General features: G+C 51.6%; 112 protein-coding genes, 1 other RNA gene and 1 pseudogene (2 of these 114 cut by a window edge). 63 read left to right on the forward strand and 51 right to left on the reverse strand.

Going from position 1 to position 115,343, the window contains the following annotated elements; translation table 11 throughout:
• A protein-coding gene (locus GN278_05335) for a lactoylglutathione lyase (GenBank protein XAT60290.1) crosses the window boundary here: on the reverse strand, positions 1 to 393 show its 5' portion. Its footprint begins 36 nt before the window's first position; the window shows 393 of its 429 coding nt (coding positions 1–393); its start codon is at positions 391 to 393; the stop codon falls past the left edge of the window.
• Between the two features lie 222 nt (positions 394 to 615).
• Here GN278_05335 and GN278_05340 point away from each other — a divergent pair, with 222 nt between their 5' ends.
• On the forward strand, positions 616 to 1,524 hold the full coding sequence (locus tag GN278_05340) for an FAD-dependent thymidylate synthase (GenBank protein XAT60291.1): 909 nt from the start codon (positions 616 to 618) through the stop codon (positions 1,522 to 1,524).
• Between the two features lie 9 nt (positions 1,525 to 1,533).
• Here GN278_05340 and GN278_05345 read toward each other — a convergent pair whose 3' ends face one another.
• On the reverse strand, positions 1,534 to 1,833 hold the full coding sequence (locus tag GN278_05345; GenBank protein XAT60292.1) for a hypothetical protein: 300 nt from the start codon (positions 1,831 to 1,833) through the stop codon (positions 1,534 to 1,536).
• On the opposite strand from GN278_05345, the gene GN278_05350 reads away from it, so the two are divergent.
• The 3 genes from GN278_05350 (at position 1,832) to GN278_05360 (ending at position 4,932) form a co-directional block, all read left to right on the forward strand.
• Positions 1,832 to 2,866, forward strand: a complete 1,035-nt coding sequence (locus GN278_05350) for an RluA family pseudouridine synthase (GenBank protein ID XAT60293.1) — start codon at positions 1,832 to 1,834, stop codon at positions 2,864 to 2,866. The genes GN278_05345 and GN278_05350 overlap by 2 nt on opposite strands.
• Positions 2,867 to 2,995: 129 nt before the next feature.
• Positions 2,996 to 3,895 (forward strand): RNA polymerase sigma factor RpoH, encoded by a 900-nt coding sequence (gene rpoH, locus GN278_05355; GenBank protein ID XAT60294.1) that lies wholly within the window; start codon positions 2,996 to 2,998, stop codon positions 3,893 to 3,895.
• A 59-nt stretch (positions 3,896 to 3,954) separates the two neighbouring features.
• Positions 3,955 to 4,932 (forward strand): gfo/Idh/MocA family oxidoreductase, encoded by a 978-nt coding sequence (locus GN278_05360; GenBank protein XAT60295.1) that lies wholly within the window; start codon positions 3,955 to 3,957, stop codon positions 4,930 to 4,932.
• On the opposite strand, the gene phaZ is transcribed toward GN278_05360, so the two are convergent.
• Positions 4,929 to 6,179, reverse strand: coding sequence for a polyhydroxyalkanoate depolymerase (gene phaZ / locus GN278_05365; protein XAT60296.1), 1,251 nt, complete (start codon positions 6,177 to 6,179; stop codon positions 4,929 to 4,931). The two genes, GN278_05360 and phaZ, sit on opposite strands and share 4 nt — an antisense overlap.
• A 106-nt stretch (positions 6,180 to 6,285) precedes the next feature.
• Between phaZ and phaC the strand changes: the two genes are divergently transcribed.
• From phaC to phaR, 3 genes are all read left to right on the forward strand, one after another.
• Complete coding sequence (gene phaC, locus GN278_05370) at positions 6,286 to 8,079, forward strand: class I poly(R)-hydroxyalkanoic acid synthase (protein ID XAT60297.1); 1,794 nt, start codon at positions 6,286 to 6,288, stop codon at positions 8,077 to 8,079.
• Positions 8,080 to 8,203: 124 nt separating this feature from the next.
• Positions 8,204 to 8,641: a phasin, PhaP gene (locus tag GN278_05375; protein XAT60298.1), complete on the forward strand. Its 438-nt coding sequence runs from the start codon at positions 8,204 to 8,206 to the stop codon at positions 8,639 to 8,641.
• 117 nt (positions 8,642 to 8,758) lie between these two features.
• The gene (gene phaR / locus GN278_05380) at positions 8,759 to 9,322 is read left to right on the forward strand and encodes a polyhydroxyalkanoate synthesis repressor PhaR (protein ID XAT60299.1); all 564 of its coding nucleotides are present in this window, start codon (positions 8,759 to 8,761) and stop codon (positions 9,320 to 9,322) included.
• 36 nt (positions 9,323 to 9,358) lie between these two features.
• Here phaR and GN278_05385 read toward each other — a convergent pair whose 3' ends face one another.
• From GN278_05385 to GN278_05425, 9 genes are all read right to left on the reverse strand, one after another.
• Positions 9,359 to 10,663 carry an FAD-dependent oxidoreductase gene (locus tag GN278_05385; GenBank protein XAT62554.1) on the reverse strand — a complete coding sequence of 435 codons (1,305 nt, stop codon included), beginning with the start codon at positions 10,661 to 10,663 and terminating at the stop codon, positions 9,359 to 9,361.
• Positions 10,660 to 11,997, reverse strand: coding sequence for a glutamine synthetase (locus tag GN278_05390; protein XAT62555.1), 1,338 nt, complete (start codon positions 11,995 to 11,997; stop codon positions 10,660 to 10,662). Before GN278_05390 ends, GN278_05385 begins: the two co-directional genes overlap by 4 nt.
• Positions 11,998 to 12,023: 26 nt before the next feature.
• Complete coding sequence (locus GN278_05395; GenBank protein ID XAT60300.1) at positions 12,024 to 12,710, reverse strand: type 1 glutamine amidotransferase; 687 nt, start codon at positions 12,708 to 12,710, stop codon at positions 12,024 to 12,026.
• Between the two features lie 46 nt (positions 12,711 to 12,756).
• The gene (locus GN278_05400; protein ID XAT60301.1) at positions 12,757 to 14,073 is read right to left on the reverse strand and encodes a glutamine synthetase; all 1,317 of its coding nucleotides are present in this window, start codon (positions 14,071 to 14,073) and stop codon (positions 12,757 to 12,759) included.
• A 137-nt stretch (positions 14,074 to 14,210) separates the two neighbouring features.
• Positions 14,211 to 14,996, reverse strand: a complete 786-nt coding sequence (locus GN278_05405; GenBank protein XAT60302.1) for a dimethylarginine dimethylaminohydrolase — start codon at positions 14,994 to 14,996, stop codon at positions 14,211 to 14,213.
• A 62-nt stretch (positions 14,997 to 15,058) separates the two neighbouring features.
• Positions 15,059 to 16,345: an FAD-dependent oxidoreductase gene (locus GN278_05410; protein ID XAT60303.1), complete on the reverse strand. Its 1,287-nt coding sequence runs from the start codon at positions 16,343 to 16,345 to the stop codon at positions 15,059 to 15,061.
• The gene (locus GN278_05415; protein XAT60304.1) at positions 16,338 to 18,029 is read right to left on the reverse strand and encodes an ABC transporter permease subunit; all 1,692 of its coding nucleotides are present in this window, start codon (positions 18,027 to 18,029) and stop codon (positions 16,338 to 16,340) included. The genes GN278_05410 and GN278_05415 overlap by 8 nt, the downstream gene beginning before the upstream one ends.
• A gap of 68 nt (positions 18,030 to 18,097) precedes the next feature.
• Positions 18,098 to 18,835, reverse strand: a complete 738-nt coding sequence (locus GN278_05420; GenBank protein XAT60305.1) for a transporter substrate-binding domain-containing protein — start codon at positions 18,833 to 18,835, stop codon at positions 18,098 to 18,100.
• A 272-nt stretch (positions 18,836 to 19,107) separates the two neighbouring features.
• Complete coding sequence (locus GN278_05425; GenBank protein XAT62556.1) at positions 19,108 to 20,481, reverse strand: dipeptidase; 1,374 nt, start codon at positions 20,479 to 20,481, stop codon at positions 19,108 to 19,110.
• Positions 20,482 to 20,715: 234 nt separating this feature from the next.
• Between GN278_05425 and GN278_05430 the strand changes: the two genes are divergently transcribed.
• Positions 20,716 to 22,371, forward strand: a complete 1,656-nt coding sequence (locus tag GN278_05430; GenBank protein XAT60306.1) for a hypothetical protein — start codon at positions 20,716 to 20,718, stop codon at positions 22,369 to 22,371.
• Positions 22,372 to 22,406: 35 nt separating this feature from the next.
• Here the strand turns inward: GN278_05430 and rimO are convergent, their stop codons facing one another.
• Positions 22,407 to 23,774 (reverse strand): 30S ribosomal protein S12 methylthiotransferase RimO, encoded by a 1,368-nt coding sequence (rimO, locus tag GN278_05435; GenBank protein ID XAT60307.1) that lies wholly within the window; start codon positions 23,772 to 23,774, stop codon positions 22,407 to 22,409.
• Positions 23,775 to 23,877: 103 nt separating this feature from the next.
• Here rimO and GN278_05440 point away from each other — a divergent pair, with 103 nt between their 5' ends.
• On the forward strand, positions 23,878 to 25,872 hold the full coding sequence (locus tag GN278_05440; GenBank protein ID XAT60308.1) for a prolyl oligopeptidase family serine peptidase: 1,995 nt from the start codon (positions 23,878 to 23,880) through the stop codon (positions 25,870 to 25,872).
• On the opposite strand, the gene GN278_05445 is transcribed toward GN278_05440, so the two are convergent.
• The gene (locus GN278_05445) at positions 25,869 to 26,417 is read right to left on the reverse strand and encodes a GcrA cell cycle regulator (protein ID XAT60309.1); all 549 of its coding nucleotides are present in this window, start codon (positions 26,415 to 26,417) and stop codon (positions 25,869 to 25,871) included. The genes GN278_05440 and GN278_05445 overlap by 4 nt on opposite strands.
• Before the next feature lie 126 nt (positions 26,418 to 26,543).
• Here GN278_05445 and GN278_05450 point away from each other — a divergent pair, with 126 nt between their 5' ends.
• Positions 26,544 to 27,347, forward strand: coding sequence for an ABC transporter permease (locus GN278_05450; GenBank protein XAT60310.1), 804 nt, complete (start codon positions 26,544 to 26,546; stop codon positions 27,345 to 27,347).
• On the opposite strand, the gene GN278_05455 is transcribed toward GN278_05450, so the two are convergent.
• The 4 genes from GN278_05455 to fsa are packed head-to-tail and all read right to left on the reverse strand — an operon-like array spanning position 27,337 to position 30,402.
• Positions 27,337 to 28,032: a phosphatidylcholine synthase gene (locus tag GN278_05455; GenBank protein XAT60311.1), complete on the reverse strand. Its 696-nt coding sequence runs from the start codon at positions 28,030 to 28,032 to the stop codon at positions 27,337 to 27,339. The genes GN278_05450 and GN278_05455 overlap by 11 nt on opposite strands.
• Positions 28,033 to 28,071: 39 nt before the next feature.
• On the reverse strand, positions 28,072 to 28,995 hold the full coding sequence (locus tag GN278_05460; GenBank protein XAT60312.1) for a tyrosine-type recombinase/integrase: 924 nt from the start codon (positions 28,993 to 28,995) through the stop codon (positions 28,072 to 28,074).
• On the reverse strand, positions 28,992 to 29,705 hold the full coding sequence (locus tag GN278_05465; GenBank protein ID XAT60313.1) for a DUF484 family protein: 714 nt from the start codon (positions 29,703 to 29,705) through the stop codon (positions 28,992 to 28,994). The genes GN278_05460 and GN278_05465 overlap by 4 nt, the downstream gene beginning before the upstream one ends.
• A gap of 43 nt (positions 29,706 to 29,748) precedes the next feature.
• Positions 29,749 to 30,402, reverse strand: coding sequence for a fructose-6-phosphate aldolase (fsa, locus tag GN278_05470; protein ID XAT60314.1), 654 nt, complete (start codon positions 30,400 to 30,402; stop codon positions 29,749 to 29,751).
• 88 nt (positions 30,403 to 30,490) lie between these two features.
• Here fsa and GN278_05475 point away from each other — a divergent pair, with 88 nt between their 5' ends.
• The 4 genes from GN278_05475 (at position 30,491) to GN278_05490 (ending at position 36,308) form a co-directional block, all read left to right on the forward strand.
• A complete protein-coding gene (locus GN278_05475) occupies positions 30,491 to 32,686 on the forward strand; it encodes a primosomal protein N' (GenBank protein ID XAT60315.1) in 2,196 nt (731 codons plus the stop codon).
• A gap of 110 nt (positions 32,687 to 32,796) precedes the next feature.
• On the forward strand, positions 32,797 to 34,014 hold the full coding sequence (locus GN278_05480; protein ID XAT60316.1) for an MFS transporter: 1,218 nt from the start codon (positions 32,797 to 32,799) through the stop codon (positions 34,012 to 34,014).
• A 27-nt stretch (positions 34,015 to 34,041) separates the two neighbouring features.
• Positions 34,042 to 35,406 (forward strand): multidrug transporter MATE, encoded by a 1,365-nt coding sequence (locus GN278_05485; GenBank protein ID XAT60317.1) that lies wholly within the window; start codon positions 34,042 to 34,044, stop codon positions 35,404 to 35,406.
• A gap of 29 nt (positions 35,407 to 35,435) precedes the next feature.
• The gene (locus tag GN278_05490; protein XAT60318.1) at positions 35,436 to 36,308 is read left to right on the forward strand and encodes a 50S ribosomal protein L11 methyltransferase; all 873 of its coding nucleotides are present in this window, start codon (positions 35,436 to 35,438) and stop codon (positions 36,306 to 36,308) included.
• A 58-nt stretch (positions 36,309 to 36,366) separates the two neighbouring features.
• Here the strand turns inward: GN278_05490 and GN278_05495 are convergent, their stop codons facing one another.
• The gene (locus tag GN278_05495) at positions 36,367 to 36,573 is read right to left on the reverse strand and encodes a DUF1127 domain-containing protein (GenBank protein XAT60319.1); all 207 of its coding nucleotides are present in this window, start codon (positions 36,571 to 36,573) and stop codon (positions 36,367 to 36,369) included.
• A 289-nt stretch (positions 36,574 to 36,862) separates the two neighbouring features.
• On the opposite strand from GN278_05495, the gene ruvC reads away from it, so the two are divergent.
• The 3 genes from ruvC to ruvB are packed head-to-tail and all read left to right on the forward strand — an operon-like array spanning position 36,863 to position 39,069.
• On the forward strand, positions 36,863 to 37,369 hold the full coding sequence (gene ruvC / locus GN278_05500; GenBank protein ID XAT60320.1) for a crossover junction endodeoxyribonuclease RuvC: 507 nt from the start codon (positions 36,863 to 36,865) through the stop codon (positions 37,367 to 37,369).
• Positions 37,366 to 38,046, forward strand: coding sequence for a Holliday junction branch migration protein RuvA (gene ruvA / locus GN278_05505; GenBank protein XAT60321.1), 681 nt, complete (start codon positions 37,366 to 37,368; stop codon positions 38,044 to 38,046). Before ruvC ends, ruvA begins: the two co-directional genes overlap by 4 nt.
• Before the next feature lie 3 nt (positions 38,047 to 38,049).
• The gene (gene ruvB, locus GN278_05510; GenBank protein XAT60322.1) at positions 38,050 to 39,069 is read left to right on the forward strand and encodes a Holliday junction branch migration DNA helicase RuvB; all 1,020 of its coding nucleotides are present in this window, start codon (positions 38,050 to 38,052) and stop codon (positions 39,067 to 39,069) included.
• A 41-nt stretch (positions 39,070 to 39,110) separates the two neighbouring features.
• Here the strand turns inward: ruvB and GN278_05515 are convergent, their stop codons facing one another.
• A complete protein-coding gene (locus tag GN278_05515; GenBank protein ID XAT60323.1) occupies positions 39,111 to 39,344 on the reverse strand; it encodes a hypothetical protein in 234 nt (77 codons plus the stop codon).
• A gap of 190 nt (positions 39,345 to 39,534) precedes the next feature.
• Here GN278_05515 and GN278_05520 point away from each other — a divergent pair, with 190 nt between their 5' ends.
• The 11 genes from GN278_05520 to GN278_05570 all read left to right on the forward strand — a co-directional run bounded on the left by GN278_05520 (position 39,535) and on the right by GN278_05570 (position 49,855).
• Positions 39,535 to 40,170: a hypothetical protein gene (locus GN278_05520; protein XAT60324.1), complete on the forward strand. Its 636-nt coding sequence runs from the start codon at positions 39,535 to 39,537 to the stop codon at positions 40,168 to 40,170.
• Between the two features lie 2 nt (positions 40,171 to 40,172).
• Positions 40,173 to 40,571: a tol-pal system-associated acyl-CoA thioesterase gene (gene ybgC, locus GN278_05525; protein XAT62557.1), complete on the forward strand. Its 399-nt coding sequence runs from the start codon at positions 40,173 to 40,175 to the stop codon at positions 40,569 to 40,571.
• A 111-nt stretch (positions 40,572 to 40,682) separates the two neighbouring features.
• Complete coding sequence (gene tolQ / locus GN278_05530; GenBank protein XAT60325.1) at positions 40,683 to 41,378, forward strand: protein TolQ; 696 nt, start codon at positions 40,683 to 40,685, stop codon at positions 41,376 to 41,378.
• Position 41,379: 1 nt separating this feature from the next.
• Positions 41,380 to 41,847, forward strand: coding sequence for a protein TolR (gene tolR / locus GN278_05535; protein ID XAT62558.1), 468 nt, complete (start codon positions 41,380 to 41,382; stop codon positions 41,845 to 41,847).
• Positions 41,848 to 41,856: 9 nt separating this feature from the next.
• Complete coding sequence (locus GN278_05540) at positions 41,857 to 43,026, forward strand: energy transducer TonB (protein ID XAT60326.1); 1,170 nt, start codon at positions 41,857 to 41,859, stop codon at positions 43,024 to 43,026.
• Positions 43,026 to 44,336: a Tol-Pal system protein TolB gene (gene tolB / locus GN278_05545; GenBank protein ID XAT60327.1), complete on the forward strand. Its 1,311-nt coding sequence runs from the start codon at positions 43,026 to 43,028 to the stop codon at positions 44,334 to 44,336. Before GN278_05540 ends, tolB begins: the two co-directional genes overlap by 1 nt.
• Positions 44,337 to 44,418: 82 nt before the next feature.
• Positions 44,419 to 44,904 (forward strand): peptidoglycan-associated lipoprotein Pal, encoded by a 486-nt coding sequence (pal, locus tag GN278_05550; protein XAT60328.1) that lies wholly within the window; start codon positions 44,419 to 44,421, stop codon positions 44,902 to 44,904.
• Between the two features lie 6 nt (positions 44,905 to 44,910).
• Positions 44,911 to 45,723, forward strand: coding sequence for a tol-pal system protein YbgF (gene ybgF / locus GN278_05555; GenBank protein ID XAT60329.1), 813 nt, complete (start codon positions 44,911 to 44,913; stop codon positions 45,721 to 45,723).
• Positions 45,714 to 47,021 (forward strand): tRNA lysidine(34) synthetase TilS, encoded by a 1,308-nt coding sequence (gene tilS, locus GN278_05560; protein XAT60330.1) that lies wholly within the window; start codon positions 45,714 to 45,716, stop codon positions 47,019 to 47,021. Before ybgF ends, tilS begins: the two co-directional genes overlap by 10 nt.
• Positions 47,022 to 47,099: 78 nt before the next feature.
• Positions 47,100 to 49,019, forward strand: a complete 1,920-nt coding sequence (hflB, locus tag GN278_05565; protein ID XAT60331.1) for an ATP-dependent zinc metalloprotease FtsH — start codon at positions 47,100 to 47,102, stop codon at positions 49,017 to 49,019.
• Between the two features lie 182 nt (positions 49,020 to 49,201).
• Positions 49,202 to 49,855, forward strand: coding sequence for a glutathione S-transferase family protein (locus tag GN278_05570; GenBank protein XAT60332.1), 654 nt, complete (start codon positions 49,202 to 49,204; stop codon positions 49,853 to 49,855).
• 5 nt (positions 49,856 to 49,860) lie between these two features.
• Here the strand turns inward: GN278_05570 and lpdA are convergent, their stop codons facing one another.
• The 7 genes from lpdA to mdh form a co-directional block, all read right to left on the reverse strand.
• Positions 49,861 to 51,249: a dihydrolipoyl dehydrogenase gene (gene lpdA / locus GN278_05575; GenBank protein ID XAT60333.1), complete on the reverse strand. Its 1,389-nt coding sequence runs from the start codon at positions 51,247 to 51,249 to the stop codon at positions 49,861 to 49,863.
• Positions 51,250 to 51,357: 108 nt separating this feature from the next.
• Positions 51,358 to 52,875: a 2-oxoglutarate dehydrogenase complex dihydrolipoyllysine-residue succinyltransferase gene (gene odhB / locus GN278_05580; protein XAT60334.1), complete on the reverse strand. Its 1,518-nt coding sequence runs from the start codon at positions 52,873 to 52,875 to the stop codon at positions 51,358 to 51,360.
• Between the two features lie 4 nt (positions 52,876 to 52,879).
• The gene (locus GN278_05585) at positions 52,880 to 55,855 is read right to left on the reverse strand and encodes a 2-oxoglutarate dehydrogenase E1 component (GenBank protein XAT60335.1); all 2,976 of its coding nucleotides are present in this window, start codon (positions 55,853 to 55,855) and stop codon (positions 52,880 to 52,882) included.
• Entirely contained in the window at positions 55,852 to 56,355 is a 504-nt protein-coding gene (locus GN278_05590) for a DUF805 domain-containing protein (protein XAT60336.1), read from the reverse strand. Before GN278_05590 ends, GN278_05585 begins: the two co-directional genes overlap by 4 nt.
• Positions 56,356 to 56,378: 23 nt before the next feature.
• Complete coding sequence (gene sucD / locus GN278_05595; protein XAT60337.1) at positions 56,379 to 57,260, reverse strand: succinate--CoA ligase subunit alpha; 882 nt, start codon at positions 57,258 to 57,260, stop codon at positions 56,379 to 56,381.
• A gap of 4 nt (positions 57,261 to 57,264) precedes the next feature.
• Positions 57,265 to 58,458, reverse strand: coding sequence for an ADP-forming succinate--CoA ligase subunit beta (gene sucC, locus GN278_05600; GenBank protein ID XAT60338.1), 1,194 nt, complete (start codon positions 58,456 to 58,458; stop codon positions 57,265 to 57,267).
• Between the two features lie 201 nt (positions 58,459 to 58,659).
• Positions 58,660 to 59,622, reverse strand: a complete 963-nt coding sequence (gene mdh, locus GN278_05605; GenBank protein XAT60339.1) for a malate dehydrogenase — start codon at positions 59,620 to 59,622, stop codon at positions 58,660 to 58,662.
• A 140-nt stretch (positions 59,623 to 59,762) separates the two neighbouring features.
• Here mdh and GN278_05610 point away from each other — a divergent pair, with 140 nt between their 5' ends.
• Positions 59,763 to 60,539, forward strand: a complete 777-nt coding sequence (locus GN278_05610) for a TSUP family transporter (GenBank protein XAT60340.1) — start codon at positions 59,763 to 59,765, stop codon at positions 60,537 to 60,539.
• Positions 60,540 to 60,748: 209 nt separating this feature from the next.
• Here GN278_05610 and GN278_05615 read toward each other — a convergent pair whose 3' ends face one another.
• Positions 60,749 to 61,630: an FkbM family methyltransferase gene (locus GN278_05615; protein XAT60341.1), complete on the reverse strand. Its 882-nt coding sequence runs from the start codon at positions 61,628 to 61,630 to the stop codon at positions 60,749 to 60,751.
• Positions 61,631 to 61,704: 74 nt separating this feature from the next.
• On the opposite strand from GN278_05615, the gene GN278_05620 reads away from it, so the two are divergent.
• From GN278_05620 to GN278_05675, 12 genes are all read left to right on the forward strand, one after another.
• Positions 61,705 to 62,565: a CoA ester lyase gene (locus GN278_05620; GenBank protein ID XAT60342.1), complete on the forward strand. Its 861-nt coding sequence runs from the start codon at positions 61,705 to 61,707 to the stop codon at positions 62,563 to 62,565.
• A 3-nt stretch (positions 62,566 to 62,568) separates the two neighbouring features.
• Positions 62,569 to 63,120, forward strand: coding sequence for a hypothetical protein (locus GN278_05625; protein ID XAT60343.1), 552 nt, complete (start codon positions 62,569 to 62,571; stop codon positions 63,118 to 63,120).
• Positions 63,117 to 63,323, forward strand: coding sequence for a DUF1737 domain-containing protein (locus tag GN278_05630; GenBank protein ID XAT60344.1), 207 nt, complete (start codon positions 63,117 to 63,119; stop codon positions 63,321 to 63,323). The genes GN278_05625 and GN278_05630 overlap by 4 nt, the downstream gene beginning before the upstream one ends.
• On the forward strand, positions 63,324 to 64,358 hold the full coding sequence (locus tag GN278_05635) for a hypothetical protein (GenBank protein ID XAT60345.1): 1,035 nt from the start codon (positions 63,324 to 63,326) through the stop codon (positions 64,356 to 64,358).
• A 13-nt stretch (positions 64,359 to 64,371) separates the two neighbouring features.
• On the forward strand, positions 64,372 to 65,082 hold the full coding sequence (locus GN278_05640; GenBank protein XAT60346.1) for a hypothetical protein: 711 nt from the start codon (positions 64,372 to 64,374) through the stop codon (positions 65,080 to 65,082).
• Positions 65,083 to 65,247: 165 nt separating this feature from the next.
• Positions 65,248 to 65,631, forward strand: a complete 384-nt coding sequence (sdhC, locus tag GN278_05645) for a succinate dehydrogenase, cytochrome b556 subunit (protein XAT60347.1) — start codon at positions 65,248 to 65,250, stop codon at positions 65,629 to 65,631.
• Positions 65,632 to 65,641: 10 nt separating this feature from the next.
• Complete coding sequence (gene sdhD, locus GN278_05650; GenBank protein ID XAT60348.1) at positions 65,642 to 66,013, forward strand: succinate dehydrogenase, hydrophobic membrane anchor protein; 372 nt, start codon at positions 65,642 to 65,644, stop codon at positions 66,011 to 66,013.
• A 13-nt stretch (positions 66,014 to 66,026) separates the two neighbouring features.
• Positions 66,027 to 67,829: a succinate dehydrogenase flavoprotein subunit gene (locus GN278_05655; GenBank protein ID XAT60349.1), complete on the forward strand. Its 1,803-nt coding sequence runs from the start codon at positions 66,027 to 66,029 to the stop codon at positions 67,827 to 67,829.
• Positions 67,830 to 67,844: 15 nt separating this feature from the next.
• Positions 67,845 to 68,714, forward strand: a complete 870-nt coding sequence (locus tag GN278_05660; GenBank protein ID XAT60350.1) for a hypothetical protein — start codon at positions 67,845 to 67,847, stop codon at positions 68,712 to 68,714.
• Between the two features lie 4 nt (positions 68,715 to 68,718).
• On the forward strand, positions 68,719 to 69,498 hold the full coding sequence (sdhB, locus tag GN278_05665; GenBank protein XAT60351.1) for a succinate dehydrogenase iron-sulfur subunit: 780 nt from the start codon (positions 68,719 to 68,721) through the stop codon (positions 69,496 to 69,498).
• Positions 69,499 to 69,578: 80 nt separating this feature from the next.
• Positions 69,579 to 70,184, forward strand: a complete 606-nt coding sequence (locus GN278_05670; GenBank protein XAT60352.1) for a hypothetical protein — start codon at positions 69,579 to 69,581, stop codon at positions 70,182 to 70,184.
• A 136-nt stretch (positions 70,185 to 70,320) separates the two neighbouring features.
• Complete coding sequence (locus tag GN278_05675) at positions 70,321 to 71,178, forward strand: DUF1989 domain-containing protein (GenBank protein XAT60353.1); 858 nt, start codon at positions 70,321 to 70,323, stop codon at positions 71,176 to 71,178.
• Here the strand turns inward: GN278_05675 and GN278_05680 are convergent.
• The 4 genes from GN278_05680 to GN278_05695 form a co-directional block, all read right to left on the reverse strand.
• The gene (locus tag GN278_05680; protein ID XAT60354.1) at positions 71,175 to 72,503 is read right to left on the reverse strand and encodes an aminotransferase class I/II-fold pyridoxal phosphate-dependent enzyme; all 1,329 of its coding nucleotides are present in this window, start codon (positions 72,501 to 72,503) and stop codon (positions 71,175 to 71,177) included. The genes GN278_05675 and GN278_05680 overlap by 4 nt on opposite strands.
• A gap of 32 nt (positions 72,504 to 72,535) precedes the next feature.
• Positions 72,536 to 73,240, reverse strand: a complete 705-nt coding sequence (deoD, locus tag GN278_05685) for a purine-nucleoside phosphorylase (GenBank protein ID XAT60355.1) — start codon at positions 73,238 to 73,240, stop codon at positions 72,536 to 72,538.
• 9 nt (positions 73,241 to 73,249) lie between these two features.
• A complete protein-coding gene (locus tag GN278_05690; GenBank protein ID XAT60356.1) occupies positions 73,250 to 73,684 on the reverse strand; it encodes a GNAT family N-acetyltransferase in 435 nt (144 codons plus the stop codon).
• Positions 73,685 to 73,808: 124 nt separating this feature from the next.
• Positions 73,809 to 74,030, reverse strand: coding sequence for a DUF1127 domain-containing protein (locus tag GN278_05695; GenBank protein ID XAT60357.1), 222 nt, complete (start codon positions 74,028 to 74,030; stop codon positions 73,809 to 73,811).
• Between the two features lie 107 nt (positions 74,031 to 74,137).
• Between GN278_05695 and GN278_05700 the strand changes: the two genes are divergently transcribed.
• Positions 74,138 to 74,989 carry a LysR family transcriptional regulator gene (locus tag GN278_05700; GenBank protein XAT60358.1) on the forward strand — a complete coding sequence of 284 codons (852 nt, stop codon included), beginning with the start codon at positions 74,138 to 74,140 and terminating at the stop codon, positions 74,987 to 74,989.
• 92 nt (positions 74,990 to 75,081) lie between these two features.
• Here the strand turns inward: GN278_05700 and GN278_05705 are convergent, their stop codons facing one another.
• Positions 75,082 to 77,046 (reverse strand): protein meaA, encoded by a 1,965-nt coding sequence (locus GN278_05705; GenBank protein ID XAT60359.1) that lies wholly within the window; start codon positions 77,044 to 77,046, stop codon positions 75,082 to 75,084.
• A 357-nt stretch (positions 77,047 to 77,403) separates the two neighbouring features.
• Between GN278_05705 and ccrA the strand changes: the two genes are divergently transcribed.
• From ccrA to GN278_05735, 6 genes are all read left to right on the forward strand, one after another.
• Positions 77,404 to 78,684, forward strand: coding sequence for a crotonyl-CoA carboxylase/reductase (gene ccrA / locus GN278_05710; protein ID XAT60360.1), 1,281 nt, complete (start codon positions 77,404 to 77,406; stop codon positions 78,682 to 78,684).
• Between the two features lie 361 nt (positions 78,685 to 79,045).
• On the forward strand, positions 79,046 to 79,762 hold the full coding sequence (locus GN278_05715) for a LuxR family transcriptional regulator (GenBank protein ID XAT62559.1): 717 nt from the start codon (positions 79,046 to 79,048) through the stop codon (positions 79,760 to 79,762).
• A 113-nt stretch (positions 79,763 to 79,875) separates the two neighbouring features.
• The gene (locus GN278_05720) at positions 79,876 to 80,508 is read left to right on the forward strand and encodes an autoinducer synthase (GenBank protein XAT60361.1); all 633 of its coding nucleotides are present in this window, start codon (positions 79,876 to 79,878) and stop codon (positions 80,506 to 80,508) included.
• A 54-nt stretch (positions 80,509 to 80,562) separates the two neighbouring features.
• Positions 80,563 to 82,086 (forward strand): AAA family ATPase, encoded by a 1,524-nt coding sequence (locus GN278_05725; protein ID XAT60362.1) that lies wholly within the window; start codon positions 80,563 to 80,565, stop codon positions 82,084 to 82,086.
• 105 nt (positions 82,087 to 82,191) lie between these two features.
• Positions 82,192 to 83,826, forward strand: a complete 1,635-nt coding sequence (locus GN278_05730; GenBank protein XAT60363.1) for a long-chain-fatty-acid--CoA ligase — start codon at positions 82,192 to 82,194, stop codon at positions 83,824 to 83,826.
• Between the two features lie 10 nt (positions 83,827 to 83,836).
• Positions 83,837 to 85,072, forward strand: coding sequence for an acyl-CoA dehydrogenase (locus GN278_05735; protein XAT60364.1), 1,236 nt, complete (start codon positions 83,837 to 83,839; stop codon positions 85,070 to 85,072).
• Between the two features lie 34 nt (positions 85,073 to 85,106).
• On the opposite strand, the gene GN278_05740 is transcribed toward GN278_05735, so the two are convergent.
• The 4 genes from GN278_05740 to GN278_05755 all read right to left on the reverse strand — a co-directional run bounded on the left by GN278_05740 (position 85,107) and on the right by GN278_05755 (position 88,403).
• Entirely contained in the window at positions 85,107 to 85,553 is a 447-nt protein-coding gene (locus tag GN278_05740; GenBank protein XAT60365.1) for a D-tyrosyl-tRNA(Tyr) deacylase, read from the reverse strand.
• A gap of 105 nt (positions 85,554 to 85,658) precedes the next feature.
• Positions 85,659 to 86,585: a DUF2927 domain-containing protein gene (locus GN278_05745; protein XAT60366.1), complete on the reverse strand. Its 927-nt coding sequence runs from the start codon at positions 86,583 to 86,585 to the stop codon at positions 85,659 to 85,661.
• Between the two features lie 153 nt (positions 86,586 to 86,738).
• A complete protein-coding gene (locus GN278_05750; GenBank protein XAT60367.1) occupies positions 86,739 to 87,557 on the reverse strand; it encodes a tellurium resistance protein TerC in 819 nt (272 codons plus the stop codon).
• 60 nt (positions 87,558 to 87,617) lie between these two features.
• Positions 87,618 to 88,403, reverse strand: coding sequence for a pseudouridine synthase (locus tag GN278_05755; GenBank protein XAT60368.1), 786 nt, complete (start codon positions 88,401 to 88,403; stop codon positions 87,618 to 87,620).
• A 63-nt stretch (positions 88,404 to 88,466) separates the two neighbouring features.
• Between GN278_05755 and GN278_05760 the strand changes: the two genes are divergently transcribed.
• A complete protein-coding gene (locus GN278_05760; GenBank protein XAT60369.1) occupies positions 88,467 to 88,919 on the forward strand; it encodes a nucleoside deaminase in 453 nt (150 codons plus the stop codon).
• 55 nt (positions 88,920 to 88,974) lie between these two features.
• Here GN278_05760 and GN278_05765 read toward each other — a convergent pair whose 3' ends face one another.
• On the reverse strand, positions 88,975 to 91,866 hold the full coding sequence (locus GN278_05765; GenBank protein ID XAT60370.1) for an isoleucine--tRNA ligase: 2,892 nt from the start codon (positions 91,864 to 91,866) through the stop codon (positions 88,975 to 88,977).
• Between the two features lie 170 nt (positions 91,867 to 92,036).
• Positions 92,037 to 92,495, reverse strand: a complete 459-nt coding sequence (locus GN278_05770) for an Rrf2 family transcriptional regulator (GenBank protein ID XAT60371.1) — start codon at positions 92,493 to 92,495, stop codon at positions 92,037 to 92,039.
• A gap of 122 nt (positions 92,496 to 92,617) precedes the next feature.
• Here GN278_05770 and GN278_05775 point away from each other — a divergent pair, with 122 nt between their 5' ends.
• Positions 92,618 to 93,145: a globin family protein gene (locus GN278_05775; protein XAT60372.1), complete on the forward strand. Its 528-nt coding sequence runs from the start codon at positions 92,618 to 92,620 to the stop codon at positions 93,143 to 93,145.
• 97 nt (positions 93,146 to 93,242) lie between these two features.
• Here the strand turns inward: GN278_05775 and GN278_05780 are convergent, their stop codons facing one another.
• The 8 genes from GN278_05780 to GN278_05815 form a co-directional block, all read right to left on the reverse strand.
• Positions 93,243 to 94,346, reverse strand: coding sequence for an acyltransferase family protein (locus GN278_05780; GenBank protein XAT60373.1), 1,104 nt, complete (start codon positions 94,344 to 94,346; stop codon positions 93,243 to 93,245).
• A 3-nt stretch (positions 94,347 to 94,349) separates the two neighbouring features.
• Positions 94,350 to 96,599 carry a phosphoenolpyruvate--protein phosphotransferase gene (gene ptsP, locus GN278_05785; protein XAT60374.1) on the reverse strand — a complete coding sequence of 750 codons (2,250 nt, stop codon included), beginning with the start codon at positions 96,597 to 96,599 and terminating at the stop codon, positions 94,350 to 94,352.
• A gap of 15 nt (positions 96,600 to 96,614) precedes the next feature.
• Complete coding sequence (locus GN278_05790) at positions 96,615 to 97,853, reverse strand: aspartate kinase (protein ID XAT60375.1); 1,239 nt, start codon at positions 97,851 to 97,853, stop codon at positions 96,615 to 96,617.
• A gap of 251 nt (positions 97,854 to 98,104) precedes the next feature.
• Positions 98,105 to 98,377: an SDR family NAD(P)-dependent oxidoreductase gene (locus tag GN278_05795; GenBank protein ID XAT62560.1), complete on the reverse strand. Its 273-nt coding sequence runs from the start codon at positions 98,375 to 98,377 to the stop codon at positions 98,105 to 98,107.
• Entirely contained in the window at positions 98,266 to 98,508 is a 243-nt protein-coding gene (locus GN278_05800; GenBank protein ID XAT60376.1) for a hypothetical protein, read from the reverse strand. Before GN278_05800 ends, GN278_05795 begins: the two co-directional genes overlap by 112 nt.
• A gap of 269 nt (positions 98,509 to 98,777) precedes the next feature.
• Positions 98,778 to 99,221, reverse strand: a complete 444-nt coding sequence (locus GN278_05805) for a DUF1178 family protein (GenBank protein ID XAT62561.1) — start codon at positions 99,219 to 99,221, stop codon at positions 98,778 to 98,780.
• Positions 99,222 to 99,330: 109 nt separating this feature from the next.
• On the reverse strand, positions 99,331 to 100,125 hold the full coding sequence (locus tag GN278_05810) for a phytanoyl-CoA dioxygenase (GenBank protein ID XAT60377.1): 795 nt from the start codon (positions 100,123 to 100,125) through the stop codon (positions 99,331 to 99,333).
• Between the two features lie 80 nt (positions 100,126 to 100,205).
• Positions 100,206 to 100,805, reverse strand: a complete 600-nt coding sequence (locus tag GN278_05815) for a cupin domain-containing protein (protein XAT60378.1) — start codon at positions 100,803 to 100,805, stop codon at positions 100,206 to 100,208.
• Between the two features lie 160 nt (positions 100,806 to 100,965).
• Between GN278_05815 and GN278_05820 the strand changes: the two genes are divergently transcribed.
• Complete coding sequence (locus GN278_05820; protein ID XAT60379.1) at positions 100,966 to 101,343, forward strand: gamma carboxymuconolactone decarboxylase; 378 nt, start codon at positions 100,966 to 100,968, stop codon at positions 101,341 to 101,343.
• 28 nt (positions 101,344 to 101,371) lie between these two features.
• Here GN278_05820 and GN278_05825 read toward each other — a convergent pair whose 3' ends face one another.
• Positions 101,372 to 102,049: a response regulator gene (locus GN278_05825; protein ID XAT60380.1), complete on the reverse strand. Its 678-nt coding sequence runs from the start codon at positions 102,047 to 102,049 to the stop codon at positions 101,372 to 101,374.
• The gene (locus GN278_05830; protein XAT60381.1) at positions 102,033 to 103,472 is read right to left on the reverse strand and encodes a histidine kinase; all 1,440 of its coding nucleotides are present in this window, start codon (positions 103,470 to 103,472) and stop codon (positions 102,033 to 102,035) included. The genes GN278_05825 and GN278_05830 overlap by 17 nt, the downstream gene beginning before the upstream one ends.
• 225 nt (positions 103,473 to 103,697) lie before the next feature.
• Here GN278_05830 and GN278_05835 point away from each other — a divergent pair, with 225 nt between their 5' ends.
• The 5 genes from GN278_05835 to GN278_05855 all read left to right on the forward strand — a co-directional run bounded on the left by GN278_05835 (position 103,698) and on the right by GN278_05855 (position 110,118).
• Positions 103,698 to 104,783 carry a twin-arginine translocation signal domain-containing protein gene (locus tag GN278_05835; GenBank protein XAT60382.1) on the forward strand — a complete coding sequence of 362 codons (1,086 nt, stop codon included), beginning with the start codon at positions 103,698 to 103,700 and terminating at the stop codon, positions 104,781 to 104,783.
• A gap of 92 nt (positions 104,784 to 104,875) precedes the next feature.
• On the forward strand, positions 104,876 to 105,811 hold the full coding sequence (locus tag GN278_05840) for a TRAP transporter small permease subunit (GenBank protein XAT60383.1): 936 nt from the start codon (positions 104,876 to 104,878) through the stop codon (positions 105,809 to 105,811).
• A 20-nt stretch (positions 105,812 to 105,831) separates the two neighbouring features.
• Complete coding sequence (locus tag GN278_05845) at positions 105,832 to 108,186, forward strand: TRAP transporter large permease subunit (GenBank protein ID XAT60384.1); 2,355 nt, start codon at positions 105,832 to 105,834, stop codon at positions 108,184 to 108,186.
• 155 nt (positions 108,187 to 108,341) lie between these two features.
• Complete coding sequence (locus GN278_05850; protein ID XAT60385.1) at positions 108,342 to 109,454, forward strand: CoA transferase; 1,113 nt, start codon at positions 108,342 to 108,344, stop codon at positions 109,452 to 109,454.
• Complete coding sequence (locus GN278_05855; GenBank protein XAT60386.1) at positions 109,435 to 110,118, forward strand: nitroreductase; 684 nt, start codon at positions 109,435 to 109,437, stop codon at positions 110,116 to 110,118. Before GN278_05850 ends, GN278_05855 begins: the two co-directional genes overlap by 20 nt.
• A 20-nt stretch (positions 110,119 to 110,138) precedes the next feature.
• On the opposite strand, the gene GN278_05860 is transcribed toward GN278_05855, so the two are convergent.
• Together GN278_05860 and GN278_05865 are read right to left on the reverse strand one after the other, a co-directional pair.
• Positions 110,139 to 110,489 (reverse strand): RidA family protein, encoded by a 351-nt coding sequence (locus GN278_05860; GenBank protein ID XAT60387.1) that lies wholly within the window; start codon positions 110,487 to 110,489, stop codon positions 110,139 to 110,141.
• 48 nt (positions 110,490 to 110,537) lie between these two features.
• Positions 110,538 to 111,230, reverse strand: a complete 693-nt coding sequence (locus tag GN278_05865; protein XAT60388.1) for a metal-dependent hydrolase — start codon at positions 111,228 to 111,230, stop codon at positions 110,538 to 110,540.
• A 160-nt stretch (positions 111,231 to 111,390) separates the two neighbouring features.
• Here GN278_05865 and GN278_05870 point away from each other — a divergent pair.
• The 7 genes and pseudogenes from GN278_05870 to GN278_05900 form a co-directional block, all read left to right on the forward strand.
• Positions 111,391 to 112,047 (forward strand): annotated as a pseudogene (locus tag GN278_05870) (hypothetical protein).
• 31 nt (positions 112,048 to 112,078) lie between these two features.
• Positions 112,079 to 112,366 (forward strand): Asp-tRNA(Asn)/Glu-tRNA(Gln) amidotransferase subunit GatC, encoded by a 288-nt coding sequence (gene gatC, locus GN278_05875; GenBank protein ID XAT60389.1) that lies wholly within the window; start codon positions 112,079 to 112,081, stop codon positions 112,364 to 112,366.
• Positions 112,366 to 113,856 carry an Asp-tRNA(Asn)/Glu-tRNA(Gln) amidotransferase subunit GatA gene (gatA, locus tag GN278_05880; GenBank protein ID XAT60390.1) on the forward strand — a complete coding sequence of 497 codons (1,491 nt, stop codon included), beginning with the start codon at positions 112,366 to 112,368 and terminating at the stop codon, positions 113,854 to 113,856. The genes gatC and gatA overlap by 1 nt, the downstream gene beginning before the upstream one ends.
• A 22-nt stretch (positions 113,857 to 113,878) precedes the next feature.
• Positions 113,879 to 114,496: a hypothetical protein gene (locus tag GN278_05885; protein ID XAT60391.1), complete on the forward strand. Its 618-nt coding sequence runs from the start codon at positions 113,879 to 113,881 to the stop codon at positions 114,494 to 114,496.
• Between the two features lie 88 nt (positions 114,497 to 114,584).
• Positions 114,585 to 114,973: RNase P RNA component class A (gene rnpB / locus GN278_05890), an RNA gene on the forward strand.
• A gap of 135 nt (positions 114,974 to 115,108) precedes the next feature.
• Positions 115,109 to 115,276 carry a 50S ribosomal protein L33 gene (gene rpmG / locus GN278_05895; protein ID XAT60392.1) on the forward strand — a complete coding sequence of 56 codons (168 nt, stop codon included), beginning with the start codon at positions 115,109 to 115,111 and terminating at the stop codon, positions 115,274 to 115,276.
• Positions 115,224 to 115,343, forward strand: the start of a protein-coding gene (locus GN278_05900; GenBank protein XAT60393.1) for an HIT domain-containing protein. It continues 441 nt past the right edge of the window; only the first 120 of its 561 coding nucleotides appear in the window; the start codon lies at positions 115,224 to 115,226; its stop codon lies off the right edge, out of view. Before rpmG ends, GN278_05900 begins: the two co-directional genes overlap by 53 nt.

Consider the following 115,343-nt stretch of genomic DNA (forward strand, 5'->3'; position numbering starts at 1 on the left):
CTCGGCTGGTGCAAGCGCTGGGCCATCTTGCAGCAATTCTACTGACACATTATCCGGCGAGCGCACAAAGGCCATGCGTCCATCGCGCGGCGGGCGGTTTATGACAACCCCGTTATCCTGTAAATGCTGGCAGGTGTCGTAAATATTATCCACCGAATAGGCCAGATGCCCAAAATGGCGGCTGTCACTGGGCAGCCCCTCATCGCCATCCCAATTATAGGTTAACTCGACTGGGCAGTCCTCTTGTCCTTCAGGCGCCATAAACACAAGCGTAAAGCGGCCCGCTTCGCTGTCATGGCGGCGGGTTTCTTTCAGCCCAAGCAGTTCATAAAACGCCATTGAGGCCTCAAGATCTTTGACCCGAACCATGGTGTGAAGATATCGAATACCCATTGCTTTGCCCCTAAGTAGCCATTGCTTTTCCGTTCTGTGCGCAGAGTATCATGTCTTGCCCGACTGTCCAGAGTGGCATCAACGGCCGCTTTGCCGAGCTTTGGCGGGCCAGCGCCAAAGCGAAAGATTATAATTCCCCTAAATTATCATTGATCTAGCGGTTTCTTCATTCCCTTGCCCAAGATATAGTGGAACCGATTCACTACTAAAAAGGATTCGCCCATGCCGCTGTCGCCTGATCAACTGGCTGAAATTGAAGCCCAACGCGCCCAAAGTCAGACCACATTGCGGACGGTCAGCCCCGGCATGGAAAGCCACCTTTACACAGCCTATCCCGTTCTGGATCATGGCTTTGTGCGGGTCATAGATTATATGGGCGATGATGCAGCCATCTGCCAAGCGGCGCGTGTCAGTTATGGCAAGGGTACTAAATCGGTGCAAAACGACGAAGGGTTGATCCGCTATCTAATGCGGCACTGGCATTCTACACCGTTTGAGATGTGCGAGCTGAAACTTCATGTGAAACTGCCGGTGTTTGTCGCCCGCCAGTGGATTCGCCACCGCACGGCGAATGTGAACGAATATTCCGCCCGTTATTCTATTTTGGACCGTGAGTTTTATATTCCGGCCCCGGATAAGGTGGCCGCGCAATCGGTGGTCAACAATCAGGGCCGAGGTGAAGTTCTGACAGGCGCGGAAGCGGCGCAGGTTCTAGAAATTCTCAAAGCGGACAGCACCCGCGCCTATGACAATTACGAGGCGATGATTTCCCAAGATGGCCAGCAAGGGCTCGCACGCGAACTTGCGCGGATGAACCTACCGGCCAATATTTACACCCAGTGGTACTGGAAGGTTGATCTGCACAATCTGTTTCATTTCCTGCGGCTACGCGCGGATGCGCATGCGCAATATGAAATTCGGGTCTACGCCGATGAAATGTGCAAGCTTGTTGCGGATTGGGTGCCTTTTGCCTATCGCGCTTTTGAAGATTACCGGATGGGGGGCGCGACGCTGTCGGCTACGGCTTTGGACTGTGTGCGCCGGATGGTTGGCGGCGAAAAAGTCACTCAAGAAACCTCGGGTATGAGCAAAGGCGAGTGGCGCGAATTTGAAGCTACGCTGTCTGCGTAGCGCGGCCCATTACGGCAGTTCGACGGGCACCGTTTGAACCAATTCACCTTTGAGGTTGTAAATGAGGATCTGGTCATCTCCGGTCACAATAGCGTACCAGGATCGGGTTTGGGTAAAGGCCACTGGCCTTGTGCCATCGGGCAGGGTTATGGACTGGGGAAAATCAATTCCACTGTCCTGAAAGCGGATGACAAACAGGGCTATTAACACTACCATGCCCGCGATCATGGTGAAGCTTAACACAGTCACCAGCCGCCGCAAAAACGCCAGATGCGGCACATCTTGTTCTGGCTCAAAAGGTTCGGTCATGACGATGTCCCTTGTTCAGTTTGCGATTGCGGAAGATCCACCCAACCGCCTTGATAAAGCGCTTTTTCGCGATGCGCCAGAGCAAGAGGACCTGTCACGCACCCGTTTGGGTAAACTTATCGAAGAGGGCGCGGTGCGTGTGGATGGCAAAATTGCAACCAGCCCAAAGACAAAAGTTGCGGCCGGCGCCATGATTGAGATCACTTTGAAAGAGGCAAGACAAATCGCCACCGAGGCGGAAAACATTCCTCTTGAGGTGGTTTATGAAGACCCACATTTAATCGTGGTCAACAAACCGGCGGGCATGGTGGTGCATCCTGCACCGGGAACGCCCAGCGGGACTTTGGTCAATGCGCTGCTGCATCATTGCGCGGCATCACTTTCGGGAATTGGCGGCGAACGGCGGCCGGGGATTGTCCACCGGATCGACAAGGACACAAGTGGGCTTTTGGTGGTGGCCAAAACCGATAAAGCGCATCATCATTTGGCTGACCAGTTTGCCGCCCACAGCGTCGAGCGGCTCTATCAGGCGCTCTGTTTTGGGGTGCCAGAGGCCAGTGATCCACGGTTGCGCGGGGTCCGCGGCGTGAACTTTGAGCCGGGCAATATTATGAAAATCACCACCCAACTTGCGCGGCACAAAACAGACCGTCAGCGTCAGGCAGTGCTGTTTGAAGGCGGCCGCCATGCGGTTACGCGGGTGCGGATAGCGCAGCGATTTGGAGCGCCAGCAGCTGCCGCGTTGATTGAGTGCTGGCTTGAAACCGGACGGACCCATCAGATCCGGGTGCATTTGGCCCATACGGGCCATGGGTTGATTGGTGATCCGGTTTATGGTGGTAAGCGGCGGATTGCCCGCAAAGCGATGGGAGAGCAAGCAAGTGACGCCATTGGCAATTTTTCTCGGCAAGCGCTGCACGCGAGTGTTTTAGGCTTTGCGCATCCGGTAAGCGATGAAAAACTGCGTTTTGAAGCACCTTTGCCGGATGATTTTTCCAATTTGCTGGGCGATTTAACGAACACATCTTTGTGAAAATGTGCATCAATGGTCATATTTTTGCCCAAAATCGATGTAAATAGCGTAGAAAATTTGAACAGGCCTTGAAACAGATTTCATCAAATCCTAACTAAATGTTAACAGGATGAACATTAAGGGAGCAACATGAGCAACTACGCAAATCTTCCAGCCCCAACCCCCGAAGGTGGTCTAAGCCGATACTTGCAGGATATCCGCAAATTTCCGATGCTTGAGCCCGAAGAGGAATATATGCTGGCCAAACGCTGGGTCGAAGAGCAGGACACCGAGGCGGCACATAAAATGGTCACTTCGCATCTAAGATTGGCGGCAAAGATTGCTATGGGTTATCGCGGATACGGACTGCCGCAGGCCGAGGTTATCTCAGAGGCCAATGTCGGCTTGATGCAGGCGGTCAAACGCTTCGATCCTGAAAAAGGGTTTCGACTGGCAACCTATGCGATGTGGTGGATACGTGCTAGCATTCAAGAGTATATCCTGCGCAGCTGGTCGCTCGTTAAAATGGGTACGACCAGCGCCCAGAAAAAACTATTCTTCAATTTGCGCAAGGCTAAATCCCGGATCGGCGCCTTGGACGAAGGGGATATGCATCCTGATAATGTGGCGAAAATTGCCACAGATTTGGGCGTGACCGAAGCTGAGGTTATTAGTATGAACCGCCGGCTTTCTGGCGGCGATGCTTCGCTCAATGCGATGGTCGGATCAGCCGATGGCGACAGCTCAATGGAGTGGCAAGATTGGCTTGAAGACGAAGATGCGGATCAGGCGGCAGACTATGAGGCCAAGGATGAATTGGACACACGCCGCGCGCTTCTGGCAGAAGCGATGGAAGTCTTAAACGAGCGTGAACAAGATATTTTGGCCAAGCGCCGGTTGGCGGAAAAAGTCATTACGCTAGAAGAACTCAGCGAGCATTACAATGTAAGCCGCGAGCGTATTCGGCAAATTGAAGTACGTTCTTTTGAAAAGCTGCAGCTTAAAATGCGCGAACTTGCGCTTGAAAAAGGTCTTGTTGCGACAGCCTAGGGCTTTCCACTTTTACTTTAAACCCCTATCCTAACCAAAAGCTGGGATAGGGGTAATCTATGCAAAAAGTTATGCGTTGGGGTGTTGTCGGGGCATCGAAATTTGCCCGAACGCAAATGGTTCCGGCGATGATGCTGGCGCAAAATACCCAGTTTTGCGCTTTGGCCACATCAAATCCAGAGAAAGCAGCGCCTTTTCAGGCTATGGAGCCTAATTTAAAGATCTATACTGATTATGATGCGCTGCTGGCTGATCCTGAAATAGACGCGCTCTATCTTCCGCTGCCCAATCATTTGCATGTTCAATGGTGCAAAAAAGGGCTTGATGCAGGCAAGCATGTTTTGTGTGAAAAACCGATTGCAATGCGGGCCGAAGAAATTGATGATCTAATCGCTATGCGCGACAGTTCGGGGCTTTTATTGGCCGAAGCCTATATGATCGTGCATCATCCCCAGTGGCACTATGCGAGAGAGCTTTATCAAAGCGGCGCAATCGGCGAGTTGGTTCAGGTGGATGGTGTTTTTTCCTATAACAACAGCGCAGATCCCAACAATATCCGAAACCGGCCAGAAACCGGCGGTGGCAGTCTGCCCGATATCGGTGTGTATACCATGGGCGCGGCGCGTTTTGTGACCGATGAAGAACCGGTTGAAATCGTAGATGCCAATATCACTTGGCAAAATGATGTGGATGTCTGGGCGGCGATCAACGCCAAGTTTCCATCGTTTCACTTCAATGCCACCACATCAATGCGCATGGCGCCGCGCCAAGAGATGAATTTTCATGGCACTAAGGGTTTGATCCGCCTAACTGCCCCTTTCAATCCCTCGGTTTTTTCACAAGCTGAGGTCGAATTGCATTCTGCCGATATGGTGGTGTCAACCAAGCGCTATCCAGCGGAAAATCACTATGTGAACCAACTTCAGGCCTTTCGCGCATCAGCTTTAGAGGGCACGCCCTATGGCTGCACATTAGAATTTTCCCAAGGCACCCAGAGAATGATAGATATGGCGCTTAAAAAAGCGCGCGGTGATTAGTCTTTTGCGGGTGTTGCGGCGCTATTGGCGTCAATAAATTCCAGCACAAGCGGGCGAATGTTTTCACGCCAGCTTTTTCCGGCAAAGATGCCATAGTGGCCAGCCTCTGGTTCAACGTGGCTAGCTTTTTTATCCGCTGGAAGCCCTGAGCAAAGATCCAGTGCTGCAATACATTGCCCGGGCGCAGATATGTCATCTTTCGCGCCTTCGACGGTTTTGATTGCAACCTTGGTTATTTTAGAAAAATCAATTTTCTTTCCGGCTACTGTAAACTTGTTCTGTGCAATTTCGCGCTGCTTGAAAATCCGGTCTACCGTTGACAGGTAAAATTCTGCGGTCATATCCATCACTGCGAGGTATTCATCATAGAATTTGTTATGTTTGTCGTGCTCCGAGGCCGTGTTTTGGGCCACGTTCATGATTTGATCTGAAAAGGCTTGGCAGTGCCGGTCACTGTTCATCGACATAAAAGATGCCAGTTGCAACAAACCGGGGTACACTTTGCGTCCCACACCGGCATATTTAAACCCGACCTGCTGGATTAAGGTATGTTCGAGTTGGCCCATGGTAACGCGCCGGCCAAAATCAGTGACATCTGTGGGCGCCGCATCCGGATCAACTGGCCCACCGATCAATGTCAGGCTGCGCGGCTGCGCCTCTGGGTTTTCCTCGGCCAGATAGGCTGTGGCCGCTAATGCCAGCGGCACAGGTTGGCACACGGCGATAACATGGGTTTCCGGTCCAAGGTGATTTAAATAATCCACCAGATATAGCGTATAATCCTCAATATCGAATTTACCTTTTGAGACGGGTATATCGCGCGCATTATGCCAGTCCGTGACAAAGACTTCGCAATCGCCAATCAGGCTTTTGACAGTCGAACGCAATAAAGTTGCGTAATGCCCGGACATCGGCGCGATTAAAAGCACTTGGCGGGCTGCGGGTTTGCGCCCTTGGACGTCAAAATGTATCAAATCGCCGAAAGCGCCGGATACAACGGGCTTGACCTGTACCAAATGATCCCGACCATCGTCGCAGGTGATACTATCAATTGCCCAATCGGGCTTGGTGATCATCCGCTGAAAGCTACGCTCGGTCACTTGCCCCCAGGCAGCGGCCCACTGCAGCCAGGGGTTTGGCACTGCGGAAAAGGCTGGATAAGAGGCAAAAGCCTGTGCGGTTGCACCCATCCATTGATTGGTGTTTCGCATGGCTTCCATAAAGTCGTAGCTGGCCATATGGCGCATTTTCGTCTCCTGCCTCGTGCGGCTAATTGAAATAATTCGACGCTTTGCGTTTGGGTTTAAAAATTGTTATGCTGCACAGCAGCGAAGGTATGCGGAAATTTACCAAATGACAACCACAGATCAAGATATTGAAAATCAAACGTCAAAATTAGAGCAAAATCTTGCAAAACTAGATGAATTAAATCAACGCTTGATTACGGTATTGCAAACCAAAAAAACAACAGATGCGGCTCTTAGTGGGCCTGGTCATGATTTGGCGCTTAAGACGACAGCAGCCTATTGGCAGGAGGCAATTCAGAATCCAAGCAGACTGATTGAGCATCAAATCGCCTATTGGGGAAAAACGCTTACCCATTTCATCGAAGCACAAAACGCGATGATGCACAAAGATTTTGATGCAGTAGAGACCAGCGCTCCGCTGGATAAACGATTTTCCAATCCTTTGTGGAATAGTCATCCCTATTTTAAATTCATAAAACAGCAGTATTTGCACAATGCCGAAGTAGTGCAAAGTTCGATTGAGTCTATTGACGGTCTTGAGACAACTGAAAAAAGACGACTTGAGTACTTTTCGAAACAAATTGTCGATATGATGGCGCCAACAAATTTTCTGGCGACCAATCCTGATGCTTTAGAACAGGCGGTGGAAACCCAAGGCCAATCCCTCATCGATGGGTTGGAAAACCTAATTGCTGATCTTGAGGACAATGATGGCGAATTGGTTGTGCGCTTGGCAGATGAAAAGGCCTTTGAGCTTGGTGGGAATATTGCCACCACTCCTGGAAAGGTCGTGTTTCGGAACCATATGCTTGAGCTTATTCAATACAGTCCCAGCACCCAAACCACACATGAGATTCCGTTGGTAATTTTTCCACCGTGGATTAACAAATTTTACATTTTGGATCTGACAGCGCAAAACAGTTTAATTAAATGGCTGGTTGCGCAGGGCCTCACTGTTTTTATCGTGTCCTGGATCAACCCGGACGCCAGTTATAAAGAGGTCTCGCTTGAAGATTACATAGAACATGGCTATCTGCAGGCACTGCAAACGGTACGGTCCGAAACCGGGCAAGATAAGGTAAATGCAGTAGGCTACTGTATTGGTGGAACGACCTTGGCCCTGACCTTGGCTTTGTTAAAGCAGCGCGGTGAGGAATTAATCAATAGTGCAACCTTCTTCACCACACTGACAGATTTTTCAAATCAAGGTGAGTTTTTACCCTTTCTTCAGAATGATTTCATTGACGGGATCGAACAGGAAGTGGGCACAAAAGGCATCCTTGAAAGTTACATCATGGCACGCACTTTTAGCTTTTTGCGGTCGAATGATTTGATTTATTCACCTGCGATCAAAAGCTATATGATGGGCAAAGCCCCCCCCGCTTTTGATCTTTTGTATTGGAATGGAGACGGTGCAAATCTGCCCGGAAAGATGGCCGTGCAATACCTGCGCGGACTGTGCCAGCGCAATGAATTTGCGGAAGGAGGGTTTGAGCTTTTTGGCGAAAAGTTACATTTGCGGAATGTTGATGTGCCGCTGTGCGCGGTTGCGTGCGAAACTGATCATATTGCCAATTGGAAAGACAGTTACCGCGGGGTGGCACAAATGGGCAGCCGATCCAAAACCTTTATACTGGCAGAATCAGGTCATATTGCGGGTATCATTAACCCCCCAGGCAAAAATAAATATGGGTTTTTTCTAAATTCTGACCCGAAAAAAACGCCGGAAAAATGGCACTCAAATGCAAAATACCATGCTGGTAGCTGGTGGAATGAGTGGGCAAGCTGGTTAAAGAAACGTTCTGGAAAACAAAGGGATGCACTTGTGCCGGGCAGCGACAGTTTGCCAGTCATTTGTGACGCACCGGGGCTCTATGTCACTCAGAAAGCCAAAGTTTAAGCCATTTTTTTTGCCGCACTGCAGAAAAAATACTTGAAATGCTGCACTGCAGCATGTATATCGGATTTATAAATATATTCAGAAATAACTTCTGAGAGTTTAAAGGATCAAAACAATGGCGACGATGGCACCTGATATGACAACTTTCTTTAAAGATATTATCGATTCATTCCCTGTAGATACAAAATTCTACCAAGATGCTTTTGATAATTCGGCCGAAATGAATGAAAAAATGACTAAAGTTGCTTTGCAAGCTGCCCAGCAAAGCGCGGATATTTCAAGCAAATGGACAAAAGATACATTGGGAAAAATCTCAACGATCTCTGCAGTGAAAACCGATCCAGCAGACTACGCAAAAGCGCTTACTGATTTTGCATCTGCTCAAGCTGAAGTTGCTGCTGAAAACATCGCCGCTTTTGCAGAAGTCGCAAAAAAGGCACAAATGGAAACCGTTGAACTGGTGATGGCAGCCGGCAAAGAGGCCACTCAGGAAGCAACAGATGTCGTCAAAAAGGCAACCAAAGAGGTCAACGCAGTGGCTAAAAAAGCAGCTGCCAAGTAATTTCCCCTCGTTTTCTCCTCCCAAGAAAACTGTGGTGGGTGAGCAATAGCTCACCCTTTCTTTTTTTGCTGCAAGCGCGTAGAGTTTGCCGCAGCGCTGCATTTTTCGGAGGTCACCGTGTCGACGACAGATAAACCACTCTTGATAAAACGATATGCAAGTCGACGCTTGTACAACACAGAAACCAGTGACTATGTCACGCTTGAAGATATCGCAGGCTTTATTCGGGACGGTCGTGAGGTTCAGATTATTGACCTAAAATCTGGTGATGATCTGACGAGACAATTTTTACTGCAAATCATTGCAGATCACGAAAGCCGCGGTGAAAATGTACTGCCTGTCAATGTGCTGACCGATTTGGTGCGCAGCTACACCACCCAAGCTACAAGTATCGTGCCACAGTTTTTGGCGATGTCTTTTGATATGATGCGTGATGGGCAATCGAAAATGCTTGAAAACATGGGGGCCATGAGCCCGCTCGCTGGGATGCCCGGTTTTGAGGCTATGCAGGCTCAGCAAGAAGCGTTTCTAAAGGCTATGACCGGAGGATTTCCCCCACGGTCTGACGAAAAACCCAAACCAGAAGCATCTGAGGATAAACCCGCTGACAGCGGTGATTTGCAAACAATTAAATCGCAATTGGCAGATCTTCAGGCACAGTTGGAAAAGTTAAGCCGGTAGAATTGTTATAGATGGTTGCTTGGGGCCTTAAATTGGTTAAAGCCCCAAACGGTCGCGCATTGCATACCAACTCATTGCCAAAACCAGCAAAGGGGTGCGTAAACGGCTTCCCCCGGGAAACGGCATTGCCGGTACCTTTGACATGGTTTCAAATCCACTCGCAGCACCATTAATTGCCAGTGCCATCATTTTACCTGCATGGGTTGCCGTGCCCACCCCATGACCAGAATAACCAGACGCGCTTAGGATATTGGGTTCCAACCTAGTCAGATAGGGCATGCGCCGCACGGTTATTCCCAAAGTACCGCCCCACGCATAGTCAATTTTGACATCTGCAAGATGCGGAAAAATCTCTGTCATCGGTTTGCGCACTGTTTCAGCAATGTTCTTTGGAAAATGATAACTATAATTTTCTCCCCCCCCAAAGAGTAGGCGGCCATCGTGTGATAGGCGAAAATAATTCACCACAAACTTTGTATCCGCCACCGCGACATCTTTGGTCAACACCCGCGATGCTTCGCTTCCCAATGGTTCGGTTGCTGCAATAAAGTTGTTTATGGGCATCACCCGCCGGGCTACTTTTGGCTCAAGCCCGCCTAAGTAGCCATTGCAGGCAATCACCACGTGGTGACATCGCAAGACCCCGTTTTCAGCTGTGACAACGGGGTTTGATCCCCGAGCAACTTCTTGAACGCGGGTCTTTTCATAAATTGTAACGCCCGCCTTGATCGCCGCCTGTGCAAGGCCCAAGGCAAAGCGCAATGGGTGCAGATGCGCAGCCCCATGATCCAATATGCCGCCATAATAACGTGGGGACGGGCAGAGGTCTTCGGTAGCGCTACGGTCTAATTTATCAATCTGCGTATAGCCATAGCGGCTTTCAAGAAAATCAGCATAGTGGTGCAATTCGTCCATTTGCTTTCTGGTAAGGCCAATATCTGCAACCCCGGGGCGCAGATAACAGTCAATTTTATGATCCTTGATCAATGATTTGACGGTGTCTTTGGCATCTTCTGCAAGCTGCCATAGTTTATCGCCAATACTGTCGCCCATCAGCTTCAGCAGATCATCTTGCTCCATCCTTTGGCCGGTTCCAAGCTGACCCCCATTGCGCCCTGATGCGCCAAAGCCAACCCTATGTGCATCCAAAAGCGCCACTTTAAAGCCAGCCTCGGCAAGATGCAGCGCGGCAGAAAGACCTGTGAAACCCGCACCGATAACACAGACATCAGCGCTGTGTTCGCCGCGCAATTGTTCAAATTCTGGCAAAGGGGTTGCTGTCGCTGCGTACCAGCTATCCGGATAGCACCCCAAGCGGTCATTGGCGTCTAAAAGGTTCATACGTTCAGCAGTAAATGTTCGCGTTCCCACGGGCTGATCACTTGCAGAAACTCTTCGTATTCTGCGCGCTTCACAATCGAATACACCCGGGCGAACTCAGGGCCAAGGATTTCATGTAATTCGGGCGAGGCTTCAAAAAGGTCCAAGGCTTCGCCCATTACTCTGGGGATATCAGTTTCGCCCTCATAGGCTTCACCGCGAAATTGTTTCCCCGGACGCAGTTCATTTTGCATCCCTAGATAGCCGCAAGCCAGCGATACAGCGATGCCCAGATATGGGTTGCAATCCATACCCGCCAGCCGGTTTTCCACCCGCCGTGCCTCTGGATCTGAGATTGGAATACGAATACCGGCTGTGCGGTTGTCGCGCGCCCACTCAAGGTTGATCGGCGCAGAGTGCTCTTTAACGTAACGGCGATAGGAATTGACATAGGGTGCCAGAATGGCGATGGCGCGCGGAACATAGCGCTGCAAGCCGCCGATAAAGTGGTAAAAAAGATCGGTTTCGCCGCCTTGAGGGCCAGAGAATGCATTGGTGCCGGTTTCGATATCAATAATGGAATGGTGGATATGCATGGCGCTGCCGGGTTCATTTTCAATTGGCTTGGCCATGAAAGTCGCAAAACAATCATGCCGCAGTGCTGCTTCGCGGATCAGCCGTTTAAAATAAAACACTTCATCGGCCAATCGCACCGGATCTCCGTGGCGCAGATTAATCTCTAGCTGTCCGGCGCCGCCTTCTTGGGTGATGCCGTCGATCTCGAACCCCTGCGCTTCGGCAAAGTCATAAATATCGTCAATCACCGGACCAAATTCATCAACCGCTGTCATGGAATAGGCTTGCCGCGCGGCTGCTGGGCGGCCGGACCGTCCCATCATTGCAGATATTGGTTTGGCTGGATCAATGTTGCGGGCGACAAGAAAAAATTCCATTTCGGGGGCCACAACAGGTTCCCATCCTTTGGAACGATAAAGCTCAACCACCCGTTTTAAAACATTGCGCGGCGCAAAGGGAACGGGTTCGTCTTTGCGGTCATAGGCGTCATGAATCACCTGCAATGTCCAATCGCCGGTCCAGGGCGCCGCGGTGGCGGTGGAATAATCGGGTTTAAGCACCATATCGCGTTCGATAAACCCGTCATCACCGGCTGCTTCACCCCACCCGCCCGTGATGGTTTGATAAAAAATCGAGTCTGGAAGATAAAAGGACGACTGGCGGGCAAATTTTCCGGCCGGAACAGCCTTGCCTCGTGCGATGCCCGGTAAATCGGCGATAATACACTCGACCTCATCTAATTTGCGGCCCTCAAGATAGTCGGAGGCAGATTGAGGCATTTTTTTAAAGGTATTTTCCAACTTACTCATGCTGTCACCTGTGCTAAATCGAATATATTATAAATACGGTCCGCCAGGGCAGAGTTTGAGTTTGGCAACTCTAACTTGCAAGATGCCTGCTCAAGTAGGTCGTCCGGCACTACGCCGCGGCCGCGCTTCTCGATCAGACCGTGAATGAAACCGCTGTCAAATTCTGGATGGGCCTGCACCGTGAAAACGTTCTCGCCGTAGCCCAAAAAGGCATATTTGCAAAACGGGCTAGAGCCTAAGACATGCGCCTGTGGCGGCAGCTCTACAATTTGATCTTGGTGCCAAGCGTTTAGTGTCACGGTTTGGCCTTCAAAGTCATATTTGGTGGCGCCGACCGACCAACCACCAGAATATTTTTCCACCTGTCCACCAAGCGCCTGTGCAATGATCTGATGCCCAAAGCAGACGCCTACAAGAGGCATATTCAAGCTATAGATATCCCTTACAAGCGCTTTTAAAGGCGCGATAAACGGCAAGTTATCATAAATACCGTGACGTGAGCCTGTGATCAGCCAGCAATCTGCTGACTCAGCAGATTTTGGAAACTCCATATCAACCACGCTATAGGCGGCAAACGAATAGTCTCGGCGGGACAGAAATCGCGAAAACATCTGCGCATAATTGCCAGTTTCGGCGATCATTTCAGCTGGCGCATGCCCAGCTTGTAAAATACCGACTTTCATAAATCACCCGTTGCTTTTATGCCCGCTGCCAAGCAGTTGCGACTATTCATACTGTCTCCAGATAGACTTTCCAGTGTTCGTCTTCTGGAATTGATTGCAGTTTGTCGTATTCTTGTTGTTTTGTCATACAGAAATTTTCAATCAGCGTGCCTGGCAATATACGCGCAATCATTGGGTCACTTTCAAATAGCGACATGGCCTTTGTCCAATCTGTCGCAAGCTGCGGCATGTGCTGATCATAGGCATTTCCGGTGATCGGGGCAGGCGGCGATAATGAATCCTCTATGCCGGCCAATGCCGCCCCCAGCACAACGCTAAGCATCAAATACGGATTGATGTCACCGCAGGCAACGCGGTGCTCGATCCGCCGCGCGGCCGGTGGGCCGCCGGGGATGCGCAGTGCAGCTGTGCGGTTTTCATAGGCCCAGCAGACCCCGGTCGGAGCATGTGCACCCGGTGTGATCCTTTGGTAGCTGTTGCTGTGGGGGGCAAACACAAGCGTTGAGGCTGTCATGGCTGCCAGACAGCCGGCCACAGCCTGATGCAGCAAGTCTGATCCGCTGTCTGAGCCATCGTCAAAGATGTTTTTGCCATCCTCGTCGATGACCGAAAAATGGACATGCAATCCATTACCCGCATCTTCGTGATAGGGCTTTGCCATAAAAGTCGCCGCCATCTGATGTTTTCGGGCCAATCCTTTGACCAAGGTTTTGAACAGCCAAGCATCATCCGCCGCGCGCATTGCATCACAGTGATTTAAGCTCACTTCAAATTGCCCAAGCCCAACTTCTGATGTGGCGGATTGAACCGCAATCCCCATCATTTCGCAGGCCTCATAAAGTTCAGTAAAAAAAGTGTCAAATGCATCAAGTTGCGATACCGATAGAACTGCGTTGTTGTGCAAGGGACGCCCGCTTAGGGGGTTGATTGGTGCCTGCAACTGTCCATTGCTGTCATCAACCAGATAAAATTCCATTTCGGTCGCGGCAATGACTTGCCAGCCTCTTTTAGAAAAGCGGTCCAAAACCCGCGCGAGCGCATGCCGAGGATCGACCTCAAAAGCTGACCCATTGTCAGAAAACATCCACATCGGCACCAAGGCGCTAGGGGTCTGCAGCCAAGGCATCGGGACAGCCCCACGCTCTGTTGGAACCATAGAACCATCACCGTCGCCGCTTTCAAATACCAACGGGCTCTTTAAGCTGTCCTCGCCCCAGATATCCAAAACCAAGGCAGAAAGCGGCATCCGAACCCCACCATTGGAAAGTTTGCTGGCATAGTCATTTGGCAAACGTTTTCCGCGCATTTGGCCGTTTAGATCGCAAGCCGCCACGCGAAACGTTCCAAGTTTTTCAAGATCCATAAATGCCTCAGTTGAAATTTGATCAAATTATTTCAGCCCAGAATGGATTTGTCCACCGCTGTTTACAAGCTCCAGTGTATTATCCGGTTTATAACATGGGTGCCCGAGTGCAAAAGATAATTTGATAGGGTAGAGCGTTAGGCAATTCTGAGCGATAAACAGGACATCCCGCCATCAATTTTGGCGCACTCACTATTGTTAAGCTGAACTAAATTAAAGCCTTCTGACATCAGCATTTGCGCGGTTTTAGGAAACCCCTTGCTCATAATGAGCGCATTATTGAAACGGATCATATTCGCGGCCGCTTCTTCGCCCTCGGGCACCTGCAGAACCCTATAGTCAGAAAAGCATCCCGACGCAGCGAGCCTTTGGGTGGATAAAATAGTCTTTGAGGCAATGAGCGAGCAATCTGTTTTGAAATGCAAAACGCCCGGTGGGGTTTCGACGGTTCTAACGCTGTAGCCTTTTGGTTCCACAAAAGCGCTTAATTCGGCAATGCCGGCATGATCAGTGCGCTCCGATGTACCCACAAGGATTTCGCGCCCCGTGTAAAGAATATCACCGCCTTCGATAGACCCGGGTCCGGCAATTTCAAACACGGTTTCAAAAATCTGGCGAATTGAATGCCCCATAGGCGCAACTTCGGGCTGCCGGCTTCCGGCACCCGGGCGCATCAGCACCGCACAATCGGGCAGACAGAGCGCCGTATCCTCGACAAACACCGCATCCGCTAAATCCTCTAACGGATCAAGCTCAAGCACTTCGGCGCCTGCGGCCCTTAGGCTTTGGACATAGGCTTTATGGTCCTTCTGCAACTGGGCAAAATCCGGGTTGCCCGCATCATGGCTGCGCAGCCCATTGATCACGCTTGAAGACGGCCGGCGTGTTATTGCCTTGGAAAATGTAATGGCAGGGTCTGTCATGTGCTTTGGTCTTTTTCTAGCTTTAAAGGTGGGTCCATGGTTCAGGTTTTATTCTGTTGGGGTCAAGCCAAGAATTCCTTTAGGCGATCTTTGCCCTGTATCATCCTGTAATAGGCTTCGGCCGCTGTTTTCCCAAGCGTGCCATAGGTTTGTCTTTTGGGAACGGAGTGAAATGGTTCCAAACGGTTGGCTGTACCTGAGATTACTTCAGCGATAAGTTTTCCGGCAATCGGCGCCGTATTCATACCGTGACCGCCAAACCCGGCAGCGCAAAAACTGTTTGGTCCAAGCGGCCCAACATAGGGCATAAAATGGCGTGCATAGCCCATTGTTCCGGACCACGCATAGTCTATACCGACTTTAGCGGCCACCATCTCTTTGGCCATTTCGGGCAAATGCGCTGCGATATCTTGCAATGCAAGACGTCTTACATAGGCGCTGCTTGGGGCTGACAGTGCAGAAATGCCCATGCCCCAGAGCAAACGGCCGTCTGGCAGTTTACGGAAATAATTTCCGGCTCTTCGCGTATCGGCAATGGCGTAGGGCGTTGGTATATGCTGGGCAAGAATTTCAGGCATAGGTGCGCTGACGGCGATAAAGGTTTGGACCGGCACCAAAAGTTTGGACAGTTGTTTGAAATATGCCCCGCCAGTGCCACCGGTGGTGATCACGGTTGTTTTTGCCGCAATTGAGGTTTGAGTGGGCCCAACAGTGATCAATGTTCTGGAAGGAGTGTCCTCTGCCATGTGTAGAACCGGGCAATTTTGCAAAATTGTCACGCCAGCCTCCAAGCACTCGGCGGTAAGGCATCGCAAAAAGTTAAGTGGATGGAAATGAAAACCCTCGTGGTCAACCGAGCCACTTTTATAACGCGGCCCTTTGATGAAATTGCCCAGCTCTGATTGCGCGATGGGCAGGGGGTCATCCGCAAAAAGCGATAGTGTCAGACAGCCGTTTACCGGTTGGCAGGCGCTGTAGCTTTGTGAAAAACTCCGCGCGCGCATCCACTCAAGCCCTTCGCTGGCAAGCGCATTCAGCTCTGCGGCATTATCCGGTCCTAGAAGCTTTTCTATTGCGGGTTCGCTGCCGGCCCAGCCGTTTGTGCAAAACCCGCCGTTGCGGCCAGAGGCGGCATCCCCGATATTATATTTTTCGATTAAAACAACGCGCGCACCGGTTTGGGCGAGGTGCAAGGCGGCGCTTAATCCTGCAAGCCCGGCGCCAATGATGGCCACGTCATAGAGGTCGTCGATATCATCAATCCCATGGCAGTCAGATACCGCAATTGCGGTATCCGAATACCAAGTATTGGCAAAACTTGCCGAAAAACTAGGCGCAGCGCTACTCATGGCTCCGCGATTTATTAACGATATTATCCAAGGCTTTGATCCCCGAGGCGGCCAGAATTGTCAGTACGACATAGATCAATGCAGCCGAATTAAACGGCTCGAACGCCAGAAAGCTCTGTGCCTGAAATTCGCGCATCCTCTGTGTCAGATCACGCACTGACAGGATCGAGACCAATGAGGTGTCTTTCAGCATCGCGATGAACTCATTGCCCAAAGCGGGCAAAACAATCGCAATCGCCTGCGGGATTACAATCAACCGTGCAATATGCCATTCGCGTAAACCAAGCGTGCGGGCCGCTTCGATTTGACCTTTGGGAACAGCTTCGATCCCGGCGCGGAAAATTTCGGCCATATAGGCGGAATATCCGATCGCTATTGCGATTATACCGCGGGTCATCATGGCCATATCCAAATAGCCACTGGTGGCGGATTTAACTGCCCCGGCCAAAGGCAGGCCAACGTAAAGGATAATCACAAGCATGGGGATGCCGCGAATGGTATCAACAAAGAAATCCGAAAAGACCGCCAATGGATGGGCGGTAGTGATATTGCCAATCAGCACTAGAAGCAGGCTCAGCACGCCGATGACAATAGCCACGGTGGCCAACGTGCGGTCTGTGGGAGGCAAATAGGTTGCTTGCCAGATAACGGTTCTGTCGCCGATCTGATCAACGGGCAGAACAGCTGCACTAATTCGGCCCTTTTCAAGCAGATCAAGCGCCTGCTGCTCGGATTTCAAAGACCGGATTTTAAATGGAGCCTCTGGAGGCGTTTGCAGAAAATCACCGTAGCGCACAATGTCCGATAAGCTTTGTGGAGTACCAGCAACAATGCCGATGCGGCCCTCAAGATTGCCAACAAGAGCCACCTCTGCATGCGGTTTGAAGCCGAAAAATAACCCCATAGCAATAGCGAAGACTCCGAAACCTGTCATGACCCGATTGGCCATCGCAGATGGCTCTAATCGGCCTAAAAAGGCCCAAACCAACCCTAATATTGAAGCCCCAATATAGGCAAAAAATGCGGCGCGAAGGGTGACCATTAAACCGACGGAAAATCCGGCATGAGCCACCATCAAAAAGTAAAACGTGAAGCCAAAATTAATCAAAAACAACAAGAAGATGGCGATTTGCCCATAGCCGGTCTTGATATAGCGCGACGGCACTAGTGTTCCTGCAGCACAAACTGCCGAAAAAACAGAAGCAAGCCCAAGATAGAAAAAGCAACCGGCAAGCAAGCGGATCTGAAAGTCTGGATCAAGCACAAAGACTTTGTCAATCACTACAATAAAATCAGTCGAGCGAGGGTCAAACCCGTTGACCGCAATCGATACAATATAAGGGGCGAGCCACGAGGCCTGTGACATCAAAACAAACAGCACGCCTTGAATAACAAAGCCAATCAATGCTTTGCGCTGCAGGCTCTGCGTGAGTTGCGGGTCCTGATCTGGTCTAGTTGAGCGGATCAAAGCCAAGCTGGCCCAAACCCCCACAGCACCGGTCACGCAGAAGAATAGAAAACTGCCAAGCAACTGTGTGGCGTTTTCTTCTATCCCCAAAACGGCTTTGATGGCAGGGCCGTAATTTCTTGAAGTTGCAATAAAATAGACAACCACAGGTGCCACAAAAATAAACACCAGATTGCTGGCACGCATGGTCCGTAGCCAAGTGAAAACAGAGGGCATGATTAGGCTTTCAATTGGGGAAAAAAGATGTCCAAAGGGCAGGATGCCCTTTGGACCAATGGTTTAATTTATTTTGGCCACCACTTAACGACCAATTCTTGCATGGTTCCGTCTGCAATGATTGCCGCGAGGCCTTCATTGAAGTCGTCCTGAATGCTATCACCTTCTTGGAATACCAATCCGAGCGGATCAGAGGAAAGTCCGGTGATGCCAACAGTCAATTCACCAGCAAATTCTTGCTCGTAAGCCGCAGCTGATGTGGAATCGATAATCACACCGTCAACGTCACCATTTTGCAGAGCAACAACAGCGTTGTTGAAGGCATCGAAAAGTTGAAGGTTATCACGTCCAACGAGCTCTTCGCCAAGGGCTGCGTTCGTCGTACCTGTTTGTGAAGCCAAGCGCATATCGCCGCTTTTGAAGTCGTCGATAGACGATCCATCATCAGATACACGCATCAAAACGCCTTGTTGAACGATGATATAAGGGTCGGAAAAGTCTACAATTTTGTCGCGCTCTTCGGTGATAGTCACACCAGAGACGACCATGTCAAACTGACCGTCTGCAAGCGCGGGAAAAATACCATCCCATGCAGTTGATACCCAGTTTGGCTTACAGTTAATACGCTCACAGATTGCTGCAACCACATCGACATCAAAGCCTTTTACAACCCCATCTTCGATGAATTCATGCGGCGGATAAGTGGTGTCAGAACCGATGTTGAGCACCCGTCCGCCAAGATCAGCGGCAAATGCTGGTGCCGCTGTAAACGCGGCAACCATTAAACTCGCAATTATTTTTTTCATTTTCTACTCCTGTTGATGGTCTGAATGAAAACTCAGTCCGATGCAGAACACTGTGCTTAGGTTCCGTTCCGTGGTCAAGAGCCGAGGTAAGGCCTTTTCTGTGATTTTTAACCGAAGCCGAGGCCTTTCGACTAAATTTATCGCTTTGATTACAGATGAGTTTGCGCAGCATGGCCGTCAAAGTACATTATTTGCCTAAACCGTAGGTCGCATACCCTGGATAAATTGACTGGCTTACCGCGCAGGTAACATCTTTTACTGACTGTGCGGGCCTACAGGCCACCTAACTTTTCAAGCAGTTGGCAATAAGCTTGTTGTCCCCTGCGGAAACTTGATAGGCGAAAAAATTCATTTGGAGCATGAATGTTTTCGTCATCCAAACCAAAGGCAAACATGGTTGCATGGACCCCCAATTGATCTAGCAGCATGCTCATAACCGGGATTGAGCCACCCACGCGGACCATATAAGGCGCTTTGCCATAGACCTCGCTCAGCACTTGGGTTGCAATTTGGCTTGAGTTATGACCGGCAGGGACCAAAAACGGATTTGCGCTTCCCGGCAGACGCTTAACGTCCACCGTTACCCCCGTGGGGATATTAGCCTCGACATGCTTTTTGAGCAGATCGTATATGTTTTCGGGATCCTGATTGGCCACCAAACGGCAGGTAATTTTGGCGTGCGCTTGTGCGGGCAGAACGGTTTTGGTGCCTTTGCCCTGATAGGCCCCCCAAATACCGTTTAATTCAAGTGTTGGACGCGCCCATAACCTCTCATTGGTGCTAAAGCCTGGCTCGCCAAAGACCTCTGGTACGCCTAAATCAGTGATATAGCTGTTCTCGTCAAAAGGGACCCTTGCGATAGAGCTGCGATCATCTTTGCTAAGAGGAACAACTTCATCATAAAACCCGTCAACCGTGATTTTCCCATCAAGCCCTTTCATCGACGCAATGATATGCGAAAGTGCGTGGATCGGGTTGGCAATGCCGCCGCCCTGCATTCCGGAATGCTGATCGCTTTTGGCGCCACTGACTGTGATTTCGCACCCCACAAGGCCCTTTAGACCCGTTATCATGCAAGGTTGGGTTTCATCCCATTGCCCACCATCTGCGGAAAAAATCATATCGGCCTTTAGCAGATTTGCGTTTTTTTCGATAAATGGCTGTAGGGTTGGCGACCCAATCTCTTCCTGGCCTTCAAAAAAGAATTTTACATTGACCGGCAGCTTACCTTGGATGGCAAGCATGGCTTCAGCTGCCAAGATTGGAATGAGCATGCCGCCTTTGTCGTCCGATGCACCGCGCCCCCGCACGGTGTCATCCACCACAACAGGTTCAAACGGTGGGCTTTCCCAAAGGTCAAATGGCTCGGCTGGCTGGACATCAAAATGCCCATAGATCAAGATTGTGGGTTTTTCGTTGCCGGCATGCAGCCAGTCACCATAGACCACCGGATGGGTTTCTGTTTCCATCAACTCGACATTTTCAATGCCGGCCTGCGTAAGGCGCTCAACCACCCAATGCCCGGCGCGCACAACATCACCGAAATGTTCATCCTTTGCCGAGACAGATGGGATGCGCACGAAATTGAGTAATTCCTCAACAAACCGGCTCTGGTGATCATCTAAATATGTTTGCCAGGTCATCATCGCCTCCGAAGATTGAAAGTCTGTCATCACTTAAAAATCCACGGCAGCGTGCAACATATTCTAATGGGAGTACAGCATAAAACCATGCCCGTGCTCTGGGTTAGAGCCCTGCCGCCATAAAATCTAGAAATTGCCGGTGCTGAAAAATCAGTGAGAGACCATAATGAATTTGACATCCTGTACTTCTACAGTCGAAACTGACGGGGTATTTTTCAAAATCATTGGGGAAAACCAATGCCATATTACGATTTGGGTACACATAGCTTTGCAATCATGACCGCTTCGCCTGCGGCACAGAAATGGTTCGATCGCGGGCTCAACTGGACCTATGGGTTTAATCACCATGAGGCGGTGAGCTGTTTTAAAAAAGCGCTTGAAGCGGATCCAGGCTGCGCCATGGCCCATTGGGGCATCGCCTATGCATCGGGTCCCAATTACAATATGCCGTGGAAACTGTTTGATAGGGCTGGCCGCAAAGCCGCGCTTGAAGCGGCCTATGATGCCACTCAAAAAGCGCTGGGTCTTTGTGACTGTGTCACGCCTTTAGAGGCAGCCTTGATCACGGCCCTGAAGGCCCGCTACCCGCAACGGGGCATTATCGATGATATGCAGCCTTGGGATGATCGCTTTGCGGCTGAAATGCGTGGGGTATTTCAGGCCTTTCCCGACGCACTTGAAGCCCGATGCATTTTTGTCGAAGCCATGCTCAACCGTACCCCTTGGAAAATGTGGGATCTGCCCAGCGGCTTGCCCGCTGACGGGGCGGATACTATTGAATGTCAGCAGGTGCTAGAGGCGGCCTTTGCCGAAATGCCTGCGGCAATGCAGCACCCCGGATTGCTGCATCTCTATGTCCATCTGATGGAAATGTCGCCCTTTCCTGAGCGCGCGCTCAAGGCGGGTGATGCCCTGCGCGCCCTTGTCCCCGATGCCGGTCATCTGGTGCATATGCCGACGCATATTGACGTGCTCTGCGGCAACTACAGTGATGTTGTGCGTTGGAACCAAAAGGCGATTGAGGCAGATTTAAAGTATTATGAGCGCGAAGGCGCTTTTAACATCTATACCGGCTACCGGCAGCATAACTACCATTTCGTGATCTATGGCGCGATGTTTCTGGGCCAGTTTGAACCGGCACTGGCCGCCCTGCGCGGTATGGCGGAAACCACCCCTGAGGACATGCTGCGTATGCCATCCCCGCCGATGGCAGATTATTTTGAAAGCTATCTGTCGATGGAGCCGCATCTTTTGGTGCGCTTTGGCAAATGGGAAGAGGCAATCGCCTTGCCGCTGCCCGACGATCAAGAGCTGTTCTGCACGCTCACTGCCTTTACCCATTACGCCCGCGGTGTTGCCCATGCCGCGCTTGGCCATGTGGCCGAGGCCGAAGCCGAAGAAAAGCTGTTTTTAGCGGCCAAAGCCAGAGTGCCAGACAGCCGCGTTCTGCATAACAACAAAGTTATTCACCTGATGGAAATTGCAACCCATATGCTGCGCGGCGAGATTGCCTATCGGCAGGGACACTTTGATCAGGCGTTTGCGCAGTTGCGCGAAGCAATCAATATAGAAGATAACTTGCCCTATGATGAACCCTGGGGCTGGATGCAGCCTACGCGCCATGCGCTGGGTGCGCTGCTGTTTGAACAAGGTCACGTGGACGAGGCTGAAACGGCCTACCGCGAAGATCTAGGGCTTGGCGGGCAGCTGTCGCGCGCCACCGTACACCCCGATAATGTCTGGAGCCTTAAGGGTCTTTATGATTGCCTAGAGGCCCGTGGTGAGGAAGTTGAGATCGTACATATCCGCCACCGGTTGCAGATGGCCGAAGCCCGTGCAGACCATAGTATCAAAGCCTCTTGCGCTTGTGCGCGCGCAGCCTTGCAAAACTAGATCACAGAAATCAGATATTTGAGTGAGTCTTTCTATTATGCCAGTTTTGCCCAAAGGTCATATTCGCCGGCTTCGTCAATCTCGACTGAGATGATATCGCCTACGCTTAAGGTTTCAAAACCTTCGTCGATAAACAGATTACCGTCGATTTCCGGTGCATCGGCTTTGGTGCGGCAGGTTGCGCCGCTTTCGTCGATCTCGTCGACAATCACATCCAGTTTTTGGCCAACTTTAGCCGCCAGTTTTGCCTCGGATATGGCCTGCGCTTTTGCCATAAACCGCTCCCAGCGGTCCTGTTTAACCTCACCTGCCACATGATCGGGCAGCGCGTTTGAGCGTGCACCATCAACATTTTCGTATTGAAAACATCCCACCCGGTCCAGTTGCGCCTCGTCCAGCCAGTCAAGCAGGGTTTGAAACTCGGCCTCGGTCTCGCCGGGATAGCCAACGATAAAGGTTGAGCGCAGCGCAATATCGGGGCAGATATTGCGCCAAGCGGTGATTTCATCCAGTGTTTTGGCCGCTGCCGCCGGCCGCGCCATGCGGCGCAGAACATCCGGGTGTGCGTGTTGAAACGGGATATCCAGATAGGGTAGTATCAGCCCCTCGGCCATCAGCGGAACCAGATTGCGCACATGGGGATAGGGATAGACATAATGCAGCCGTACCCAGGCGCCAAGCGATCCTAAATCGCGCGCCAGATCGGTGATGTGCGCGCGGTGGCCGCGCGTTTCGGCGTGTTTGATATCCACCCCATAGGCGCTTGTGTCCTGCGAGATAACCAAAAGCTCCTTGACCCCGTTTTCAACCAGTTTTTCCGCCTCGCGCAGCACCGCATGTGCCGGGCGGCTGGCCAGACGGCCGCGCATATCGGGGATAATGCAGAACTTGCACTTGTGGTTGCAACCTTCTGAAATCTTTAGATAGCTGTAATGCCGTGGGGTCAGTTTGACGCCGCTTGAAGGCAGCAGGTCAATGAAGGGATCAGGGCTGGGCGGCGCGGCGCTATGCACCGCATCGAGCACTTGCTCATATTGCTGCGGGCCGGTCACAGCCAAAACACGCGGATGCGCGCCAGTAATATAATCAGCTTCAGCCCCCAGACAGCCAGTGACGATGACCTTGCCATTCTCCTGCAATGCTTCGCCGATTGCATCAAGGCTTTCGGCTTTTGCGCTGTCGAGAAATCCGCAAGTGTTGACAATCACCGCATCGGCGCCACTGTAATCGGGTGAAATGCCATACCCTTCGGCCCGCAGGCGGGTTAGAATGCGCTCGCTGTCCACCAAGGCTTTGGGGCAGCCAAGCGAAACCATACCGATGGTCGGCTGGCCTTGGCGGGGCACCTTTGGCGGTTGCGCATTGGCAACATCCGGGCGCAGGCTGGGCGGGTTGCTGGACATGACCCTGCCTATATCCGAGCTTTGATCGGTTGAAAAGCCATGGAAGATTATGTACACTCCTAGGTGGAATAATTTTTAATAATTTATATTTAAGGAATATTTTATGGCGTTTTTTCGGCGGATCACTTTTTTCATATTTGTGGGTGTTATTGGTTTGGGTCTGGGCGCAGCGGGTCTTGTATGGTTTTGGTCACTCGATAGCGCCCCCCGGAATCCCACTTTGGCCGAGGCTGATTTGCCGCCGCTTATTCCGGTGCGAAAGTTCTATGCGGATCAATCGCTCGAATGGGCCTATGCGGTGTCCTTTGATGGCCGCTACGCAGCCTATCGTGCCACCCGTCTGACCAAACAGGTGATATTGATCAAGGATTTGGAAACGGGCGAGCAAAAGGCAAAAATTACCGACTGGAATGATTATTTTTGGGCGCCCCATAGCAACCAACTTCGGGTTAAGTATGACGATCGGATCTGGGAGGTTGATCCGGAAAACCCAGACCGTGATAACTGGGTCGATGTCACACCGCGCGGGTTTCAATCTGGATTTCGCTATGCGTTTTGGCCGCCAACACCAGACCACCGTCAGGTGGTGCTGAGCTATGGGCGTCAAGAGCGTGTGGTTGATCTATATACGGTTGATCAGGACGGCAAAAACAAAGAGCTCTTAATCGAAAACGAAGGCCGGACATTAGGGTGGATGCTGGATAAAGACTATACGCCAGTGCTGCGATATGACCGGCCTGAAGAGAACGGCAAAGTCACCCGCTTTATGGTGTCCGATGATGATGAGTGGCGGCACCTTATGGATGTGTCGATCGACGAAGAGTTTTACTTTATCGAGATTATGACAAACCGAGAGTATGGTTTTGCCGTTTCTAGTCGTGGCCGCGATAAATCTGCTGTGGTGCGGGTAAACCTAAGCGATGGCAACGAGGAAGTGATACTTGCTGATCCAGATGGCGATCTAAATTGGGTGGTCAATTTCGACCCATGGGATGATCAGATTGATGCGGCCATCAGTACCGCGCTGGGCACGAAAATTCTACCCTTGTCAGATCGCGGGAAAATCTTTGCCGATTTGGTAGCGCAATATGGTGATGCAGTCGAAATTGGTGGTTTCACTGAAAGCGTAGATGGCCGCTTTCTTAGCGTAGACTTATCTCTGGATGCTTTGGGTTATGAGTATGTGCTGATGGATCTACAAAACCAAACAACAACGCCGTTGGGCCGGCAGAACTTTCGCCATAAATTCAAAGATCATTTGGCAAAAACAGAAGTCGTCCAGTTTCCGGCCCGTGATGGGCTTGAGTTGAATGCGTTGCTGGTGCGGCCGCGCAACGCCCAAGGGCCGGTCCCGATGGTGATCGAGGTCCACGGGGGGCCGGCCGCTCGTGTGCAATGGGGTTACCACCATTTCCGGCAGTTTTTGGCCAACCGCGGCTATGCAGTGCTGGCACTGAATTACCGTGGTTCTGATGGATATGGGCGGGCATTTCAAAAAGCTGGCTTTGGCGAGTATGGTAAAAAAATGCAGGATGATTTGGTGGATGCGGTGAACTGGGCGGTGGATCAAAAGATTGCCGACCCCGATGCAATTGCGATCAACGGGGGCAGCTATGGCGGCTATGCCAGCGCCATGGCCATGGTGCGTGACCCAGATATCTTTAAAGCTGCAATAATCGAACACGCGATGCTGGATGTGGAATATCAATCCCAATTCCCACCGTATTTTTGGGGCCTTAGCTTGGAAAAATGGTACAGGTACTTTGGTAATCCCGATGACGAAGGCGTGCGTGAAGAAATGCGCGCGCGCTCGCCTGTTAACCGCGTTGAAGATCTAAAAGGACCGGTGCTGATGGTCGCAGGCCGGCGGGATCGCGTGGTCGGTTTTGAGCAAACCGAACGCTTTATTGAGGCGGCCGAGGACCTTGGCAAAGAGGTCGAGGCCTTGATTTTTGACGATGAAGGCCATGGTCTAGTATATTGGCAATCTAACGTGAAACACGCGCGGCGGGTGGAAGACTTTCTAGCCAAACACCTTGGTGGTCGCAGCGGAAACTGGGACTGGATCGAGCCGGTCGCTGATTTTATCGAAGATTAACGCCGCCGGTCGCGGCGTGTGCTCATGGGTTGAAAGGCCACGCCCACATGGGCTTCGCAATAAGGTTTGCCGGCTTGGGTCGGCAAACCGCAGAACCAAAAATCATCAGTTGCCGGATCGCCAACGGGCCACTTACAAGTGCGCTCGGTCAATTCCAAAAGACTTATCTTTTTTGCCTTTTTCTCAATTTCGCTCACTTTGGCCAGCGCTTCTGGGCTTATTTCATTGGCCGAAGGCTGGGGCGGCAAAGGTTGACCGGCAGGGATAATTTGCCGCCGGGCAGGGGTGACCACTGGCTTGGGCTCTGGCTCTTTTGGTGGGGAAGGGCTTTTGGGCGCAGCTTTGGTTTCTTGCTTTGGTGCTGCCTTGGCCTTGGCATCGGACTTTGTGGTGGTTGTGGCGCGGTTCGATAGCCCCAAACGGTGGACTTTTCCAATCACGGCATTGCGCGTGACCCCACCAAGTTCTTTGGCAATCTGGCTGGCGGACTGGCCTTCGCCCCACATTTTCTTTAAAAGCTCGACGCGTTCATCGGTCCAAGACATCTGTCATTCCTATCTGATAAAGCGGCCGAAAATATCAGCCGCTTTTAGAATTTTAATCAGGGGCCTATTCTATACATCACAGAAAGAGTTACAAGACACCAAGAGCAAAGAAATCAGAGGTCTGCTATGCAGTTTGGTCATAACATAGGAATACGGCGATTTGGTCGGGTCAATTGGTTGGGGTTGAGGACCTTGACCTCGCGTGAGGTTCAGCGGTTCATGTCGGTTCGAACCCAAACTTTACTGGCGCCGATGGTGACCGCTGCCTTGTTCCTGATGATTTTCAATATCGCTATAGGTCCAAGACGCGGCGATGTCATGGGGCTGCCGTTTGTGGTCTTTCTGGCACCGGGGATAACGATGATGACGGTGATCCAGAATGCCTTTGCCAATACCACCTCGTCGATCATGACAGCCAAAGTGCAGGGTAACATTGTGGATACGTTGATGCCGCCCCTGTCAGCAGGTGAACTGGTGGCCGGTTATCTGGCCGGAGCGGTGGTGCGCGGCATGTGCCTGGCAGTAGGGCTGTGGATGGGAATGTTTCTCATTCTGGGCATTGGGCTCGCCCATCCTCTTTATGCGCTTACCTTTGCCTTTTTGGGTTCGGCCATGCTGGGGGCGATTGGCATCATTGCGGCCATCCACGCGCAGAAATACGATCAAATGTCGGCAATTACCAATTTCATCATCACCCCATTGGCATTTTTATCGGGCAGCTTTTACTCAATTGAGGCTTTGCCCGACCTGATCCGGCAACTCACGCTTTGGAATCCTATTTTTTATCTTATTGATGGTTTTCGCTTTGCGGTCATTGATGTCTCGGACGGCACGCCACTTGTTGGGCTTTTGGTTTGCACCTTAAGTACCCTGACACTTTCGGTCATAGCTTGGGCGATGTTTCACACCGGATACAGGCTTAAGTCTTAGCCGGCGGTATGATTTGTTGCATAATACCTGCCAACACCAGATAAACTGAGGTAATGATCAATCCCCAATGTGCCCAGCTTTGGGGATGAAAATCCACCCATGCGGCCCAACCGGCAAAACAAATCCAGCAGAGCGACAGCGGCAGTGATAGCCACCGCCAACGCTTTGTACGCACCGGATGAATAAACTTGAGTGGCAGAAACATGGCCACCGCAAGCGCGGCCACAATTATTAAAATAATCCAGAAATTGGGCGATAGGGCAAACAGCACCAGAACCAACATGTTCCAGCAGCCCGGAAAACCATGAAAGCTATTATCTTTTGTTTTCATGTTGCCGTCGCAAAAATACATCGCTGATGCAAACGTGATGACAAAGATTGCAAACCAACCAGTCCATCCAGGGAGCAAGCCTGATTTGAAAAGCGCAAAGGCCGGAATAAACACATAGGTGAGATAATCTATAATCAAGTCGAGCAAGACACCATCAAAGCGCGGGGCGTTTTTCTTGACATCATATTTGCGCGCCAAGGCGCCATCAATGCCGTCCACGCCAAAGGCAACAATCAGCCAAAGGAACATTAAGCTCCACTTGGTTTCAGAAGCCGCGAGCATAGCAAGCATTGCAAAAACCGCGCCTGTTGCTGTGAAAAGATGCACGCCAAGTGCTTGTAACCTAATCGTCATATACCTGTCATGCCGTAGATTGGTACATAATGCAAATCGCTATTTTGCCTTGGGATGCGTTTTCGCATAGACCTGCATCAACCGCGCGCTATCCACGGCCGTGTAGGCTTCGGTTGTCGACAGGCTGGCGTGCCCCAAAAGCTCTTGTATGGCGCGTAAATCCCCTCCGGCATTCAAAAGATGCGTGGCGAAACTATGGCGCATTGCATGGGGCGTGGCGCTGGCAGGAAGCCCAAGTTGCAAACGTGCAGATTGCATTACTTTTTGCACTTGTCGCGGGTTCAATCCACCGCCTCTGACGCCTCGAAACAAAGGGTTTTCCGGCACAAGATCGTAAGGGCAAAGCTGTGCATAATGGGCAACGGCGTCGCGTGCGATATCAATCACTGGGACGATCCGTTCTTTTCCGCCTTTGCCAAAAATGCGCAACACCTGCGGCAACGGTGCATCGCGGCCAAGCAAAGACAGCGCTTCGGAAATCCGCAATCCGCACCCATAAAGCAAAGTAACAACCGCCGCATCGCGCGCAGCCACCCAAGGGGTCAGCGATTGAAATTCGACCCTGTCGATCATATCCTGGGCCGATTGCGGAGACAGAGGTCGCGGCAGCTTGGCCTGAAATTTTGGGGCGCGCATGGATAGGACTGCTGTGGCATCAAAGCCTTCGCGCCGCGCAAGCCAGCGGTAAAAACTTTTCACTGCTGATAGTTTGCGCGCCAAACTGCGGGGGCTAACATTGCTCATCCGCATCTGTGCCATCCAGGCGCGCATATCGGATACAGAGACTTTGGCCAACGCCTTCAACCCGCACTGTCCGCCATAATGCAGGCCAAGAAAGATTAAAAAATCAAGTACATCGCGTTGATAGGCTTTCGCGGTTTTTTCCGATTTTGCTTCGATTGATATTTTTACGTCTAGCCACTCTTTAAGTGCCTGCAGGGCAGCTGGCGCAATGGATATCATGCCAGCCAGCGCCGCATTACCCGCTCGAACACGCCGCCGAAAAATGCCAGCAGATCGGTGCCATGTTGCGGCGTGAATTGATGCAGGTCATCAGATCCCATAAGCAGCAGGCCGGGCAGCTTACCGCGTCCAAAATCCAGTCTTAGTGCCGCTTCAGAGCGCAGGAATTCGGCGGCATCGCCATAAACCTGTTCTGCGCCATATTGAATTTTTCGCAACGTTACATCCCGCGCTAAAGTATTTTTCCCTTGGGTCAGATAGGCCTCGATGAACCCGGGAATTGCAACGGTAATGGCGTCGTTAAAATCTCCAAAGACATGGTTTGAATTTCTATCTGTCTGGCGGGTTTCAAGCACCAGTTTGATAGATTGGACACGTAAAATGTCTGCAACGTCACCTTGAAGGTCACTGAGAAACTGTTGGAAGTCTACAGCATCCATCATGCGCAAAATGGCCCGTTGAACTTGATTGATGCCAGACAGGCTTTCATAAGAGGCGGCAATCACACTTCGGTGCAACTCTTCTAGCCGATCAAGCCGGGTTTCCAAACGGTCCATTGCGATCCCTCTAAGATCAACAATGTTGCCCCCCAGCGATTGACTGTTGGCGTCAATCAAAGCCTGCATCAAATCTTGATCATCCAGAATAACGTCCGGCCGGGCTATGATCTTGTCGCGCAGGGCGCTGTCAATTTTGGGCGGTGTTGTCATCTGTCGGCCCCTCTATCAAAGATATATGAGGCTTTATACAGATTTACAGAATTTTTTGCCCAGTTTTTTCAATATCTGCCAAAAATGCCGCCAAACCCTTGTCTGTAAGGGGGTGGTTGGCCAAGCTTTTGATCACAGCTGGAGGTGCTGTCATGACATCCGCGCCAATACGCGCGCTTTCCAAAACATGGTTTGCTGTGCGGATAGAAGCCGCGAGGATTTGAGTTTCAAAGCCATAATTGTCGTAAATCACCCTGATATCCTCGATCAGGTCCATACCATCAAGGTTGATGTCATCCAGCCGGCCAATGAAAGGCGAAATAAAGGTTGCTCCGGCTTTGGCAGCCAACAGCGCTTGATTGGCGGAAAAGCAAAGGGTAACATTTACCATTTGTCCCCCGCCAGACAGCACTTTACAGGCTTTCAACCCATCCCAAGTAAGCGGCACTTTAACAGCAATATTATCCGCAATTTCACCAAGCTTACGGCCCTCTGCGATCATCTTGTCGGCTTCTGTTGCCGTAACCTCTGCGCTGACGGGGCCCGAAACGATGCTGCAAATTTCTTTGGTAACTTCGACAATGTCGCGGCCAGATTTTTTAATCAAAGACGGGTTGGTGGTGACCCCATCAACCATGCCTAAATCATTAAGTTCTGCAATTTGGTCAATTTCAGCGCTATCTACAAAAAATTTCATGACTTTGATCCTCTAATGGGTTGGCCTAAGGTTGCTGTGGCTTTACTGCAAGTTCAGCCTTTGGAAAACCCCCAACGCGGAGCAAAGCGTGCAACAAGCTGCTTTTTTTCGACAAGACGATCTAATTTCGGTGATCACTACCCAGCCGATCGAGCGGGCCTTGGATTATCGTGCGCCCGAAGGTGGGTGTTTCGATGGCGCCTTTGTCGAGGTGCCGCTCGGACCGCGTAAGGTATTGGGGGTGGTTTGGGGGTCTGGGCAAGGCGGGTACGATGCGGCTAAAATCCGGCCGGTTCTGCGTGTGCTAGATGTGGCACCGATGACATCTGAAATGAAGTTTTTTTTACAGCGCGCCGCAGATTACACCGTGACCCCCTTTTCTGCGATGCTACGCTTGGCCACCCGTGCGCCGGGGTTAAGCGATCCGCCTTCAATGCGCAAAATCTACTATCCAGGGGACACCACGACGATTAAAAAGACCAAAGCCCGAGAACGTGTTTTGGATGTTTTTGACATCTACGGTGGGGCTGGCTTTACGCTAAAAGAGCTTGCGGGGCTAGCGGGGGTGTCCACTTCGGTGATCAAGGGGATGCTGCCATCTGGTGCCGTTGTCGAAAAAGCATCGCCGCGTGATCGCCCGTTTGAACGTCTAAATCCGGATAAAACTGGCAAAACTCTCACTGAGGCGCAAGCAACAGCAGTGGAACACTTGCGCGCGCTTATAACAGAGGACGCGTATAGCACCGCTTTGCTACGCGGTGTCACGGGATCAGGCAAAACTGAAGTCTATCTCGAAGGGGTTGCACAAACCCTGCGCCAAGGCCGGCAGGCCCTCGTTTTGCTGCCCGAAATTGCTTTGACAGGTGAGTTTTTGCAGCGTGTTGAAAGCCGCTTTGGCGTGCGGCCGGCAGAATGGCATTCGGGCGTGACGATGACCGAACGCCGCCGCATCTGGAAAATGGTGGGACAAGGGCAGGCAGAACTGGTGGTCGGCGCCCGCTCGGCGCTGTTTTTACCGTTTCGCAGTCTTGGATTGATTGTTGTCGATGAAGAACACGATAGCTCGTACAAACAGCAAGATGGGGTTCGGTACCACGCCCGTGATATGGCGGTTTTACGAGCTTCGATTGCGGGCGCGAAAGTGGTGTTGGCCTCGGCCACGCCAAGCTTGGAAAGCTGGACCAATGCGGGGGCGGGAAAGTATCACCGAATTGATTTAACTGACCGCTTTGGACCGTCTATTTTGCCAACGATTGAGACCATCGACATGCGGTCGGAAAATTTGCCTTCGACGCGCTGGATATCGGATACTTTGGCAGCGCGGGTGCAGACGCGGCTAGAGCGCTCAGAGCAAGTGCTTTTGTTTCTTAATCGCCGCGGCTATGCCCCGATCACTTTGTGCCGTGCTTGCGGAACGCAAATCGAATGTGAGCAATGTGATGCGCGAATGGTTGAACACCGGTTTTTAAATCGTTTGGTGTGCCACCAATGTGGTAACAGTCAGGCCAAACCGACAAGCTGTCCGTCCTGCCATGCAGAAGACAAGCTTGCCGCCGTTGGTCCGGGGGTCGAGCGGCTTGCGGAAGAGACAGCAGAGCTGTTTCCACAGGCTCGGGTTGTGACCCTTTCGTCGGATATGTTTGGCACTGCGCGGGCGCTCAAAGAACAGATTAAAGAAATAGCGGAGGGTGCCGCAGATATTATTATTGGCACCCAACTGGTGGCCAAAGGCCATAATTTCCCGAAATTGACACTGGTGGGCGTGATTGATGCAGATCTAGGCCTGCACGGATCTGATTTGCGTGCGGCAGAGCGAACATTTCAGCTGATGCGGCAGGTGGCTGGTCGCGCCGGACGGGCGGACAAACCGGGCGTTGCGCTGTTGCAGACCCATCAGCCTGAGCATCCGGTTATAACGAGCATCTTGAGCGGCGATGAAGAAGAGTTCTGGGATGCCGAGGCGCAGGCGCGCCAAGACGCCGCTGCACCCCCCTTTGGGCGGATGGTTGGTATCATTATCAGCGCCTCTAGCCCTGAAGCGGCCTTTGAGTTCGGCGCGCGTCTTGCGCAAAATTCCCAACCGCTTCAGGCCATTGGCGCGCAGGTTTTTGGGCCAGCTTCAGCACCAATTGCGCGCATCCGAGGCCGCCACCGGGTTCGGCTTTTGATTAAATGTGATAAGGCAGCGCCGGTTCAGGCAGCTGTTCGCCAGTGGTTGCAAGCCCTTGCACCCAAAGGGGATCTACGACTTGCGGTGGATATTGATCCGCAGAGCTTTCTATAATCCTTTCGGGATTGAGCGCATATTCAGCATCATCGGGTGTTGAAAAATTATTGCGCTGCGTAAAGTTGATTTTGCTCGCCAAGGGTAAATAAAAATCCTAGATCACGTTTATGAATTCCTCTTTTCCAGTATCTGAAGCTCAAAGCCTCGCCGCATGGCGCCGTCCAACGGCTCTCTTGTTTGTCTTTGCGGCCGCAATGCCATTGTCTTTTGCAGTTTGGTCCGCGCTGCTGAACAATTTTGTCATTGAAGTGGTGAATTTCGATGGCTCTGACATTGGGCTGTTGCACACTGTGCGTGAAATTCCGGGATTTTTCGCGGTGGGTGTGATTGCCATCCTAGTGTTTATGCACGAACAAATCCTTGGCTTGGTTTCGCTCGCCCTTCTGGGGGTTGCCACGGCCGTGACCGCATGGTTCCCAAGTATGGGCGGAATTTTAACCATCACCATGCTCAGTTCCATTGGTTTTCATTATTTCGAAACGGTCAATCAATCGCTTCAGTTACAATGGTTTACAAAAGAAGAGGCCCCGCGGCAGTTGGGAAAACTTTTGGCAGTTGGATCGGCCGCTTCTTTGGTGGCCTATGGGCTGATTGTCATCGGTTGGCGCACCTTGGACTTGTCGTTTCACGTAGTTTATCTTGTGTCTGGAGGTGCGACGGCGCTTATTGCCGTATTTTGTCTTGTCGCTTACCCAAGATTTGAAGCCCCGTCAGTTCAGATCAAAAAAATGATCCTCCGCAAGCGCTATTGGCTTTATTATTTATTGCAATTTATGGCCGGTGCACGGCGGCAAATTTTTGTTGTATTTGCCGGTTTCATGATGGTTGAAAGGTTTGGCTTTGAAGTACATGAGGTCACATCATTGTTTCTGCTCAACCTAGTTGTGACAATGTTTGCAGCACCAATTTTTGGTCGGGCGGTGGGACGGTTCGGGGAACGCAATGCATTGTGTTTTGAATATTTTGGTCTCGCTTGTGTATTTTTAGCCTACGGCGGAATATACTATTTTGGCTGGGGCGTAATTTTGGCGGCGTCGCTCTATATCATTGACCATCTGTTCTTTTCGCTCGCATTGGCATTGAAAACCTACTTTCAAAAAATTGCCGATCCGCAAGATATCGCACCCACTGCGGCGGTTGCTTTTACCATCAATCATATTGCAGCTGTTTTCCTTCCGGTTTTATTGGGCTACCTCTGGCTGGTATCGCCGGGGGCGGTATTTTTAATGGCCGCGGGGATTGCAGTTTTGTCTTTGCTGCTTGCCTTGCTGATCCCCCGACATCCTCAAAAGGGCCAAGAGACGATTTTTGCGCGTTCTCATTAGCAAACATTATAAATTGAAAGAAATATTATGACGCAGTCTCAGGGTAGATTTTTAACTGGCTCAACTATGGGCCATGTGATGCGGATGACTCTGGCAGGGACAGCTGGTATCACATTTATGTTTTTGGTTGATGCGGCCAACTTACTTTGGATTTCGCAGCTCGGAGATGTGCAGCTCTTGGCCGCCATTGGATTTGCTTTTGCCATCCAGTTTTTTTCCATATCCTTTGGTTTGGGTTTGATGATCGCCGCCACGGCTATTGTGTCCAAGAGCATCGGTCAAAACCAATATGATCTAGCTCGCCAACAGGCAAGCTCGGCCATGATCCTAGCGTTTCTGGTGCAAGCGTTTGTTGCCTTTCTGATCCTCATCTATCGGCATGAAGTTGTTGCTTTAAGTGGCGCCGTAGGCGAAACGGCCGCCTTGACCGAAAGATATCTGCTGCTCACTCTACCCACTTTGCCCATCATGGCCATTGGCCTTGTTGGGGGCGCAATTTTACGAGCAGAAGGAGATGCGCTGCGGGCGATGTTGGTCACCATGATTTCGGGCGGTGTTGCGATGCTGATTGATCCGGTTTTAATCATCACGCTTGATCTAAGGCTTGATGGCGCCGCTATGGCGCTGTGGATTTCTAGGGTGGCGATGGCCGGTCTCGCGCTCTGGTTTGTGATTGGAAAACACAACCTCATGGCGCGCCCTACCTTCAAGCAACTCAGAATGACGTCTGGTATATTTTTTGCCATTTCTATTCCAATTATTCTGACTCAATTGGCATCACCTGTTGCCAATTATTTGCTGACTAAAGTGATTTCCGATTTTGGTGACAGTGCAGTAGCCGCTTGGGCGGTAATCAATAGACTTACCGTTGTGGCCTTTGGTGGCATATTCTCTCTTTCTGGTGCGGTGGGCGGCATTTTTGGTCAAAACTATGGAGCCCAGAAGTTTGACCGCTTGCGCTCGACCTATCGTAATGCGATTATATTTTGCGCCGGTTATACCATTCTAGCATGGGCCGTTTTGATGCTGGCGTCAGATATTATTACAGATATTTTTCGTCTTGATGCAACAGGCGCAGATATTTTGTGGACTTTCACCCATATTGGGGCCGCCGCCTTTATCTTTACCGGATTGATGTTTGTGGCCAGTGCAGCGTTTAACAATATGGGAAAACCGGTGTGGTCAACAGCGCTCAATTGGTTGCGCGATGGTTTGCTTACATTGCCCGCCGCGCTTTGGCTGTCGGGGATATTTGCCGCCAGTGGTGTGATCTATGCGCAGGGGTTGGTGGCCTTTACTGTGGGTATATTGGCGACGCTTTGGGGGTTTCGGTTTATAAAATCAGCCCAGCAGAGCCGGTCAGAGGTTGACCCGAACACTTTGGAGGCATAACGCAGCGCCAACATAACTCGGAGATTTAAATGCCCACTTTTACTGCTTTGACAACTCTGTCGGAAAAGCAATCAGCCCAAGCCCTTGGCGCAGCAATGGAACGTCTTGATCCTGAGCCAATGGGGGTTGGGGTATTTGAGATGGAAGATGGATCGGGATTATGGGAAGTCGGCGGCTATTTTACACAAGCCCCTGATGATACTGCGCTAGCAATCCTGGCTGCTGCATTTGATGCGGCCCCTTTTGCTGTCTCAAAATTGCCGGAAACTGATTGGGTGGCTAAAGTCAAACGCGAATTGAAACCCGTTAAGGCGGGACGGTTCTTCGTCTATGGCAGTCATGATGCAGATCAGGTTCCAGCGGATAGTATTGCACTTTTAATTGAGGCCGCAATGGCTTTTGGAACTGGACATCATGGCACGACCTTGGGCTGTTTGCGGGCTTTGGACCGACTGGCCGAGACCGGATTTGAAGGCCGAAACGTGATTGACGTTGGATGCGGGACAGCGGTTTTAGCGATGGCGGCAGCTTCGATCTGGTCGTCGCCTGTGCTGGCCAGCGACATTGACCAAGTCGCGGTGGACGTGGCGCGCGCTAATGTTGTGTCCAATCAATTGGAGGGGTGTGTTACGTGCCTTGAGGCCGCTGGCTTTGATCACCTCGATTTATCCGCGTCAGCGCCCTTTGATCTGGTCTTTGCCAATATTTTGAAAGGCCCGTTGATTGATCTGGCTCCGGCCATGGCATCCCATATTATGGATCAAGGATATGCGATTTTATCAGGTATCCTGACCGAACAGGCAGATCAGGTGACGTCGTGTTACGCCGAGGTGGGCTTTGAACTTTTGCACCGCGAAGATATTGGCGAGTGGTCAACGCTCACCTTGCGCAAATCGCAATAAAAAAGGGCACTATGGAAAACCATAGCACCCATAACCGACAGGGAGAAAAGTCGGGCAATCAGCGTCCGAGGGGCAAACGCGTGAAATTGTCGATGTCACCGCGGCATAGCCCGATGTCTTCAAGTTGCCGGTCAGATAACCGAGATAGGCTCGTACGGGTCAAACGGCGATCATTCCAATTGTTAATGGCGGCAAAGACATTGGTGAAAAGTGCTGATCTTTTGCCTGAGCTGCGCGCTAAGTCGCTAGTGCTTACTACTGACATAATTAAAGTCCTTTAAAAGAGGGGTTCCTTAGGCCCACTTAGGCTCGAAACCCTGTCAGCACAATCATCGTTTTTGCATGTCCTCTATGCTTTTTCTGCATGGCTTAAACGCGACTGGAAACAGGTGTGAATGAGCGCCTTTTGCCGCCGTATGTCTTACTAGGTTTTTGACGCTCGTGGGTCTTGCTTGAAGTGGCCAATAACCTGCACAAGTATTTTGTGATTGGCATTTGTTCACGTTTCGTGCTAATTGTTGCGAATAACAAGATATAAAAAAAGGGCAGTGAGCATGCGGGTACTCGGGGTTGACCCAGGTTTACGCAATATGGGCTGGGGGATCATCGAGGTCTCAGGCAGCCGGATTGCCCATGTAGCGAATGGAATATGTCATTCCAGCGGTGAAGATTTGGCCATGCGTTTGCTATCTTTGCATCATCAACTCACGGATGTGGTGTCAAAGTGGGCACCCGAAACAGCAGCTGTCGAGCAAACCTTTGTCAACAAAGACGCTGTGGCCACGCTAAAGCTGGGGCAGGCGCGGGCGGTGGCGCTTTTGGTGCCTGCTCAGGCGGGGCTGCTGGTGGCGGAATATGCCCCCAACAAAGTGAAAAAAACTGTGGTTGGTGTCGGCCATGCGGATAAGCAGCAAATTGACCATATGGTGCGCCTTCAATTACCCGGGGTTGAGATCAAGGGCGCCGACGCCGCAGATGCTTTGGCCATTGCGCTGTGCCATGCCCATTATGCGCGATCATCGGACCGGTTGTCGCGGGCAATAGCAGGGGCTGTGGCATGATTGGAAAGCTGTCGGGCCGCATTGAGTATAAATCTGATGACCATCTTCTTTTGGATGTTCGCGGCGTGGGGTACATCGTTTTTTGTTCGGATCGGACCCTCATGGCGCTGCCCGGAGTTGGTGAGTTTACCGCGCTTTATACGGATTTGGTGGTGCGCGAAGATTTAATGCAATTGTTTGGGTTTCTGACGCTGGTGGAAAAAGAATGGCACCGGCTTTTGCTGTCAGTCCAAGGGGTTGGGGCAAAAGCATCACTGGCAATTCTAGGGGCCTTGGGACCAGACGGTGTCAGCAAAGCGATTGCGCTGGGCGATTGGACATCGGTGAAAGCGGCCAAGGGCATCGGGCCGAAAACTGCTCAGCGTGTGGTTAATGAGTTAAAAGACAAAGCCCCCAAAGTGATGGCGATGGCCGGAAATGTACCGGCGGCCATTGATCACCCATCTGATCCAGATGCCGTTGTAGAGCCAATCGCTGCTGCAAAGCCTGATGCGCCAACAGCAGCCGCAATGGGCAATCCGGCGGCGCAAGCCGAAGCCTTGTCCGCTTTGAGTAACCTCGGGTATGGCCCGGGCGAGGCGGCCTCGGCGGTGGCGCAGGCTATGGCTGACGGCAATGATGGCGAAACAGCTGCATTGATCCGCGCGGCCTTGAAACTTTTGGCACCGAAAGGCTAGGGCATGAGCGATCCTGATCCCATAGTGCGCCCTGCACCGCTTGAGGATGACAATGACCGTGCGCTTAGACCGCAGGGGTTAGATGAGTTTATTGGTCAAGCCGAAGCGCGGGCTAACTTAAGCGTGTTCATTCAATCCGCGCGCCAGCGCGGTGCGGCGATGGATCATACCCTGTTCTACGGCCCGCCCGGGCTTGGTAAAACCACATTGGCCCAGATCATCAGCCGCGAGCTTGGCGTGAATTTCCGCATGACCTCGGGGCCGGTACTGGCCAAAGCCGGTGATCTGGCGGCTATTCTGACCAACCTTGAAGCCCGAGACGTTCTATTTATAGATGAAATTCATCGGCTTAACCCGGTTGTGGAAGAGGTGCTCTATCCGGCGCTGGAAGATTTCGAGCTTGATCTGGTCATCGGTGAAGGCCCGGCCGCGCGCACCGTGCGGATTGAATTGCAGCCCTTTACCTTGGTGGGGGCCACCACGCGGCTTGGGCTTTTGACAACCCCGCTGCGGGATCGGTTTGGTATTCCGACGCGGCTGCAGTTTTATTCTGAGGACGAGCTTTTTGAGATCGTCAGCCGCAATGCGCGCAAGCTTGGGGCGCCTTCTGATGAAGGCGGGGCGCGTGAAATTGCCCGCCGGGCGCGCGGTACGCCGCGGATCGCCGGGCGTCTGCTGCGCCGGGTGGTGGATTTTGCCGTGGTGGAAGGTGACGGGCGCGTCACCCAGGCGCTGGCGGATCATGCGCTCACCCGTCTTGGGGTGGACCATCTTGGTCTTGATGGGGCTGATCGGCGCTATCTTACTCTCATTGCTGAACATTATGGCGGCGGTCCAGTGGGCGTAGAAACCCTAAGCGCAGCGCTTTCAGAAAGCCGTGATGCGCTCGAAGATGTGATCGAGCCTTATCTTTTGCAACAGGGTTTGGTTCAACGTACACCGCGCGGCCGGATGCTGGGACAGCTTGGGTGGACCCATCTGGGGCTGAGCGCCCCCAAAGGCCAGAGCAATTTATTCGAATAGCATATAGCTCGGTGATGGGGTGAAAACCCGGCTCAAACAACCTACAGTTTTGCGTCAGTATCACATCTGTTTTGCGGCGGAGTGATTTTGCCACCCATTTTCCGCTTAATAATGTCCCGACGGATCGCAAACAAAGGCTTGCCATCCGCCGGGCACGAGGTCGGAAAAAGTGCACCGCCCGGGGCGAACCGGTGAAGCCGGATCTGGAGAAACAGTAATTCCGACGTCACTGTTTTCGTCCGGGCGGGCATAGAGTCTACGGCTGTATAGCTCATAATTTTAGTCATCTTGGGTGCGAAAGTGCAGCCTATGCCAAAAAATGCTCGTTGTTGTTTGATATTTTGACTAAAAATTTTATTTTTGGCCAGTACTGCCTGCCCCGATCCCGTCTTGGACAGGGCGAAAAACAATGCTAAACCTGCGCAGGTAAAGATCAATTCGACCATCAAAGGAGCTCAATTTCAAATGACACCGCAAGAGGTCGAGACCCATTTCAACCGCAGCAATGGACGCTATGGTTTTGCCCGCTGGGGGCGGCCAATCGCCCCGATTGTTTTTGGGGTAGAGGATGCGACACTGGCGGTGCTTAAAGGCGCAATCGAAGCGGTGGTGACGCTGGCCAATCATAAGATGGCGGAAACCGACCCGGAATTGGGGTCAAACCTGATGGTGTTTTTCTGCCGGGACTGGAATGAACTGCTCGGCGTTCGTGATCTTGATAAGCTTGTGCCTGAACTGGACGCTTTGGTCGGCCGGTTGACCGACCAGGCGGCGAACCAATATCGGATTTTTAGATTTGATACCGCAGGAGCAATCAAAGCCTGCTTTGTGTTTCTAAGAATGGATAAATCTTTGGCTGACATGCCGGCGCAAACCCTGTGCCTGTCGCAAGCGGTGCAAACAATCGTTCTATGGTCCGAGGCCGCCTTTGCCCAACGTTCACCGCTGGCTATTCTGCCCGGTGGTAAAACCGTGTTGCGGCCCGAGATCGCTAATTTGATCCGCGCGGCCTATGATCCGGTACTGCCGGCGGTGGCAGCTGATCCCACGCACGCATTGCGTCTGTCTGCGCGTCTTACATTGTCCGAGGTGGCCGAATGATGATCGATCATCGATTTGATCTGAGCGTATATTATGAAGATACCGATCTGGCTGGGATCGTCTATTATGCCAATTACCTAAAATTTATTGAACGCGCGCGCAGCGAATGGGTGCAAACGCTCGGGATTGACCAGATGCGGCTTAAAGCCGAGCGCGGGGTGGTTTTCGCGGTGCGCCGGATTGAAGCTGACTATCTGCAGGCGGCAAAATTTGGAGACCGGCTACAGGTTCGCACGCGGGTTTTGGACATCACCGGCGCGCGGGTACGTCTAGAGCAAACAGTTGAGCGCGATAAAGAGGCGCTGTTTAAAGCCATCGTGACGTTGATTGCACTGACCGAAGGTGGCAAAGCGACCCGCTTGCCAGCGGAATTTCGCCTCAAATTGAACAAAAATTTGTGATTTCGCCGGGATCGACGGCATAATTCTTGGTTTTGGTTGTTTTTTGGTCTAGGCTTGCGCGAGTTAGAAGCCGTAAAATGGCCAAACAGATAGCAGATAGAGAGCAGGCAGATGGAAGCAGAAACGCTGGCTTTAGCGCAAGAGATCGACTTCTCATTCTGGGCATTGTTTGCCCGGGCCACCCTTACAGTCAAAATAGTCATTGCGATTTTGGTCTTTGCCTCGTTTTGGGCATGGTCAATCATCGTCCAGAGGATCATAATATATCGCCATGCCCGCCGCCAAGCGCGGCGCTTTGATCGGCTGTTTTGGTCAGGTGAGCCCCTCGATGAACTGTTTGAAAAAATGGGCCCCGAGCCCAAAGGCCGAGTGCAGCGGATATTTGCAGCGGGCATGATCGAATGGCAACGTAGCCACCGTTCGGACGGGGCCTTGATCGCTGGTGCGCAGTCGCGGATCGAGCGCTCAATGGACGTGGCGGTTACGAAAGAAGCCGAAGCTTTGCAGGCAGGGTTGCCGGTGTTGGCCACAGTGGGGTCAACCGCGCCGTTTATCGGTCTTTTTGGCACTGTATGGGGTATTATGAATGCCTTTATCGAGATTGCGCAGCAGCAAAATACCAATTTGACTGTAGTGGCCCCCGGGATCGCCGAAGCGCTTCTCGCCACGGGACTGGGTCTGCTTGCCGCGATCCCTGCGGTCATTTTCTACAATAAACTGAGCACTGATAGCGAACGTATTATCGCAGGTTATGAAGGCTTTGCAGATGAGTTTGCAACCATTCTTAGCCGTCAGTTGGACAGCTGATATGGGCGCGAGCACAGTTTCAAGTCAGGCAAAGTCGCGCCGGAGTCGCCGTACCCGCAATAAACCGATGTCTGAGATTAATGTTACGCCCTTTGTCGATGTGATGTTGGTGCTGCTGATCATCTTTATGGTGGCGGCGCCGATGCTAACGGTTGGGGTGCCTGTTGAATTGCCGAAAACGGCAGCCAATGCGTTGCCGACCGAAAAGGAAGAGCCCTTGACCGTCACCTTGACCGCAGAAGGCAAGCTGATGCTGCAAGACACCGAAATCCCTCCAGAGCAGTTGATTAATAAACTCAAAGCCATTGCCGTTGAGCGCAACAGCGACCGGGTGTTTTTGCGCGCGGATGGCGCAATTTCCTATGCCCGCGTGGTACAGGTGATGGGCGCGCTTAATGCGGGTGGATTTTCCAATATTGGATTGGTCACGGATGTGGGTGGGCCGACGCTGGCCGAAACGGACGGCTAAGAGGGCCGCATGCATATCGGGCATTATATCTCAGGAAGTGCACATATCGGGTTGCTTGGCTGGATGTTGCTTGGCGGTGTGTTTCAATCCGAGCAATTGCCGGTTGACGTAAGCAACGTCTCTGTAGTGAGCCTTTCCGAATACGCCGATATTGTGATGACGGACCGCGCCCCAGAGGCCGAGCTACAACCACAGGATTTGATGCAGCCAGAGACGGAAGCAGATCCTTTGCCCGAACGCCCCAGTCAAGAACAGGCGGTTGAAAATATCCCGCAGCCGGAGCTGATGGTGCAGCCGGAAGAAACGTCGCGCAGCGCCCCGCAGACCCCTGATCCACTGCTTATCCCGACCCCCGAGGTGACCGAACCAACAAAATTGGCGGCGCCGCAAAGCAATGATGCTGCTTTTATTGTGCCGCGCTCTGCGCCTGCGCCGCGCCCGCAGCCGGACAAGCGGATTGCCCCAAAACCCGTTGCACCGCCACCGCCGGATGTTGCCCAAGAGGATCAACTTCGCCAAGCCGCAGCCCCGTCTGAAAACCCTGCGGCGGTCCCGCAGCCCGAAGTTGACGCCACAGCCCCCGAAGAAGCAGCACGCGAAAGTCTGGCCGAGACAGACACGCCGCCAAAGATGGCGCCCGACAGCTCGGTGCGCCCACAGGCGAGACCGGCGCTGCCCGAGCCGCCAAAGGCACCTGAGCCATCACCTGAAATTGCAAATCAATCACCAGATCCTGTTCAAGCGCCGGAACCCGAGCCGAAACCAGAAGCTGAGCCGAAACCAACACCGCAAGAAGACCCGATCCAAGCTGCACTTCAAGAAGCGATGCAAGGTGGATCTGAACCATCAGAGGCCACAGGTCCGGCATTGACAAAAGACGAAAAAGAAGGTCTGCGTGATGATGTGCAAGCCTGCTGGATTGTGGATGAAGGCAGCCTCGTGTCGAACGTCACAGTGACAGTGGCAATGTCAATGACACCCGAGGGAAAGGTAAAAGGCGGCAGTTTGCGATTGATCAGTGGGGAAGGCGGCTCAGACAGGGCGAAAAAAATAGCCTTTGAGGCAGCAAGAAGAGCTATTTTACGTTGCCAGAAAAAAGGCTATGATTTGCCCAAAGAAAAATATGAACATTGGCGAGAAATTGAAATAATATTCGATCCAGAATCGAGAACGAGATAATGATGCGTATACTGATCCTACTAACAAGTTTGCTATTGGCCACGGCGGCGGTGTCTGCCCCGCTGCGGATAAAAATCACCGAGGGCGTGGTCGAACCGCTGCCTTTCGCCGCCCCTAGCTTTATTGCCGAAAATGCTGCGGGGGCCGAATACGCCAAGGTGTTGGCCGAAGTTGTCGCGCAGGATTTAACCGGATCGGGGCTGTTTCGTGCAATACCTGAGGCGGCGCATATCTCGACTATCACCAGCTTTGCCTCACCTGTGCAATATTCCGACTGGAAGGCGATTAATGCGCAAGCCTTGATCACAGGCACGGTCAGCGGCAGTGCAACGGGGCAAATCACCGTCAAATTTCGAATTTACGATGTTTTCGCGGGCGCGGAATTAGGCAAAGGTCTGCGCTTTACCGGCAGCGCGGATGGATGGCGCAGGATGGCGCATAAAGTAGCGGATGTGGTTTATGGGCGGATCACTGGCGAAAGCGGTTATTTCGACAGCCGTGTTGTCTTCGTGTCCGAAACCGGCCGGAAGGGCGCGCGCAAAAAGCGTCTGGCGATTATGGATTATGATGGCGCCAATGTGCAATATTTGACCGATAGCACTTCGATTGTTTTAGCGCCGCGGTTCTCACCCACTGGCGACCGGGTGCTCTACACCAGCTATGAGACTGGATTTCCGCATATATACGTGCTCGACGTAGGGTCGGTAAAACGCAAAGTACTGCAAAACAGCGCTGGCACCATGAGCTTTGCACCACGCTTTGCCCCAAATGGAAAATCTGTTGTCTATTCGCTTGAACAAGGCGGAAACACAGATATCTATCTGATGAATTTAAGCTCTGGAAAAAGCCGCCGTTTGACCAATGCCGCCTCGATTGAAACCGCGCCTAGCTTTTCGCCCGATGGATCACAAATCGTCTTTGAAAGCGATCGCTCTGGCTCGCAGCAGCTGTATGTGATGTCTGCAAGCGGCGGCTCGCCAAAGCGTATTAGTTTTGGTGATGGGCGCTATGGCACGCCTGTTTGGTCACCCCGCGGTGATCTGATTGCCTATACCAAACAAAACAAAGGCCGCTTTCATATTGGTGTGATGCGCGTAGATGGTTCAAAAGAGCGTCTGCTCACGGCATCTTTTCTAGATGAAGGGCCAACCTGGTCTCCGAATGGGCGGGTGATTATGTTTACCCGTGAAACCCAAGGCGCAAGTGGCGCCGCATCGCTTTATTCGGTGGATATCTCGGGGCGCAATCTAAAACCGGTGAAAACCCCCGATGGGGCCTCGGATCCGGCGTGGTCACCGCTTGGGCGTTAAACCGCCAATAGCAAAAGCGCTCTGGCGTTCCCATGAGATACAAGATGTGTTAATACAATGGAAAATATGAGGACATAAGACAATGAGATGGCTAATCCAAGTCGGCGCAGTTTTGTGTTTGACAGTGCTAATTGGGTGTTCTGAAACAAGTGCCCCGGGATCAGGTGTCAATGGCGGCAGTCGCGGATCAGTTGATGATCCGACCTCAGAAGCATTTTTTGAAACATCGGTTGGAGACCGGGTCTTTTTCGCTATCGATGAATCGGTCATCAATGCAGAAGCCCGCACTGCGCTTGATGGGCAGGCCACATGGTTGAATGGTAATACTGAATTTACGGTGATTATCGAAGGTCATGCAGATGAACAGGGAACCCGCGAATATAACCTTGCTCTTGGAGCCCGGCGCGCCAATGCGGTACGAGAATACCTCATTGCTGCAGGGGTTAGCGGAGATCGAATACAAACCCTCAGCTATGGCAAAGAGCGCCCAGTTGAACTTTGCAGTCTTGAGCGCTGCTATGCACAAAACCGCCGTGGTGTGACTGTTTTGAACAACGTTGGGTTTTAGCAGATCATGATAGGAAGAGGTTTTTGCTTATTACTGGTCTTTCTTGCCCTTCCGTTTGCCATGCAGGCGCAGGAGCGTGAGCAAACGTTAGCCGATATCCGTCAGGATCTCTCGGTTCTGTATTATGAACTGCGGCGGCTGAACAGGGAACTTTCAACCACCCAAGCGCCCTCAGGCATCGGGTCTGGGGCAAATGTGAACGACCGTCTAGATGCGGTCGAAGCAGAGTTGCGGCGGTTAACAGGAGCCACTGAAAAGCTAGAGTTCCGGATCAACCAGGTGGTCAAAGACGGCACCAACCGGGTTGGTGATTTAGAGTTTCGTTTGGTTGAGTTGGAAGGCGGGGATATTTCAACGCTCGGCGAGACCTCGACACTGGGCGGCGAAGTGGCGCAATTTCCCATTGATGATGAGCCCCAAGCCGAAACCGAGCTTGCAGTTGGAGAAGAGGCAGATTTTGCCATGGCGCAGCGGGCCTTGGATGAAGAACGCTATGAGGAAGCCGCTGAACTTTTTGCGCGCTTTACCCAAACCTATCCGAGTAGCCCTCTGACCGCAGAGGCGCATCTGTCGCGCGGCAAGGCATTGGATGGAAATTTTGACTATAAAGCCAGTGCCCGGGCCTATTTGGAAAGTTTCAGCAATTATCCAAACGCATCGGTTGCCCCAGAGGCGTTGATGCGGCTTGGCAAGGCGCTGGTGAGCTTGGGACAGGTTGATGCGGGCTGTCAGACTTTGTCGCAGGTGGAAATTCGCTTTCCCAACACGCAGTTTGCCATTGATGCCCAAGATGAAATGCTTGCTTTGCAGTGTCTGTAAACGACCCACTTTCTTTAGCCGCGGCCTTTGCAGATGCGGTTCAGAAAAATATACCTGCTGCACTTGGTAAGCCCTTAAGCCATTTAACGCTGGCCGTGTCGGGCGGCGGGGACAGTATGGCACTAATGCATCTTGCTGCTCAATGGGCTGAGGTGCACGCCGTCCAGTGCCATGTGGTCACGATTGACCATGGGCTGCGATCCGGCAGCGCATCAGAGGCGCAATTTGTAGCGCAGGCAGCAGCTGAGCTTGGGCTCACACATAAAACACTGTGTTGGGCAGACTGGGACGGGCAAGGCAATCTTCAAGATCAAGCGCGTCAGGCGCGCTACCGGTTACTTGATGACGCGCGCGGCGATAGCCAATTGGTTTTGATGGGCCATACCCTAGACGATCAGGCCGAGACGTTTTTGATGCGTCTGAAACGTGGCTCAGGCGTTGATGGGTTGGCCGGCATTCCAACCTGCCGTTTTGTTGGCTCTGCGGCTGGGGATGACGGCTATTGGGTGCTGCGCCCTTTGCTGGGTATTTCGCGTCAAGCGCTGCGTGATTATTTAAATCAACAAAATGTGCAGTGGGTCGAAGACCCTTCCAACCAAGACCCAAGCTATGAACGTATTCAAATGCGCCAGCTTCTGAACCAGATCAGCGGGGCAGGGCTTGGCCCATCGGTGCTTGCAGAAACGGCTGCCCGAATGGGGCAGGCCAAAGAGGCGTTGGATCGACAGCTTAGCAGGCTGGTGCGCGATTTGGTGCAAGAGTATCACGGTGATTTAACTATTGATCTGCAGGCGCTTCTAAAGGAACCGACAGAGATTTCAGATCGTCTGCTTGCGGCGGCGCTTTGTTGGGTGTCTTCCAACCCTTACCGTCCGCGTTATGCGGCGCTGCGACGCTGCTCCGAGGCCGTGGCAGGGGGCGCTGCGCAGTCGTTACATGGCTGCTTGCTATACCTATGGAAAGGGCGTCTGCGCATCACGCGTGAATATCATGCCGTGGCGGATATGAGCGTTGTAGCCGCCCCAAAAGCACTATGGGATGGCCGTTGGCGTTTGAACCTTTTGCCGCCCGCGCATGATACTGCCGCCGGCTGGGTGATTAAGCCTTTGGGCGAGGCGGGCGCGCAGGCAGTGCGCCCACTTTTGCCCAAGGACATTCCTTTTCGCTCGCTCTTGGCCTGCCCAGCTCTTTTTGACCAAGATGGGGCGCTGCAAACTGTTCCCGGATTAAGCAAAAATCCGCCCTTTAATGTGGAATTTAGCCTGCGGCCTTTTGATCAATCTTTGATTGCCCATTGAACCTTTAAATTTGATGGCTATTTAACTCATAACACCCCTGTGCTAAGCACATTTACTGAATTAAGTTTGGAGAGTCTCTTGGGCAATAATCGCAACGTCGCCTTTTGGATCGTATTGTTTTTGTTAATTGTCGTGCTGTTTAATGTCTTCAGCTCAGGCGCTGGTACGATGCAGACCCGCGAAATTAGCTATTCTGACTTTGTAAAATCGGTCCGCGGGGGAACGGTTTCCTCAGCAACACTCGATGGTGAACAGGTGCGCATTGTCACCACGGATAATAGTGAATTCGTTACCATTCGCCCCAATGATGCCAATGTCACCGAGCTGTTGATCGAAAACAACGTGGCCATTCGGGCTGAACAGCAAGAGCAGTCGGGTATTCAATCATTTTTGATGACAATATTCCCCTTCCTGTTGCTGATCGGAGTATGGATCTTCTTTATGAACCGGATGCAGGGCGGCGGACGCGGCGGGGCCATGGGCTTTGGCAAATCGCGTGCGAAATTGCTGACCGAAAAGCAGGGCCGTGTCACCTTTGATGATGTGGCCGGCATTGACGAAGCCAAAGAAGAGCTTGAAGAGATTGTCGAATTTCTGCGCAACCCGCAAAAATTTAGCCGCCTTGGTGGTCAGATTCCCAAGGGCGCGCTTTTGGTGGGCCCTCCGGGTACGGGTAAAACCCTTTTAGCGCGCGCCATTGCTGGCGAAGCCGGGGTACCGTTCTTTACCATTTCCGGCTCTGATTTTGTGGAAATGTTTGTTGGTGTGGGCGCCAGCCGTGTACGCGACATGTTTGAGCAGGCCAAGAAAAACGCACCCTGCATCGTGTTTATAGACGAAATTGATGCGGTCGGGCGTAACCGAGGCGCCGGCTATGGCGGCGGTAATGATGAGCGCGAGCAAACGCTGAACCAGTTGTTGGTCGAAATGGATGGCTTTGAAACCAATGAGGGTGTGATTATCCTTGCTGCGACCAACCGCCGTGATGTGCTTGACCCTGCATTGCTACGTCCGGGCAGATTTGACCGTCAGGTCACCGTGCCCAATCCGGACATCAAAGGGCGTGAAAAAATTCTTAAAGTTCATGCCCGTAAAACCCCGCTCGGACCAGATGTGGATTTGCGTCTGATTGCGCGTGGATCACCGGGAATGTCCGGTGCCGATCTGGCCAATCTAGTGAATGAAGCGGCTTTGATGGCTGCGCGCATCGGGCGCTCTGTGGTCAATATGATTGATTTTGAAAACGCCAAAGACAAAGTCATGATGGGCGCTGAGCGGCGCAGTATGGTGCTGACCTCGGACCAGAAGGAAAAAACCGCCTATCACGAAGCGGGTCATGCGGTTGTTGGGATGAACCTGCCCCAGTGTGATCCTGTCTACAAGGCGACAATTATCCCGCGCGGCGGTGCGTTGGGGATGGTTGTATCGCTACCTGAAATTGACCGGCTCAACTGGCATAAATCAGAATGCGAAGAAAAAATGGCGATGACTATGGCGGGCAAAGCCGCTGAGATCATCAAATATGGACCTGAAAATGTCTCGAACGGGCCGGCGGGCGATATCCAGCAGGCGTCGGGTCTGGCGCGCGCCATGGTGCTGCGCTGGGGGATGTCGGATAAAGTTGGCGATATTGATTATTCCGAAGCCCATGAAGGTTATTCGGGCAATACAGCCGGGCTGTCTGTATCGGCCAATACCAAGGAATTGATCGAAGATGAGGTCAAGCGGTTGATCGGTGATGCCTATGATTGCGCCTATGCCATTTTGACAGAAAAGCACGAAGAATGGGAGCGGCTGGCGCAGGGCCTACTGGAATATGAAACCCTGACCGGAGATCAGATTAAACGCGTGATGCGCGGTGATCCGCCAGAAGCGGAAGACGGCGAAGACGATAGCGATGATGCGGGCAATGCACCTTCGGTCACGATGATCCCGAAAACCAAGCCCAAATCAAAACCTAGCGGTGATACCGGAGATATGGCCCCCGAGCCTACCTAAAAGCTTGCTGGCTTAACCGCTATTGCGATAGAAAATTAAAGCGCCTGCCAAAGCATGACCTGCTGGCAGGCGTTTTGGTTTTCTGTGGCAAATATGCTAGAATTGGCAAACATTTAAAGCCCCAAATCCTTTAGGCGCTGCACAGCGGATAGAATTTTAGAAAGCCAAGAAAGAGTAAAGACATGTCCCAACCATTGGTTCTTTATAGCTATCGCTATAGTGTCTATTGCTGGATTGCACGGTTAACTCTTGCAGAAAAGCGGCTTTCTTACGCGGTTTTGGAAATCAATCCATTTACCGAAGATCAGGTTCACACCCGTTTTGAACGCACGCCGTTCGGGTTGGTGCCCGTTTTAAAGCAAGGCGCGTTTACGCTTTATGAAAGTGCTGCGATTTGCCGTTATATTGATCTAAGTTTTCCAGACCCTGCCTTGGTTCCAAAAGAGCCAATGGCAGCGGCACAGATGGCGCAGGCGATTAATATTATCGACAATTATGGCTACCGGCCTATGATCCGGCAGGTTTTTGCACATCGGGTTTTTCGCCCCATTGAGGGACTTGAGGCCAGCAACGATGAAATTGCCATTGGCATCGCGGCCTCGGCGCCTGTCTTAAAGGCCTTGGAGCCACTGTGCGGCCATGGCTTTGCGCGCCTGGGTGGGCAAAAAACACTTGCAGATTGCCATCTTGCACCGATGTTTGGCTATTTTTCCCAAGCTGAAGAGGGCGCAAAGATGCTGGCAAGCTATCCAAAGCTGGCGCAGTGGTGCGCACAGCTTAAAGACTGGTCTAGTTATCTGGATACCGAACCAAAGATTGGGGCGGCAGGGGCCTAAGCCGCTTAGGCGTGAATGGCCCCATCACCGCAGTCCAGCGCCGCTTCACGCACGGCCTCGGAATAGGTGGGATGTGCATGGCAGGTCATGGCCAGATCTTCGGCAGAGGCGCCAAACTCCATTGCCACACAGACCTCATGGATTAAATCGCCCGCTGCTGGTCCGATGATATGCGCGCCAAGGATCCGGTCGCTGTCTTTATCGGCCAGAATTTTCACAAAACCGTCGGCGGCAAAGTTTGCCTTGGCGCGGCCATTTCCCATGAACATGAACTTACCCACTTTATAGGCGCGGCCTTCTTCTTTTAGCGCCTCTTCGGTTTGGCCGACCGAGGCGACCTCGGGGTGGGTATAAATCACGCCCGGGATCACATCGTAATTCACATGGCCATGGCGTCCGGCAATAACCTCGGCCGCTGCAATACCTTCGTCTTCGGCCTTATGCGCCAGCATTGGGCCGTCGATCGCATCACCGATTGCATAAATGCCGCTGACCGAAGTGCGCCATTGCGCATCGGTTTTAATCTGGCCGCGCTCGCTGATCTCGATGCCAAGATCAGCCAGTCCTAAACCATCTGTAAAGGGCTTACGCCCCGTGGCCACCAGAACCACATCTACATCTATCTGCTGAGCGCTGCCGTCTTTGCGCCGCTGATAGTTGACCTTGGCTTTGGTTTTTAGCCGCTCGACGGATTGCACTGCTGCGCCCATGACGAATTTCAAACCCTGTTTTTTCAAGGTCCTTTGAAAGGTTTTTTGCACCTCGGCGTCCATCCCCGGCGTGATCGCATCAAGGTATTCGATCACCGTGACCTCTGCGCCCAGGCGGGCATAGACTGAGCCCAGCTCAAGCCCGATAACGCCAGCGCCGATGACTGCAAGCTTTTTGGGTATTTTTGGCAGCGTTAATGCGCCTGTTGAACTGACAACTATCTCTTCGTCAATCTCGACACCGGGCAGGGTTGAGGGGGTCGAGCCAGAGGCGATGATGATGTTTTTAGCGTCATGGATATCACCGCCAACATCAACCTGACCGGCTTTGGCAATGCGCGCCCAGCCTTTGAGCCAGTCGATCTTGTTCTTTTTAAACAGAAACTCGATGCCTTTGGTGTTGCCCTCGATGGTTTCGGCTTTATAGGCCTGCATTTGGGTCCAATCGACCGAGGGGCTTTTGCCTTTAAGTCCCATTTTGGTGAAATTATGCGTCGCCTCATGCAGCATATGGCTGGCATGCAGCAGGGCTTTTGACGGGATGCAGCCCACATTCAGGCAAGTCCCACCAAGGGTTTCACGCCCTTCGACACAGGCGGTTTTAAGCCCCAGCTGGGCGCAGCGAATGGCCGCCACATAGCCGCCTGGGCCGCTGCCGATCACAATCACATCATAGCTGGCCATCAGATATTTCCTTTCAATCCTATCCGGCTTGGAGCTGCGGAGTTTTCATATGCCGCGCCGTTTTTTGAGTATTTGAACAAAGAAAAAGCTCTTTGTTGTAGATTAAAATCACAGGTCCATCAGCAGGCGGCGGGGGTCTTCGAGGGCCTCTTTGACCCGCACCAAAAAGGTCACAGCGCCTTTGCCATCCACAATTCTGTGGTCGTAGCTGAGCGCTAGATACATCATTGGCCGGATTACCACTTCGCCGTTGATCGCCATCGGGCGGTCCTGAATTTTATGCATGCCCAAAATACCCGATTGCGGCGGGTTCAGGATTGGCGAAGACATTAGCGATCCGTAAACGCCGCCGTTCGAGATGGTGAAAGTTCCGCCCTGCATTTCGGCCATGGAAAGTTTGCCATCGCGGGCGCGGGCGCCTTTTTCGGCTATCGCCTGTTCAATTTCGGCAAACGACATTGCATCGGCATTGCGGATCACGGGCACCACGAGGCCTGTTGGCGTGCCTGCGGCGATGCCCATATGGACAAAGTTTTTATAGACGATATCCGTGCCATCGATTTCGGCGTTGACCTCAGGCACTTCGTTTAGGGCGTGGCAACAGGCTTTGGTGAAAAACGACATGAAGCCCAGCTTGACACCGTGTTTTTTCAAAAACTGATCTTTGTAGGTGTTGCGCATTTCCATCACTGCGCCCATGTCCACCTCATTATAGGTGGTGAGCATGGCGGCAGTGTTTTGACTGTCTTTGAGGCGGCGGGCGATGGTTTGCCGCAAGCGGGTCATTTTTACGCGCTCTTCGCGGGCTGCATCATCTGCGGCCACGGGTGCACGCGGCGCTGCTGGCGCGGCGTCCGCCGCAGCTGGCGCGGCCGTTGCGGCAACGGCCTGAGCCACGTCGCTTTTCATCACTCGGCCGTCGCGGCCCGTACCGGTCACCTTATCACGGCCAATACCGGCTTCGGCCATGGCTTTTTTGGCTGCGGGCGCATCTTCTATATCTGCAGCGCTTGCGGCTTTGGCCTTTGGCTCACCACCGGCGGCAGCCGGCGCTGCGGCAGTGGCAGTGCCGCTGGCAGCAAGAACGGCCAGTTTTGCATTGGCGGCCACAGTGCTGCCTTCGGCGGCCAGAATTTCGCTCAGAACGCCCGCAGAAGGGGCGGGCACTTCAACGCTGACCTTATCGGTTTCCAACTCGCAAAGCATTTCATCTTGGACAACAGCATCGCCAACGGCCTTGAACCATGTGGTGACGGTTGCCTCAGTGACGCTTTCGCCCAAGGTCGGCACCAGAACATCGAGGCTGCCGGTTGAGGCTGCTGGTTGGTCATTTGCGGGGGCTTCGGCGATCGGTGCGGCTGGTTGTGCAGCGGTCGGTGCGGCGCTTGCGCCATCGCTGATCACAGCAAGCAAGGCACCGACCCCCACGGTGCTGCCTTCGGCGGCGATAATTTCGGCCAGTGTGCCCGCAACCGAGCTTGGAACCTCGACCGTGACTTTATCGGTCTCAAGCTCGCAGAGCATTTCATCCACGGCGACGTTGTCGCCCGGGGCTTTGAACCAGGTGGCTACGGTGGCTTCAGTTACGGATTCGCCAAGGGTTGGAACACGAATTTCGGTTGTCATCAGCTTATTTTCCTTTAAGGCTCAGCGCGTCATTGATCAGCGCGTCATTGATCAGCGCTTCTTGTTGGGCTTTGTGCTGGGCGGCTAGGCCGGTGGCAGTGGAAGCGCTGGCGGCGCGTCCCACATAGACCGGCCGGCTGTGTTTGGCCTTCATCCGGCTCAGAACCCATTCCAAATTTGGCTCCATAAAGGTCCAGGCCCCCTGATTTTTGGGCTCTTCCTGACACCAGATCATTTCAGCCTGCGAAAAGCGTTCCAGCTCTTTGAGGGCCGAGATCGCCGGGAAGGGGTAGTATTGTTCAAAGCGCATCAGATAAATATCGTCGATGCTGCGTGCATCGCGCTCTTCAAGCAGGTCATAATAAACTTTGCCAGCACACATCACCACACGTTTGATTTTTTTGTCATCCACCAACTTGGTTGTTGAGCTGCCTTTTTGAGCATCATCCCAAAGCACCCGGTGAAACGAGGACCCGTTGGTAAAATCATCGACCGTTGACACTGCCCTTTTATGGCGCAAAAGCGATTTAGGGGTCATCAGAATAAGCGGTTTTCGAAAATTGCGGTGCATTTGTCGCCGCAGGATATGAAAATAATTCGCCGGGGTGGTGCAATTGGCCACGATCCAGTTGTCTTGCCCGCACATTTGTAGAAAACGCTCAAGCCGGGCAGAGCTGTGCTCAGGCCCCTGGCCTTCGTAGCCGTGCGGCAAAAGCACAACCAAACCCGACATGCGCAGCCATTTGCTTTCGCCGGAACTGATGAACTGATCAAACATGATCTGCGCCCCATTGGCAAAATCACCAAATTGGGCTTCCCAAAGGGTAAGCGCATTGGGTTCGGCAAGCGAATAGCCATATTCAAAGCCTAACACCGCGTATTCGGACAGCATCGAGTCGATCACCTCATACTGTTCTTGCCCCTCGCGGATTGTGTTTAGGGGGTAATAGCGTTCTTCGGTGTCCTGATTGATCAGACCCGAATGGCGTTGGCTAAAAGTGCCGCGAGTACTGTCTTGACCGGACAGCCGCACCGGATAGCCTTCGGTGAGCAACGAGCCAAAGGCCAGCGCTTCGCCAGTGGCCCAGTCAAAACCAGCCCCTTCGGCAAACATTTTCTGCCGCGCCCCGAGCAGCCGCGCGATGGTTTTATGCAGGGGAAACCCATCTGTAACCCGGGTTAGCGCAGTGCCAATTTCAGCCATAAGGTCGGTTGAGATTGAGGTTTTGCCGCGCTGATAATCTTCGCCGCGTTTATCAAGATGCGACCACCGTCCATCAAGCCAGTCAGCTTTGTTGGGTTTGTAATCTTTACCAGCCTCAAATTCATCGTTCATACGTGCCTGAAACGTGGCTTTCATATCTTCAATTTCGCCTTCGGGGATCAGCCCGTCTTTGACCAGCCGTTCGGTATAAAGCGAAAGCGTGGTTTTTTGGCGTTTGATTTTGTTGTACATAATCGGGTTGGTAAACATCGGCTCATCGCCTTCGTTATGTCCAAACCGGCGGTAGCAGAATATATCGATGACCACATCTTTGTGGAATTTCTGGCGAAACTCGGTGGCGACTTTGGCCGCATGCACAACCGCTTCGGGGTCGTCGCCGTTGACATGGAAAATCGGCGCTTCCACCATCAAAGCGATATCGGTGGGATAGGGCGAAGAGCGGCTAAAATGCGGCGCCGTAGTAAACCCGATCTGATTGTTGACAACCACATGCATGGTGCCGCCGGTGCGGTGGCCAAGCAACCCAGAAAGCCCAAAACATTCGGCCACAACGCCCTGACCGGCAAAGGCGGCATCGCCATGCAGCAGCAGGGGCATCACTTTGGTGCGGTCATCATCGCCAAGCTGTTGCTGTTTGGCGCGCACTTTGCCAATCACCACTGGATTCACTGCTTCTAGATGGCTTGGGTTAGCGGTCAGTGACAGATGCACAGTATTGTCGTCAAAGGCGCGATCGGATGAGGCGCCAAGGTGGTATTTCACATCGCCCGATCCGTCGACATCTTCGGGTTTGAACGAGCCGCCTTGGAATTCGTTAAAGATGGCGCGGTAAGGTTTCTGCATCACATTGGCAAGCACTGATAAACGGCCGCGATGCGGCATGCCGATGATAATCTCTCTGACCCCGAGCGCACCGCCGCGCTTGATGATCTGTTCCAGTGCCGGAATAAGGCTTTCGCCGCCATCAAGGCCAAACCGTTTGGTGCCCATGTATTTGACATGAAGGAATTTTTCAAAACCTTCGGCCTCGACCATCTTATTCAGGATTGCTTTGCGGCCTTCACGGGTAAAGGTGATTTCCTTGTCAAAGCCTTCGATGCGCTCTTTCAGCCATGCTGATTGTTCTGGGTCGGATATATGCATGTATTGCAGGGCAAAAGTGCCGCAATAGGTGCGTTTGACGATGTCTATGATCTGCCGCATGGTGGCAATCTGCAGCCCAAGTACATTGTCGATAAAAATCGGCCGGTCCATGTCGGCATCGGCAAAGCCGTAGGTTTGTGGATCAAGCTCGGGGTGTTTGGTTTTTTCACGCATCCCCAGCGGATCAAGATCGGCGGCCAGATGGCCACGAATGCGGTAGGCGCGAATAATCATCAAGGCGCGTATACTGTCCAGAACCGCCCTCTTGATAGCATCATCACTAACTTCTGCGCCCGTTTCGGCCGCTTTGTCCGCAATCTTTTTCCCAGCCCCCTGTGCCTCGGCAGGCGCGGGCCACATGCCATCTAAGGCGGCGGTCAACTCGTCATCGGGTTGCGGCGGCCAGTCGCTGCGCGCCCATGAAGGGCCTTGGGCCTCTTTTTTGACATCCAGTTCTGCATCGCCAAGGGACGCGAAAAACTCAGCCCAAGCCGCGTCTACTGCCGCAGGGTCGTTGGCATATTGCGCATAAAGCTGCTCAAGATATTCAGCGTTATGGCCCTGCATAAAGCTAGAGGCATGAAATTGCGCATTTGGGGATTGATCGGTCATTGGGGCACCTCATGTGGGTTGGGACCGTATCTATTGGAGCCGGGTTCGGATGGTTGAATGAGCAGGTAAAATGCTATCAAGGCCAGTACCCAGTAACTGGTCATTGTTATCAATTCAAAAAGCACCATTTGACGACTAGTGGGAAAAATAGGGCCTACAGCCCCAAGAAAAACCATTAAAGCTGCCAGAATGAAAATGACCCAGCGATGACGCATGCCTACGTCTGCCATTCTTCGGAATGATACGGCCAATATCGGACAAATAAGGCCAAAATAGAGAACCACCACTAAAATGACTGAGATACTACTTAACAATATTTGTATCAGGCCGGTAATTAAGTAAAACCACCAAAATTCCGAACAACTGCTCCGTCCGGAGAAGGTGGCATACTTTGTCAGACAAGATTTCGTGGCTTCAAGTGCTCGCATACGGTGCCTCGCAAAATTGTTGCGCATTTTCACCGCATCCGTTCTTGTATTTGAACGTTGCCTGAACAACATGCCCTGTGTTTTTAATCAACATTTTACCCAATCGCTTCTAACACTGCCTCACCCAAAGTGGCCGGGCTATCCGCCACGACAATGCCGGCGCTGCGCATGGCTTCGATTTTATCATCGGCGCCGCCTTTGCCGCCCGCAACGATAGCGCCAGCATGGCCCATGCGCCGGCCCGGAGGCGCGGTGCGGCCTGCAATAAAGCCTGCGACGGGTTTGCTGCGGCCCTTTTTGGCTTCATCCTTGATAAATTGCGCAGCTTCTTCTTCGGCGCTGCCGCCAATTTCACCGATCATGATGATCGACTGGGTTTCATCATCGGCCAAGAACCACTCTAGCACATCAATATGTTCGGTGCCTTTGATCGGATCGCCGCCAATGCCGACACAGGTGGACTGGCCAAGCCCCACATCAGAGGTCTGTTTCACCGCCTCATAGGTGAGCGTGCCAGAGCGGGACACAACCCCGACCGAGCCGCGCTGGTGAATATGGCCTGGCATAATGCCGATTTTACAGGCATCCGGCGTGATCACCCCTGGGCAGTTTGGCCCGATCAGGATCGAGCTGCTGTTTTCCAGCGCCCGTTTGACCTTCATCATATCCAGCACCGGAATGCCTTCGGTGATGGCCACAATCAGCTCCATTTCGGCATCAATGGCCTCAAGGATACCATCGGCGGCAAAGGGTGGCGGCACATAGATCACCGTGGCATTGGCGCCGGTGACGTGCTTTGCTTCATGCACCGAGTTGAACACCGGCAGGTCAAGATGGCTTTGCCCACCTTTGCCGGGGGTCACCCCGCCCACCATTTGGGTGCCATAGGCAATCGCTTGCTCTGAATGAAATGTGCCCTGCGAGCCGGTAAACCCCTGACAGATCACTTTGGTATTTGCATCAATTAAAACTGCCATGGTTTCACCCCTTTACCGCTTTGACGATTTTCTCTGCGCCGTCTTTGAGATTGTCGGCGGCAATGACATCAAGCCCTGAGGTGTTGATGATCTCTTTTCCCTTTTCCACATTGGTGCCTTCGAGCCGGACCACAAGAGGCACTTGCAGGCCGACCTCTTTGACCGCCGCTACCACGCCCTCGGCGATCACATCGCAGCGCATGATGCCGCCGAAGATATTGACCAATATGCCCTTCACATTGGGATCAGAGGTGATGATTTTGAACGCTTCGGTGACCTTTTCTTTGGTGGCGCCGCCGCCTACATCCAGAAAGTTGGCCGGTTCGGCGCCATAAAGCTTGATGATATCCATGGTCGCCATGGCAAGGCCTGCGCCGTTCACCATACAGCCAATCTCACCATCCAGAGCGATGTAATTGAGGTCGTATTTAGAAGCCTCAAGTTCTTTGGGGTCTTCTTCGGTGGTATCGCGCAACTCGCCGATATCCGCATGCCGGTAGACTGCGTTGCTGTCAAAACCCATTTTAGCGTCAAGGCATTTTAGATCGCCGCCATCGGTCACAATCAAAGGATTGATTTCAAGCATTTCCATGTCTTTATCGGTGAACATCTTATAAAGCGTACCCATTAGGCCAACGCATTGTTTGACCTGTTTGCCGCTAAGCCCCAACATGAAAGCGATGCGGCGGCCATGATAGGCCTGATAACCGGTTGCCGGATCAACTGCGAACGATAGGATTTTTTCCGGTGTTTCGGCGGCCACCTCTTCGATGTCCATACCGCCCTCGGTCGAGCAGACGAAAGAAATCCGGCTGGTTTGCCGGTCGACGAGCAATGCTAGATAAAGCTCGCTTTCAATACCGGCGCCATCTTCGATATAAATCCGGTTGACCTGTTTTCCCGATGGGCCCGTCTGATGGGTGACCAATGTCCGCCCAAGCATCTTTTTGGCTTCTTCGGCGGCCTCGGTGGCAGATTTGGCTAGCCTTACACCGCCTTTTTCGCCAGCATCGGCTTCTTTAAACGTGCCTTTGCCGCGTCCGCCGGCATGGATTTGCGCTTTGATCACCCAAAGTGGCCCGTCCATTTCACCAGCAGCGGTTTTGGCATCCTCTGCCTTTAATACAACGCGGCCGTCAGAAACCGGCGCCCCGTAAGAGCGCAGCAACGCTTTTGCCTGATACTCATGGATGTTCATTAAGTCTGTCCCATTTTATTATGTTGGACAGGTTTATGCGCTTCTAAGTTGGAAATATAAGTTAAATTTGCCAGAAAGACGACAATATGATTGATTTTATGAGTTTTGTGATCACACCTATAAAACTGTGATCACAAAAATTATTAACAGGGTTATAACCGCTCCTGCTGGGCTGCAAACCCACCTCGGAGTTGTTACGTTTTAGCCTAAACTGGCATCAATGCCTTTACAGGCGTTCACCAAACCTTTGACAGCCTCAACCGATTTATCGAACATCGCCTGTTCATCTTTGGTCAATTTGATATCGACAATTTTCTCGATCCCGCCAGCCCCGATAATGGTTGGAACGCCAACATACATATCTTTCAGGCCAAATTCACCTTTGCAGCGCGCCGCGCAGGGCAGCAGGCGCTTTTGATCCTTAAGGTATGCTTCTGCCATTTCGATCGCCGAGGTTGCAGGGGCATAGTAAGCCGATCCTGTTTTCAACAGCCCAACGATTTCTGCGCCGCCGTCCCGGGTGCGCTGGATAATCGCATCAAGTTTTTCCTGCGTGGTCCACCCCATATCCACCAGATCGGGCAGCGGAATGCCGGCTACGGTAGAATAACGCGCCAGCGGTACCATAGTGTCGCCATGCCCGCCCAAAACAAAGGCGGTCACATCTTTCATCGACACTTCAAACTCAAGGCTGAGGAAATGCCGGAAGCGTGCACTATCGAGCACGCCAGCCATGCCGCAGACTTTATGGTGGGGCAGTCCGGAAAATTCGCGCAGCGCCCAGACCATGGCGTCCAGCGGGTTGGTGATGCAAATCACGAAAGCATCGGGGGCGTGATCGCGGATACCTTCGCCAACGGATTTCATCACTTTGAGGTTAATGCCGAGCAGATCATCGCGGCTCATCCCCGGCTTGCGCGCAACCCCTGCGGTGACGATGCAAACATCTGCTCCGGCAATATCGGCATAGGATTGCGTGCCTTTGAGGTTGGCATCAAAACCTTCGGATGGACCAGATTCCGCAATATCGAGTGATTTGCCCTCAGGGATGCCCTCGGCAATATCGAACAAGACCACGTCGCCCAGTTCCTTGATTGCTGCAAGATGGGCAAGGGTGCCGCCTATCTGTCCTGCGCCGATCAGCGCAATTTTTGCTCTGGCCATGAAATTTCTCTCCGCTCCGTTAATAAACTGCGCCATGGCCTAGTCTTTTCCGGCGCATTAGGCAAGAGTGCTGCAATGCGGCGAAACGGATGCTTTGCCTAAAGCATTGCAAAGATCATGCTTAAAATCTAACACAATAAATGAAATTGACAGGTTGGATCGACCCATTGCCCGATATGGTTTTTTTTATTATTGCCGCAGCGGCAGTTGTTTTTGCGGGAATTTCCAAAGGGGGATTCGGCTCTGGTGCCGCCTTTGCGGGGGCAGCGATTCTTGCGACTGTTATTGATCCGGGCGAAGCGATAGGCATCATGCTGCCATTGCTCATGTTGATGGATATCACCAGTTTACGCCCGTACTGGCGCCAATGGATGCCGCGCGAATCGCTCTATCTTGTTCTTGGTGGATTGCCGGGCGTAGCGCTTGGCGCTTGGTTCTATAGCTTGGCCAATGCGGATGCGCTGCGCTTATTGATTGGGGTGATCAGCGTGCTTTTTGTTATCTGGCAGATGGCAAACAGTCGCGGGTTGATCAAAGCGGGTTTGAAAAAACTCCCTGCATGGGCCGGGCTTTTGTCCGGTGTGGCCGCTGGCTTTACCAGTTTTGTCAGCCATGCCGGGGGGCCGCCAGCTGCGGTTTATTTACTGTCACTGAGGCCATCTAAAACTGAATATCAGGCGACGACAGTGATTGTTTTCTGGGCCATAAATATCGCCAAAGCAATTCCCTATACATTTCTGGGGCTGTTCACGCTGGAAAGCCTAAAGCTTGACCTGATGCTGGCGCCTTTTGCGGTCTTAGGTGTCTGGATCGGCGTAAAAGGCCATGGGCTTATCCCCGAGAAATTGTTTTTTGGCCTGACCTATCTGCTTTTGATGGCCACTGGACTCCGGCTAATCTGGGTGGCTTTGATCTAATTTTCTGCAACGCAGCAAAAACAGGGTTCAAATGCCAGTCTGCAAACGGCCTGCCTTTTGCAAAATATACAGTTTGAAGTGGGCCACTGTGATATACGGGCCGCAAATATCCATCGGGTAAGGGCCAAGGGTCGCGCGTGAAAGAGGCTATCGCCTTAGCTGTCCGTTTCAAACTCTCGTTTTATAATTTTGGTGAAGGCTTCAACCAACTACTTAGGTAAGAATACAAAGTCATATTTAGCTAGTTGCACATGTTCTTTATAGTTGTTTGCTTCTAGTATGGCCCGTGTTGCATTTATATTTTCCTCTCCGTGCGCAAGCTCTACCCAAATTGGGGGGCGGTCTTTTGAAAGCACCCGCTCTGCGCCGTCAAGCACCGATGCCTCAAAGCCCTCGACATCCAGCTTTAGAAACCCAACTGCGCCATAGGGGGCAGTCAAGGCATCCAAGGTCATCATTTCAAACTGGCCTTCATCACTGGCTTTCAACATTGTGGCCCCGTGATTCCTAGCATTAAAATGTTCGACCTCTCCGCGGCCCGAATTTTTGCCAAGCATGACGTTAAAGGCATTATCGGTGGGCAATTCGTTAAGTTCAAGATTGCGTTGAAGCGTGCTATAAACATGGGGTTGCGGCTCACAGGATACAACTGTCTGTGCGCCAAGGACGCGTCCAAAATACACCGAGTGGTTACCGATGTTTGCCCCGATATCACAGACCACTGTATCGCGACCAATCAAGCCCATTTTCGCGATCTGCGAGAGCAATGCAGCTTCGAAGAAGCAACTTGTCTGAAGGATGACTTTTTGAATGTAATCGTCCTGCGCATCTGGCAGCGATAAGTGGATGGTCTGACCATTGAAGTTAAAGCGAAACACGTTTTTTTCTAAAAGAGTAGCGACCCGCTGCCTGTACAGGATCTCTCTCAAAAGGCGTATTACTTCATCCATTTGTTTTGAAATATCGGTATCCATCGATTTCCTCGAAAAAAAATTATAGGAAAAGTCTTGTTTGAATTTGGTAAGTGAGCCAATCAAATAACAGCTTTTGAAATTAGTATCCACACAGATTTCTAGTACTATTTTCCGCATCGCAGCAAGAATGCCCTTGAATTTTTCATAAAAAAATGTGCCATAAAGCGAAATAATATTTCGAAAGGCGCTAAATGTTCCAAGATATTTGTCCCTACCGATCGGTCCTTTACATACCTGCGTCAAAAGAGCGGGTACTTGAGAAAGCCAAATCACTGCCCGCTGATGCGTTGATCTTTGATCTTGAAGATGCCGTGACGCCGGATGCCAAAGACGCCGCCCGCGCGTTGCTTGCGCAGCAACTGCCTCAGGGTGGATATGGCAAGCGGTTAAAACTTTTGCGCGTGAATGGGTTGGACACTCCTTGGGGTGAAAATGATATTTCCGCGTTGCAGGCCGCTGGGGCTGATGCGATTTTGCTACCCAAAGTGAACAGTGCTGCGGATTTAGAGGCCGCCGCTGCGCTTCTCAAAAGTGATATTCCACTTTGGGCGATGATTGAAACCGCACGCGGGGTTCTCAATGCCGCCGAGATTGCCGATCACCCACGTTTGCAGGGCATGGTAGCTGGCACGAATGATCTGGCCAAAGAGCTGGGCTGCGCGCCGGATAATAATCGCGCGGCATTGCAGTTTGGCTTGCAGGCGATGGTGATGGCAGCGCGCGCAGCGGGCTGCGCGGTGATCGACGGTGTATATAATCGGTTTAAAGATCAAGAGGGGCTAACCGCCGAGTGCATGCAGGGCAAGGCGCTTGGTTTTGATGGCAAAACACTCATCCACCCCACACAAGTCGAGGTGGCAAATCAGGTCTTTGCACCCTCTGAGGCCGAACTTGATTTGGCACGCCGGCAGATCGCAGCCTTTGATGAAATTCAACGCGCGGGACAGGGTGTTGCAGTTGTGGATGGAAATATTGTTGAAAATCTGCATGCTGAAGGGGCAAAACAGCTATTGAAAAAGGCAAAGTCAATTGCCGAGCTAAAAATGGAGTAGAATATGCTATTATTGGTTTTAGGTATTGCGCTATGGATTGCGGCGCATGGGCTCAAACGCATTGCACCAGAGCGCCGCGAAGCGATGGGCGAAAAAGGCAAAGGCCCGGTTGCGATCGGCATTTTGGCGGGTTTAATACTGATCATCATCGGGTATCGCAGTGCAGATTTTATCGCGATTTGGACGCCGCCGGCCTTTTTAACCCATGTGAACAACCTGCTGATGGTTTTGGCGGTTGTGTTGTTTGCAATGTCTACAACCAAGGGCCGGATGAGCGGAAAAATGCGCCATCCTATGCTGACCGCAGTGAAAACATGGGCGGTGGCGCATTTGCTGGTCAACGGCGATTTGGCATCCATTATCCTGTTTGGCAGCATGTTTGCCTGGGCGCTGTGGACTGTGATTAAGATCAACCGCGCAGAAGAATGGACACCGCCCGATTTCACCGCCGCTGGCCGTGATTGGCAATTTCTAGTCACTTCGGTCGTTGCCTTTGGCGTGATTGTATTGGTTCACTGGGGGCTGGGGGTTTGGCCTCTGGGTGCGCGTGGATGAGCACGCTTTACCGCTTACTTACCGAAGAGGACACATCCGCCTTCTGTCATAAGGTGTCGCTGGCATTGTCAAAAGGGTGGTCGCTTTATGGGGCGCCGACCTATGCGTTTGATGCAGCAAGCGGAAAAATGAGGTGCGGGCAGGCGGTGGTTAAAGATATCTCGGCCGCTTACCATCCCGATATGAAGCTAGGAGAGCAGTAAGTGGCGAAAACCAACCCTGGGCGATTTTTTGAAGATTATCACATCGGAGAGGTGATCGTGCACGCTGTACCGCGCACCGTTGGTGCAGGGGAGCGTGCGCTTTATCATGCGCTTTATCCGGCGCGCCATGCGCTCTATTCCTCGGATGAATTTGCCCGCGCCTGTGGCTTGTCTGCGGCGCCGCTAGATGACCTGGCGGCCTTTCATGTGGTGTTTGGCAAAACCGTTCCGGATATTTCACTCAACGCGGTGGCAAATTTGGGTTATGCCGAAGGCCGCTGGCTACAGCCCGTTTATGCCGGTGATACCTTGCGCTCTTCCTCAGAAGTGATCGGGCTTAAGCAAAACTCAAACGGCAAAACCGGCGTGGTCTATGTGCGCACACGGGGGCAAAACCAGCGCGGCGAAGCTGTGCTTGAATATGTCCGCTGGGTGATGGTGCGCAAACGCGATCCCGGTGCGGCTGCACCGGCGCCGGTGGTGCCTGATCTGGTGGCTTCTGTGGCCGCCAGCGATTTGGTGGTACCGCAGGGCTTGGATTTTTCCGGCTACGACTTTGTACAGGCAGGCGAAGCCCACCGCTGGCGGGACTATCAAATTGGCGAAAAAATTGACCATGTGGACGGTGTCACAGTTGAAGAGGCCGAACATATGATGGCCACGCGCCTGTGGCAGAATACCTCGAAAGTGCATTTTGACAGCACGTTGCGAGAGGATGGTCGGCGGCTTATTTACGGCGGCCATGTGATTTCAATGGCGCGGGCCCTGTCGTTTAACGGCTTGGCCAATGCGCAAATGATTGTTGCGCTGAACGCTGGCACCCATGCCAACCCATGCTATAGCGGAACAACCATCAAGGTGTGGTCCGAAGTGCTTGACCGGACGGAAACCAATGCGCCCGGTGTGGCCGCTCTGCGATTGCGGTTAGTGGCGGTACAAGGCAACTCTGCAGAATTTGTTTACAAAACTGCAGAAGGAAAATATCATTCAGACGTTCTTTTAGATCTTGATTACTGGGCGCTTGTACCCAGCTAAAGGGTGTTGTGTGATGCGTTTAAAAGTTTTGGTTTTGGCGCTTGTTTTGGGCAGTGGCCCGCTCTGCGCAAAAGAGCCTTCTGATGCCTTTGTAGCGTCAAATGTCGTGTCGATTTTATATCACGAGATTGGTCACGCGGTGATTGATTTGATGCGTTTGCCGATTTTTGGCCAAGAAGAAGACGCAGCAGATGTTTTATCTGCGCTGCTGATCGATGAAATTTATGAGGAGCAATCTGCACAAAACACCGTAAGGGACGCTGCGTTTGGGTTTTATGCGGAAGCCCAGAATGTGGATGAACCAGCCTATTGGGATGTGCACGGCCCCGACGAGCAGCGGTACTTTAATCTGATATGCTTATTTTATGGCGGCAATCCAGCCGAGCGCGAGGATTTGGCGGCTGAGCTAGGCCTGCCAGAAGATCGGGCTGAGACCTGTCAGGAAGAATATGAACTGGCGTATGAAAGTTGGACACTCGTGCTAGACGATCTGGCTGACCTTTCGCATGAGATGGAGCTGATAGATTTTCCCGATGGCTTGATGGCGGATGTGCTGATTGATGAAATAATCTATTTTAATACGTTGTTTCGCTTTCCCGAGCCAGTTTCTGTAGAGCTGGTAAGCTGTGGAGAAGCCAATGCATTTTATGACCCCGCGAACGTCCTTATTACCATCTGCTCTGAATTTGAGGCCTATCTGCGCAGCCAGTATGAGAATTTGTGATCACGAAGGAAAACCATGTGATCACAAAGTGGTTTTTTGTGGATATTCGCCCTAGATTGGTTGACACTTGGGTGGTTTCGCCGCTTAACAGGTATAACCTTTTATGTAGCCGATTAAATGCCAAGTCTTTGGTATTTTGCCAAACCGTAAGGAAAGGGTTCGTTCATGGCTGATGTGAACCGGGGAAATCGTCCCTTGTCACCGCATTTATCGATTTATCGCCCGCAGTTGACCTCGGTGACATCGATCCTCACCAGGATCACTGGCAATGCGTTGCTTTTAGGCGCGCTTTTGGTGGTTTATTGGCTGTTGGCTGCGTCCACCTCAGCAGAGTATTTCGCTCTGGCCAATTGGGTCATGACAAGCCTGTTTGGTAAACTGGTCATGCTTGGATCAATCTGGGCGCTTTGGTATCACACTTTGGCGGGCGTACGGCACCTTATATGGGACAACGCCATGGGGCTAGAGCTGCCTGTGGCCTATCGGCTGGGCTGGGCGGTGGTAATTGGATCTTTCGTGCTTACTGCACTCACCGTTATCGTGCTTTAGGGGGCCGGATATGCATTATTTAACAGATCGTAAACGGGCCGTGGGCATGGGCAGTGCCAAAACCGGAACGGGGCATTTCTGGGCCATGAAGCTTAGCTCGGTTGCCCTGCTGATTTTGGTACCGCTTTTTGTATTTACCTTTGGAACCGTTGTGGGTGAAGACCATGCCACAGTGGTTGCGTATTTCGCTCACCCTGCGCCTGCCATAATTGCCGCATTGACACTAATCGTGGGATTTGAGCACTTCAAATCTGGAGCGACTGTTATGATAGAAGACTACGTGCACGGTATTTTGCAGAAAATTTGCATCATCGCTCTTACGTGCCTGTCTTACGGTGCAATGGCCACGGGGCTGTTTGCGCTAGCCAAAATGGCTTTTTGAGAGGTCAAAAACGATGAGCTATAGTTATGAAACCCATGAATATGACGTTGTCGTTGTTGGCGCTGGGGGCGCAGGATTGCGCGCGACCTTGGGAATGGCAGAACAAGGCCTGCGCACTGCTTGCGTCACAAAAGTGTTTCCGACACGTTCGCACACTGTAGCTGCGCAAGGCGGTATTGCGGCCTCCTTATCGAATATGGGGCCGGATAATTGGCAGTGGCACATGTATGATACTGTGAAAGGCTCAGATTGGCTCGGTGATACTGATGCGATGGAATACCTTGCCCGCGAAGCTCCAAAAGCTGTTTATGAGCTCGAGCACTATGGTGTTCCGTTTTCTCGGACCGAAGAAGGCAAAATCTATCAGCGGCCCTTTGGTGGGCATACGACTGATTTTGGAGAGGGACCGGCAGTTCAAAGAACATGTGCTGCAGCAGATCGAACAGGTCATGCTATTCTCCATACGCTTTACGGTCAGTCGTTAAAGAATAACGCGGAATTCTATATTGAATATTTTGCTATTGATCTCATCATGACCGAAGATGGTATTTGCCAAGGTGTTGTGTGTTGGAAACTAGACGATGGCACGATGCACGTTTTTAATGCCAAAATGGTTGTTTTGGCTACTGGTGGCTACGGGCGTGCTTATTTCAGTGCCACTTCAGCGCATACTTGCACTGGCGATGGCGGCGGCATGGTGGCGCGGGCCGGATTACCGCTTCAAGATATGGAATTTGTCCAATTTCATCCAACTGGGATTTATGGATCCGGTTGTTTAATAACAGAAGGTGCACGCGGCGAGGGTGGATACCTGACAAATTCCGAAGGAGAGCGGTTTATGGAGCGTTATGCGCCGAACTATAAGGATTTGGCGCCTCGAGACTATGTAAGTCGATGTATGACAATGGAAATCCGCGAAGGCCGCGGCGTGGGCGCCGAGGGCGATCATATTCACCTGAACCTGTCTCATTTACCGCCTGACGCTTTGGCTGAGCGTTTGCCTGGGATTTCTGAAAGTGCAAAAATTTTCGCAGGCGTTGATCTTACCAAGGAACCAATCCCCGTTTTGCCAACTGTGCATTACAATATGGGTGGAATTCCAACCAATTATTGGGGCGAGGTTTTGGACCCAACGCCAGAAGACCAGAATAAAGTTGTGCCTGGACTTATGGCCGTAGGTGAGGCGGGGTGTGCGTCAGTTCATGGTGCCAATCGTCTTGGTTCAAATTCATTGATTGACCTCGTTGTTTTTGGACGTGCCTCGGCTATCAGAGCGGGTAGCGTAGTGGATCGCAAAGCGCCATCAATGTCATTAGACAATAACCAAATTGACAAAGTTTTTGGGCGTTTTGATGGTCTTCGGTATTCGAAAGGCAAAACACCAACAGCAGATTTACGCCTTGAAATGCAAAAGACGATGCAATCAGACGCAGCAGTTTTTAGAGCAAAAGATACCCTCGCACATGGGCTTGAGAAAATGAAATCCATAGCCAAAAAGGAAGATGACCTTAAAGTGACAGATACTTCAATGGTCTGGAACAGCGATCTCATGGAAACGCTTGAGTTAACGAATTTGTTGCCCAATGCGTTGTCGACTATTGCTGCTGCAGAGGCACGCAAAGAAAGCCGTGGAGCACACGCTCATGAGGACTTTAAAGAACGAGATGATGAAAGTTGGCGTAAACACTCTTTGGCATCTGTCATGGGGCACAATATTAATCTGTCCTACAGGTCTGTAATTATGGAGCGTCTCACGGATGAAGCACAAGGTGGAATACCGTTAGAAAGAATAGCCCCAAAGGTTCGCACATTTTAATTGTAAAGGCGCGTGATGGTAGAGGCTGATATCCGGCTATTGGGTCTAGTGACCCACCATAAATGCGGCACGGTCTGGATGCAGCAGGTGGTGGCGGGTCTAAAGCGGCTTTTGGGCTATCCGATTGTTGGCGTATGGTCCGACAAGCAACGCGCAAATATCCCCAAATCAGGACCTGCCTTTTTGGTGAATTGGAACGGTTGGCTGCCTTTCGATCTGTGGGAGCGCAAAGATTTTGCAGTGCTGCATCTGACCCGTGATCCACGTGATGTGCTGCTGTCCGGATGCCAATATCATCATGTCGCCCCCAAAAAAGGCGAGGCTTTCCTGCATACACCGCGCGCAGATCTCGGCGGTAAAACCTATCAAGCCCATTTGTGCGATATCGAAAGCTACGAAGATAAGTTACTGTTTGAAATGCGTGAAAAACATGCGTTGACACTTGCCGAAATGCTGCAGTTTCCAAAAGGCCATCGCTCTAATTACGAACTGCGCTACGAGACGCTGATCAATGACACCGAACAGGATGAGATGCGTTCGGCCTTTCAGCATTGGAATTTGGACGAAAAAGCCACAAAAGACGCACTGGCCGTCGTATGGCAGACGAGCCTTTTTGGTTCGTTTAAAACCTTTGAGGACCGACCGCAGCAGGTGCGCAGCCATGTTTTTTCCGGGGCCGCGCGGCGCTGGCAAAACGAGTTGCCGCAGGCGGTTGGAAAAATTTATGCCCAAGAGTTTGGAAATGCCTTGATTGAGCTGGGTTATGAAACAGATACCAAATGGGTGGATAGGCTACCGGTTGATCCGGTGCCCTTTAATTTACCCGACCCAATGGACGACCCGTCTGCAATCGATGACGCCGCAGACGCGCAACTGAGTAGGTGATGAAATGGTACAATTGACGCTTCCGAAAAATTCCCGCATCCGCAGGGGTAAAACCTGGCCAAAGCCGGACGGTGCCACCAACCTGCGAAAATTTAGCATTTACCGCTGGTCGCCCGATGATGGCGAAAATCCGCGGGTTGATACCTATTTCGTTGATATGGACACCTGCGGGCCGATGGTTCTGGATGCGTTGATCAAGATCAAAAACGAAATTGATCCGACCCTGACCTTTCGCCGGTCGTGCCGAGAGGGCATCTGCGGCTCTTGCGCAATGAATATTGATGGCATTAACACGCTGGCCTGTATTTACGGCATGGATGAGATTAAAGGCGATGTGAAAATCTACCCGCTGCCGCACATGCCGGTGGTCAAAGACCTTATTCCCGATCTGACGCATTTTTATGCCCAGCACGCCAGCATCATGCCTTGGCTTGAAACCAAAACCAACCGCCCGGCCAAAGAGTGGAGGCAATCCATCGATGATCGCAAAAAGCTTGACGGGCTTTATGAATGTGTGATGTGCGCGTCTTGCTCGACATCATGTCCGTCCTATTGGTGGAATGGGGATCGATATCTGGGGCCGGCGGCGCTGCTGCACGCCTATCGCTGGATTATAGATTCGCGCGATGAGGCCACCGGCGAGCGGCTTGATGAGCTTGAAGATCCTTTCAAGCTTTATCGTTGCCATACGATTATGAATTGCTCCAAAACCTGCCCCAAGGGGCTTAATCCAGCAAAAGCTATTGCCGAGATTAAAAAGATGATGGTCGAGCGGACGGTCTAACCAAACCGGCCTTATTTACCAAGTCTTAACATCTTTCCGCCTAGCAATGGGGAAAGTTCCCATGCGAGAGGTGTTGGGACGTGTCGGTACGTGCCGTAATATCCGCGTTTATGCTCTGCGCTGCCTGTTCAGGGCAAAGTGGATCTTCACCCGCCCTTCTGCCCTCTGCTTTTGCTGGCTCGGGCACAGCCACAGCGGATGCCAGTGGCGCGGTTGATGTTGAGCTGAGCCATAAGACAAGCGGTGTCTACATAGATGAAGATGGGCTCGGATTTTCCTATGTTTTGGGCCTGCAAGGCAATGCATGGGCGGCCTATTCAGCGCTTGGCCATTGGACACCCCCGCCTGATCTACCCGCTGGGGGAAAGATAAAGTTCAACGGGCAATACGCGCTTGGCGTGCTGCGCAAGCAATCTCAGGGCGCGCCAGATGTCGAGCGCTATAATGGCACATTTGAGTTGCTGGCCAATCTTGATGCCCAAACGCTCACAGGGGGCAATTCGGATTTATTCGTCGATGCCGGTATTTCGGGGTCAGACTTTGATGGCAGCGTTGAATTTCGCGGCATGTCTGGTGCGCTGACAGGCAAGCTTTCGAGTGAATATGCGCAGGGCGCTTTTCAAGGACAATCCGACGCAGCGCTCTTTGCCGGTGGTTTTAAAGCCAATCGCCAAGAAGAAGAATAACCAACGCTGAGTAAGTAGTCGTCCTAATATTGGGGCGCAACTTGCGCATTTCATAATGGTTCTGTGTTGCAAAACCTTTACCGGCCTGGGCAAAGCGCGTATCCAAAGATCAAAGGCGCAGCCCTATAGGTGAACAATGAGCGAAACCAATCTAACTCCAAAAGATGCCGCTAGCCGCAAAGCTGTGGCGCCGGTGATCTGTTATCCCACACAACGCCTGCCGCAACCTGATTTGGCCTTTTATAGGGAGCTGCGAGCAGCCGCTAAGCCAAGCGAAGCGGTTTTGGTGCCGCCGCGTGAGGCGGCCACGTTTAATGTGCCGCGGGGCGGGTTTTTCCGCATCTCAAGCATCGAAGGCCCGCAAGTGGGCGATCTAAACCTGTGGAATGCCCATAACCTAAGCGAGCGGTTTTATTCCGGTAAAACCCGCGCGCTGCATGGCACGCATTTAACCACTGGTGATCGGATGTGGTCAGCCTTTCCGCATCTAAGACCCTTGGCGACGATTATCAAAGACACGCTGGATTGGTACGGCATCGATGAATTTGGCGGCTCGGTGCATGATGTGATTGGCACCCGATGCGACCCTTACACCCATGCTTTGCTGTCAGAGGGCGATCTTTATCACCACTGCTGTCATTCCAACCTGACCCGGGCGCTGGCCGATCATCTTGATGTACCGCTTAAAGAGGCCGAGGCCCATGTGCATGATGTGCTGAATGTGTTTATGTGCACCGGATTTACCCGCGATACTGGGCAATATTTCATGAAAGCCAGCCCGGTGCGGCCCGGTGATTATCTAGAATTTTTTGCCGAAACCGATCTGTTGGGTGCGCTCAGCGCCTGCCCGGGCGGGGATTGCTCGGCACAGCACTCAAGCGATGTGGCCGAATGCTTTCCTTTGTTGGTTGAAGTCTTTACCAGCGATCCTGCCGCGCTTGCCAATTGGCACAGCCCGCTGGACAGCCCTTATGATGGCAGCCACGGGCGCTAGGAGTTGTGGATATAATGAAGCTTGGAAAACTCTGATCTGAAATGCGCCACCTCGGATGCCAAATCTTCAGGCGCATTTGAGCGCAGCGCCAAAGCGATCAGGCGCGCGAGCTCGGCGCAGTGAGTTTCGGCAACGCCCCAGCGCACCAGCTCGGGCGTGCCGATCCGCAGCCCGTTCATATCTCCGGCTACCTCAGGCAATGGCAATCCGATGCCGCAGGCCAGAAATCCGGCTTTTCGCAGGGTTTTTGAGGCCGTCTGACCACCGCCAAAAGCAGCCGCTTTTAGGGCAAATTGATGCGAGCAGGTGGCTCCGTCCTTGGTGGTGAACAGCGTCAGTCCTTCGGCGCTCAGTGCTTGGGCAAGATGCTGGGCCACGGTGATCATTTTTTCCGCATAGGCGGCGCCGAAATCACGCCAATCCAGCAGGCTCATGGCCAAGGCAGCCGATTTCGCAGCATCAAAGTTGGCCGTCATGCCCGGAAAGGCTATGCTGTCAAGTCGCTGGGCAATTTCAGCCGAATTCGTGACAATTACCCCTGATGGCGGCCCGCCAAGGGATTTATAGGTGCTCATGGTCATCACATGCGCGCCCTGATCAAGCGGGTTTTCCCAGGCGCGGCCTGCGATGATGCCGCATTGATGCGCCGCATCAAACAGCACAGCTGCCCCCACCTCATCGGCAATAGCGCGGATATCGGCGACCGGATGGGGCAGTAAGTTAAGGCTACCGCCAATAGTGATCAGTTTTGGGCGTACCTCTTGGACCAGCTGCTGCAACCCCGCCAGATCAACGCTATAGCCATCGCTGTCAATCGGGGCGTGGTGGATATCCAGCCCATAAAGGCCGGCGCATCCGGCGCTGTGGTGGGTGACATGACCGCCAATGCTTGCGGGCGGCACAACGATGCTATCGCCCGGTTGGCACAGCGCCATAAAGCCGTAAAGATTTGCAATCGCGCCCGATGGCACGCGAATTTCGGCGTATTTAGCCCCAAAGACCTCGGCGGCCAAGGCGGCGGCGATAACCTCTATCTCTTCAATGGCTTCTAGACCCATTTCGTATTTGTCTCCGGGGTAGCCCAGTGACGGGCGGCTGCCCATGCCCGCAGCAAGCAGCGCCTCGGCGCGCGGGTTCATCACATTGGTGGCCGGATTTAAATTAAAGCAATCACGTTCGTGGATTTGCCGGTTCTGTTGGGCTAAGGCCTCAAGCCGTGCGGCAATATCCACGCTGGAATTGGCGGCGGTTTCGGTTGCTATCCGGTTTGCCAGTGCGTCGCAGGGCGCAGGCACCCAGCCCCGGGGGGACAGAAAACTTGTCATAGTGGTACCTTTTTATTGCACCGAATGTTGATTTAAGCCAGCGCTGCGTTGAGCGCGATCTCGACCATATCGCCAAAGCTTTTTTCGCGCTGATCCGATGGCAAGGCTTCACCGGTTTGCAAATGATCCGATACGGTCAGCACAGCCAAGGCCCGTACCCCGTAGCGGGCTGCCAGATTGTAAAGCTCGGCGGCTTCCATTTCGACCCCAAGGATGCCGTGGCGCACCATCTGTTCATTCAGATCGGGGCGCTCGTCGTAAAACACATCCGATGAGTATATTCCGCCCACATGCAGCCCGACATCTTTGCCTTGGGCCTCGGCGACCGCCGCCGAGAGCAGGTCGTAATCGGCGCAGGGGGCAAAGTTAAACTCTTTGAAAAGACCACTTGAGGGGGTCGAAAGGCTGCTGGCGGTCATGGCAATGATGATGTCGCGCAGCTTCACATGGGGCTGCATGCCGCCGCAAGAGCCGATGCGGATCAGCGTTTTGGCGCCATAATCACGGATCAGTTCATTGGCATAGATCGACAGCGAAGGCATGCCCATGCCGGATCCGTGGATGGTGACCGGCGCGCCTTTGTATGTGCCGGTAAAGCCCAGCATGCCGCGCACCTCATTGACAAGTTTCGGGGCATCAAGAAAGGTTTCCGCTGCCCATTTGGCGCGGTATGGATCACCGGGCAGCAGAACGATATCTGCAATGTCTTTGGGCTGTGCACCAATATGGATGGTCATTTTTGGCCTCTATCGTTGGTATTTTATAAATGGTGTCAGCGTGGCGATGTTATCATAAAGCCGCCGCGCTTGGTGATTGTCGTCTTGGGTAAGCCAATATACCGATGGCGCGCCGCTGTCATCTGCAACTTTATAAACTTCCTCAATCAAGGCGCGGCCGATGCCCTCACCGCGTTGGGTAGGATCGGTATAAAGGTCTTGCAGATAAATCACGTCATTTTGGTGCCAGTTGTGCGGATGATAAATGTAATGCACCAATCCCTGCAGCGTGCCGCCGATCTCGGCCACCCGTGCGTTTTGCTGGGGGTGATCGGCCGAGGTCAGGCGCGCAAAGGTGGTTTCATAGACCGCTTCGGCCACAGTGGCGTGATAAAATGCGAGATAGGCCTGCCACAGCCTTTGCCATTGTGGATAGTCTGTAGCGGTCAAAGAGCGAATGTTCATGCGCGGGTTTCCTCGTAGCTTTGGACAGAGGTTAACCTAACAAATATGTGCTGCGCCAGAGGGGTAGGGCACAGAAAAATAACCCAATCAGGGCGACGGCCAAAACCCTATTGCATTCGGGGCTTTATTTAAGCCAATGATCAGGGGCATCCCAAATCGGTTTATCTGCCTCGCCTTGGGCCGTTGCCTGTGAAAGGCCAATATCGCGCAATGCTTTTGCATCTAGCTGGCTGAGCCTATGACGGCTACGCTGCATTTTAATCCGGTTGAGAACATTGTGTAAAATCGTTGAAATCGAAATTTTAAACTGTGGCGCGAACCGCGTTGCTCTAAGTGAAATAGCCATAAAAAAAGTCCTTAAGTTGAAGTTGGAATATTTCTATTGCTGTCATATCACTTAAAGATGTATCATAAAAATGAATTAATGTGATTTTATACATAAGGAAAGTTGATATGAGAAATTTGGATTTAACCATATTGCGTTCCTTTGTGACCGTTGTTGAAACCGGCGGCGTTACGCAGGCCGCAGGGATATTAAACCTAACCCAGTCGGCGGTTTCAATGCAGCTAAAGCGGCTTGAAGAGCTGTTGGCGGTCGAGGTTTTGCAGCGGGCCGGGCGTAAATTGGTGATCACACCGGCCGGCGAGCAATTGCTTGGCTTTGCCAAGCGCATGGTTGAGCTGAATGATGAAGTCTTTTTGCGCATGACGGATCGTACCCATGTTGGCGCCATTGCCTTAGGGGTTCCAACCGATATTGTTTTTCCACATATCCCAAACGTCCTAAAGCGGTTTAACGCTGAATTTCCCCAAGTAAAGGTGCAACTGATTTCATCCTTTACTGCTGCGTTGAAGGATGAATTTAGAAAGGGCGAAATTGATATTATACTGACCACCGAGCAGGGTTTGGATGCGGGAGGAGAAACCTTAAAAGAGGCTGCGCTGCGCTGGATCGGAGCGCCGCAGGGCAAAGCATGGCAGCAGCGACCCTTGCCGTTCGCATCCTGCCAGTCCTGTAATTTCAGATCTGTTGGCTTTGCCGCTTTAGACCAAGCTGGTATTGCTTGGACCGATGTTGTGACATCTGAGTCCGAAATTGCCGCCGAGGCCAGTGCCAGTGCTGATTTGGCTGTGCTGACACGGCTAGAAGGGCATCACCCGCCGCATCTTGAGCTGATCGAGCCCAATGGACAATTGCCTGATCTTGGCACCAGCCTTGTGAATATCTATGGGCCGGTGCAGAAAACCGAGTTCGCGCAACGTTTGAAAGAGATCATTCGGGTTAGCTTTGCTGGAGTGAGTTAGGGGCGAGTTCTGAGGTTTTCACAGGGTAAATCGCACCACCGCGAAACTGCCGCAATACCGACGTGATGCCGATGGTCGAAATGAACGATGTATCAGGCGGCAGGAGCAACTGGGTCACAGAGCGTTACAATATCGGTCATAATCGTGTTTAGGTCGAAATCTTTGGGTGTATACACCTTGGCCACGCCAATTTTTCGCAGGGCCTTGGCATCAGTGTCGGGAATGATGCCGCCTATAATAACCGGGATATCCCCAAGCCCAGCTGCGCCCAGTTTATCTATAAGATCCTCCATAAGCGGCAGATGGCTGCCCGATAGGATCGACAGGCCAATCACATGGGGGCGCTCTTCTATGGCTGAGGCAACAATTTGCTCTGGGGTCAGGCGTATCCCTTCATAGGCGATGTCCATCCCGCAGTCCCGTGCCCGAAATGCAATCTGTTCAGCGCCGTTGGAATGGCCGTCAAGCCCCGGTTTTCCCACAAGAAATTTCAGACGCCGACCAAGTCGATCACTGATTTTGTCAACTGCTTCGCGCAGCTCTTCCAAGCCTTCGGTCTTGTTGGATACCGCGCGCGACACTCCGGTTGGGCCACGATAATCGCCAAAAACCATGCGCATTTGCGCCGCCCATTCGCCGGTTGTGGCGCCTGCTTTGGCCGCCGCAATCGAGGCGGGCATCACATTCTCGCCAGCCTGTGCGGCTGCGCGTAATTGCTTCAGCGCGGCCTCAACCGCGCCCTGATCGCGCGCGGCGCGCCATTCATTTAGCTGGTCAATCTGCTGTTTCTCCACCGCCGGATCCACCACCATTATGCCTCCATCGCCCGAGGTCAAAGGCGATGGCTCGCCCGTGGTGAATTTATTGACCCCAACCACAGTGGTCTGATTTTTCTCAATTTTATTCAACCGTTCGGCATTGCTGTCGACCAGTCGCGCCTTCATATACTCAATCGCGCTGATGGTTCCGCCCATGCCGTCAAGGGTTGCCAGTTCATGCAGCGCATCGGTCTTCAGTTTTTCGACTTTCGCCGCGACCACAGGATTGCCATCGAACAGGTCCTCATACTCCAAAAGATCGGTTTCATAGGCCATGATTTGCTGCATCCGCATGGACCATTGTTGATCCCAAGGGCGCGGCAGGCCCAGCGCTTCGTTCCAGGCGGGCAGTTGAACCGCGCGCGCGCGGGCATTTTTCGACAGCGTAACCGCCAGCATTTCAATTAAAATGCGGTAGACATTATTTTCCGGTTGCTGTTCGGTCAGCCCCAGTGAATTGACCTGAACCCCATAGCGGAACCGTCTGAATTTGGGATCAGAAACGCCGTAGCGGGTTGCACAGATTTCATCCCAAAGCTCTACAAATGCGCGCATTTTGCACATCTCGGTGACAAACCTTATGCCTGCGTTTACGAAAAATGAAATGCGGCCCACCATGCGTGGAAAGTCTTCTTTTGGTACTTTTGGACGAAGTTCATCTAGCACTGCGGTTGCCGTGGCCAGAGCAAAGGCCAGTTCCTGTTCCGGGGTCGCGCCGGCTTCCTGCAAATGATAGGAACAGACATTCATCGGGTTCCACTTAGGCACATGGGTAAAGCAATATTGCGCCACATCGGAAATCAACTTTAGGGAGGGCTTCGGTGGGCATATGTAAGTGCCTCTTGAAAGGTATTCTTTAATAATGTCATTCTGCACAGTACCTTGCAGGTTTTTCACCTCTGCGCCTTGTTCTTCGGCCACTGCAATATAAAGCGCAAGAAGCCATGGCGCTGTGGCATTAATCGTCATCGACGTGTTCATTTTTTCCAGCGGTATCTGGTCGAACAGGCTGCGCATATCCCCCAAGTGACAAATTGGAACACCAACTTTTCCGACCTCGCCTTGGGCTAATATATGATCGCTGTCATATCCCGTTTGCGTTGGTAGATCAAAGGCAACGGATAGGCCGGTCTGACCTTTTTGCAAGTTTGATCTGTAAAGCGCATTAGAAGCCTCGGCCGTGGAATGACCTGAATAGGTTCGAATTAACCAAGGGCGGGTTTTTAGGGTGTTAGACATTGGAGCCTCAGGATTCTTTTCGGTAATATTATTAGCTAAATAAATACATATGAGAAACAATATGGCGATGTCAATTCGCCGCGATGCAGCAAAATCAAGTTTCCCTTTGGTTTAGAGGCTTCGAATAAATCTTTTCTATTTGGATAAAAGCCCTAAACCTATGATGGCTCGTGAAGAATTGGCGTATGTTACCTGATCCCAATGCAATATTTGCCTTAAATTTGAATTTATTTGAATTTAACACGACATAAAATTGCCAAAAAACATCTAAAATAGTTGCAAAGTTGCGTTTCCGATTATAGCTACTGATTATACCGCCGATTCTGCGGCGCAGAAATTTCAACTTGGGAGGATCAATTGGCCTTGGATCGTGAAACCAACATTGCAGTATATGAGGCACCTGAAAAAGACCTTTACGAAGTGGGTGAAATGCCCCCCCTAGGTCATGTTCCAGCTAAAATGTATGCTTGGGCCATTCGCCGCGAGCGGCATGGCGAACCTGACACGGCATTTCAGGTTGAAGTGGTAGATATTCCGCAGGTTGGGGCTCAGGATGTTTTGGTTTTGGTTATGGCTGCCGGGGTCAATTATAATGGTGTCTGGGCCGGTTTGGGCGTTCCCATCAGTCCATTTGATGTTCACAAAGCAGACTACCACATCGCTGGCTCGGATGCGGCTGGTATTGTGTGGGCTGTGGGTGAAAAGGTCACGCGTTGGAAGGTGGGCGACGAGGTTGTGATCCATTGCAATCAAGATGATGGGGACGACGAAGAATGTAATGGTGGCGATCCGATGTTTTCCGCAAGTCAGCGCATTTGGGGATATGAGACACCGGATGGATCATTTGCACAGTTCACCTCGGTTCAATCGCAACAGCTAATGCCACGCCCAAAGCATCTTACTTGGGAAGAAAGCGCGTGTTATACGCTGACGCTTGCTACCGCGTATAGGATGTTATTTGGCCACCATCCGCACGAATTAAAGCCAGGTCAGAATGTACTTGTCTGGGGGGCTTCTGGCGGTTTGGGCTCCTATGCTATTCAGCTGATAAACACTGCTGGTGCAAATGCAATTGGTGTGATTTCAGATGAAGACAAACGCGAGTTTGTACTTGGACTTGGCGCCGCTGGGGTCATTAATCGCCGAGACTTTGACTGTTGGGGGCAATTGCCGACGGTCAATAGCCCTGAATATAAGACTTGGTTTGGCGAGGTGCGGAAGTTTGGCAAAGCGATCTGGGATTTCACTGGTAAGGGCGTCAATGTCGATATGGTGTTTGAACACCCGGGCGAAAGTACATTTCCGGTGTCAACATTTGTGTGTAAAAAAGGCGGCATGGTTGTGATCTGTGCGGGCACAACAGGTTACAACCTAACCATGGATGCCCGCTATGTTTGGATGAACCAGAAAAGAATTCAAGGTAGTCATTTTGCGCATTTAAAGCAGGCAGCAGCGGCAAACAAGTTGATGGTAGAGCGGCGTTTGGACCCCTGTATGTCCGAAGTTTTTGGTTGGGAAGAAATTCCTAAAGCCCATGTAAAAATGCGCCGAAATGAACACAAGCCGGGCAATATGGCGGTACTGGTTCAGGCGCCGCGCACCGGGCTTCGCACGTTTGAAGATACGATCGCAAAATAACCGAAAATCTGGATTTTTCCCTCTCTTGCTCGCGAATCAGTTAATGCTGAACGCGAGCGCATTTTTTCGTGTTGTTATTTTTCAGGAGCTTGAAAATCATAATACTGCTATATCTGGGGAGTTGAAAAATGCGAATTTCAGAAAAACTGACAAACATGGTAAGGTTGAGTTAATTAATTGTTAATCATTTTTAACGAGAATCTAATGACACATGAATGGATAATTGACGTTTTGCTAGACTTGCGCACCTTCGCAGCCAAAAACGATATGACTGCTTTGGCAGCGCAGCTTGATGATGCCAAGATGATGGCAATAATTGAGATTGCGTCAAAGACCGAAAGGCCGGCCGTTGACACAGCTTATAAAAATATCAGCTTACGAGCAGGCCCTCACGCGTTTGGAGCAAGCAAAAGAGCGAGCTGATTTACAATCTGTTATTGAAGAGTTCTGCCACATTTTTGAAGTTGAGCATGCGGTGTATCATTGGGTTAATTCCAAGGGCGCGCATATGGGGGTTGGTACCTATCCACAATCTTGGATCAACCGATACCTGCAAAAGGGATATTTAAAAATTGATCCGGTGATTGTGGGCGGCTTTCAAAGCTATCATCCAATGGATTGGAAGAAATTGGACTGGTCCAGCAAACACGCGCGGGTGTTTCAAGCAGATGCAATTGCAAACGGTGTAGGCAATCAGGGTTTGTCAATTCCCCTTAGGGGGCCGCGCGGACAATATGCCTTGTTCACTGTTAGTCACAATTGCGCAGATGATGTTTGGGCAAAATTCATCGAAAGCCGGCGCCGTGACTTAATTTTAATTTCGCATTATTTCAATAATAAGGCGCTTGAACTTGAACCTGAAAAATTAGCGGATGTTGCTTCAGCATTATCGCCGCGGGAAATCGAAACACTCACGCTCTTGGCTATGGGCTATAATCGGGCCATGGTTGCCCAGACTTTATCAATCTCTGAGCATACGGTGCGAGTTTATGTCGAAAGCGCCCGTTTCAAATTAGGCTCGATGAATACAACCCATGCGGTTGCCAGCGCGCTTAGTCGCGGTTTGATTGTCATCTGATCCCATTCTTCCCAACATTTTTAGACTGTTAACGGACCGCTCGTTAGCTTCCCTAAGCCTTAATGCTTGTTTGCATAGGTTTATGCCTTCCATCAACGGTGAGGGCATAGCCAATGTTGACCTATCTTTGGGCAAAACAATTAGCCAAGCGACCATTATTGCGCGATAGTATGTTTCGAGATCGTGCAGACCAATTCAAAACCCGGTTAAACTGGCAGGTAGACGTGGATCAAAACGGGTTTGAGAGGGATGAATACGATGCTCTTAATCCGCTTTATGTGATTTGGGAATCCCCGCAAGGCCTACATCAAGGGTCGCTTCGGTTGTTGCCAACCACAGGCCGCAACATGATAAAGGACCATTTTTCGCATCTTTTGGATGAGCAAATGAAGGAAAGTCCCAAACTATGGGAGTGCAGCCGCTTTTGCCTTGCACGCCATGCGCCAAGGCAAGTTGCATCTAATTTAATGTTGGCAGCAGGCGAGGCAATGGTCGGCTTTGGGGTGATAGAGTGCATTGCCATCTTTGATCAGCGAATGATGCGGATTTACCGATTGCTTGGTGCACAGCCGCGCCTGATCGGATCTTCTGGCACCGGCAAAGATTTTGTGGGTGTTGGAATTTGGAAGTTCACATCCCAAAACCGAGAAACGGTATCCCAGAAAGCAGGCGTGTCGGCCAAAGCTTCTGCGAAGTGGTTTGATCATGCCTTTGGCAGTACATGCCGGCAAGCCGAACTGGGTTGATTAAGCGCATTAAAGCTATGGAGCTTGACCTCAAACGGGTGTAGCCTAGTGCCTATGACCTCTGTTGGTTTTCAACTCTCTTCCGATCAGGCAGAAGCTTATGACACCGTTAGCCAATTGCTTCAGGCTGCGGGGATTAATTTAAACAATGCTCAGCTCATGCCGCCGGCCTCGGATAAATCTGCGGTCATGGCTTTAATTGGTAAAGCTGGGTCTGGCAAAACCTTATTGCTTTCGCAGCTTTACGAGGCTTTGGCAGACATCGGTATAGAATTGATCACAGGTGATTATGAAAGCCGGAAGCGGCGCGATAAGCGCACGCTTGCAATTCTTGCCCCGACCAATAAAGCAGCAAGTGTTTTGCGTATGCGCGGCGTGCCGGCAACAACTATTCACCGGATACTCTATACCCCCCTCTATGATCCAGAATATGAGAAAATTGCTGAATGGCTTTCTGGCAACGCGGAAAAACCAACCATCGAGGGGTTAACCCAAGATGCGCTTGATCGAGCCTATGACTTTTTTCAGACGCATAAATCGATTGCCGGCGCTTTGGCTGCTGCTGGCCTTAGGGGGTCGGATTTTATCATTGGGTGGAAACGCAGGGAAGAGCCGCTTGATCTTGCCTTTGTCGATGAAGCCTCAATGCTTGATGAACGCCAATTTGAAGATTTAAAAGATATCTTCTCAACTTTGATTATGTTTGGCGACCCTGCACAACTTGCCCCTGTGAATCAGTCTGGCGCAATGGTGTTTGACGCCTTAAAGCCTTCGCAGAAGATCGAGCTCAGCCGAATTCATAGGCAAGAGCAAGATAATCCAATTCTGGATTTAGCCCACGCTCTGGGCGACCCGAGTGTCGGGTTTGAGGATTTTGAAGCGCAGATACAAGATATTGCAAGCCGTGATGAGCGTGTGATCTGGGGCCAAAGAGTCGAAGTGGATTTAATGGCGCGCAGCCCGGTTTTGGTTTGGCGAAATGCCACGCGGATAAGGCTGATTAATGCTTTTCGCAGGGTTCATGATGCGCCAGAGGATGCCTTGCTGCCGGGAGAGCCTTTGATATGTGATGGTATTGAATTGCCGCTTAAGCATCGTAAAAAGCGCATTGACCTTGAGGCGCGCGGATTGGTGAAAGGGGCACAAGTTGTCTATTTGGGCGCCGGGCGTCGACCGGGGTTTTCAAAATTGCATGTGCTAGGAGCAGAAGATCCACAGGTGTCGGCCGCCTCAATTATTAAAATAGAAATTCCCGACGAAGATGAACCTTTTATTCCCTTTGCTGCAAATATGGGGGCAGCATTCCTACATGGATCGGCTGTCACCATTCACAAAGCACAAGGCAGCCAATGGGACACGGTTCAGGTGTTTGCTCCAGACATCTATGCCGCTGCCCGAATGGGCCGATCGGAAGCGGGGCAACCATTGTGGAAAAGGCTTGCCTATGTAGCTATTACAAGGGCGCAAAATCGGCTTGTCTGGGTGGTCCGTAACCGGCTTTCAAAACCGACAAACCCGCTTAGCACCGGTGATCTACGTGCGCTTGAGACTGCCCCAATGGCGTTGCAAATTGAGTAATGCACAGTGTGCGACGCAGCGTTGTTTGCAGCGCGTACGATCACGGGTTGCAAAGGTGGTCCTTTCTTTTCCATATTGCGGGTAAAAAACCGACGGGAGGAATAAATGTTCGGAAACATGATGCACCGGCCTTTGTCGATCATCGAGATTTTACGATTTTCGGTAGAAGCGCACCCTAAGGCTGAGATTGTTTCGGTTAGAACCGAGGGTGATGTCCATCGATATACCTATCCCGAGTGCTATAGCCGGGTGGGGAAACTGGCGCATGCTCTAGCCAAGCTGGGCATCAAAACCGGTGATCGTGTGGCCACCTTGGCATGGAATGGATATCGCCACTTTGAGCTCTACTACGCGATCGCTGGGATTGGCGGGGTTTGTCACACCCTTAATCCACGGCTCAGCGCGGAGCAGATGATCTATATTACCAATCACGCCGAAGACCGGGTGATGTTTGTCGACACAACCTTTGTGCCTGTGGTTGAAGCTTTGGCTGACAAGTTTCCCAAGGATATGCAGTTTGTGGTGATGACCGACAGGGCGCATATGCCAAAAAGCGCATTAAACTTGCTCTGCTATGAAGACTTAATCCAAGATGAGCCGCAAGCTTATGACTGGCCGGAATTTCCTGAGGAAACCGCCGCAGGCTTGTGTTACACATCTGGCACCACCGGCAATCCCAAGGGTGCGCTTTATTCGCATCGCTCAACAGTTCTGCATGCCTTTACCGCTGCTATATCAATCTCAGATGGGCTAAATGAAGGCGCACGCGTTTTGCCTGTTGTGCCTTTGTTTCACGTCAACGCATGGGGGCTGCCTTATGCTGCCCCTTTAACCGGCGCATCGCTTATCTTCCCGGGCGGCGCGTTAGACGGTGCATCGCTTTTTGATCTTATGGACCGAGAAAAGGTAACCTCGGCTTGGGGCGTGCCCACAGTTTGGTTGGGGCTACAGGGCGAAATTGCATCCCGAGGACGAAATCCAGAAGGCTTTGCAAGCATTATTGTGGGCGGCTCTGCCGCGCCGCGGTCACTGATTGCGGCTTTTGAGAAATCTGGCGTTACAGTTTGTCATGCTTGGGGAATGACGGAAATGAGCCCGGTGGGCACCCATGGTATTTTATCATCGCATCACAAAGAGACGCTGAATGAAGAAGAGTTGCTGGATCTAAAAGCCCTACAAGGGCGGCGCGTTTTTGGCGTTGACCTCAAAATTGTCGACGAAGATGGCAACCGCCTGCCACATGATGGTGAAGAGGCGGGTGAGTTGTTTGTGCGTGGTAATACGATCATAAGCAGCTATTTCAATGACGCTGAAGCCAGCAAAGCAGCTATGGATGCCGATGGCTGGTTTGGAACCGGTGATGTCGCTTCGATCAATGACGAAGGATTTTTGATCATTCAAGACCGCGCCAAAGACCTGATTAAGTCTGGCGGTGAATGGATTAGCTCAATTGATCTAGAAAATGTTGTTATGGCCCACCCTGAGGTTGCCAATTGCGCTGTCATTGCGGTGGCCCATCCCAAATGGGATGAACGGCCACTGTTGATTATTGTTCCGGCAGGAGAGGCGCGGGTCGCAAAAGACGATATCGATGCTTTACTGCTTGATCATGTGGCAAAATGGCAATTGCCTGATGCCATTGAATTTGTCGACGCACTGCCGCTAACGGCAACAGGCAAGGTGTCAAAACTTACCCTGCGCAAGCAATTTGCCGACTATAAACTACCAGATATGAAATAGGAAAATGGAAATGGACTTAGGTGTATCGCCAAAAGTAACCCCTCTGATCGAGGCAGTACGTGATATGGTGGAAACTGATATTGCGCCTCTTGATGCTGAATATCATGCCGAAGTTGGCCGCCATCCCAGTGGTGAACGCTTTGCCCTGACCGACCGTCAGGTTGAAATTATGGAGGGGCTTAAAGCCAAGGCGCGGGCAAGAAATCTGTGGAATTTTTGGCTGACCGACAGTGAGCGCGGCTATGGGCTAAGCACGGTTGAATACGCCTATCTGGCAGAAGAAATGGGCAAAGTGAGCATTGCTGCCGAAGTTTTCAACTGTTCTGCACCAGACACCGGAAATATGGAAGTGCTTGAGCGCTATGGAACACAAGAGCATAAAGATCGCTGGTTGGGGGATCTGCTGGAAGGAAAAATTCGCTCAGCCTATGTGATGACAGAGCCAGGATTAGCATCCTCTGATGCTGCACAACTGGCTTTTGAAGCCAAGCGCGACGGGGATGAATTTGTCTTAAATGGTGAAAAGTGGTGGATATCAGGCGCAGGTGATCCTCGCTGTGGGCTTTATATCCTAATGGCGTGCACCGATCCCGATGCCGCCAAGCACAGCCGCCACACAATGTTCGCAATGGACGCGAAAATGCCGGGAATTGAAATATTGAGGCCTATGGAGGTCTTTGGAAATGATGATGCACCGCACGGGCACATGCATCTTCGGTTCACCAATGTTCGCATTCCGGCAAGCGCTGTTATTTTAGGTGAGGGCCGCGGTTTCGAAGTTGCACAGGGCCGACTTGGTCCTGGCCGTATCCATCATTGTATGCGCGCCATCGGTCAGGCAGAAAAAGCGCTTGAAATGATGTGCCGCCGTGGTCTGTCACGAGAAGCCTTTGGAAAACGCCTAACAGAATTGGGCGCCAATTATGACATTATTGCAAATGCGCGGATGGAAATTGAAATGGCGCGTTTGCTATGCCTGAAAGCTGCCTACATGATGGATACAGCAGGTGTTCGGGCAGCGCAGCCGTGGATTTCACAGATTAAAGTAGTGGCCCCGCTAATGGCCGGGAAAGTTGTTGACGAGGCCATGCAAATGCATGGTGCGGGCGGTATCAGTCAGGACTTTAATCTGGCCCATATGTGGACCCATATTCGCACGTTGCGGTTTGCCGATGGTCCCGATGCGGTGCATCGACGTCAGGTGGCGCGGGCTGAGTTGAAAAAATATACGAACTCTGAAACCTAACGCCTCGAGGGGGGCAGGGGTTACAAGATAAATATTAGTTTGCGTTGGTATCAAACCAAATTGTCACGGGCCCGTCATTTACAAGGCTAACTTGCATATCCGCACCAAACTCGCCAGTTTCGACTTGGACGCCCAGCGCGGCTAATGCTTTGGCAAAATATTCATAAAGCTTGCGGCCTTCCTCAGGTGGGGCAGCCGAAGAAAACCCGGGGCGGTTGCCGCGCGATGTATCTGCCGCAAGTGTGAATTGGCTGACAACCAAAGCAGCGCCGCCAATGTCGATCAAAGACCGGTTCATTTTGCCGGCGTCATCGGTAAAGATCCGCAGCTTGCTGATTTTAGCGGCCAGTTGATCAGCGTCTTTCGGGCTGTCTGCTTCCATGGCACAAATCAGTATGAGTAGGCCTTGATCGATTTTACCGATTGTATGTCCGCTGACCTCTACGGATGATTGGCGAACGCGTTGCAGCAAGGCACGCATGATTTATTCCTTCTTGTTTTTAAACCTTGTAATCGATTACGTTCAAAAGATGCAATTTTTTCCCGCAGTACCATCTATTCGCACCCTAACGGCGTTTCGTTTCCTTCATCTGTTTGACGAGCTTATTTCGCGCGCAATCTGTTGAAAAATCGGGCGCGCTTCAGCAAGGCTTAGCCCAGGGGAAAGACGTGGATCATAAAGCATTTTGAGCAAAATTTCATCGTGATCTGTCAAAAATGCAAATTCATCATCATCATTGAATATTGAGGGACGTGCACGAAGGCTATCATTGCTTAGACCGAGGCCCTGGGAAATTTCTTCGTGAATACAAGCAAGCTTTAGGATGTCTGGATGTTCTGCCCGAATTACTGCGAGCGCATGAGAATAAACATCTTCTGTCTCCGGGTCCGAAAATGCCAGAACCAAGCAATGAATGTTTCGCGGCATTTGGGTAATAATGCGCTTTGCCGCAGATCCTATAGGAGCCCCTTGGGCTTTCAAAGTGTCTAGCATAAAAGGGTGCTCATCTTCGCGGGAAATCAAAACATCGAAATTACTGTTTTGTGAAACCATCCGCATGGGGTGGTTAGTCACTTGGGCAAGTTTGGAAACAAAATCAGAAATATTTTTTTCATCCTCTGCCCGGGTAAGTTCAGAAATTGAAGGGCCAAAATGTACTTTGACCCTGATCGGAGAAACCCATTTTGATAATTTAGCGTTTTCGCCTTTGGATTTTTCAAAAGTGCTGCCGCGTTGATACTCATCATAAAAAACCACAGTTTCGAAATTTTCCAAAAGATCTCTCATGTCAAAAGGTACATCCTTTGCACGCTGATCCGTTCGCAAAAGTCCGCGTGAGCGCAGTGTTACTTCTAATTGTCGATAGTACTTTTCCAGTGCTTTAGACGCCTGTGGAGTTCCCATTTCGTACTCTGGTGGCGGCCAAGACAGCGGTGATGGACGCTCGGCGCACCCTGAAAGCAGGATCAGCGCTGCTATTTTTAAGCAAAGAAAACGTAAAGACACTAGCATCGAATTCCGCCGGTTTGAGCCTCACGTGGGATTCGACGTATTTGATGATGTTCAGTCTTGTAAATCAACTGCATAGCAAAGTTCCTTGCCCTGATCCCAACACTATCACCTCACAAAAGTGAAAGAAAAGCAGCAGCCAAAGGGATCATAGCCTTATGACTTTGTGTTATGCTGTCGCTCCATTGCCAGTTTGCGGCTATAGCCGGATTGAATAATTTCAACCCCGACCAAAACCAATACACTGAAGTAGAATGTTGTTTTTGACATGGGTATAACTTCATAGCCAAAAAACTTAAGCGCTAAAGATGGATCATGCATCGCATGCGCTGCTGCTTGGCCGCTTTCACCCAACAGAACAATGCCAACAATAAGCAAAATGAAAAGGCCAAGAACCTCATACATGCGGTTTCGTTCAAGAAATTTTGTCACCCCATCTGCTAAGACCAGCATGGCAATGCCGGACATAATAATTGCGGCCGCTAAAATTGGGAACACATCTGTAATGGCCAAAGCTGATAAGACTGAATCAAAAGAGAAAATAAGATTCATCAAGACAATCATTAGCACCACCTGAACCGCAGATTTGCTACCTTTGCCGTTCACGTCCTTATCAAGATGCTCAATGCTCAGCATGTGTGAGATTTCTTTAACCGCCGTGTAAATGATAAAAACACCGCCAAGAATAAAGACGCAGGTGGCAAAATTAACGCCGCCTTCAATCACGCCTACCCAGTTAAAAACATAAAACGGGCTCGCCATTGCATCAATCAAACGGATCATTGCGAACAGGAGAACGACACGCAATACCACGGCAAGAATAATGCCCCAAAATCGAACAGCTTTCTGATGAGCAGCTGGCGCCCGCTGGCTTTCGATCGAGATATAAAGCAGGTTATCAAATCCTAAAACCGCTTGCAGGAAACAAAGCATAAGCAAGCTGCCAAGATTTTCCAAAGTTAATAAGTCTGCCATAGTGATTTTCCTTAAATCTGCTGCAATGAGATGATTATAACTTGAATGTGGTTAGGAGTTTTAGCGCGTGCGTTTCCTTTTGGGAACCGGCTTTGAAGGTTTTTGCTCAGAAGGTTGTTCAATGCCCAATTGGTCTCGCACAACGCGCCTGCGCACTTCCTCAACAGCGCCGGTTTTTAAATTGCCCAATTGAAAAGGACCGTAAGAAATTCTTATCAGTCTATTAACATTCAACCCTAGGCTTTCCATGGCACGGCGAATTTCTCTGTTTTTACCTTCGCGCAGCCCGATCGTCAGCCAGGCATTGGCGCCTTGTTGGCGATCAATTACAACAGACATTGGGCGAAATTTTTCGCCCTCTACGCTGATGCCTTTTTCCAGTGGCTTCATCATGTCTTCTGTTGGCCTGCCATTGATACGCACCCGATAGCGCCGCAGCCAACCGGTCGAGGGCAGCTCAAGTCGGCGTTTGGCCTCTCCATCGTTGGTCAGCAATAGCAATCCTTCTGAATTTAGATCAAGCCGGCCGACATTCATCACCCGTGGCATGTCCGGAGGCAATACATCAAAAATTGTCTTGCGGCCCTGCTCGTCTTGCGATGTGCTCACCACTCCGACTGGCTTGTGAAAGAGCCAAAGACGGGTGGGTTCAGCCGCCACTAAAGGCTTTCCATCAACTAAGATTTTGTCCTTTTCGGTCACGTTTAAGGCCGGAGAGGTTATTTTCTTTCCATTCACCGAAACTCGGCCAGCAGTGATCATGCGCTCGGCTTCGCGGCGGCTGGCCAGACCAGAACGGGCAATGACTTTCGCAATACGGTCGCCAGAAGGTGTTTTTTGTTCCATGATTTGGGCTTTAGGCCAATTTTTCGACTTGTGAAAGGGGCATTCAGCAGTCATCTAAATCAAATGGCATTTACAAGTTTTATGCAAATCGCACTTAAAGAGGCCCGCGCCGCAGCCCAGCGGGGTGAAGTTCCTGTAGGGGCCGTAGTGGTTTCTGCTGAGGGGCAGATTGTGGCGCGGGCGGGGAACCGGATGCGGGAAACCTGTGATCCTTCGGCGCATGCAGAGCTGCTTGCCATCCGCGCAGCCTGCGCCGAACTGGGCCAAGAGCGGCTGAGCGGGCATGATTTATATGTCACGCTTGAGCCTTGTGCCATGTGCGCCGGTTTGATCGCAGCAGCGCGCATTCGGCGGCTTTATTATGCTGCTTCGGATCCAAAGTCAGGTGGTGTTGAGCATGGTGCACGGGTTTTTAATCACCCGCAAAGCCACCATAAGCCAGAAGTTTACCCCAACATATCCGAAGCAGAATCCCAACAGCTGCTGAAAGAATTTTTCAATAAAATCAGAGGGTAAGATAGTTCTGAAAGCAGAGCCGATAAAAAGTACCGGCTCTGACTTGCAGGATTTTTTAGCCTAACGCATCATTACAGCGCTTACAGGTGCCCGGGTGGAAATGAAGACCGACATCGGGCAGGATTTTCCAGCAGCGCTGGCATTTCTGCCCCTCTGCCTTGGCAAAGACCACGGCAATATCATCCTCTGCGCCGTCCAGCGTAAACGCACCATCGGGCGCTGGGCCGGCTTTTAGGGTGATCGCCGAGGTGATGCAAAGGTCGGCAAAGGGCACAGATTGCAGGGTCTGTATCGCGTCAGTATCGCGGAGGTATACCGTTGGTGCCGCTTCAAGGCTTGCGCCAATGACTTTTTCAGTGCGCTGGACTTCCAGAGCGGCTGTGACCACCCGCCGCGCTGCCCGAATTTTTGCCCATTTTTCGGCCAAAGCATCATCACGCCACTGCGACGGCGTGTCTGGAAAATCCTGAAGATGGATTGAGCTTTTCTCGCCGGGGAACCGCTCAAGCCAGACCTCTTCCATGGTGAATACCAGAACTGGTGCAAGCCAAGCGGTCAGACGGTGAAACAGTATATCCAGTACGGTGCGCGCCGCACGGCGTTCGGATGTGTCCCCGTCGCAATACAGCACATCTTTGCGCACATCGAAGTAAAACGCTGACAAATCCACGGTCGCAAAGGTAAAGACTGCCTGAAAGACGCCCTGAAAATCATGCGCGGCATAGCCCTTTCGCACAGTTTCATCCAGAACCGCCAGACGGTGCAAAACCCATTTTTCCAGCTCTGGCATCTCTGCGGCATCAATCCGATCTGCCTCGCTAAAATCGGAAAGTGAACCGAGCATGAAGCGCAGCGTGTTGCGCAGGCGGCGATAACTGTCAGCCACGCCTTTAAGGATTTCCGGGCCAATGCGCAGGTCAGCTGAGTAATCCGATTGCGCCACCCATAGGCGCAGAATATCCGCGCCATATTGTTTCACAACATGGTCTGGCGCCACGGTATTGCCCATGGACTTGGACATTTTCATGCCCTTTTCATCTAGCGTAAAGCCATGGGTCAGCGCGCCGTGATAGGGCGCGCGTCCGCGCGTGCCGCAAGCTTGCAGCATCGACGAATGAAACCATCCTCGGTGCTGGTCAGTGCCTTCCAGATAAAGATCGGCAAGCCCATCGTGCGAACCATCTTCGCGGTCGCGCAGCACAAAGGCGTGGGTTGATCCGCTATCGAACCACACATCAAGAATATCAAACACCTGCTGATAGGCATCTGGATCCACAAGGCCGGACAGAAACCGTTCTTTCGCCCCATCTTTATACCACGCATCTGCACCTTCGGTTTCAAACACTTCGGCAATTCGGGCGTTAACCTCGGGGCTTCGCAGCAAAAACTCCTCGTCTGAGGGCAATGCGCCAACCTTGGTAAAGCAGGTCAGTGGCACACCCCACGCGCGTTGTCGTGACAGCACCCAGTCAGGCCGCGCTTCAATCATAGAATAAAGCCGGTTGCGTCCGGTTTGCGGTGTCCATTTAACCAACTGGTCAATTGAATTTAATGCACGCTCACGGATGGTTTTACCGTAGTCGTCTTGACCATCGCCCACAGGGCGGTCGATGGCGGCAAACCATTGTGGCGTATTTCGAAAAATCACTGGTGCTTTTGAGCGCCAAGAATGGGGATAGCTATGCTCTAAGCGGCCGCGTGCGATGATGCCCCCGGCTTCAACCAATTTTGCGATTACTGCTTGGTTGGCTTTGCCCTCTTTTCCCTTTCGGTCAAAAACTTCAAGCCCTGCAAAAAGGGGGACATGCGGTAGAAATTCGGATGCCTCGCCAACATTATGGGTCATGCGGTCGGTCCAGCCGCGTTTGACAAAACACTCATAGTCGTCGGCGCCGTGCGACGGGGCGGTGTGTACAAAACCTGTGCCGGCATCATCCGTGACATGATCGCCGTCAATCATCGGCACATCATAGGCCCAAAACGCATCCAGCTTTGCAAACGGGTGCACACAGGTTGCCTCGGCAAGCTCAGAGCCTGCCACATCGCGCAGCCGCGTAAACTCGGTCACCCGGGACTTGGTCAGACAGTCTTGGGCTAAAGCATCGGCAAAAAGATATATTTCACCGGGCTTGGTCCAGCTTTCTTCTTCGGTGGCATCGACTTGATACAGCCCATAGGAAATCTCGGGGTTATAGGCGATGGCCTTGTTGGACGGAATGGTCCAAGGGGTTGTTGTCCAGATCACAACCCGCGCAGTTTCAAGTCCCTTAGGGGCTGTTTTGAACGCAAATGGCACCCAGATGGTGTGCGACTTGTGATCGTGATATTCGATTTCCGCCTCGGCCAGTGCGGTTTTTTCCACTGGCGACCACATGACGGGTTTTGAGCCCTGATACAGCGTGCCGTTCATCAGGAATTTCATAAACTCTTCGGCAATCACCCGTTCGGAATGAAAATCCATGGTCAGATAGGGTTTTTCCCATTTGCCGGTGACCCCAAGACGTTTGAACTCTTCACGCTGGATGGACACCCATTTATCCGCAAAGGCGCGGCATTCCTGACGGAAATCCACCACAGGCACGTCGTCTTTGTTGCGCCCCTTTTGGCGATAGCTCTCTTCAATTTTCCACTCGATCGGCAAGCCGTGGCAATCCCAACCGGGCACATAAAGCGCGTCATGCCCCATCATCTGGTGGCCGCGCACAACCATGTCCTTTAAGATTTTATTCAGCGCGTGGCCAATGTGCAGATTGCCGTTGGCATAGGGGGGCCCATCATGCAGGATATAGGGCTTGCGGCCGGTTTTTTCCCTAAGCCGGTCATAGATGCCCATTTTTTCCCAGCGGACCAGCCAGTCGGGTTCGCGCTTTGGCAGGCCTGCGCGCATTGGAAAGTCGGTTTTTGGCAAATTTAAAGTGTCTTTGTAGTCGGGGGTCTCGGCGCACATTTCACGTCGTCCTTGAATAAACTTTAGGGCTGAAGGAGGGGCAGCGCGATGTCTCAAGCGCCTTATCCCGGCGGCTCGTCTGGATCAGAGCGCCGGGCATATAATTCGTATAATGATCGCATGCATATAGGTCATTTGATGCCGCTTATAAACTTGTGTTGACCTGCGGTCTAGGGGTTAGAGATGTGATTTTGCTCGGCAAGTGATAAAAGCTTGCGTAACCCTGAGTTTTGACCGCTGGCCAGCGCCAGTGATGTTTTGTCCAGTTCTTCGAAGAACGCATTCTGGGCATTTTTAAGCGGTTGGTAAAGGCCGCATACAGGCAGTATCAAACACGAACACGCGCCAGGGCTTTCGCAGTCAACAAGGGCGGTGTTTTGGCTCAGCGCGCGCGTTATCTCGCCCAAAGTGGTGTCTTTGGGCGATTTTGAAAGCTTTAACCCTCCGTTTCGTCCGCGCTCAGAGCGGATCAGGCCGGCTTTGACAAGGGTTGAGCAAACCTTGGCCAGATGATGATCCGATAGATCGAAAGTTTTAGCGATTTTTTGCACGGAAAGCTTTTGTGGATGCACCACCGCCAAATGCAGCATCACACGAAGTCCGAAGTCTGTAAATTTACCAAGTTGCATGAGATTAATAATAGCATTTGAAATGCGGAATAAAAAGTGCTAATAAATACGTATTTGAAATACTAAATATAGGAGATCACCATGACTTTTGTCGATTTAATACTTTTGCCGGGTACATTGGTATGCCGGCGTATGGGAATAGAACCGGAAAGCGATCAGGGGCTCATCCGGTCTATGTTCAATATGTTGATCTATCTGGTTGTTATTCTATCTGCACTTTGGATATTCATGTGAGCGCAAGACAGCCAAGGGTGCCTGTCACCCATGCAGATATACAAAAAGTTGTTGGCAATTTTTATGCGCGGGTGCGCGGCCACCCACTGCTAGGGCCAATTTTCTTTTCGACAATTTCTCATGACCCCGACCTGTGGCGGGAGCATGAGGAAAAAATTGCCCGTTTTTGGGCCAATGCTTTGCTGTATGAAAACCAATACTCCGGTAACCCAATGATGGTGCATGCGGGGATATCAGCGATCAGGCCGCAGCATTTTGACATCTGGCTTGGTTTGTTTGAGCAAACCCTGTTTGAGGTTTTAGAACAGAGAACCGCTCAGCTTTGGTCAGAGCTTGCGCACCGCATCGGGCGGGGATTGAAACTTGGAATTGAGCAGGCGCGGCAAAGAACAGGACAGCCGCCCAACTTACGTTGATTTTTGCGGGACAATTGCAACATTGGTTTACGCCAATTTTACCTACTTTGTTGATACCGCCGTTGGCGGAAAATGATAACCATAGCTACGTTGTAATTTAGGCGTTTTGCCTGCGATAAACCCAGCGCAGTTTAGACCATCTAAACCATGCCTTTTTATAGCCCATGAACATCCATCCCAGCGGCGTATAACGGATGAACACAAGATAGAGCAGGATGGAAATAACAATGCTGGCCACGGTGTTAACAGCAATGGCACCAAAGGCAGGCCAATCGGCCTCTAAGAAAAATGCACCAAGGGAGAACACTACCATTCCATGAAAAAAGTAGATTGGATAGGAAAGTTCAACCCAAAAGCTAAGCCGTGTAGACGGCACTGCAACCAGCCTTAAGCAGAGCCCCGTAAGCCCGAGTGTGCTAAGCAATGTCGCGCTACCGCTGAGCCCATTCACCCACAAGAGGGCTGGCAGCGAAGAAAGCTCTTCCTCAAATGCTACCCAAATTGTAAGCGCCAAAAGCAAAGCAACCATTGCCAAAATTAAGGCGGTGATCGACCACCTAAAGCTCGTAAGGCTCGACAAGAGACTTTGGTGATAGAAAAGCCGCCAGCCAAGGCAGAAAAAAGTCAAACTGAAAAAGAAAAATCCAAGCTCAATTTCACCGATATACTCGGGGTGAATATTGAACATACCATTATCACGGCCCACAACTGAAAAACAAGTGATTGGAATCGCCCAAAGGAGAAGTGCCCACCGGGATCGCAGGCTTAAATCTATCAGTGCAATCACTTGTTGGGGTATGAAACGCCGGATAACAACGGCCACAGCATACATGAGCAAAAGGTAATATAAGAACCAAAGATGATCTAACGTCGGTAGGTCTGTGCCATGACGCACGGCGGACCACAGCGCAATCGGCGCGGCGATCAACCACCACAGAACAATTGGGAAAGCGATCCTATAAAGCCGGTCCCATGAAAACGCTATGGGGCTTTTGCGATCAAGCGATAAAGCCGCAAAAAATCCGGCTAGCATGAAAAACAAGGGCATACGCCAATTGTGAATCCAAAGAAACAAAATCCCAACCCACGCCAAGGGTTCCGATCCATCCTCGGTTTCAAGATATAAAACCAAAGCATGCAGCAATACGCCCATTAGCATTGCGGCGGCTCGTAATAAGTCTAAACCGTGAATTCGCGCCAAAGGCTACCCCTTATCGCCATTCAAAAGAAAGTCCATTACAGCTTGACGAACCGAACTGTCACCACGATTTCGGGCCTCATCAATGACATGTTTGAGCGCATCAAGATCCGTGCGCATTAGCATATGTTTTACAGGGCCGATTGATGCCGATCGCATTGACAAAGAATTAATCCCAATGGCCGCCAAACACAGCGCTTCGACTGGCCGCCCCGCGTCTTCCCCACAAAATGAAAGCCGCACACCAGATGCTGTACAGCGGCCGACGATAAACTCAAGAAAGCTCAAAAAGCTACTGCTCAAGGTATCATAGCGCTTACGCACCAATTCATTTTCGCGGTCCGCTGCAAAAAAGAATTGCTTTAGGTCATTGCCGCCGATCGAGATAAAATCGACCTGTTCAAAAAAGTCTTGCGGTGCATAGGCAAGTGACGGTGTTTCAAGCATAGCCCCCACTTCCAGGTGTTTGGGCAGATTGTGGCCCAAAATTCGTTCACGCTCTAGTGTCTTGTCCATTTCGGCCCGTGCAGCTCGAAATTCGTTTGGATCTGCCACGAAGGGAAACATCACCGAAAGGGGCCGGCCATTGGCGCCTCGCAAAAGCGCCTGCAATTGCATCCGCATTACACCGGGTTTATCAAGTCCAACGCGTATGGCGCGCCAGCCAAGCGCCGGATTTGGCTCTTGCACATGGTTCATATAGGGAAGCACTTTGTCCGATCCTATATCAAGGGTGCGAAACACTACGCGCGCGCCGCCAGCCGCGTCCAAAACCCGACTGTAAAGGGCGCTAAGCTCGGACCGTTGTGGCATTTTGCTGCGCACAAGAAACTGCAACTCGGTCCGAAATAGCCCGACGCCTTCCGCGCCAGAGTCCTTAAAAGATGGCAAATCAGCGATCAAACCGGCGTTCATCTGCAGTTCTATCCGCTTGCCACATTTCGTAACAGCCGGTCTATCTCGGATTGCGCCGTAGCGTTTTTGGGCTTGCGCTTCCATCGCCATTTTGTCTTTGAAGGCCGTAATAATGGTTTCATCTGGCCTAAGGTGGACAATGCCTTGCTCTCCGTCCACCAAGATGCGGTCCCCATTTAAGGCTTCAGTGGTAATGTTGTCTGCATGGATCACCAAGGGAATGGCAAGCGCACGGGCAATAATTGCCGCGTGCGAGCCAACCGAGCCTTCTTCAAGCACTAAGCCGCGAAGGCTGCGGCCATAATCCAAAAGCTCGGCCGGCCCGATATTCTGCGCCACAAGGATGGGGTCTTTCGGCATCTCGGCGCCTGTTAACCGACCCTGACCAGTGAGAAGCCGCAACAGCCGATTAGACAGGTCATCAAGATCATGCAGCCTATCACGCATATATTGATCGGCCACTTGTGCCATCCGCGCACGGGCGGTGGATTGTTCTTTTTCAACCGCAGCTTCGGCTGACAAACCCTGGTCAATATCGATTTCTATACGCCGCATCCAGCCGCGCGAATTAGCAAACATTCGAAAGGCCTCAAGCACTTCAATCTGCTCGGTTTCGCGGGCGTCGACCCCCACCATCATTGCATCTAGGTTCTGCCGCAATTGCGCCATGGCTTCACTTAGACGGGCTTTTTCCGCTACCGGATCTTCGGCCACCGGATTGGTGACAACAACGCGCGGTTCATGCAGCCAGACATTGCCGCGGGCCGTGCCTTCCTGAACTGGTGTGCCGCGAAAGAGGGCTGGCTGTTGATGGCGTGCCCGCAGGGCGGCTCCTTCCCCAACAAAAGCACCCAATTCAGTCATTTCAGCCAGAACCATAGCCACCACTTCGAGCGCATAAATTTCGTCTGCGGTGTATTCGCGGGCAACTTTGGACTGGACAACCAAAACGCCCATGCCTTCGCCAAGGCGCTGAATAGGGACGCCTAAGAAAGACGAATAGATTTCTTCGCCGGTTTCCGGCATAAAGCGAAAGCCTTTGGCCGACGGCGCATCGGCGGCATTGATCACTGAATTGCGCTGCGCCACGCGCCCAACCAGCCCTTCGCCCAGGCGCATCCGGGTTTTATGCACCGCATCCGCCCTTAGGCCTTCAGACGCGCATAATTCAAGCGTTTCTGCATCCCGGAACAGATAGATTGAGCACACTTCTGTGCCCATTGAATCGGCGATCAAATGGGTGATTTTATCCAGCCGCGTTTGTCCGGCTGCATCTTCGGCCATGGTGTCGCGCAACCGGCCAAGTAATTTACGGCTTTCGCTTTCTGATCTTTCTGACATGGGCAAAGGCGCCCCTTATGATACTTTGTCCAATTCAAAGGCATCATGCAGGGATTGAACCGCAAGTTCCATATATTTTCTATCAATCAACACAGAAATTTTGATCTCTGAGGTTGCGATCACCTTAATATTTATGCCTTCATCTGAAAGTGTTTTAAACATCTTTGCGGCAACGCCTGACTGGCTGCGCATGCCAATACCAACCGCCGAAACTTTGGCCGCCTGCGTATCTGCAATGAGCTCGCTAAAATTTATTACGCCGGTATCTTTAGCATCTTGCAGCGCTTTTTCAGCGCGAATGACTTGATCCGTTGGGCAAGAAAAGGTCATATCCGTGCGGCCCGCTTCGGCGATATTTTGGATGATCATGTCAACATTAACGCCGGCCTCCGACAAGGGGCCAAAAATTGCAGCGGCAATTCCGGGCCTGTCCGCCACCGAAACCAAAGTCATTTTTGCCTCATCTCTCGAATAGGCAATGCCTGAAACAATGTTGGATTCCATAATATCCTCCTCTGCGCAGACCAATGTCCCGGCGCTGTCTGCGGGTTCTTCAAAACTGCTCAGAACCCTTAATTTCACTTGGTAGCGCATCGCCAGCTCAACCGAACGCGTTTGCAGAACCTTAGCCCCCAATGAGGCCAGCTCAAGCATTTCTTCATACGATATCCGGTCTAATTTGCGCGCTGTGCCGGCAATTCTGGGATCCGTGGTATAGACCCCATCAACATCAGTATAAATATCGCAGCGCTCTGCCCCAAAGGCTGCGGCAAAGGCTACGGCTGTGGTATCCGACCCGCCGCGTCCTAGCGTGGTAATACGTCCCTCGGGGCTGACCCCTTGAAAGCCGGCCACCACCGCTACCCGCATCCCTTCGGAAAATTTAGCAGATATATTCTTTGTTGGAATATCTTCAATACGGGCGGTGGAATGGCTTGAGGTGGTTAAAACCGGCACCTGCCAGCCCTGCCAACTGCGCGCGGGCACATCCATCTCCTGCAGGGTTAGGGCCATAAGCCCAGCGGTGACGTTTTCGCCCGAAGAGACCACAGCATCGTATTCGCGTGCATCAAACAGCGGAGATGTCTCATTGACCCAGCCAACCAACTCATTGGTTTTGCCGGACATGGCCGACACAATCACAATCACATCATAGCCTTTGGCCACTTCCAAACCGATACGCTTTGCCGCACGCTTAATCCGATCAAGCGTCGCCACAGAGGTGCCACCGAATTTCATCACAAGAACCGGCATTTTATTCCTTTATTCAGTGTTTTTAGGGGGTTTAGGACCTCTGGGTCACCTTGACAAGAAAATTTGAGAAAATAGTGTCGCGCAGGAGAAGGTAACTTCGAGTTGGAGGTATTGATAGGCTGGATCCGCAGTGCTCTTCACAACGGTTGCACGCCCCTCAAAATGGATGATCGCTGCCATCCTGCGCATTGAGCCCGGTGATAGTGCGCTTGAGCTGCCGGTAGTCAGTACTGACATCCAGCGGCGCTTGATCAGTTCCCATCATTGTGCGGCACCCATCCCGGTTTAAAAATGCTTACGCTTATTGCGTCTGGCCTGAGTTCAGCGGCCAAGGTGCGGCCAATGTTTAGCACTGCCGCTTTTGAGGCGCAGTAGGCATAAGTGTGCCCGCCCGCGCGGGTGCGGCTGGCCATCATACTTGAAATAATCGCGCTCTTTGCAGTTTTTGCCTGACGTAGTTTTGGCAACAGCGCTTGATCAAAAAAGACACAGCCCAAGTGTTGACCGCAAAGCTTCGCTTCCAGATTTCTTTACCATAGCGGTCTTTCATGGATAGATCACGGTCCATTAAACCCCCCGCATTGTAGATCAAAAGATCCAAAGCAAGGGTACGAATTTTGTCTGGCAGGCTTTCAACCGAATAGTCATCGGTCATTTCAAGACCAATCCACCCATCATCGGTGCACGCAGTGCCTCAGATTTCTTCTTCGGCGCGATATAAATCAAACAACCCTTTGCCTAATCCTCGATTGGCTCCTGTAATTAAAACTATCATGCTGCATCCTTTTGAAATAATTTCTCGCTATAGGATGAGAGAATACTAGAACGCTAAGCTTTTTCTTCGTCAAAATACTCAAATGACCTAACTTTTTCAATGACACCAAAATATCTGATAGCCCTGAACTCGCTGGCCTCTTAACTGGATTAATTGGTTTTACGGCCGGGCATGAACGGCAAGGGGGCGACCGGTATGCCCTCTTTTAACAACTGTTTCGCTTCGTCCGGCTTTGCTGCGCCGTAAATGGATCGCTCCGGGGCGCTGCCATCGTGGATGGCGCGGGCTTCTGTGGCGAAATTATCCCCCACATAATCGGCATTTGTTTCAATATGCTTGCGCAGCTCTTTTAGCGCTTGTTGCGCCGGGTCGGCCGGCGCGCTCAAAGGCTTTTCTTGCGGTTTCTTAGCTTGCGCGCCGGGTGCATCGGATGTGTTAACCCGAGGCGCCATGATCGCCTTTTGGATAGATGGTGATCCACATATTGCACAGGTGACCATTTTTGCTTTTAGCAATTTGTCAAAGGCTGCCGCGGATTGAAACCAGCTGTCAAAACTGTGGTCATTTTCACATTTTAGAGCATATTGAATCATTGCGCGTCCAGGGTAGCTGAGCTGAGCCATAGATAATCTCTATGAAGTTGAAATCAAGCCAAAAACGATTATCCGCCTCGCCGCTGCTGTGTGGTGCAACCAGCACCACTTATAATTTAAGCAAATAGGGAAACCAGTCTTCTCGCAATCTGTCGCCATCCTTCATATTATGCCCGGGAAAGGGCGGTGATGTTGGGCCCGGGCGAGTTACATAGCGTGCATCATCACCCACCAGGCGCAGCGAAAATGCTCGCCGCCGGTCGGCGGTCTCATTACCCCTTGCACCGTGTAATACTCCAAAATGAAAGGCAACCGCATCACCCGGTTGCATGGCATATTCCAGCACCTTTAGGCCATCTTTATCCGGATCAGGCACCGGCATATAGTCTTCAGGATTGGGATAAAAATTTTCCTCTGAAAGCCAGCGGGTTGGCAAAACCGGCTTGTCCCACCGATGCGATCCGGCAACCAAACGTAGAGAAGCATCTTTTACTGGATCCAAAGGCGACCAAAAGCTCACAGTTTGCTGGCCCGAGACAAAATAATAAGGCTCGTCTGAATGCCAAGGTGTGGGTTTTGAGGTTCCCGGTTCTTTGACAAGAACATGATCATGAAATAGTTGAACCGACTTCGATTGCATCAAATCAGCTGCGACCTCGGCAACCGGAGAGCGGCGAATTGCAGTTTCAAACTCGGCTATTCGGCTCCAATTGCAATAATCATCAAAAAACCGTCCTTGCTCTCCCTGTTTGAGGTTTTCCGCAGCATAAGGCCCGGGGCTCGTCATATTTTTATCCACGCCTAGGCGCAAAAGATCGACCTGATCCTTAAACAGACCTTCGATAAGCACGATACCGTCGCGCTGGAACTCTTCTACCATTTGCGCGTTCACCAAAGAATGCATCTATTCGGCCTTTCCTATAGCGTTATGCGATAACGCGGGATCTGAAATCTCTGCCAGCTTAAGGCATTTCGAAACTTGGCTCATAGCTGCGGGTCCTTTGGCGTAAGAACCGGCCTTGTTTTTAGATCACCGCGCCACAAAACATAGGCCAGCACCGGCTTGTCTTCCGTGGTCATTGCATGCGGTTGGTTTGAGCCATGAAATACGGTATCGCCCGGACTCAAACGGCGCGGGGGCCGGCCGGCCGGTTCAAATATGGCCTCTCCGGCAATAATCAAATAAAGCTCTTCGGCCGGGTGGTGGTGCCAAGGGTAAAATAAACCTTTTTTCGCATAGAGCACATAGCTGTTAAGTTTGTCTGAGTAAAAATGGCCGTGTGCGCCGATCAACTGGTAAGAGCCAAATTTTTGATTGAAGCCATCACCGATATCTTCATCTTTATAGGTGGCAAGCCATCCTGCGTATGGGGCCGATGCACAAAAAGCAGCGTAGCAGTCAAGTTCGCGGCCATCCCGCAAGCCCTCATCCGCAGGCAGGGCCTTTGCCGCCGGGATCGGGTGCGGAGCAAGAGTTTGATATTTCACAGCGTCATCCCACGCAGTAAATTGAGCAACCTCAGGATGAGATCTATGCAAGTTTTTTGCGGCAGCGAGTGCGTCATCAAAGCTGGAACGTATCATCTAGCCTCACTTTTTTGACTGATTTACTAGCGTTAGTTCTTCTGTGTTTATTTTGCAATTATCATTTTTACAGCAGCCAATTGGCATACCGGTAGCGATGGGCTAAATTAAAAGCTGCTAGGTGAGCAGCCTTCAGTGGGATCAGGCAAAGGAGCAAGAAATGGCAGTATTCGACGAGGATCTTTTTCTAAAAGGTCTTGAGCAGCGCAAGTCAACCCTAGGTGCTGAATATGTGGAAAACAACCTGGCCGCAGCGGATGAGTTTACCCGTCCGTTCCAAGAGGCAATGACTGCATGGTGTTGGGGGTTTGGCTGGGGCGATGATATCATAGATGCAAAAACACGCTCGATGATGAACCTTTCGATGATTGGCGCGCTGGGCAAAATGCACGAATGGGAATTGCATTTGCGCGGCGCTCTCAACAATGGCGTGACCCAAGATGAAGTGCGCGCAATTATCCATGTGATCGGAATTTATTGCGGCGTGCCGCAGGCCATTGAATGCTTTCGAGCGGCAAAAAAGGTGTTTGATGCCTAAAACTGATAAAAACTGGTGGCGAAGCTTTTTATAAACCGCCGCCAGTGCCTTGTAGAACCCCATGTTCCAGCGCATAGCGGGTCAGACCAGCGGTCGAGCTGATGCCCAGCTTGCGTTTGATATTTTTGCGATGTGTTTCAACTGTGCGGATGGAAATTTCCAACCGCACAGCGACATCTTTATTCGATTTTCCCTGTGCCAATTGCAACAAAATGGTCTGTTCTCGGTTGGTGAGCGGTTCTCGTTCGGTTTCCATCAGTGGGTTTAAAGCCGCACTGGCGCCCGTGCATAAGTAATTCTTGCCGGTCATGACAGTGACAATCGCTGTATAGACGTCTTCGGTCGGCACATCTTTTAGAATATAACCTTTGGCTCCATGCGACAGAGCCATCGACACGTATTCTGGGCTGTCATGCATAGATAAAATTAGGATACGCACCCCGGGAAAGCGTTCAAGTATAATTTCCGTTGCCGAAAGACCATTAACCCCTGGCATATTTAGATCGAGCAGCATCACATCGGGTCGCAATTTAGCGACCTGATCAATGGCTTCTTGCCCATTGACCAGCGATCCGACCAAATCAAGATCTGGGTAGGTTTCTAGGATCGACCTCAGCCCATCACGCACCATCGGATGGTCATCGACAATAACCACACGGATTGGGCGCGCTTGCTCTTGAATAATACTGTCACTTTTGTAAGTCATATTCACTTGCGTCTTTGGCTTTGTTTTCGGGCGATAGCAGATGCGACAATGGTACTATTGCTTCTATCGTGGTGCCTTCTTCGGAGCTGGAAATTTGGATTGAGCCATCAAGTTGTTCGATCCTTTCCATCATATTTCGTAGGCCCAAGCCTTCGAAAGAGGCATTGCGTTTTTGGTTTGGTTTTTGTGAAAAGCCTTTGCCATTGTCAATGATTTTTAGGGTGGCACCCTTTTTGTGTCCGGAAAGTCGTAAAGATACGCGCGTCGCCTCAGAATGGCGCTCAATATTTGTCAGGGCTTCTTGTGCAATACGATAGAGCGCAATTTTGCTTTCTTGGTCCAAGCGGTTGCGAAATACGACAGTTTCTATGTCTGTTTGAATGCCCGTGCGTCGATTAAATTCATCAAGCAGGGCTTTCAGCGCAGGGCCAAGCCCTAAATCATCAAGCATTCCGGGTCGTAGATCGCGGCTGATCCGCCGCACTTCTTGGATTGCGCCATTGATTGTATCAATGCCCTTTGTAAGATTTTCCATACCCCGACGATCGCCAATATTAAGTCGCCGCCCCGCCAATTCGAGCGAAAACCTAACACCCACCAAAATCTGGCTAATCGAATCGTGCAGTTCGCGGGCAACGCGGCTGCGCTCTTCTTCTTGTGTGTCCAAAATGCGTTGCGTGAGCTGCTTTAGCTTGGCATCCGCAAGCCGTCGTTCGCGGATATTTATCACCATACCTGACAAAAAGACTAAAAGCAGCGCTGCAAATGTAATGCCGCCAATATAAAAAAATGTAAGTTTTACCCTGTTTTCAACTTCCGAGCGTGCGGCGGCAACAGTGGCCATTACATCATCAACAAATACTCCGGTTCCTAAAGCCCATTGCCAATTTTGAAACCCATTAACATAAGAGATCATTAGGGCTTCTTCACCGGTTGACGGTTTGGGCCAAAGATAGGTGTGATAGCCTGCGCCCGAGCGAGCAATGCGAATGAGCTCATCAACCACCGGCGTGCCTTGGCTATCCGTTAATCCGCTCCAGTTTTTATTAATCATCTCAGTTTGGCGTGGGCTGACAAGGTTAGTTCCATCATAATCATAGACGAAAAAGAAACCATCCGTGCCGTAGATCATTGCCGAAAGGATTTGCGTTACTTGTTTTTTGGCGCGCTCATCATCCGGGTCCGCGCGGCCGTAGATGTAATAGAATCCTAAGGTGGCTTGCTTTAAATAGTTTCGCAGTTCTGCCTTTTTCGCATTGATTAGGGTTTCTTCAAGCGATTGAATTTCCTTTTCCGCCAATTGTCTAGACTGCAACGTCACCAATGCGGCAATTGCGGCCACGGCCAAAACCAACGGTATCGTCGCTAGAATTGATAACTTTTGGCCATAGCTGGGCCGGATTTTTTGGCTGAAAAACCCCATGATTTTTAGGCTATATGGAAAACACAGGCTTGGAAAGTGCTAGACTACAGACAAGTCACGTTCAATCAGGGGACATAAATTAACGGTATCAATGAAGATTGAGCATAATAACACGAGTTTCTACGTAGTTGTCGGTATTGCCTTTCGTTCATATGCGATTAACAACAAAAGTATGTAATCAACAGTGCGAAAAAATTTGCGCTGAAATTTTGGGAGGAATAACACATGGATCGTAGATCTTTTCTTAGAACGTCGGCCCTTGGTGGTGGTGCAGCAGCAGCCTCTACTTTGGCAGCTCCGGCCTATGCAACTGGCAAGCGGACCCTGACAATGGTTCAGTCTTGGCCGCGCGGTTTTGCAGTTTTGGATGATGCAGCCAGCTATATGGTTGAGATGGTCGGCGCAATGTCAGACGGTCAGTTGACGATTGACAAAAAAGCACCGGGTGAGCTTGTTGGTGCACTTGAAGTGTTTGACGCCGTATCATCGGGTCAGGCAGATATGTACCATTCGGCGGATTACTATTTTATCGGTCAACACCCTGGTTATGCGTATTTCACGGCCGTGCCGTTTGGAGGGACCGCTCAAGAGCTGACCAACTGGTACTACCATGGTGGCGGTGAGCAATTGCATGACGAACTGGGTCAGATTTTTAACCTAAAAGGTCTACTCGCTGGTAACTCTGGCTCGCAGTCAGGCGGCTGGTTCCGTAAAGAAATTAAATCAGCAGATGACTTTAACGGTCTGAAATTCCGGATGCCGGGTTTGGGCGGCAAAGTGCTTGGAAAACTGGGTGCGTCGGTTCAAAACATCCCCGGTGGTGAATTGTATCAGGCCTTGTCTTCTGGCGCGCTGGATGGGCTTGAGTGGGTTGGCCCACAAGCTGATGAACGCGCCGGCTTCCAAGAGGTTGCCAAAATTTACTATACAGCGGGTTTCCATGAGCCAGGATCAGGTTTGGCTGCTTCCGTTAACTTGGATGTCTGGAACGAGCTCTCAGCGCAGCATCAAGCCATTATGCGCAATGCTTCTATGGCGGTCACGCATTATCAGCTGTCGGAAACTCTGTCCAACAATGGGGCCGCCCTTGCGCGTCTGCAATCGCAAGGCGTGAAAACCCTACAATTCTCAGACGATGTTTGGGATGCATTCGGTAAAGCGTCGGCTGAGGTGATGGATGAGAATATGGATGATGACCTGTTCGCAACCATTCGTGAAAGCTTTGAAACCTCACTTGCAACATCCGCATCATGGATTAACAAATCCGATGGCTATTATGTGAGCCAGCGTATGCGCGTGCTGGGTGGCTAAGCTGCTTTAAAAACTAAAAGAGTAGGGCCTTTCTTTGTGAGAGGCCCTACAGTTTCTTAGTTGGGTAAAAAAACCAGCAGAAGCGGGGAGACATGCAGGAAGAAGCAACTATAGGGCTATCGGACGCTTTATCTGCGCTTGGCAGTGGGCTGATGTGGGTTTTCCAGAACCTTGTCATGGCGTTTTACAATTTCGGTTATGCCATTACCCATCCCGGGCTTTGGTTAGACTGGAGCGATAAAAAGGCCATTATGCGTTTTGTTTATTACGGCGCATCTGTTGAGTTTTTCTTTGCTGTTTTTACATTTTTTATAGTGATTTTCGTTATTGGTACGTTCAAACGCGACTTTTTATGGGGTTGTGTCAGGGTGTTGGAGGGCTTCGCTAACAGTGTGGGCCGCATTTTTGCATGGGCCGGTTTGATCATGGTTCTTCAACAGGTTTTGATTGTAATCATGCAACGGATTTTCACCCGGCCAGACATCATTCTAAGCGTCGGTGTACCATTGCAATTTGATATCAGCTGGTACGCGGAAGAACTAAAGCTTTATAATGCGATCGTTGTCACGCTTTGCGCGATGTACACGTTTGTTCAAGGTGGGCATGTCCGGGTTGATCTTATCTATGCCGGAGTGAAATTTCGTACGAAAAAAGTCATCGATATGATCGGTTCGATGCTGTTCATGGTGCCGATGGCCGTGCTGATCTGGATGTATGGCTGGTTTTTCATGTGGCGGCACCTGATCGTTCCCAAGCCTTCAGCCAGCGACCAGCTTGAGCGGCTGTTGATGAAATCTCGCGCCCTGCGCTGGAATGTTGAAACAATTGGGTTTTCACCAAACGGGTTTACTGGCTATTTTCTCTTCAAGATTCTCATGGTGGCTTTTGCCGGTATGGTATTTATCCACGCTTGGGCCTTTTTCATGCGTTCCTATTTGGAATGGAAAGAAGGCGCTGCCAGCGAAAACAAATACCTTGATAAAGATATCCTTGATGATGGCGAAGACGCCGTCGAAGCCACGCATTAACCTAAGGGGCTGTGACGAATATGTTATTTGGACTTGATGGCGTCGAAATTGGCCTAATCATCGTTTTTTTCTGCCTATTTGGCGGTATTTTGTCTGGCTTCCCTGTGGCTTTTGCAATTGGTGGCGCCGGGGTGATTTCCTTTGGCATTATTGCGGTACTTGATAGCGCGGGATTGTTAATTCATCAGGCGATTGACACGTCTTCGCAGATGTATATTGATTTGCTCGCTTCGGGGATCAATCCAGAGACTGTGTCGGTATTCAGGTATCCGGATTTGCCGCGAATTGCTGAGCCTGTGTTTGAAGGGGGCTGGCAAACAGCGCTTAACCGCAAAATATCGTTCATTGCCAACCGTATGAACGAACGGGTTTTGGCGGGACAGTCAATTGAAACACTGCTGGCGGTTTTGATGTTCGTCTTAATGGGGATCACGCTTGAGCGATCTAAAATTGCAAACGATCTTTTGACCACAATGGCGCGGGTGTTCGGCCCACTTCCCGGCGGCCTTGCGGTATCTGTTGTTGTGGTTGGCGCGTTTCTAGCAGCCTCGACAGGCATTGTTGGGGCAACAGTTGTCACCATGGGATTGCTGTCACTGCCGACCATGTTGCGCAATGGCTATTCGCCTGAGCTGTCTACAGGCGTGATCGCGGCGTCGGGCACTTTGGGGCAAATTATTCCGCCTTCGATTGTGATTGTACTTTTGGGGACATTGACTGGCGATCTCTATTCTGCCGCTCAAGAAGCCCGCGCGCAAAGTGCCGGCTGTACGGACGCGCTTACCTATCTCGGAAAACCGGCTGTGGTATCTGTTGGGTCTTTATTTCAGGCAGCACTTTTGCCGGGAATAATGCTTGCATTCCTGTATGCTGCCTATGCCTTTGTCTATGCCCTGTTTAATCCTAAAAAAGCGCCTGCAGTCAGCATGGGCGCGGCTAATGAAACTGGTACAACTGCACGCCATGCGCTGACCTGGTTCTTATTTGTGCCTGCCGCGCTGATTGCCGGATCGGTCGCGTTTAACTTTGTCGGTGTGGCCGGAAGCCAATCGGTCATTGTCGATACCTTCTCAGATATCGGGGAAGAAGCAACACTGCGTACCAACGTAAGCCCTGAATGTCAGGCGTCGATGATTGAGCTGCATGGCCAAGAGGCGTGGGATGCAGCAATAAAGCAGCAGGTCGATATTGATGCGGCGGGCGGCGTTAAGGAAAGTGTTAAGTTGAGCGAAGAAGAAATTGAGGTTCTTCTGGATGAAAAAGTGAAATCAGCCCCACCGATCGGATCGGGCGTTCTGATAATCGCACTGCTGGCGGCGATAATTTTAGCCGCGGCTCGGGGAGCATCCCCACGCGAAAGCACGCGGCCACTGCTTTTGGGCGGTCTTGGTGTCGTACTCATGCTGATGGCAGACATCGTGCTAATTTCGCCGTTGACGTCCTCAAGCATGGCATGGGCTGCTTTGGCAATACCAGTGATTTTGGTGATTTTTGGGGCAAGGTCCGCTGTCGGCCGGTTGGCCCAAATCGAACTCATCCGAGTGGTGTTTCCACCTTTGGTTTTGATCGTGGCAGTGCTGGGTTCAATCCTTGGCGGGATCACCAATCCGACACCCGCAGCGGCGCTTGGGGCGGCTGGGGCGATCATGCTCGCTGCCTATCGCAAGCTTAATGATCAGGGCAGAAGCGGAAAAATTGTGATCCAATCAACCTTTGCGTTGATCATCATGATCCTGTTTGGAATTAATTTTGATCTGCGGATCAATACCCAAGAGGTTTCAGCAGAAACATGGATCGCGTTCTTTTTTGCCTATGCAGCTTATCTTTATGCAATTTTTGGACTTTTGTTTTCATGCTGGGTGCTTTTCAGCTCCGGGGTTATGAGCCCGGTGGTGCGCGAAACCACAAAAGTTACATCGATGGTTTTTGCGATTTTGATCGGATCTCAGGTTTTGAATCTGGTGGTGATTTCCTTTGGCGGCGAGCATTATATCCAGCAGTTCCTTAGGTCGTTTGATAACGAATTTACTGTGTTTCTGATTGTTATGCTGGTTCTATTTATTCTTGGCTTTGTCCTTGATTTTCTTGAGATCATATACATTGTAATCCCAATTGTGGGGCCGGTCATTTATGGGGGAACATTCGATCCCCTCTGGGTAACGATTATGATCGCGGTGAATTTGCAAACCTCGTTCCTGACGCCGCCGTTTGGATTCGCCCTGTTCTATTTGCGCGGAGTGGCGCCGAAATCAGTAACAACAGGCCATATCTATCGCGGTGTGATTCCCTTTGTATTCATCCAGATGGTTGGTTTGGGTCTGCTGTGGATGGCACCCTCCCTAGTCACGATCGTGCCGAATCTTTTGGCGCCTTAACAAACAGGGGTTCACCCTTTCAGTGCATAAGTTAGAGCGCCTACTTGCCTTGCTGAAAGGTTTGTCGGTGGGAAGTGTTTATCTAATGCGCTTTTTGCTTGCTCCTTGCGGTGGTTTATTCAAAACCTATGAGATGAGACTGCACGAGGTGAAAAATGCTTTCGGGACTTCGTATTATTGAATTTGAAGCGCTAGGGCCGGCACCCTTTGCAGCTATGATGCTGGCTGATCTGGGCGCAGAAGTAATTGTCATTCACCGCAAATCTGGTGGAGATACCCCCGGCAAACCGTCAGAGAACATCCTTGATCGCGGCAAACGGTCAATTGCCCTGGATCTGAAATCTGCCGAAGACATTGCAATAGCGCGAAAGCTATTGTCGACAGCTGACGGTTTAATCGAAGGTTTTCGCCCCGGTGTGATGGAGCGCCTCGGCCTTGGGCCAGATGATATAGGGGCGCTCAACCCCAGCCTTGTGTATGGGCGCATGACCGGTTGGGGCCAATCGGGACCGCGCGCGCAGCAAGCCGGCCATGACCTGAACTATATTTCACTGACCGGGGCTTTATGGTATGCGTCAAACCCTAATGAGCCACCATTTACCCCGCCGACGCTTGTTGGTGATATTGGCGGCGGGGCGCTGTATCTGGTTGTCGGCATGCTTAGCGCCTTGATCAATGCGCGGCAAACGCATCAGGGCGCTGTGGTGGATGCGGCGATCGTCGACGGAACAGCCCATATGATGGCTTTGCTGCTGTCTTTGCGCAGCTCAGGCGGATTGAAAACCGAGCGCGGCCAAAGCACGTTGGATGGGCCGCATTGGAGCCGCTGTTATGCGTGCAAGGGCGGTGGATTTATATCCGTGCAATGCCTTGAGCCAAAATTCTATGCTGCTTTTTTGAAGCTGCTTGAGTTGGATCAGGATGTAGATTTTCTCAATCAGTTTGATAAATCCCTCTGGCCTGAATTAGGCGCGCGGCTTGGGGGTATTTTTGTTGGGCAGACCCAAGATTACTGGGCACAGGTGTTTGCGGGTACGGATGCCTGTGTCGCACCGGTCCTGTCGCCCGATGGCTCCACTAAAGACCCGCATATGGCGGCGCGCGGTATTTGGCAGCACATCCAAGGGCACTTGCAACCAGCCCCGGCACCGCGGTTTTCAACATGGGCCCCACAAGCCCCGGCGCAAATCCGTCCGAAAGACGCAGATCGCCAAGATATATTAGAAGAGCTAAGAAAGAGAGAAGCAGATGCCCCAAGATCACTCTGACCATGAGGTTTTAGACGGATTGCTGAAATCCCGGCATTCGTGCCGTGCATTCGAGCCAGGGATTGTCCCCAAAGAGGTGATTGAGCAAATACTTCGCACTGCGCAGCGGGTGCCGTCTTGGTGCAATTCACAGCCATGGAAAGTCACCGTGTGTCAGGGAAAAACCATGGCTGCACTAGGATCAGCGCTTTTAGAAGCGGCTCAAAAAGGCGTGCAGTCGCCCGATATTGATTTTCCCCAGCGCTACAGCGGTGAATATAAACACCGCCGTTCGGTCTGCGGTTGGCAGCTTTATGAAGCGGTTGGGGTCACCAAAGGAGACCGCGCGGCGTCCCTGCAGCAAATGATGGAAAACTATCGCTTTTTCGGTGCCCCGCATGTGGCGATTATCACCACACCAAAAGAGCTAGGAGCCTACGGCGCTGTTGATTGCGGTGCCTATGTCACGGCGTTTACGCTTGCCGCTCAGGCGCTCAGCATTGCCACTATACCGCAGGCAGCTATTGCAGGGTTGGCGCCAGTGGTGCGCGCGCAGCTCGATCTGCCCGAAGACCGGGATATTTTATGCGCTATATCGTTTGGCTATGCAGACCTTGATCATTCAGCCAATAAATTTCGCACCCATCGCGCCGGGCTCGATGAGGTGGTTACCTGGTGCGACTAAGCCAAAGCGTTGCTACAGGTTTAGGACTTGGCCGCAATGATCAGAATTTCAACCAAATGCTCTGGCGTGGCGAGCGCCGATTCGCCTGTGGCGCGCGCCGGTGCATGGCCCTCGGGAACCCAGGCATCCCAAACAGCGTTCATTTCGTCAAAGCTATCCATGGATGCCATCCATATCGTGGCGCTTAGGATTTGAGTTTTGTCGGATCCGGACTGTTCCAGCAGGCTTTCGATTTTTTCTAGGATCTCTTGGGTTTGGGCAGTCACTGATGTGCCTGGAGTGCCGACCTGACCAGCCAAATAGATAGTTTGGCCATGGATCACGGCTTGGCTCATGCGCTGACCTGTTGCAATACGTGTAATGGTTGTCATGTGTTTTCCTTTCTGATTTGAGTGTCGTCCGGCCGTTGAACTGCCGATTTATAGCGTGATTGGTTGTAGGATTTCAGGCTCGATGACCTGCGCTAAGGGCACTGCGCGCGCCAGCTCTTCTGCAGATTGTTCAAGTATCGGAAAAGTCCGGTAGTGGCAGGGAATGATGGTTTTAAAATTAAAAAACTTTGCCGCCGCATACCCCGCCCGCTTCATATCCATCGTAAAATGACCCCCGGATGCCAAGATGCCTATATCGGGTTCGTGAAGATCATTAAAAATGGCCATATCTGCCATCACGTCGGTGTCGCCTGAGACATAGATTGTATGATCTTCGGCTGATATCATAAACCCACATTCGCTGCCGATGCATTTTGGACCCTCAGCTGTGCCCATGGTGGAACTGTGCACTGCGTGCACCATGGTGACCGCCACATTGCCCAACATGACTGTTCCGCCTTTATTAAACCCGATGCCCTCTATCCCTTCTGTTTCCATCCAATGGCCAATAAGATCATATTGGCCGACAACGGGAATGTTGTTTTCTTTCGCCAGTGGCAGCGTGTCAGAAATATGATCAAAATGCCCGTGGGTTAAAAGAATATGCGTTGCGCCTTTTATAGCCTCTTCGTGCCGGTCAGCAGGCAACATGGGGTTGCCGGTGAGCCATGGATCAATCAATAATACCTGGTCTGCAATTTCGATGCGAAAAGAGGCATGTCCAAGCCAAAGTATTTTCATAGTGCTCTCCTGTTGGCGCAGAAAGGTTGTTCAAAGCTTGGGGGGCCTGCGGCCGATTTGCAAGTAACTTTAGCCTGAGATGCTGCGAACAACCAGTGCTCTCAGCGGTCTAAATTTGCCTCTGGCAGGAGTATTTGAACAAAGAAAAAGGATTAAGCCTATGGGCTGGTTTGTCTTTGTCGATGGCTATTGTGAGCGTTTGGATGCGGAGCTATTTGCTGAACCGGTTAATTTACTTAGCAACGGTGGGTTTTTGGTGGTGGCCTATTGGCTATGGCCGCGTGCACAGCGGGGTTCGGGCGCACGGACGCTGGTTATTTTGCTTGCAGCGATCGGTCTTGGCTAGGCACTTTTTCACAGCGTTGCGCAACGCTGGGCGGCGCTTGTGGATGTAACGCTCATTTTTCTGTTTGTGCTTTATTATTTTTATCTAGCCAACTGGCAGTTTTGGTAATTTTCACGTTTATTGTCCCTAGTGGGTGTGGCTTTGTTTTTTCCATACGCTGCCGCAGTGCTTTGGGTCTTTAAGGATATTGAGGGCTTGGGAAGCAGTCTTGGATATATGCCAGTGCCAATTTTGATTGCGGTTTATGCAATCGCTTTGCGGCGCAGGCGGCCGCAGGTAGCGCGCGGCCTATGGTTTGTGGCGGTACTTTTATATGTGCCTTTGGGATTTCGAACCGTAAACTTGCAGCTCTGCACAACTTGGCCGCAGGGCACGCATTTTTTATGGCATTTGATCAATGCTGCAATGTTGGGGTGGATGATTGAGGTTTATCCGCGCCATATGCTTGCAGGTGGCGGGCAGCAAGGGTAAAGGATTTAAACAGGTTTTTTGGGAGTTCCGGATGTCGATTGATACGGCTACAGCAGCCAAGGTTGCAAAACTTGCGCGGATCAGAGTAGAGGCGGATGCGCTTCCTGCTCTTGCGGATGAATTTAATATGATCCTTGGGTTTATCAATGAGCTTAATGAGGTCGATGTCAGCGATGTTGAACCGATGACATCAGTGACCCCGCAGCGTCTAAAGCGCCGCGAGGATGTAATTACTGAGGGCGATCAGCAAGCGGATGTGCTGTCCAATGCACCCGATACGCGAGAGGGATTTTTTGCGGTTCCAAAGGTGGTCGAATAATGGAAAACCTCAACAGTTTGACCCTTGCAAAGGGCCGCGATCTTTTGCGGAGCAAAGATATTACATCTGTAGAGTTAACCGAGGCCTGTTTGCGGGCCGCCGAGGGCAGCGGGGCGCTGAATGCGGTGGTTCACCATACTCCAGAGCTGGCGCTTGATCAGGCAGCTGCCGCCGATACACGTTTGGCACAGAGCGATGCTCCGTCCATGTGCGGCCTGCCGATTGGGATCAAAGATTTGTTTTGTACCAAAGGCGTGCCCAGTCAGGCCGCCAGCCGTATTCTAGACGGGTTCCGTCCCAAGTATGAAAGCACGGTGAGCCAAAACCTGTTTGACGCAGGCGCGGTCATGATCGGCAAGTTGAACATGGATGAGTTTGCCATGGGCTCTTCCAATGAAACCTCTATTTATGGCGATGCGGTCAATCCCTGGAAAGTGGATGACAAACAGCGTACCCCGGGCGGATCATCCGGGGGCTCTGCTGCCGCAGTGGCAGCAGATCTATGTTTGGCTGCCACCGGCACGGATACGGGCGGCTCAATCCGCCAACCCGCAGCCTTTGCTGGTATCGTCGGTATCAAACCAACCTATGGGCGCTGCTCACGGTGGGGAATTGTGGCGTTCGCCAGTTCGCTTGATCAGGCTGGCCCGATGACAAAATCGGTGCGCGATGCCGCGATTATGCTTGAGGCCATGTGCAGCCATGATCCCAAAGACAGCACCAGCGCCGAGTTAGAGGTGCCAAATTTTGAAGCGCTTCTCAGCGGTGATATCCGCGGTCAAAAGATCGGTATCCCCAAAGAGTATCGTTTAGATGGGATGCCGGATGAGATTGAAAAGCTATGGACAGACGGGGCTGCAATGCTGCGAGATGCCGGCGCTGAAGTGGTCGATGTCAGCCTGCCCCATACGAAATATGCGCTGCCTGCCTATTACGTGATTGCGCCTGCCGAAGCCTCATCGAATTTGGCGCGCTACGATGGCGTTCGCTTTGGACGCCGCGCGCAGCTGGATGCAGGTGATGGCATCACCGAAATGTATGAAAAGTCGCGCGCCGAAGGTTTTGGCGCTGAGGTTCAGCGGCGCATTATGATCGGGACATATGTTTTGTCAGCCGGGTTTTATGATGCTTACTATAATCGTGCGCGGCGTGTGCGGGCCTTGATCAAGAAAGACTTTGAGGATGTGTTTGCATCTGGTGTTGATGCGATTTTAACGCCAACAACGCCCTCGGCTGCGTTTGGACTTGGGGATATGGCTGAGGTTGATCCGGTTCAGATGTATCTTAACGATGTGTTTACGGTTACGGTTAATTTAGCCGGATTGCCCGGGATATCAGTACCTGCAGGGCTGGATGCACAAGGCTTGCCTTTGGGTTTGCAGCTTATCGGCAAGCCCTGGGAAGAAGGGGATTTGTTGAACACCGCTTATGCACTGGAAAGCGCTGCTGGCTTTACCGCAAAACCGAACAATTGGTGGTCATCTCTATAACGTGAGCAAAGGAAAGATTTGCATGCGAAAGGTTGTTTTATTCTGCGTTGCTTTGGGCTTTGCCGGCTGCGAGCCGACGATACCTGATAGTGGGCTTGAGGCTTTGCCGCCAAAATTGGCTGATACAACGGCCGCGGGGATTGCTGTGGTTGCCGATACAATTAATGTTTTGGAAGACACTGTGGCGCTTGTGGATGGAAATCCGGCTGAGGTCGAAGAAACAAGCTTGCCAAATGCCGCAAGTATCGCGCTTTCGGATGAAAATGACTTTGAGGCGGTCTCAAACCGGCAAACCATTGAAAGCGATGCCGAAAGATTGGCGATTAACCGTATGCAATATGTTCTCATTGAACCTACCGAATTGCCAGTGCGCCCGGGCACCGATATCCCAAATGTTGTAGAATATGCTCTGCTGACATCTAATCCAGTTGGCGCGCCTTTGTATCCACGCTCGGGATTGGTAAGCGAAAATAGCCACCTTTACAGATGTGGGCAATATACCTCTTCCACTGAGGCGCAAGAGGTATTTTTGAAGCGTGGCGGCCCAAAACGGGACTGGCTAGGGCTTGATCCGGATGGGGATGGCTTTGCTTGCACATGGGATCCTTTGCCCTTCCGTTTGGCGCTGCCAGAGGGTTGATCGCGCTGTGGTTTCTGCCAAAGCGATCAGTACAAAATAACGTTTAAGCGTTGACGAACATACCTAAGCAAATTACCCCCTAAGGCGCGCGGAGGGCTGGATGGCTGCGGGCCGTAAGGCTCGAGGAAAGTCCGGACTCCACAAAGTGACGGTGCCGGGTAACGCCCGGGCGGGGAAACCCGACGGAAAGCGCCACAGAAAGCAAACCGCCCGTGCTTGCACGGGTAAGGGTGAAAGGGTGGGGTAAGAGCCCACCGGGGGACTGGTAACAGTGTCCGCATGGCAAGCCCCACTGGGAGCAATGCCGAATAGGAACCTTGTGCGGGTTGATCGGTTCGCCGATATCACCGCAGGGCCGCTTTGGCCCAAGGGTTCGGGTTGGCAGCTAGAGGCGCAGGAGCAATCCTGCGTTTAGAGGAATAGTCATCCAAGGGGGTAACCCTGGGACAGAATCCGGCTTATAGGCCCTCCGCGCATCTTTTTTGAGGGTTTCAGACTAAGAGCTTCGAATTCTGTCCTATCATGGTTGACAGTGGCGTCAGCATCGCTAAAAGGCAGGCTTCAGGATAGAATTTCACCGGCCGTAGAACTGGCCGACGCAGGAGACGAAAAATGGCGAAGCCGACCACAATTAAAATCCGCCTAAACTCGACCGCGGACACTGGACACTTTTATGTGACCAAGAAAAACGCGCGCACCATGACCGAAAAAATGGTGGTCCGGAAATATGATCCGGTTGTGCGTAAGCATGTCGAATATAAAGAGGGTAAAATTAAATAACCTTTACGACATCGTTTTTATGAAAAGCCGCGCAGACATCTGGGCGGCTTTTGTTATTTTAGGACTT

Source organism: Rhodobacteraceae bacterium Araon29 (assembly GCA_039640505.1).
GTDB lineage: Bacteria > Pseudomonadota > Alphaproteobacteria > Rhodobacterales > Rhodobacteraceae > CABZJG01.

Coding starts and splice junctions, on each gene's coding strand:
- GN278_05400 (XAT60301.1), bottom strand. CDS start 14,073: ATGGATCTTGAAAAACTTGGAACGTTTCGCGTGGCGGCTTGCGATCTA.
- GN278_05610 (XAT60340.1), top strand. CDS start 59,763: ATGAAATTGACAGGTTGGATCGACCCATTGCCCGATATGGTTTTTTTT.
- gatA (XAT60390.1), top strand. CDS start 112,366: ATGGAAAACCTCAACAGTTTGACCCTTGCAAAGGGCCGCGATCTTTTG.
- GN278_05775 (XAT60372.1), top strand. CDS start 92,618: ATGCCGGCGTATGGGAATAGAACCGGAAAGCGATCAGGGGCTCATCCG.
- GN278_05655 (XAT60349.1), top strand. CDS start 66,027: ATGAGCTATAGTTATGAAACCCATGAATATGACGTTGTCGTTGTTGGC.
- GN278_05850 (XAT60385.1), top strand. CDS start 108,342: ATGCTTTCGGGACTTCGTATTATTGAATTTGAAGCGCTAGGGCCGGCA.
- pal (XAT60328.1), top strand. CDS start 44,419: ATGAGATGGCTAATCCAAGTCGGCGCAGTTTTGTGTTTGACAGTGCTA.
- gatC (XAT60389.1), top strand. CDS start 112,079: ATGTCGATTGATACGGCTACAGCAGCCAAGGTTGCAAAACTTGCGCGG.
- rpoH (XAT60294.1), top strand. CDS start 2,996: ATGAGCAACTACGCAAATCTTCCAGCCCCAACCCCCGAAGGTGGTCTA.
- rimO (XAT60307.1), bottom strand. CDS start 23,774: ATGTCCAGCAACCCGCCCAGCCTGCGCCCGGATGTTGCCAATGCGCAA.
- GN278_05350 (XAT60293.1), top strand. CDS start 1,832: ATGACGATGTCCCTTGTTCAGTTTGCGATTGCGGAAGATCCACCCAAC.
- GN278_05345 (XAT60292.1), bottom strand. CDS start 1,833: ATGACCGAACCTTTTGAGCCAGAACAAGATGTGCCGCATCTGGCGTTT.
- GN278_05760 (XAT60369.1), top strand. CDS start 88,467: ATGGCATTTACAAGTTTTATGCAAATCGCACTTAAAGAGGCCCGCGCC.
- GN278_05430 (XAT60306.1), top strand. CDS start 20,716: ATGCCATATTACGATTTGGGTACACATAGCTTTGCAATCATGACCGCT.
- GN278_05465 (XAT60313.1), bottom strand. CDS start 29,705: ATGACAACACCGCCCAAAATTGACAGCGCCCTGCGCGACAAGATCATA.
- ruvC (XAT60320.1), top strand. CDS start 36,863: ATGCGGGTACTCGGGGTTGACCCAGGTTTACGCAATATGGGCTGGGGG.
- GN278_05415 (XAT60304.1), bottom strand. CDS start 18,029: ATGCCCTCTGTTTTCACTTGGCTACGGACCATGCGTGCCAGCAATCTG.
- GN278_05340 (XAT60291.1), top strand. CDS start 616: ATGCCGCTGTCGCCTGATCAACTGGCTGAAATTGAAGCCCAACGCGCC.
- GN278_05480 (XAT60316.1), top strand. CDS start 32,797: ATGAATTCCTCTTTTCCAGTATCTGAAGCTCAAAGCCTCGCCGCATGG.
- GN278_05660 (XAT60350.1), top strand. CDS start 67,845: ATGGTAGAGGCTGATATCCGGCTATTGGGTCTAGTGACCCACCATAAA.
- GN278_05750 (XAT60367.1), bottom strand. CDS start 87,557: ATGGCAGACTTATTAACTTTGGAAAATCTTGGCAGCTTGCTTATGCTT.
- sdhB (XAT60351.1), top strand. CDS start 68,719: ATGGTACAATTGACGCTTCCGAAAAATTCCCGCATCCGCAGGGGTAAA.
- GN278_05425 (XAT62556.1), bottom strand. CDS start 20,481: ATGATGACCTGGCAAACATATTTAGATGATCACCAGAGCCGGTTTGTT.
- GN278_05680 (XAT60354.1), bottom strand. CDS start 72,503: ATGACAAGTTTTCTGTCCCCCCGGGGCTGGGTGCCTGCGCCCTGCGAC.
- GN278_05625 (XAT60343.1), top strand. CDS start 62,569: ATGCTATTATTGGTTTTAGGTATTGCGCTATGGATTGCGGCGCATGGG.
- GN278_05495 (XAT60319.1), bottom strand. CDS start 36,573: ATGTCAGTAGTAAGCACTAGCGACTTAGCGCGCAGCTCAGGCAAAAGA.
- GN278_05735 (XAT60364.1), top strand. CDS start 83,837: ATGGACTTAGGTGTATCGCCAAAAGTAACCCCTCTGATCGAGGCAGTA.
- sucD (XAT60337.1), bottom strand. CDS start 57,260: ATGGCAGTTTTAATTGATGCAAATACCAAAGTGATCTGTCAGGGGTTT.
- GN278_05815 (XAT60378.1), bottom strand. CDS start 100,805: ATGATACGTTCCAGCTTTGATGACGCACTCGCTGCCGCAAAAAACTTG.
- GN278_05390 (XAT62555.1), bottom strand. CDS start 11,997: ATGCCTCAATCTGCCTCCGACTATCTTGAGGGCCGCAAATTAGATGAG.
- GN278_05420 (XAT60305.1), bottom strand. CDS start 18,835: ATGAAAAAAATAATTGCGAGTTTAATGGTTGCCGCGTTTACAGCGGCA.
- GN278_05825 (XAT60380.1), bottom strand. CDS start 102,049: ATGACTTACAAAAGTGACAGTATTATTCAAGAGCAAGCGCGCCCAATC.
- GN278_05485 (XAT60317.1), top strand. CDS start 34,042: ATGACGCAGTCTCAGGGTAGATTTTTAACTGGCTCAACTATGGGCCAT.
- GN278_05395 (XAT60300.1), bottom strand. CDS start 12,710: ATGAAAGTCGGTATTTTACAAGCTGGGCATGCGCCAGCTGAAATGATC.
- GN278_05845 (XAT60384.1), top strand. CDS start 105,832: ATGTTATTTGGACTTGATGGCGTCGAAATTGGCCTAATCATCGTTTTT.
- GN278_05440 (XAT60308.1), top strand. CDS start 23,878: ATGGCGTTTTTTCGGCGGATCACTTTTTTCATATTTGTGGGTGTTATT.
- fsa (XAT60314.1), bottom strand. CDS start 30,402: ATGAAATTTTTTGTAGATAGCGCTGAAATTGACCAAATTGCAGAACTT.
- GN278_05375 (XAT60298.1), top strand. CDS start 8,204: ATGGCACCTGATATGACAACTTTCTTTAAAGATATTATCGATTCATTC.
- tolR (XAT62558.1), top strand. CDS start 41,380: ATGGGCGCGAGCACAGTTTCAAGTCAGGCAAAGTCGCGCCGGAGTCGC.
- GN278_05855 (XAT60386.1), top strand. CDS start 109,435: ATGCCCCAAGATCACTCTGACCATGAGGTTTTAGACGGATTGCTGAAA.
- GN278_05455 (XAT60311.1), bottom strand. CDS start 28,032: ATGACGATTAGGTTACAAGCACTTGGCGTGCATCTTTTCACAGCAACA.
- ybgF (XAT60329.1), top strand. CDS start 44,911: ATGATAGGAAGAGGTTTTTGCTTATTACTGGTCTTTCTTGCCCTTCCG.
- tolB (XAT60327.1), top strand. CDS start 43,026: ATGATGCGTATACTGATCCTACTAACAAGTTTGCTATTGGCCACGGCG.
- GN278_05755 (XAT60368.1), bottom strand. CDS start 88,403: ATGGAACAAAAAACACCTTCTGGCGACCGTATTGCGAAAGTCATTGCC.
- GN278_05385 (XAT62554.1), bottom strand. CDS start 10,663: ATGAACCTTTTAGACGCCAATGACCGCTTGGGGTGCTATCCGGATAGC.
- mdh (XAT60339.1), bottom strand. CDS start 59,622: ATGGCCAGAGCAAAAATTGCGCTGATCGGCGCAGGACAGATAGGCGGC.
- ruvA (XAT60321.1), top strand. CDS start 37,366: ATGATTGGAAAGCTGTCGGGCCGCATTGAGTATAAATCTGATGACCAT.
- lpdA (XAT60333.1), bottom strand. CDS start 51,249: ATGGCCAGCTATGATGTGATTGTGATCGGCAGCGGCCCAGGCGGCTAT.
- GN278_05445 (XAT60309.1), bottom strand. CDS start 26,417: ATGTCTTGGACCGATGAACGCGTCGAGCTTTTAAAGAAAATGTGGGGC.
- GN278_05450 (XAT60310.1), top strand. CDS start 26,544: ATGCAGTTTGGTCATAACATAGGAATACGGCGATTTGGTCGGGTCAAT.
- GN278_05360 (XAT60295.1), top strand. CDS start 3,955: ATGCAAAAAGTTATGCGTTGGGGTGTTGTCGGGGCATCGAAATTTGCC.
- GN278_05695 (XAT60357.1), bottom strand. CDS start 74,030: ATGGCTATTTCACTTAGAGCAACGCGGTTCGCGCCACAGTTTAAAATT.
- GN278_05730 (XAT60363.1), top strand. CDS start 82,192: ATGTTCGGAAACATGATGCACCGGCCTTTGTCGATCATCGAGATTTTA.
- GN278_05690 (XAT60356.1), bottom strand. CDS start 73,684: ATGAACATTCGCTCTTTGACCGCTACAGACTATCCACAATGGCAAAGG.
- GN278_05675 (XAT60353.1), top strand. CDS start 70,321: ATGAGCGAAACCAATCTAACTCCAAAAGATGCCGCTAGCCGCAAAGCT.
- deoD (XAT60355.1), bottom strand. CDS start 73,240: ATGACCATCCATATTGGTGCACAGCCCAAAGACATTGCAGATATCGTT.
- GN278_05805 (XAT62561.1), bottom strand. CDS start 99,221: ATGATTCAATATGCTCTAAAATGTGAAAATGACCACAGTTTTGACAGC.
- odhB (XAT60334.1), bottom strand. CDS start 52,875: ATGACAACCGAAATTCGTGTTCCAACCCTTGGCGAATCCGTAACTGAA.
- GN278_05615 (XAT60341.1), bottom strand. CDS start 61,630: ATGCGGAAAATAGTACTAGAAATCTGTGTGGATACTAATTTCAAAAGC.
- GN278_05725 (XAT60362.1), top strand. CDS start 80,563: ATGACCTCTGTTGGTTTTCAACTCTCTTCCGATCAGGCAGAAGCTTAT.
- GN278_05835 (XAT60382.1), top strand. CDS start 103,698: ATGGATCGTAGATCTTTTCTTAGAACGTCGGCCCTTGGTGGTGGTGCA.
- GN278_05700 (XAT60358.1), top strand. CDS start 74,138: ATGAGAAATTTGGATTTAACCATATTGCGTTCCTTTGTGACCGTTGTT.
- GN278_05590 (XAT60336.1), bottom strand. CDS start 56,355: ATGTTGTTCAGGCAACGTTCAAATACAAGAACGGATGCGGTGAAAATG.
- GN278_05720 (XAT60361.1), top strand. CDS start 79,876: ATGTTGACCTATCTTTGGGCAAAACAATTAGCCAAGCGACCATTATTG.
- GN278_05810 (XAT60377.1), bottom strand. CDS start 100,125: ATGCATTCTTTGGTGAACGCGCAAATGGTAGAAGAGTTCCAGCGCGAC.
- ptsP (XAT60374.1), bottom strand. CDS start 96,599: ATGTCAGAAAGATCAGAAAGCGAAAGCCGTAAATTACTTGGCCGGTTG.
- GN278_05460 (XAT60312.1), bottom strand. CDS start 28,995: ATGATATCCATTGCGCCAGCTGCCCTGCAGGCACTTAAAGAGTGGCTA.
- GN278_05885 (XAT60391.1), top strand. CDS start 113,879: ATGCGAAAGGTTGTTTTATTCTGCGTTGCTTTGGGCTTTGCCGGCTGC.
- GN278_05770 (XAT60371.1), bottom strand. CDS start 92,495: ATGCAACTTGGTAAATTTACAGACTTCGGACTTCGTGTGATGCTGCAT.
- GN278_05585 (XAT60335.1), bottom strand. CDS start 55,855: ATGACCGATCAATCCCCAAATGCGCAATTTCATGCCTCTAGCTTTATG.
- GN278_05840 (XAT60383.1), top strand. CDS start 104,876: ATGCAGGAAGAAGCAACTATAGGGCTATCGGACGCTTTATCTGCGCTT.
- GN278_05490 (XAT60318.1), top strand. CDS start 35,436: ATGCCCACTTTTACTGCTTTGACAACTCTGTCGGAAAAGCAATCAGCC.
- GN278_05740 (XAT60365.1), bottom strand. CDS start 85,553: ATGCGTGCCTTGCTGCAACGCGTTCGCCAATCATCCGTAGAGGTCAGC.
- GN278_05865 (XAT60388.1), bottom strand. CDS start 111,230: ATGAAAATACTTTGGCTTGGACATGCCTCTTTTCGCATCGAAATTGCA.
- GN278_05790 (XAT60375.1), bottom strand. CDS start 97,853: ATGCCGGTTCTTGTGATGAAATTCGGTGGCACCTCTGTGGCGACGCTT.
- GN278_05570 (XAT60332.1), top strand. CDS start 49,202: ATGTCCCAACCATTGGTTCTTTATAGCTATCGCTATAGTGTCTATTGC.
- GN278_05640 (XAT60346.1), top strand. CDS start 64,372: ATGCGTTTAAAAGTTTTGGTTTTGGCGCTTGTTTTGGGCAGTGGCCCG.
- phaC (XAT60297.1), top strand. CDS start 6,286: ATGACAACCACAGATCAAGATATTGAAAATCAAACGTCAAAATTAGAG.
- sdhC (XAT60347.1), top strand. CDS start 65,248: ATGGCTGATGTGAACCGGGGAAATCGTCCCTTGTCACCGCATTTATCG.
- GN278_05630 (XAT60344.1), top strand. CDS start 63,117: ATGAGCACGCTTTACCGCTTACTTACCGAAGAGGACACATCCGCCTTC.
- GN278_05520 (XAT60324.1), top strand. CDS start 39,535: ATGACACCGCAAGAGGTCGAGACCCATTTCAACCGCAGCAATGGACGC.
- GN278_05830 (XAT60381.1), bottom strand. CDS start 103,472: ATGGGGTTTTTCAGCCAAAAAATCCGGCCCAGCTATGGCCAAAAGTTA.
- GN278_05410 (XAT60303.1), bottom strand. CDS start 16,345: ATGAGTAGCGCTGCGCCTAGTTTTTCGGCAAGTTTTGCCAATACTTGG.
- GN278_05515 (XAT60323.1), bottom strand. CDS start 39,344: ATGAGCTATACAGCCGTAGACTCTATGCCCGCCCGGACGAAAACAGTG.
- GN278_05765 (XAT60370.1), bottom strand. CDS start 91,866: ATGTGCGCCGAGACCCCCGACTACAAAGACACTTTAAATTTGCCAAAA.
- ruvB (XAT60322.1), top strand. CDS start 38,050: ATGAGCGATCCTGATCCCATAGTGCGCCCTGCACCGCTTGAGGATGAC.
- GN278_05405 (XAT60302.1), bottom strand. CDS start 14,996: ATGACAGACCCTGCCATTACATTTTCCAAGGCAATAACACGCCGGCCG.
- rpmG (XAT60392.1), top strand. CDS start 115,109: ATGGCGAAGCCGACCACAATTAAAATCCGCCTAAACTCGACCGCGGAC.
- GN278_05540 (XAT60326.1), top strand. CDS start 41,857: ATGCATATCGGGCATTATATCTCAGGAAGTGCACATATCGGGTTGCTT.
- phaZ (XAT60296.1), bottom strand. CDS start 6,179: ATGCGCCATATGGCCAGCTACGACTTTATGGAAGCCATGCGAAACACC.
- GN278_05620 (XAT60342.1), top strand. CDS start 61,705: ATGTTCCAAGATATTTGTCCCTACCGATCGGTCCTTTACATACCTGCG.
- tolQ (XAT60325.1), top strand. CDS start 40,683: ATGGAAGCAGAAACGCTGGCTTTAGCGCAAGAGATCGACTTCTCATTC.
- sdhD (XAT60348.1), top strand. CDS start 65,642: ATGCATTATTTAACAGATCGTAAACGGGCCGTGGGCATGGGCAGTGCC.
- GN278_05705 (XAT60359.1), bottom strand. CDS start 77,046: ATGTCTAACACCCTAAAAACCCGCCCTTGGTTAATTCGAACCTATTCA.
- sucC (XAT60338.1), bottom strand. CDS start 58,458: ATGAACATCCATGAGTATCAGGCAAAAGCGTTGCTGCGCTCTTACGGG.
- GN278_05745 (XAT60366.1), bottom strand. CDS start 86,585: ATGCTAGTGTCTTTACGTTTTCTTTGCTTAAAAATAGCAGCGCTGATC.
- GN278_05820 (XAT60379.1), top strand. CDS start 100,966: ATGGCAGTATTCGACGAGGATCTTTTTCTAAAAGGTCTTGAGCAGCGC.
- GN278_05860 (XAT60387.1), bottom strand. CDS start 110,489: ATGACAACCATTACACGTATTGCAACAGGTCAGCGCATGAGCCAAGCC.
- GN278_05800 (XAT60376.1), bottom strand. CDS start 98,508: ATGACCGATGACTATTCGGTTGAAAGCCTGCCAGACAAAATTCGTACC.